General features: G+C 68.6%; 115 protein-coding genes, 3 tRNA genes and 1 other RNA gene (1 of these 119 cut by a window edge). 57 read left to right on the forward strand and 62 right to left on the reverse strand.

Going from position 1 to position 111,934, the window contains the following annotated elements:
* Nucleotides 1–259 precede the first annotated feature (259 nt).
* The 3 genes from ABEA43_RS10935 (at nt 260) to ABEA43_RS10945 (ending at nt 2,532) form a co-directional block, all read left to right on the forward strand.
* Nucleotides 260–589, forward strand: coding sequence for a PadR family transcriptional regulator (locus ABEA43_RS10935; RefSeq protein WP_345560823.1), 330 nt, complete (start codon nt 260–262; stop codon nt 587–589).
* Between the two features lie 187 nt (nt 590–776).
* Nucleotides 777–1,178, forward strand: coding sequence for a hypothetical protein (locus ABEA43_RS10940; protein WP_345560825.1), 402 nt, complete (start codon nt 777–779; stop codon nt 1,176–1,178).
* A gap of 106 nt (nt 1,179–1,284) precedes the next feature.
* Nucleotides 1,285–2,532, forward strand: coding sequence for a serine hydrolase domain-containing protein (locus tag ABEA43_RS10945; protein WP_345560826.1), 1,248 nt, complete (start codon nt 1,285–1,287; stop codon nt 2,530–2,532).
* 31 nt (nt 2,533–2,563) lie between these two features.
* Here ABEA43_RS10945 and ABEA43_RS10950 read toward each other — a convergent pair whose 3' ends face one another.
* The gene (locus tag ABEA43_RS10950; protein ID WP_345560827.1) at nt 2,564–3,457 is read right to left on the reverse strand and encodes a LysR family transcriptional regulator; all 894 of its coding nucleotides are present in this window, start codon (nt 3,455–3,457) and stop codon (nt 2,564–2,566) included.
* A gap of 92 nt (nt 3,458–3,549) precedes the next feature.
* On the opposite strand from ABEA43_RS10950, the gene ABEA43_RS10955 reads away from it, so the two are divergent.
* Together ABEA43_RS10955 and ABEA43_RS10960 are read left to right on the forward strand one after the other, a co-directional pair.
* Nucleotides 3,550–4,404 carry an alpha/beta fold hydrolase gene (locus tag ABEA43_RS10955; RefSeq protein ID WP_345560829.1) on the forward strand — a complete coding sequence of 285 codons (855 nt, stop codon included), beginning with the start codon at nt 3,550–3,552 and terminating at the stop codon, nt 4,402–4,404.
* Nucleotides 4,401–5,213 carry an LLM class flavin-dependent oxidoreductase gene (locus ABEA43_RS10960; RefSeq protein WP_345560830.1) on the forward strand — a complete coding sequence of 271 codons (813 nt, stop codon included), beginning with the start codon at nt 4,401–4,403 and terminating at the stop codon, nt 5,211–5,213. The genes ABEA43_RS10955 and ABEA43_RS10960 overlap by 4 nt, the downstream gene beginning before the upstream one ends.
* Before the next feature lie 62 nt (nt 5,214–5,275).
* On the opposite strand, the gene ABEA43_RS68150 is transcribed toward ABEA43_RS10960, so the two are convergent.
* The 5 genes from ABEA43_RS68150 to ABEA43_RS10985 form a co-directional block, all read right to left on the reverse strand.
* On the reverse strand, nt 5,276–5,455 hold the full coding sequence (locus tag ABEA43_RS68150) for a response regulator (protein ID WP_425570227.1): 180 nt from the start codon (nt 5,453–5,455) through the stop codon (nt 5,276–5,278).
* Nucleotides 5,452–6,591, reverse strand: coding sequence for a sensor histidine kinase (locus tag ABEA43_RS10970; protein ID WP_345560831.1), 1,140 nt, complete (start codon nt 6,589–6,591; stop codon nt 5,452–5,454). Before ABEA43_RS10970 ends, ABEA43_RS68150 begins: the two co-directional genes overlap by 4 nt.
* Nucleotides 6,588–7,751, reverse strand: a complete 1,164-nt coding sequence (locus ABEA43_RS10975; RefSeq protein ID WP_345560832.1) for a sensor histidine kinase — start codon at nt 7,749–7,751, stop codon at nt 6,588–6,590. Before ABEA43_RS10975 ends, ABEA43_RS10970 begins: the two co-directional genes overlap by 4 nt.
* A gap of 234 nt (nt 7,752–7,985) precedes the next feature.
* Nucleotides 7,986–8,468 carry a tetratricopeptide repeat protein gene (locus ABEA43_RS10980; protein ID WP_345560833.1) on the reverse strand — a complete coding sequence of 161 codons (483 nt, stop codon included), beginning with the start codon at nt 8,466–8,468 and terminating at the stop codon, nt 7,986–7,988.
* 150 nt (nt 8,469–8,618) lie between these two features.
* Nucleotides 8,619–9,203: a TetR/AcrR family transcriptional regulator gene (locus tag ABEA43_RS10985; protein WP_345560834.1), complete on the reverse strand. Its 585-nt coding sequence runs from the start codon at nt 9,201–9,203 to the stop codon at nt 8,619–8,621.
* Nucleotides 9,204–9,291: 88 nt separating this feature from the next.
* Here ABEA43_RS10985 and ABEA43_RS10990 point away from each other — a divergent pair, with 88 nt between their 5' ends.
* Nucleotides 9,292–10,113, forward strand: a complete 822-nt coding sequence (locus tag ABEA43_RS10990) for an SGNH/GDSL hydrolase family protein (protein ID WP_345560835.1) — start codon at nt 9,292–9,294, stop codon at nt 10,111–10,113.
* Nucleotides 10,114–10,133: 20 nt separating this feature from the next.
* Here the strand turns inward: ABEA43_RS10990 and ABEA43_RS10995 are convergent, their stop codons facing one another.
* The 14 genes from ABEA43_RS10995 to dnaA form a co-directional block, all read right to left on the reverse strand.
* On the reverse strand, nt 10,134–10,397 hold the full coding sequence (locus ABEA43_RS10995; protein WP_345560837.1) for a gas vesicle protein K: 264 nt from the start codon (nt 10,395–10,397) through the stop codon (nt 10,134–10,136).
* The gene (gene gvpJ / locus ABEA43_RS11000) at nt 10,394–10,492 is read right to left on the reverse strand and encodes a gas vesicle protein GvpJ (RefSeq protein ID WP_345560839.1); all 99 of its coding nucleotides are present in this window, start codon (nt 10,490–10,492) and stop codon (nt 10,394–10,396) included. Before gvpJ ends, ABEA43_RS10995 begins: the two co-directional genes overlap by 4 nt.
* Complete coding sequence (locus ABEA43_RS11005) at nt 10,479–10,979, reverse strand: GvpL/GvpF family gas vesicle protein (protein ID WP_345560840.1); 501 nt, start codon at nt 10,977–10,979, stop codon at nt 10,479–10,481. The genes gvpJ and ABEA43_RS11005 overlap by 14 nt, the downstream gene beginning before the upstream one ends.
* A gap of 111 nt (nt 10,980–11,090) precedes the next feature.
* A complete protein-coding gene (locus ABEA43_RS11010) occupies nt 11,091–11,729 on the reverse strand; it encodes a hypothetical protein (protein ID WP_345560841.1) in 639 nt (212 codons plus the stop codon).
* A 126-nt stretch (nt 11,730–11,855) separates the two neighbouring features.
* Nucleotides 11,856–12,287 (reverse strand): class I SAM-dependent methyltransferase, encoded by a 432-nt coding sequence (locus ABEA43_RS11015; protein ID WP_345560843.1) that lies wholly within the window; start codon nt 12,285–12,287, stop codon nt 11,856–11,858.
* A 32-nt stretch (nt 12,288–12,319) separates the two neighbouring features.
* Nucleotides 12,320–12,393: transfer RNA gene (locus ABEA43_RS11020), tRNA-Ile, on the reverse strand.
* A 126-nt stretch (nt 12,394–12,519) separates the two neighbouring features.
* Nucleotides 12,520–13,215 (reverse strand): DUF3566 domain-containing protein, encoded by a 696-nt coding sequence (locus ABEA43_RS11025; RefSeq protein ID WP_345560845.1) that lies wholly within the window; start codon nt 13,213–13,215, stop codon nt 12,520–12,522.
* A 3-nt stretch (nt 13,216–13,218) separates the two neighbouring features.
* Nucleotides 13,219–15,717, reverse strand: a complete 2,499-nt coding sequence (gene gyrA / locus ABEA43_RS11030) for a DNA gyrase subunit A (RefSeq protein ID WP_345560846.1) — start codon at nt 15,715–15,717, stop codon at nt 13,219–13,221.
* Nucleotides 15,718–15,795: 78 nt separating this feature from the next.
* Nucleotides 15,796–17,739: a DNA topoisomerase (ATP-hydrolyzing) subunit B gene (gene gyrB / locus ABEA43_RS11035; RefSeq protein WP_345560848.1), complete on the reverse strand. Its 1,944-nt coding sequence runs from the start codon at nt 17,737–17,739 to the stop codon at nt 15,796–15,798.
* Between the two features lie 347 nt (nt 17,740–18,086).
* Nucleotides 18,087–18,587 (reverse strand): DciA family protein, encoded by a 501-nt coding sequence (locus ABEA43_RS11040; protein WP_345560850.1) that lies wholly within the window; start codon nt 18,585–18,587, stop codon nt 18,087–18,089.
* Nucleotides 18,577–19,821, reverse strand: coding sequence for a DNA replication/repair protein RecF (gene recF, locus ABEA43_RS11045; RefSeq protein ID WP_345560852.1), 1,245 nt, complete (start codon nt 19,819–19,821; stop codon nt 18,577–18,579). The genes ABEA43_RS11040 and recF overlap by 11 nt, the downstream gene beginning before the upstream one ends.
* A gap of 63 nt (nt 19,822–19,884) precedes the next feature.
* Nucleotides 19,885–20,829 (reverse strand): phosphogluconate dehydrogenase (NAD(+)-dependent, decarboxylating), encoded by a 945-nt coding sequence (gene gnd / locus ABEA43_RS11050; RefSeq protein WP_345560854.1) that lies wholly within the window; start codon nt 20,827–20,829, stop codon nt 19,885–19,887.
* Between the two features lie 46 nt (nt 20,830–20,875).
* Nucleotides 20,876–22,015, reverse strand: coding sequence for a DNA polymerase III subunit beta (gene dnaN / locus ABEA43_RS11055; protein WP_345560856.1), 1,140 nt, complete (start codon nt 22,013–22,015; stop codon nt 20,876–20,878).
* A gap of 523 nt (nt 22,016–22,538) precedes the next feature.
* Nucleotides 22,539–24,119 carry a chromosomal replication initiator protein DnaA gene (gene dnaA, locus ABEA43_RS11060; RefSeq protein ID WP_345560857.1) on the reverse strand — a complete coding sequence of 527 codons (1,581 nt, stop codon included), beginning with the start codon at nt 24,117–24,119 and terminating at the stop codon, nt 22,539–22,541.
* A gap of 445 nt (nt 24,120–24,564) precedes the next feature.
* Between dnaA and rpmH the strand changes: the two genes are divergently transcribed.
* The 8 genes from rpmH (at nt 24,565) to ABEA43_RS11100 (ending at nt 31,400) form a co-directional block, all read left to right on the forward strand.
* Complete coding sequence (gene rpmH / locus ABEA43_RS11065) at nt 24,565–24,702, forward strand: 50S ribosomal protein L34 (RefSeq protein WP_195900401.1); 138 nt, start codon at nt 24,565–24,567, stop codon at nt 24,700–24,702.
* Between the two features lie 83 nt (nt 24,703–24,785).
* Nucleotides 24,786–25,127 carry a ribonuclease P protein component gene (gene rnpA / locus ABEA43_RS11070; protein WP_425570228.1) on the forward strand — a complete coding sequence of 114 codons (342 nt, stop codon included), beginning with the start codon at nt 24,786–24,788 and terminating at the stop codon, nt 25,125–25,127.
* A complete protein-coding gene (gene yidD / locus ABEA43_RS11075; protein WP_345560859.1) occupies nt 25,124–25,405 on the forward strand; it encodes a membrane protein insertion efficiency factor YidD in 282 nt (93 codons plus the stop codon). Before rnpA ends, yidD begins: the two co-directional genes overlap by 4 nt.
* Before the next feature lie 4 nt (nt 25,406–25,409).
* Complete coding sequence (yidC, locus tag ABEA43_RS11080; RefSeq protein ID WP_345560861.1) at nt 25,410–26,360, forward strand: membrane protein insertase YidC; 951 nt, start codon at nt 25,410–25,412, stop codon at nt 26,358–26,360.
* A gap of 20 nt (nt 26,361–26,380) precedes the next feature.
* On the forward strand, nt 26,381–26,869 hold the full coding sequence (locus ABEA43_RS11085) for a Jag family protein (RefSeq protein ID WP_345560862.1): 489 nt from the start codon (nt 26,381–26,383) through the stop codon (nt 26,867–26,869).
* A gap of 333 nt (nt 26,870–27,202) precedes the next feature.
* Entirely contained in the window at nt 27,203–27,874 is a 672-nt protein-coding gene (gene rsmG, locus ABEA43_RS11090) for a 16S rRNA (guanine(527)-N(7))-methyltransferase RsmG (protein ID WP_345560864.1), read from the forward strand.
* A 134-nt stretch (nt 27,875–28,008) separates the two neighbouring features.
* Nucleotides 28,009–28,950, forward strand: coding sequence for a ParA family protein (locus ABEA43_RS11095; RefSeq protein WP_345560867.1), 942 nt, complete (start codon nt 28,009–28,011; stop codon nt 28,948–28,950).
* A gap of 1,487 nt (nt 28,951–30,437) precedes the next feature.
* Entirely contained in the window at nt 30,438–31,400 is a 963-nt protein-coding gene (locus ABEA43_RS11100; protein WP_345560869.1) for a ParB/RepB/Spo0J family partition protein, read from the forward strand.
* A gap of 1,369 nt (nt 31,401–32,769) precedes the next feature.
* Here ABEA43_RS11100 and ABEA43_RS11105 read toward each other — a convergent pair.
* The 3 genes from ABEA43_RS11105 to ABEA43_RS11115 form a co-directional block, all read right to left on the reverse strand.
* Entirely contained in the window at nt 32,770–33,861 is a 1,092-nt protein-coding gene (locus ABEA43_RS11105) for a threonine aldolase family protein (protein ID WP_345560870.1), read from the reverse strand.
* A 547-nt stretch (nt 33,862–34,408) separates the two neighbouring features.
* Entirely contained in the window at nt 34,409–35,365 is a 957-nt protein-coding gene (locus tag ABEA43_RS11110) for a D-alanine--D-alanine ligase family protein (protein WP_345560871.1), read from the reverse strand.
* 241 nt (nt 35,366–35,606) lie between these two features.
* Nucleotides 35,607–36,932: an aminotransferase-like domain-containing protein gene (locus tag ABEA43_RS11115; RefSeq protein ID WP_425570229.1), complete on the reverse strand. Its 1,326-nt coding sequence runs from the start codon at nt 36,930–36,932 to the stop codon at nt 35,607–35,609.
* Nucleotides 36,933–37,108: 176 nt separating this feature from the next.
* Between ABEA43_RS11115 and ABEA43_RS11120 the strand changes: the two genes are divergently transcribed.
* Nucleotides 37,109–37,726: a GNAT family N-acetyltransferase gene (locus ABEA43_RS11120; RefSeq protein ID WP_345560873.1), complete on the forward strand. Its 618-nt coding sequence runs from the start codon at nt 37,109–37,111 to the stop codon at nt 37,724–37,726.
* A gap of 196 nt (nt 37,727–37,922) precedes the next feature.
* Here the strand turns inward: ABEA43_RS11120 and trxA are convergent, their stop codons facing one another.
* The 8 genes from trxA to ABEA43_RS11160 form a co-directional block, all read right to left on the reverse strand.
* Entirely contained in the window at nt 37,923–38,237 is a 315-nt protein-coding gene (trxA, locus tag ABEA43_RS11125) for a thioredoxin (protein ID WP_345560874.1), read from the reverse strand.
* 12 nt (nt 38,238–38,249) lie between these two features.
* Nucleotides 38,250–39,182 (reverse strand): thioredoxin-disulfide reductase, encoded by a 933-nt coding sequence (gene trxB / locus ABEA43_RS11130; protein ID WP_345560876.1) that lies wholly within the window; start codon nt 39,180–39,182, stop codon nt 38,250–38,252.
* A 146-nt stretch (nt 39,183–39,328) separates the two neighbouring features.
* On the reverse strand, nt 39,329–40,288 hold the full coding sequence (locus ABEA43_RS11135; protein WP_345560878.1) for an anti-sigma factor family protein: 960 nt from the start codon (nt 40,286–40,288) through the stop codon (nt 39,329–39,331).
* Entirely contained in the window at nt 40,278–40,913 is a 636-nt protein-coding gene (gene sigM / locus ABEA43_RS11140; RefSeq protein WP_345560879.1) for an RNA polymerase sigma factor SigM, read from the reverse strand. The genes ABEA43_RS11135 and sigM overlap by 11 nt, the downstream gene beginning before the upstream one ends.
* A 15-nt stretch (nt 40,914–40,928) precedes the next feature.
* Complete coding sequence (locus tag ABEA43_RS11145; protein WP_345560881.1) at nt 40,929–42,443, reverse strand: protein kinase family protein; 1,515 nt, start codon at nt 42,441–42,443, stop codon at nt 40,929–40,931.
* A 166-nt stretch (nt 42,444–42,609) separates the two neighbouring features.
* A complete protein-coding gene (gene murJ / locus ABEA43_RS11150) occupies nt 42,610–44,217 on the reverse strand; it encodes a murein biosynthesis integral membrane protein MurJ (protein ID WP_345560883.1) in 1,608 nt (535 codons plus the stop codon).
* The gene (locus tag ABEA43_RS11155) at nt 44,214–46,337 is read right to left on the reverse strand and encodes a DUF6049 family protein (protein ID WP_345560885.1); all 2,124 of its coding nucleotides are present in this window, start codon (nt 46,335–46,337) and stop codon (nt 44,214–44,216) included. The genes murJ and ABEA43_RS11155 overlap by 4 nt, the downstream gene beginning before the upstream one ends.
* Nucleotides 46,338–46,387: 50 nt before the next feature.
* Nucleotides 46,388–46,912, reverse strand: coding sequence for an aminoacyl-tRNA deacylase (locus ABEA43_RS11160; RefSeq protein ID WP_345560886.1), 525 nt, complete (start codon nt 46,910–46,912; stop codon nt 46,388–46,390).
* 155 nt (nt 46,913–47,067) lie between these two features.
* Here ABEA43_RS11160 and ABEA43_RS11165 point away from each other — a divergent pair, with 155 nt between their 5' ends.
* Complete coding sequence (locus ABEA43_RS11165; RefSeq protein ID WP_345560887.1) at nt 47,068–48,468, forward strand: CCA tRNA nucleotidyltransferase; 1,401 nt, start codon at nt 47,068–47,070, stop codon at nt 48,466–48,468.
* Here ABEA43_RS11165 and ABEA43_RS11170 read toward each other — a convergent pair.
* The gene (locus ABEA43_RS11170; protein WP_345560889.1) at nt 48,448–49,734 is read right to left on the reverse strand and encodes an MFS transporter; all 1,287 of its coding nucleotides are present in this window, start codon (nt 49,732–49,734) and stop codon (nt 48,448–48,450) included. The two genes, ABEA43_RS11165 and ABEA43_RS11170, sit on opposite strands and share 21 nt — an antisense overlap.
* Nucleotides 49,735–49,840: 106 nt before the next feature.
* Here ABEA43_RS11170 and idi point away from each other — a divergent pair, with 106 nt between their 5' ends.
* Complete coding sequence (gene idi / locus ABEA43_RS11175) at nt 49,841–50,425, forward strand: isopentenyl-diphosphate Delta-isomerase (RefSeq protein ID WP_345560890.1); 585 nt, start codon at nt 49,841–49,843, stop codon at nt 50,423–50,425.
* A 90-nt stretch (nt 50,426–50,515) separates the two neighbouring features.
* Here idi and ABEA43_RS11180 read toward each other — a convergent pair whose 3' ends face one another.
* Both ABEA43_RS11180 and ABEA43_RS11185 read right to left on the reverse strand, forming a co-directional pair.
* Nucleotides 50,516–51,595, reverse strand: a complete 1,080-nt coding sequence (locus ABEA43_RS11180; RefSeq protein ID WP_345560892.1) for an inositol-3-phosphate synthase — start codon at nt 51,593–51,595, stop codon at nt 50,516–50,518.
* A 13-nt stretch (nt 51,596–51,608) separates the two neighbouring features.
* Nucleotides 51,609–52,193: a PadR family transcriptional regulator gene (locus ABEA43_RS11185; protein WP_345560894.1), complete on the reverse strand. Its 585-nt coding sequence runs from the start codon at nt 52,191–52,193 to the stop codon at nt 51,609–51,611.
* A 133-nt stretch (nt 52,194–52,326) separates the two neighbouring features.
* Between ABEA43_RS11185 and ABEA43_RS11190 the strand changes: the two genes are divergently transcribed.
* From ABEA43_RS11190 to ABEA43_RS11205, 4 genes are all read left to right on the forward strand, one after another.
* The gene (locus tag ABEA43_RS11190) at nt 52,327–52,713 is read left to right on the forward strand and encodes a DUF5318 family protein (RefSeq protein ID WP_345560896.1); all 387 of its coding nucleotides are present in this window, start codon (nt 52,327–52,329) and stop codon (nt 52,711–52,713) included.
* A gap of 464 nt (nt 52,714–53,177) precedes the next feature.
* A complete protein-coding gene (locus ABEA43_RS11195) occupies nt 53,178–55,538 on the forward strand; it encodes a transglycosylase domain-containing protein (RefSeq protein ID WP_345560898.1) in 2,361 nt (786 codons plus the stop codon).
* Nucleotides 55,535–56,857, forward strand: a complete 1,323-nt coding sequence (locus ABEA43_RS11200) for a glycosyltransferase family 87 protein (RefSeq protein ID WP_345560900.1) — start codon at nt 55,535–55,537, stop codon at nt 56,855–56,857. Before ABEA43_RS11195 ends, ABEA43_RS11200 begins: the two co-directional genes overlap by 4 nt.
* Entirely contained in the window at nt 56,854–57,918 is a 1,065-nt protein-coding gene (locus ABEA43_RS11205; RefSeq protein WP_345560902.1) for a mannosyltransferase family protein, read from the forward strand. The genes ABEA43_RS11200 and ABEA43_RS11205 overlap by 4 nt, the downstream gene beginning before the upstream one ends.
* 122 nt (nt 57,919–58,040) lie before the next feature.
* On the opposite strand, the gene ABEA43_RS11210 is transcribed toward ABEA43_RS11205, so the two are convergent.
* Nucleotides 58,041–58,784: a deoxyribonuclease IV gene (locus ABEA43_RS11210; RefSeq protein ID WP_345560903.1), complete on the reverse strand. Its 744-nt coding sequence runs from the start codon at nt 58,782–58,784 to the stop codon at nt 58,041–58,043.
* Nucleotides 58,785–58,856: 72 nt separating this feature from the next.
* Here ABEA43_RS11210 and ABEA43_RS11215 point away from each other — a divergent pair, with 72 nt between their 5' ends.
* Nucleotides 58,857–59,033 (forward strand): hypothetical protein, encoded by a 177-nt coding sequence (locus ABEA43_RS11215; protein ID WP_345560905.1) that lies wholly within the window; start codon nt 58,857–58,859, stop codon nt 59,031–59,033.
* Nucleotides 59,034–59,084: 51 nt separating this feature from the next.
* Here ABEA43_RS11215 and ABEA43_RS11220 read toward each other — a convergent pair whose 3' ends face one another.
* On the reverse strand, nt 59,085–59,402 hold the full coding sequence (locus tag ABEA43_RS11220; protein WP_345560906.1) for a hypothetical protein: 318 nt from the start codon (nt 59,400–59,402) through the stop codon (nt 59,085–59,087).
* Between the two features lie 190 nt (nt 59,403–59,592).
* Between ABEA43_RS11220 and rpsF the strand changes: the two genes are divergently transcribed.
* From rpsF to ABEA43_RS11255, 7 genes are all read left to right on the forward strand, one after another.
* The gene (gene rpsF / locus ABEA43_RS11225; protein WP_103957115.1) at nt 59,593–59,883 is read left to right on the forward strand and encodes a 30S ribosomal protein S6; all 291 of its coding nucleotides are present in this window, start codon (nt 59,593–59,595) and stop codon (nt 59,881–59,883) included.
* An 88-nt stretch (nt 59,884–59,971) separates the two neighbouring features.
* On the forward strand, nt 59,972–60,544 hold the full coding sequence (locus ABEA43_RS11230; protein WP_345560910.1) for a single-stranded DNA-binding protein: 573 nt from the start codon (nt 59,972–59,974) through the stop codon (nt 60,542–60,544).
* Nucleotides 60,545–60,674: 130 nt separating this feature from the next.
* Complete coding sequence (rpsR, locus tag ABEA43_RS11235) at nt 60,675–60,911, forward strand: 30S ribosomal protein S18 (protein ID WP_020543048.1); 237 nt, start codon at nt 60,675–60,677, stop codon at nt 60,909–60,911.
* A gap of 14 nt (nt 60,912–60,925) precedes the next feature.
* Nucleotides 60,926–61,372 (forward strand): 50S ribosomal protein L9, encoded by a 447-nt coding sequence (gene rplI, locus ABEA43_RS11240; RefSeq protein WP_345560912.1) that lies wholly within the window; start codon nt 60,926–60,928, stop codon nt 61,370–61,372.
* A gap of 266 nt (nt 61,373–61,638) precedes the next feature.
* Nucleotides 61,639–62,499: an ABC transporter substrate-binding protein gene (locus ABEA43_RS11245; RefSeq protein ID WP_345560915.1), complete on the forward strand. Its 861-nt coding sequence runs from the start codon at nt 61,639–61,641 to the stop codon at nt 62,497–62,499.
* A complete protein-coding gene (locus ABEA43_RS11250) occupies nt 62,496–63,335 on the forward strand; it encodes an amino acid ABC transporter permease (RefSeq protein ID WP_345560916.1) in 840 nt (279 codons plus the stop codon). The genes ABEA43_RS11245 and ABEA43_RS11250 overlap by 4 nt, the downstream gene beginning before the upstream one ends.
* On the forward strand, nt 63,332–64,075 hold the full coding sequence (locus ABEA43_RS11255; protein WP_345560918.1) for an amino acid ABC transporter ATP-binding protein: 744 nt from the start codon (nt 63,332–63,334) through the stop codon (nt 64,073–64,075). The genes ABEA43_RS11250 and ABEA43_RS11255 overlap by 4 nt, the downstream gene beginning before the upstream one ends.
* 20 nt (nt 64,076–64,095) lie before the next feature.
* On the opposite strand, the gene ABEA43_RS11260 is transcribed toward ABEA43_RS11255, so the two are convergent.
* The gene (locus ABEA43_RS11260; protein ID WP_345560920.1) at nt 64,096–65,568 is read right to left on the reverse strand and encodes an APC family permease; all 1,473 of its coding nucleotides are present in this window, start codon (nt 65,566–65,568) and stop codon (nt 64,096–64,098) included.
* 88 nt (nt 65,569–65,656) lie between these two features.
* Nucleotides 65,657–66,958, reverse strand: a complete 1,302-nt coding sequence (locus ABEA43_RS11265) for an MATE family efflux transporter (RefSeq protein ID WP_345560921.1) — start codon at nt 66,956–66,958, stop codon at nt 65,657–65,659.
* A 284-nt stretch (nt 66,959–67,242) separates the two neighbouring features.
* On the opposite strand from ABEA43_RS11265, the gene dnaB reads away from it, so the two are divergent.
* Together dnaB and ABEA43_RS11275 are read left to right on the forward strand one after the other, a co-directional pair.
* Nucleotides 67,243–70,566 carry a replicative DNA helicase gene (gene dnaB / locus ABEA43_RS11270; RefSeq protein ID WP_345560922.1) on the forward strand — a complete coding sequence of 1,108 codons (3,324 nt, stop codon included), beginning with the start codon at nt 67,243–67,245 and terminating at the stop codon, nt 70,564–70,566.
* A 101-nt stretch (nt 70,567–70,667) separates the two neighbouring features.
* Complete coding sequence (locus ABEA43_RS11275) at nt 70,668–71,126, forward strand: universal stress protein (RefSeq protein ID WP_345560923.1); 459 nt, start codon at nt 70,668–70,670, stop codon at nt 71,124–71,126.
* A gap of 18 nt (nt 71,127–71,144) precedes the next feature.
* Here ABEA43_RS11275 and soxR read toward each other — a convergent pair whose 3' ends face one another.
* Nucleotides 71,145–71,639: a redox-sensitive transcriptional activator SoxR gene (gene soxR / locus ABEA43_RS11280; RefSeq protein WP_345560925.1), complete on the reverse strand. Its 495-nt coding sequence runs from the start codon at nt 71,637–71,639 to the stop codon at nt 71,145–71,147.
* A 2-nt stretch (nt 71,640–71,641) separates the two neighbouring features.
* Entirely contained in the window at nt 71,642–72,142 is a 501-nt protein-coding gene (locus tag ABEA43_RS11285; RefSeq protein WP_345560927.1) for an Lrp/AsnC family transcriptional regulator, read from the reverse strand.
* 56 nt (nt 72,143–72,198) lie between these two features.
* Between ABEA43_RS11285 and ABEA43_RS11290 the strand changes: the two genes are divergently transcribed.
* A complete protein-coding gene (locus ABEA43_RS11290; RefSeq protein ID WP_345560929.1) occupies nt 72,199–73,113 on the forward strand; it encodes an SMP-30/gluconolactonase/LRE family protein in 915 nt (304 codons plus the stop codon).
* Nucleotides 73,114–73,115: 2 nt separating this feature from the next.
* Here the strand turns inward: ABEA43_RS11290 and ABEA43_RS11295 are convergent, their stop codons facing one another.
* Both ABEA43_RS11295 and ABEA43_RS11300 read right to left on the reverse strand, forming a co-directional pair.
* On the reverse strand, nt 73,116–73,847 hold the full coding sequence (locus tag ABEA43_RS11295; protein WP_345560930.1) for an ABC transporter permease: 732 nt from the start codon (nt 73,845–73,847) through the stop codon (nt 73,116–73,118).
* Nucleotides 73,844–74,749, reverse strand: coding sequence for an ABC transporter ATP-binding protein (locus ABEA43_RS11300; protein ID WP_345560931.1), 906 nt, complete (start codon nt 74,747–74,749; stop codon nt 73,844–73,846). The genes ABEA43_RS11295 and ABEA43_RS11300 overlap by 4 nt, the downstream gene beginning before the upstream one ends.
* Nucleotides 74,750–74,857: 108 nt before the next feature.
* Between ABEA43_RS11300 and ABEA43_RS11305 the strand changes: the two genes are divergently transcribed.
* From ABEA43_RS11305 to dnaN (ABEA43_RS11315), 3 genes are read left to right on the forward strand one after another with little or no spacing between them, the layout of a single operon-like run.
* Nucleotides 74,858–76,288 carry a sensor histidine kinase gene (locus ABEA43_RS11305; RefSeq protein ID WP_345560932.1) on the forward strand — a complete coding sequence of 477 codons (1,431 nt, stop codon included), beginning with the start codon at nt 74,858–74,860 and terminating at the stop codon, nt 76,286–76,288.
* On the forward strand, nt 76,285–76,935 hold the full coding sequence (locus ABEA43_RS11310; RefSeq protein ID WP_345560933.1) for a response regulator transcription factor: 651 nt from the start codon (nt 76,285–76,287) through the stop codon (nt 76,933–76,935). The genes ABEA43_RS11305 and ABEA43_RS11310 overlap by 4 nt, the downstream gene beginning before the upstream one ends.
* A 58-nt stretch (nt 76,936–76,993) precedes the next feature.
* Nucleotides 76,994–78,091, forward strand: a complete 1,098-nt coding sequence (dnaN, locus tag ABEA43_RS11315; RefSeq protein WP_345560935.1) for a DNA polymerase III subunit beta — start codon at nt 76,994–76,996, stop codon at nt 78,089–78,091.
* 17 nt (nt 78,092–78,108) lie between these two features.
* Here the strand turns inward: dnaN (ABEA43_RS11315) and ABEA43_RS11320 are convergent, their stop codons facing one another.
* Complete coding sequence (locus ABEA43_RS11320) at nt 78,109–78,573, reverse strand: MarR family winged helix-turn-helix transcriptional regulator (protein WP_345560937.1); 465 nt, start codon at nt 78,571–78,573, stop codon at nt 78,109–78,111.
* A 43-nt stretch (nt 78,574–78,616) separates the two neighbouring features.
* Between ABEA43_RS11320 and ABEA43_RS11325 the strand changes: the two genes are divergently transcribed.
* Nucleotides 78,617–78,904: an antibiotic biosynthesis monooxygenase family protein gene (locus ABEA43_RS11325; protein WP_345560939.1), complete on the forward strand. Its 288-nt coding sequence runs from the start codon at nt 78,617–78,619 to the stop codon at nt 78,902–78,904.
* A 44-nt stretch (nt 78,905–78,948) separates the two neighbouring features.
* On the opposite strand, the gene ABEA43_RS11330 is transcribed toward ABEA43_RS11325, so the two are convergent.
* The 5 genes from ABEA43_RS11330 to upp all read right to left on the reverse strand — a co-directional run bounded on the left by ABEA43_RS11330 (nt 78,949) and on the right by upp (nt 82,958).
* On the reverse strand, nt 78,949–79,623 hold the full coding sequence (locus tag ABEA43_RS11330; protein ID WP_345560941.1) for a FadR/GntR family transcriptional regulator: 675 nt from the start codon (nt 79,621–79,623) through the stop codon (nt 78,949–78,951).
* A gap of 100 nt (nt 79,624–79,723) precedes the next feature.
* Nucleotides 79,724–81,067 carry a helix-turn-helix domain-containing protein gene (locus ABEA43_RS11335; protein WP_345560942.1) on the reverse strand — a complete coding sequence of 448 codons (1,344 nt, stop codon included), beginning with the start codon at nt 81,065–81,067 and terminating at the stop codon, nt 79,724–79,726.
* A 96-nt stretch (nt 81,068–81,163) separates the two neighbouring features.
* On the reverse strand, nt 81,164–81,697 hold the full coding sequence (locus ABEA43_RS11340; protein ID WP_345560943.1) for a PH domain-containing protein: 534 nt from the start codon (nt 81,695–81,697) through the stop codon (nt 81,164–81,166).
* A gap of 252 nt (nt 81,698–81,949) precedes the next feature.
* Nucleotides 81,950–82,174 (reverse strand): hypothetical protein, encoded by a 225-nt coding sequence (locus ABEA43_RS11345; RefSeq protein ID WP_345560944.1) that lies wholly within the window; start codon nt 82,172–82,174, stop codon nt 81,950–81,952.
* A 145-nt stretch (nt 82,175–82,319) separates the two neighbouring features.
* Nucleotides 82,320–82,958, reverse strand: a complete 639-nt coding sequence (gene upp, locus ABEA43_RS11350) for a uracil phosphoribosyltransferase (RefSeq protein WP_345560945.1) — start codon at nt 82,956–82,958, stop codon at nt 82,320–82,322.
* Nucleotides 82,959–83,172: 214 nt separating this feature from the next.
* Between upp and ABEA43_RS11355 the strand changes: the two genes are divergently transcribed.
* The 4 genes from ABEA43_RS11355 to ABEA43_RS11370 all read left to right on the forward strand — a co-directional run bounded on the left by ABEA43_RS11355 (nt 83,173) and on the right by ABEA43_RS11370 (nt 84,800).
* Nucleotides 83,173–83,688 (forward strand): tRNA adenosine deaminase-associated protein, encoded by a 516-nt coding sequence (locus tag ABEA43_RS11355; RefSeq protein ID WP_425570231.1) that lies wholly within the window; start codon nt 83,173–83,175, stop codon nt 83,686–83,688.
* 18 nt (nt 83,689–83,706) lie between these two features.
* On the forward strand, nt 83,707–84,183 hold the full coding sequence (locus ABEA43_RS11360; RefSeq protein WP_345560947.1) for a tRNA adenosine deaminase-associated protein: 477 nt from the start codon (nt 83,707–83,709) through the stop codon (nt 84,181–84,183).
* Between the two features lie 61 nt (nt 84,184–84,244).
* Nucleotides 84,245–84,700 carry a tRNA adenosine(34) deaminase TadA gene (gene tadA, locus ABEA43_RS11365; RefSeq protein ID WP_345560949.1) on the forward strand — a complete coding sequence of 152 codons (456 nt, stop codon included), beginning with the start codon at nt 84,245–84,247 and terminating at the stop codon, nt 84,698–84,700.
* A gap of 10 nt (nt 84,701–84,710) precedes the next feature.
* Nucleotides 84,711–84,800 (forward strand) — tRNA-Ser (locus tag ABEA43_RS11370).
* 116 nt (nt 84,801–84,916) lie between these two features.
* Here the strand turns inward: ABEA43_RS11370 and ABEA43_RS11375 are convergent.
* From ABEA43_RS11375 to ypfJ (ABEA43_RS11390), 4 genes are all read right to left on the reverse strand, one after another.
* Nucleotides 84,917–85,177 (reverse strand): hypothetical protein, encoded by a 261-nt coding sequence (locus tag ABEA43_RS11375; RefSeq protein ID WP_345560951.1) that lies wholly within the window; start codon nt 85,175–85,177, stop codon nt 84,917–84,919.
* Between the two features lie 172 nt (nt 85,178–85,349).
* Nucleotides 85,350–85,646: a type II toxin-antitoxin system VapB family antitoxin gene (locus tag ABEA43_RS11380; RefSeq protein WP_345560954.1), complete on the reverse strand. Its 297-nt coding sequence runs from the start codon at nt 85,644–85,646 to the stop codon at nt 85,350–85,352.
* Nucleotides 85,647–85,694: 48 nt separating this feature from the next.
* A complete protein-coding gene (ypfJ, locus tag ABEA43_RS11385; RefSeq protein WP_345560955.1) occupies nt 85,695–86,528 on the reverse strand; it encodes a KPN_02809 family neutral zinc metallopeptidase in 834 nt (277 codons plus the stop codon).
* 53 nt (nt 86,529–86,581) lie between these two features.
* Complete coding sequence (ypfJ, locus tag ABEA43_RS11390) at nt 86,582–87,553, reverse strand: KPN_02809 family neutral zinc metallopeptidase (RefSeq protein WP_345560957.1); 972 nt, start codon at nt 87,551–87,553, stop codon at nt 86,582–86,584.
* A 105-nt stretch (nt 87,554–87,658) separates the two neighbouring features.
* Here ypfJ (ABEA43_RS11390) and ABEA43_RS11395 point away from each other — a divergent pair, with 105 nt between their 5' ends.
* A complete protein-coding gene (locus tag ABEA43_RS11395; protein ID WP_345560959.1) occupies nt 87,659–88,300 on the forward strand; it encodes a LysE family translocator in 642 nt (213 codons plus the stop codon).
* Nucleotides 88,301–88,335: 35 nt separating this feature from the next.
* Here ABEA43_RS11395 and ABEA43_RS11400 read toward each other — a convergent pair whose 3' ends face one another.
* A complete protein-coding gene (locus ABEA43_RS11400) occupies nt 88,336–88,731 on the reverse strand; it encodes a hypothetical protein (RefSeq protein WP_345560960.1) in 396 nt (131 codons plus the stop codon).
* A gap of 120 nt (nt 88,732–88,851) precedes the next feature.
* Here ABEA43_RS11400 and ABEA43_RS11405 point away from each other — a divergent pair, with 120 nt between their 5' ends.
* Nucleotides 88,852–89,388: a GNAT family N-acetyltransferase gene (locus tag ABEA43_RS11405; protein ID WP_345560962.1), complete on the forward strand. Its 537-nt coding sequence runs from the start codon at nt 88,852–88,854 to the stop codon at nt 89,386–89,388.
* Between the two features lie 90 nt (nt 89,389–89,478).
* A complete protein-coding gene (locus ABEA43_RS11410; RefSeq protein WP_345560964.1) occupies nt 89,479–89,877 on the forward strand; it encodes a hypothetical protein in 399 nt (132 codons plus the stop codon).
* Nucleotides 89,878–89,891: 14 nt separating this feature from the next.
* Here the strand turns inward: ABEA43_RS11410 and ABEA43_RS11415 are convergent, their stop codons facing one another.
* Nucleotides 89,892–90,050, reverse strand: a complete 159-nt coding sequence (locus ABEA43_RS11415; protein WP_345560965.1) for a hypothetical protein — start codon at nt 90,048–90,050, stop codon at nt 89,892–89,894.
* Between the two features lie 307 nt (nt 90,051–90,357).
* Here ABEA43_RS11415 and ABEA43_RS11420 point away from each other — a divergent pair, with 307 nt between their 5' ends.
* The gene (locus tag ABEA43_RS11420; RefSeq protein WP_345560967.1) at nt 90,358–93,189 is read left to right on the forward strand and encodes an AfsR/SARP family transcriptional regulator; all 2,832 of its coding nucleotides are present in this window, start codon (nt 90,358–90,360) and stop codon (nt 93,187–93,189) included.
* A gap of 102 nt (nt 93,190–93,291) precedes the next feature.
* On the opposite strand, the gene ABEA43_RS11425 is transcribed toward ABEA43_RS11420, so the two are convergent.
* On the reverse strand, nt 93,292–93,504 hold the full coding sequence (locus ABEA43_RS11425; RefSeq protein ID WP_345560969.1) for a hypothetical protein: 213 nt from the start codon (nt 93,502–93,504) through the stop codon (nt 93,292–93,294).
* A 541-nt stretch (nt 93,505–94,045) separates the two neighbouring features.
* Between ABEA43_RS11425 and ABEA43_RS11430 the strand changes: the two genes are divergently transcribed.
* On the forward strand, nt 94,046–94,435 hold the full coding sequence (locus ABEA43_RS11430; protein WP_345560971.1) for a hypothetical protein: 390 nt from the start codon (nt 94,046–94,048) through the stop codon (nt 94,433–94,435).
* Between the two features lie 255 nt (nt 94,436–94,690).
* On the opposite strand, the gene ABEA43_RS11435 is transcribed toward ABEA43_RS11430, so the two are convergent.
* Nucleotides 94,691–94,909, reverse strand: coding sequence for a hypothetical protein (locus ABEA43_RS11435; RefSeq protein WP_345560973.1), 219 nt, complete (start codon nt 94,907–94,909; stop codon nt 94,691–94,693).
* A 230-nt stretch (nt 94,910–95,139) separates the two neighbouring features.
* On the opposite strand from ABEA43_RS11435, the gene ABEA43_RS11440 reads away from it, so the two are divergent.
* The gene (locus ABEA43_RS11440; RefSeq protein WP_345560975.1) at nt 95,140–96,246 is read left to right on the forward strand and encodes an NsdA family TPR-like regulatory protein; all 1,107 of its coding nucleotides are present in this window, start codon (nt 95,140–95,142) and stop codon (nt 96,244–96,246) included.
* 126 nt (nt 96,247–96,372) lie between these two features.
* On the opposite strand, the gene ABEA43_RS11445 is transcribed toward ABEA43_RS11440, so the two are convergent.
* The 3 genes from ABEA43_RS11445 to ABEA43_RS11455 form a co-directional block, all read right to left on the reverse strand.
* Nucleotides 96,373–96,837 (reverse strand): hypothetical protein, encoded by a 465-nt coding sequence (locus tag ABEA43_RS11445; protein WP_345560976.1) that lies wholly within the window; start codon nt 96,835–96,837, stop codon nt 96,373–96,375.
* 91 nt (nt 96,838–96,928) lie between these two features.
* Nucleotides 96,929–97,624 carry an HAD family hydrolase gene (locus ABEA43_RS11450; RefSeq protein WP_345560977.1) on the reverse strand — a complete coding sequence of 232 codons (696 nt, stop codon included), beginning with the start codon at nt 97,622–97,624 and terminating at the stop codon, nt 96,929–96,931.
* On the reverse strand, nt 97,624–98,082 hold the full coding sequence (locus ABEA43_RS11455) for a hypothetical protein (protein WP_345560978.1): 459 nt from the start codon (nt 98,080–98,082) through the stop codon (nt 97,624–97,626). Before ABEA43_RS11455 ends, ABEA43_RS11450 begins: the two co-directional genes overlap by 1 nt.
* A 30-nt stretch (nt 98,083–98,112) precedes the next feature.
* Here ABEA43_RS11455 and ABEA43_RS68155 point away from each other — a divergent pair, with 30 nt between their 5' ends.
* The gene (locus tag ABEA43_RS68155) at nt 98,113–98,256 is read left to right on the forward strand and encodes a hypothetical protein (RefSeq protein ID WP_425570248.1); all 144 of its coding nucleotides are present in this window, start codon (nt 98,113–98,115) and stop codon (nt 98,254–98,256) included.
* A gap of 65 nt (nt 98,257–98,321) precedes the next feature.
* Here ABEA43_RS68155 and ABEA43_RS11460 read toward each other — a convergent pair.
* A tRNA-Ser gene (locus ABEA43_RS11460) sits at nt 98,322–98,409 on the reverse strand.
* Between the two features lie 99 nt (nt 98,410–98,508).
* Here ABEA43_RS11460 and ffs point away from each other — a divergent pair.
* Both ffs and ABEA43_RS11470 read left to right on the forward strand, forming a co-directional pair.
* An RNA gene (ffs, locus tag ABEA43_RS11465) (signal recognition particle sRNA small type) lies at nt 98,509–98,604 on the forward strand.
* A gap of 30 nt (nt 98,605–98,634) precedes the next feature.
* Entirely contained in the window at nt 98,635–101,292 is a 2,658-nt protein-coding gene (locus tag ABEA43_RS11470) for a DNA polymerase III subunit gamma and tau (protein ID WP_345560979.1), read from the forward strand.
* A gap of 464 nt (nt 101,293–101,756) precedes the next feature.
* On the opposite strand, the gene ABEA43_RS11475 is transcribed toward ABEA43_RS11470, so the two are convergent.
* Entirely contained in the window at nt 101,757–103,184 is a 1,428-nt protein-coding gene (locus ABEA43_RS11475; RefSeq protein ID WP_345560981.1) for a GAF domain-containing protein, read from the reverse strand.
* Nucleotides 103,185–103,634: 450 nt separating this feature from the next.
* On the opposite strand from ABEA43_RS11475, the gene ABEA43_RS11480 reads away from it, so the two are divergent.
* From ABEA43_RS11480 to ABEA43_RS11500, 5 genes are all read left to right on the forward strand, one after another.
* Complete coding sequence (locus tag ABEA43_RS11480; protein WP_345560983.1) at nt 103,635–103,985, forward strand: YbaB/EbfC family nucleoid-associated protein; 351 nt, start codon at nt 103,635–103,637, stop codon at nt 103,983–103,985.
* Nucleotides 103,986–103,987: 2 nt separating this feature from the next.
* Nucleotides 103,988–104,587 (forward strand): recombination mediator RecR, encoded by a 600-nt coding sequence (recR, locus tag ABEA43_RS11485; RefSeq protein ID WP_345560985.1) that lies wholly within the window; start codon nt 103,988–103,990, stop codon nt 104,585–104,587.
* Nucleotides 104,580–105,110 (forward strand): DUF5063 domain-containing protein, encoded by a 531-nt coding sequence (locus ABEA43_RS11490; RefSeq protein WP_345560987.1) that lies wholly within the window; start codon nt 104,580–104,582, stop codon nt 105,108–105,110. The genes recR and ABEA43_RS11490 overlap by 8 nt, the downstream gene beginning before the upstream one ends.
* 117 nt (nt 105,111–105,227) lie before the next feature.
* A complete protein-coding gene (locus ABEA43_RS11495) occupies nt 105,228–106,502 on the forward strand; it encodes an aspartate kinase (RefSeq protein ID WP_345560989.1) in 1,275 nt (424 codons plus the stop codon).
* Nucleotides 106,499–107,560: an aspartate-semialdehyde dehydrogenase gene (locus ABEA43_RS11500; protein WP_345560990.1), complete on the forward strand. Its 1,062-nt coding sequence runs from the start codon at nt 106,499–106,501 to the stop codon at nt 107,558–107,560. The genes ABEA43_RS11495 and ABEA43_RS11500 overlap by 4 nt, the downstream gene beginning before the upstream one ends.
* Before the next feature lie 132 nt (nt 107,561–107,692).
* Here the strand turns inward: ABEA43_RS11500 and ABEA43_RS11505 are convergent, their stop codons facing one another.
* A complete protein-coding gene (locus ABEA43_RS11505; protein WP_345560992.1) occupies nt 107,693–108,661 on the reverse strand; it encodes a hypothetical protein in 969 nt (322 codons plus the stop codon).
* Between the two features lie 174 nt (nt 108,662–108,835).
* Between ABEA43_RS11505 and ABEA43_RS11510 the strand changes: the two genes are divergently transcribed.
* From ABEA43_RS11510 to ABEA43_RS11520, 3 genes are all read left to right on the forward strand, one after another.
* Nucleotides 108,836–109,504 (forward strand): TetR/AcrR family transcriptional regulator, encoded by a 669-nt coding sequence (locus ABEA43_RS11510; RefSeq protein ID WP_345560993.1) that lies wholly within the window; start codon nt 108,836–108,838, stop codon nt 109,502–109,504.
* A 94-nt stretch (nt 109,505–109,598) separates the two neighbouring features.
* Nucleotides 109,599–110,558 carry an LLM class F420-dependent oxidoreductase gene (locus ABEA43_RS11515; RefSeq protein WP_345560994.1) on the forward strand — a complete coding sequence of 320 codons (960 nt, stop codon included), beginning with the start codon at nt 109,599–109,601 and terminating at the stop codon, nt 110,556–110,558.
* Nucleotides 110,559–110,567: 9 nt separating this feature from the next.
* Nucleotides 110,568–111,934, forward strand: the 5' portion of a protein-coding gene (locus ABEA43_RS11520; RefSeq protein WP_345560995.1) for an amidase. Its footprint extends 52 nt past the window's final position; only the first 1,367 of its 1,419 coding nucleotides appear in the window; its start codon is at nt 110,568–110,570; the stop codon falls past the right edge of the window.

Genomic DNA, 111,934 nt, shown 5'->3' on the forward strand with positions numbered 1-111,934 from the left:
TCGGCAGCCGATCGCCCTCGCGCAGCACGCCGAGCCGTAGCGCGTGGCGTACCTGCTGGACGAGCTGCAGATACGGCGCGACACCGGACTTGCCGTCCAGATGGAACTCGATCACCGGTTCCTCCATTTATCTAGTGTCGTAGGACATTAGATCTCTGGACGTATGGTGACAGTTAAGAACGCGCGCGCTTGCGTCTCCACTATTCAGTGTTACTATGTACCAGTAGTCAGCACTGCTAAGTAGTCGAAGGGGTGTTCCGTGGGCAAGCAGGTGACGGAGATGCTCAAGGGAACGCTGGAGGGCATCGTCCTCGCAATTTTGTCCGAGCGGCCCACGTACGGCTACGAGATCACCGAGTGGCTGCGCGACCAGGGCTTCTCCGACATCGCCGGGGGCACCGTCTACGCGCTGCTGGTCAGAGTCGAGCAGCGCGGCCTCGTCGACGTGGAGAAGGTCCCGTCCGAGAAGGGGCCGCCGCGCAAGGTGTATTCCCTGAACGCACAGGGGCGGGAATACCTCGAAGAGTTCTGGAGGACCTGGAGCTTTCTCACCGAACGGCTCGAAAAGCTCCGCGAAGGAGGCAGTTAGCCGTCTAGGACCCACCCACGCCATCGATGGCGTCTCGGACGGCGAATCGTCACGGTCTCGGCGCGTCAGCGGCCGTGTCAGGACGGCGACGGCTCCGTATCAGGGCGGTCGGCGATGGTTACTCCATGAGCGGTTCACAGCCTGGCCGCTCACTCGAATTCCTGACAGTTCGAAGGAGCACACCATCATGTCCGTCACCCTCGCCCTCACCGACCAGGACAAGCTCACCCTCCGCGTCGCCGCCTGGGGCGCCGTCTCGCTGATGTCCGCCGCCGGTGCCGCCGGCTCGGCCCACAAGGTCGCCACCCAGGGCTCCATCGCTCTGACCTCCGCCACCGGCCTGGTCGGGCACGTGCTCGCCAAGGCCCCCAAGGGCGTGAAGTACGGCAAGACCGTCGCCGAGCTCGCCGACCAGGTGCTGCCCGCCCTGACCGCCGCCATGACCCTGCTCAAGCAGCAGGACCCGGCCGAGGCCGGCAACTTCCGCAGCACCGTCATCGTCGCCATCGACGCCGCCACCCAGAACCGGCCCAGCCCCACCCTGACCGAGATGGCCCGCAAGATCACCGAGGCCCTCGACGCCGCCTGATGGGATGCCGGCCTGCGCTGCTCCCGCTTGTTCCGGGATCCTCTCCTGACCCCGGCTCCTCCCCGCCCGCGAACGCACGTCGCGGCGACACCAGAGACGAGAAACCATGAAGATCCAGTCCCCATCGAAGACGCGCCCGGTCCCGCTTGGCAAGGTCCTGCGACGAGCGGCGGCCCCGGCGCTGGCGGCCGCGCTGCTGGCCGGCGTGGCCACCCCGGGGGTGGCCGCCGCGGACAGCAGGCCGGCGCCGGCGGTCACCGCCGGGCAGGATCGCCCTGAGCTGCAGGCGGCTGTCCAGGCGTTCGTCGATGCCGGTTTCGCCGGGATGCAGTTGCGCGTGAACGATCAGCGCGGCGAGTGGGTCGGCAGCGCCGGGGTGCGCAAGCTGGGCCAGGCCGCGAAGCCGCCGACGAATGGCATGTTCGGCGTGGGCAGCGTCACCAAGACGTTCACCGCGACCGTGGTGCTGCAACTGGTGGCCGAGGGCAAGATCGGGCTGGACGCCTCGGTCGCCGGCTACCTGCCCCAGCTCGGGCTGGACCAGCGGATCACCGTACGGATGCTGTTGCAGCACACCAGCGGATTGTTCAACTACACCGGCGACTTCGACCCCGACGGGACGTTCGTGCCAGGGATCCCCGCCACGGGCAACGAGTGGCTGGAGAACCGGTTCCACTCCTACCGGCCGGAAGAGCTGGTACGGCTGGCGTTGTCCAAGCCGGCCCGGTTCGAGCCGGGAACGGACCAGCTCTACACCAACACCAACTACACGCTGGCCCTGCTGCTGATCGAGAAGGTCACCGGCCGCACCTACGCCGAGGAGGTGCGGCGGCGGATCCTGGGACCGCTCGGGCTGCGGGGCACCATGGTGCCGGGCGACCGGACGCAGATCCCCGGGCCGCACGCCCACGGCTACTACCGGTATGAGGACGCCGGCCGGCAGAAGGTGGTCGACATCTCGCGTCAGAACCTCTCCCTCCTGGCCGGCGCCGGTGACATGATCTCGACCACCCAGGATCTGCACACGTTCATCTCCGCGCTGAACGGCGGCAAGCTCCTGCCGGCCCCGCTGCTGGCCGAGATGCGCAAGCCGTACGGGAAGTACAACTACGGCTTCGGGCTGTTCGTGCAGGACCTGGGCCCGGGCTGCGGCACCGTCTACCAGCACAACGGCAGCCCCCCGCACGGCTACGGGGCGCTGATGTACAGCTCGCCCGACGGCAGCAAGACCCTGACCGCCTCGGTGACCTATGTGGACGACGCCGCAAGGTCCCTTTCGACGAAGTTTCCGGCGGTCCTGGACAAGCTCGTCAAGGAGGTGTTCTGCGACGGGCAGGCAGGGGCGGCCCAGTAGGCGACGGCCAGGACCAGCGGCAGGCTCGCGATCAGGGCGGCGCGACCTCGGCCGCCGCCTCGACGGCGAGCTCGATGGCTCTGGTGGCGAGGGGCGAGTGGGTACGTCCGGCCCGCCAGTGCAGGTAGATCTCCCGTGGCGGCAGGGACGGCCGCAGCTCGTGGACGCGGAGCCGATCATCGGACGGGACGCCGGCACCCCGGATGGCCAGCCAAGGCAGCACCGCCGATCCCAGCCCGGCTCGCACCATCGACAACAGGGTGTCGTTGACCGCGCTGCGGAACACGACCTGCGGACGTGCGCCGCCGCCGGCGAGGGCCTGCTCCATCACAGGCTGGTCGCAGGTCAGCGGCCAGGCCACCATCGGCGCCCCGTCCAGCAGCTCCAGCGGGACCGGGCCGGCCGGGAAGGCGCCGGCGCCGGCCACCAGCAGGTACGGATCGTCGAGCAGCTTCACGTGCTCGACATCGCCGTCGATGCGGCCGTCGTAGAACAGCAGATCAAGGTCACCGATCTGCGGCTGCTCCGGCTCCTCCTCCGACAACCTGATGTCGCAGTCAGGATGCTCGTCGCGCAACCGACGTACGACCGACGGCAGGATCACGTTCGACACGCTCTGAAACGTGCCGATGTCGATCCGGCCGTCTCCCGCCTTGAACCGGTCCACGGCGTGGGCCAGCGCCTCCGCCTTCGCCAGCAGCTCGCGACCGTGGCCGAGGACCACGGAGCCGAGCGGGGTGAGCCGCACCGGCTTGGGGCCGCCCGGCCGGTCGAACACCAGACCGCCGACGGCCCTCTCCAGCGCCGCGATCTGCTGGCTCACCGTCGACTGGGTGTACCCGAGACGGGCGGCCGCCGCACCGAACGAGCGCTCCTCGACGATGGCCGCCATCGCCGCCAGGTGACGCAGCTCGATGTCAGTCACGAACGCCAGCATAAAACCCATCGCTGCAAGCGATCAACTTGATCGAAAATCATCGCTTTTCACGATGAATACCCAAGCCTAAAGTCCCAGACATGAACACTCATCGCTCCAACGGCGAGCACCTCCTGTCGATCAACGGCGTCGAGCTGTGTGCCGAGACCTTCGGAGACCGCGCGAACCCGGCGATCATGCTGGTCGCCGGTGGATCCGCCTCGATGCTGTGGTGGGACGCCCGGCTGTGCGAAAGGCTCGCGGCCCATGATCGGTACGTCGTCCGCTACGACCATCGGGACACCGGCCGATCGACCTGCTACCCGCCCGGACAACCGGCGTACTCCTTCACCGACCTGACCCTGGACGTCCTCGGCATCCAGGACGCCTTGGGCATCGAGCGCGCCCACGTGGTCTGCCAGTCGATGTTCGGCGGGGCCGGACTCCTCCTCGGCGTGGACCATCCCGAGCGGCTCGCGTCGCTGACGTTCGTTTCGAGCACGACCGGCGCCGACACCCTGCCGCCCCCGTCGGGCGACCTGACCATGCCGGCCGAGCCGGACACCTCCGACGCGGCCGCGGTCGCCGCGTACGTGGTCGCCGGCGCGAGAGCGCTCGCCGGTGACTCGCCGTACTTCGACGAGGCCGCGACCCGGGCGCTGGCCGAACGTGATGTGGCGCGCGCCAGGAGCTACGCGTCGACCCTGGTCAACCACTACGCCATCGAGTCCGATAAGCCGGCCCGAGGCGGATTCGGCGACATCGCGGCGCCGACGCTCGTGGTCCACGGCGACCACGACCCGTTCCTGCCGCTGCCGCACGGCGAGGCGCTGCGCGACGCCATCCCGGGCGCGGAGCTGCTGGTCCTGAAGGGGGCCGGACACGACCTGCCGGAGCCGGTGTGGGATGACCTCGTCTCGGCCCTGGTACGACACACGCGAGAGGACCGCTCATGAACCGGCTGCGTTCGGCGCTCTGGCTGCCGCTCTTCGACGACCTCGCCGACCCGCGGACGGTCGCGCGCCTCGCCGCCGACGCCGAGGAAGCCGGATGGGACGGCTGCTTCGTCTGGGATCAGCTGTGCTGGCGGGCGCCGGTCCAGCAGGTCGCCGACCCGTGGATCGCGCTGGCGGCGATCGCGACCACGACCGAGCGGCTACGACTCGGGCCGATGGTGTCGCCGCTCCCCCGCCGGCGGCCGGCCAAGGTCGCGCGGGAGACCGCGACGCTGGATCGGCTCAGCAACGGCCGCCTCACCCTCGGCGTCGGCCTCGGAAGCGACCGGTTCTGCGGCGAGCTGTCCAAGACCGGCGAGCAGCTCGACGACCGGCGGCGCGGGCAGATGCTCGACGAGTCCTTGGCGATCCTGACCGCCGCCTGGTCCGGCGAGCCGGTGCGCCATCGCGGCGAGCACTACACCGTGGACGGCCTCGTGTTCCTGCCGCGCCCGGTGCAGCGGCCCGGCGTGCCGGTGTGGGCCGCCGGGTTCCCCGGCAACGTCAAACCGATCCGCCGGGCCGCCCGGCTCGACGGCTTCTTCCCGGTCAACCTTGAGCATCCGGACCAGCTCGCCGAGGTCGTCGGTGCCCTCACCGAGCTGCGCGATGGCGAGATGTCCCGCTACGACATCGCCGTCAGCCTGCCGCTCGGCGCCGACCCCGCGCCGTACGCGAAGGCCGGCGCGACGTGGTGGCTGCCGGAATTCGACCCGGGGGTACGGCTCGACGTCGTACGCGGCGTACTCCGCGACGGCCCAGCGGCGTAAGGCCAGGACATCCGCCGGCGTAAGGCCAGGGCACCCGCCGGCATGAGACCAGGGCACCCGGCTCAGAGCCAGTCGGCGTCGCGGGAGATGCGGATCGCGTCGGTGAGGGTCTGCGCCGGGGCGTCCTTGACGATGAACCGCTCGACCTCGGCGACGACCTCCATGTCCGCTTCGAGCGACAGCAGCGCGACGAGGGCCGAGCGGATCAGGTGCATGTCCTCGGCGATCAGTACCCGGATCACGCGACTTCTCCGGGAACCTCGACCGACAGCCGGAACCGACCGTCGTGGACGGCGGCGGCCGACGAGCCGGACGCCGCGCGGGCCCGCTCGGCCACCCCGGCGAGCCCCGACCCCGGCGCGGCGACGCTCCGCACGCCGTCGTTGACGATCTCCAGCCGTACCGTCCCGCCGTCGTGGGAGACGGCGATGTCGCAGGTCCTGGCCTCGCTGTGGCGCAGCAGGTTGGTGGTGCCCTCGCGGATGGCCCACGCCAGTGCGTTGTGCGCGGGCCCGGACAGCGGTGGCAGACCGGCCACGTCGAGCCGGGTCTCGACCCCGGCGGCGGCGAGCAGGGCCGCGGCCCCGTCGATCTCGGTGCGCAGCGACACGGCCAGCTCGTCGCGAGTGATCGCGCGTACGTCCCTGAGCGCGTCGCGAGCCACGCCGGTGAGGCTCTCGATCTCGGCGCGGGCCGCGCCGGTGTCCTTGGCGAGCAGCCGCAGCGCCAGGTCGCCCTTGAGCGAGATCGCCGACAGGCTCTGGCCGAGCAGGTCATGCAGGTCGCGCGAGACCCGGATCCGTTCCTCGCCGACCGCGGTGGCGGCCAGCTCGGCCTGGGTGGCATCCAGCTCGTTCAGCAGCAGGACCAGCCGGGCCCCTGCGATCAGGGCGCCGGCGAACACCATCATGCCGAGCAAGGGGTACATGCTCAGGAGCAGGGCTTGCGGGGCCGTCTGGGTCCCGTTGCGCAACATGTCCGACAGCTCCAGCAGCGGAGCGTGCACGACCTGCGCGGCGGCCGCCACCGGCATCGCCGGGCCGCGCAGCAACATGACGATCGATGCCAGGGCGAAGATGCTCAGGGCCTCCCATTGCGAGCCCAGCCACCACAGGGGCACGTTCGCGAGCAGCAGGAGCGCCGCCAGACTCCACGGCCAGCCCGCAGGACGCTCACCCCTGGACGCGGCCAGGCTGTGGCGGAGCTGCAACGCGAGACCCAAGGCGGCCCCGAGGGTGGCGAAGACCGGGTCGCCGGCCGTGCCTTCCATGCCGATGGCGGTGTAGACCGGCACCTGCAGAGCCAGCGGGAGGTGCAGCGCGGTGAACGGCCGGTGCGGATGACGCAGCACCCACGGCGGCGGGATCTGCAAGGTCATGCCGGCACCTCGATCGTCTCGGTCGCGTCGTCGGCACGGACCTCCAGCAGCACCCGGCCGTTCACGACGGTCACGGCGATCGTGCACGCGCCTACCCCGTCGGCCCGCAGCAGGCGCGTGACCGCGGCGCGCAAGGCGTCCCTGGACCGCTGCGGGATCGTCTCGGGAACGCCCAGCCGGGGCAGCTCCAGTCGGGTATCGACGCCCGCCGCGGACAGCAGGGTGGCGGCCGTCTCCAGCTCGGCGCGCAGCGACGGCTGCCGATAGCCGCGCACCCGCCGCCTGGCCTCGGCCAGCGTGCTCCTGGAGTCGTCGGCGAGCCCACTCAGCTCCTCGGCCAGCGTGCGCCCGGAGCCGCCGAGCCCGCTCAGCCCGTCCGCCGGCGTGCGTGCGGAGTTCTTGGCAACCCCGCTCAGCCCGTCCACCAGCGTGCGCCCGGAGTCGCCGAGCCCGCTCAGCCCGCCTGCCGACGTACGCCCGGAGTCGGCCGGCTCCGCGGGGACGTCTCGTGCCAGCCGCGCCGTGACGCGCTCGCCGCGGGCCGCGATCGACTCCAGCGCGCGACCGAGGGTGTGACGCAGGTCGTCGTCGATGCGGCGCCGCTCCTGCGCGACCGCCTGCTGGGCCAGCGCCTCCCTGGCCGCCTGCAGCCGGGTCAGCGCCGCGGCCAGCCAGACGAGCAGCAGCAGCGCCCCGCCCCCGCACATCACCGAGAACCCCAGCCACGGCGCCGACTGCCACGGCAGCTCCAGCATGAGGGCCACCGGAGCGGCCACGGCCGCCAGCGTCACGAACACGAGGTACGACCACGGCGCGGGCAGCACCAGCATGGCCGACACCGCCAGGCCCGCGTAGGCCCGCGGCCACATGTTCCCGGCCAGGGGCGTGACGGCGACGATGATGACGGCCATCGACATGAACGTCCATCGGGCGGCGGGCGGGCGGGCGGCGTGCGCGGCGTACCAGATGTGGCGCAGGTGCAGCGGGAGGTAGGCGGCGGTCGCGGCGATGCTCCACAGCCCGGTGCCGGTGTCGTTGCCCGCATAGCTGAACGCCAGCACCACCTGCAGCACCGGCAGCAGGGCGCTGCAGGCGACCGCGACGACCGGCGCCAGCCGGACGACACGGTCCGACCGCCAGAACTCCGCCACTGTCACCACCGCCTGTCCACGTGCCCCGGCTGACCAGAGTAGGCGGCGTGGCGGGGACACGGCACCGACCGGCAGCCTGGGCCTGACCGGGGCCAGCGGCAGGGTCATGGGCTCTCGCTTCCTGCCGGGGTTCAGGCTTGCCCGAGGGGACGGTGAGAGTGCTCAGCCTGTACTCGGAGCTCGCCGGCGAACAGATGTAAATGTCATCAGGCGGCTCGTGAATTGCGTGCCCGGCTCGTTCGGTCAGGTCCCGCCGAGCTCGGCCAGCACGTCCGCGAGATCGGTCAGGTAGCGACCGGGCGAGGCCGCGGCCAGGCGCCGGTAGACGGCGACCGCTTCCCGCTCGGCGCTCAGGGCGTCGGCCGGCCGGTCCAGCTCCGCCAGGGTCGTCCCAAGGTTGATGAGGGCGTCGGCGAGGTCGGCCAGGTAACGGTCGGCGGAGGTCGCGGCGAGGCGCCGGTAGAGGGAGACCGCTTCCCGCTCGGCGTTCAACGCCTCGCCATGCCGGTCGAGCTCGGAGAGGGTCACGCCGAGACTGGCCAGGCAGGTGGCGACCTCGGGCAGGTAGAGCTCGGGGGAGACCGCGGCGAGCCGCCGGTAGATGGCGATGGCCGCTCGCTCGGCGCTCAGGGCGTCGGCCGCGCGCTCCCACTCCCCGAGATGCACCCGTTCCATGAGTAACCGAGCCCGCCTGCTCGCGTCGTCCTCGTCCGGAACTCTCACCACGGCTCAGCTCTCCATCGGCATCAGGCAGCAACCACCGCATTTCCTGAAAAGGCGCGGCGAGTACGGCTCGGATGCCGACCGTAAGGCGGGCGGGTTGAAGCTCGGTTGAGGATCCGTTGAGCCGCGGGGATCCGGCGGCTCGTCACCCGGTCACGAGGCGAGCGACTGGAGGAGAGCACGGACGAAGGACGCCGCGGCCGCGTCGTCGTCTCGCTCGGCGGGCGGCGACATATGGCCCAGGAACGCGTACTGGAAGCAGGCGCCGAGGAGCAGTCCGGCGGCGGCGGTGACGTCGGCTTCGGGCCGCAGTCGTCCAAGCTTCTGCTCAGCGCGCAGGTACGCGGCGACGGCCTCGTTGGCCTTGTGCGGGCCGGTGCCCTGGTGCAGCAGTTCTTCCTTGTGCACCGCGAGGGTGGCCGGGTCGGCGAACATCGAGGCGAACATCGGAAAGCCCTTGCTGTAGAGGGCGATCGCGGCCCGTGCCACGCCTGCGAGGTTGTCCGCGACCGTTCCGGTGCCCGCCCTGGCGTTCAGCGCCTGCGCCAGCGGCGTGAAGCCGGGGGAGCGTTCCCTCATCACCGCTACGAGCAGGTCGGCCTTATTGCTGAAGTGCTTGTAGAGAGCCGCCTCGGTGAACCCGGCGGCCTGCGCGATCTGGCGTGTCGTCACGTTGGCCAGGCCGCGTTCGGCCATGACCGTCGCCGCCGCGTCGAGAATCACATCCCTGGTGCCCATCGTCGCCCTTCTCCTGGATTTGACGTGGTTAGTAATCACTCACTAACCTCTTACTGAGTTAGCGAGCGTTTACTAACAGGGAGTGTAGATGAAGCTGACCATGGTCGGCGGCCGTGCGAAGAGACGGATCCTCATCGGCCTGTGCCTGCTGCTTACTGCGGCGCTCGGCCTCACCGGCGCTGTCGGTTACCGCACCTTCCTGCGCCCGGCCGACAACCCGCCGGGAGACGCCTGCACCGGCGGACCAGGGCAACGCCCCCGGGTGGTCGCCGCCGGCGCGAGCATGACGCAGGGCGCGCTCGGCGCGAACTGGGTGGCCGCGTTGCGCGCCCGGCCCGAATTGCGCCGCTATGAGGTCGTCAACGCGGGCGTCAACGGCAACACCACCGCCGACCTGCTGCAGCGCGTGGACACCGACATCGTGGCGTGCCGGCCGGCCGCGGTCACGATCCTCATCGGCACGAACGACGTCCGCAACGGCGTTCCGCTGGAGCAGTTCCGCGCCAACCTGAAGGCGATCGCCGACCGCGTCAAAGCCAGGACCAAAGCCCGGATCGTCCTGATGTCCGTGCCGCCGCTCGGCGAGGACCTGAACACCGAGATCAACCACAGGCTCAGCGCGTACAACGCCGCGACCCGGGAAACCGCCGCCCGAGCACAGGTCGACTACCTTCCCCTGTACGAACGCGTGACCGACAGCCTGAGACGGACAGGCCGCGGCACGCCGTACGACTTCAGCTTCCCCCTCGCCCTGGCCGTCGCCGCCCAGCACTACCTCCTCGGCCGCAGTTGGGACGAGATCGCCCAGGCGGGCGGACGCGAGATGCTCGTCGACCACGTTCACCTGAGCGACCGGGGCGGCGCCATCGTCACGGACCTCGTCGGCCAGTGGCTCACCGATCGACCTTGAGGGGACCGGGAAGATCGCGATCAGCGCTCGGGGAGCACGGTGCCCACTGGGTTGAGCTCGGCCTCCGTGATGCCGAAGCGCTCCCGGAGGCCGGTCATGGCCTGGTCGAGCCGCATGAGCGCCGGCCCCACCGCCTCGATTTGCTCCTCGCGCAGGCTCCCGTCGTCGACCCGGCGCAGCGCCTGGCGCTCCATGAGCTGGCGGACCAGCTCGACCACGGTCAGGACGAGGCAGACGAGGTCGTGCTCGACCTCGTCCGGGTCGGTCTCCAGGCGCCGCGTCACCGCATCTCCCTCCCCACGAAGGTGATCAGCGCGCGCAGTGACACGCGCACGAGATCCACCTCGGCGATGGAGATCACCAGATCACCGCTGAGCACGACGCCGCCCGCGAGCAACCGGTCCAGCAGATCGACCAGGGCGATCTGCCGCCGCGCCGCCGCAAATACGCGGTGCCCGGCCGGGCCTCGTCCGGCGCGTCCCGCGGCGAATCATCCGGTACGGCGTCCCGTACATCTTGATCCCCCATTCCGTACGGCCCTCGACCTGCGACAGCGCCCGCCTGATCTCGTCCTGCCGCGCGTTCAGGAGGTCCGAGACCCGCTGGTCGTCGTGGAAGACGGTGGCCAGCCGTCCCGGAGCCGTCGTGCGCAGACGGGCGAGGGCGTCCACCGCGGTGTGGTGGCCCCGGGCGGTCGCCTCCAGCCACCCGAGGTCCTCGAGATTCTCGCGGAGCGCGCGCTCGCCGTACTCCGACAGCGGCACCGTGCTGACCACCGCGGCCAGCCCGTCGTGCTCGACGGTGCGCGTCCCGACACCCCGGTGATCCCATCGAACGCGGGCCGGTCGGCCGGGCCGGTCTTCCATGTCGTTTGACCTATGCGCAGCAGAAAGCCCTCCGGATGAGCGGGCCTTCCTGCGCAGGCAGCGGAAAAGCCGCCCCCGAAGCTCGGGAAGCGTCCTTTCCGCTGGTCGGAGTCATTCCTCGGCCGGCTCCGCGATCGGTGCGATCTGCAGTGGCGCAGCGGCCCCACCGGCGAGCTCACGCCCTTGGTTCAGCGTGTAGTCAAGCTGCCTGGCCAGGAGCGGGACGGTCGCCGGAGGCAGATACGCGTCGGCCCCGGCATCGAGCAGCCGCCGGACCGGGCCGTGGTACTGAACGCCGAGTTCGTGGTCCTCGATCTCGGTGATGACGACGCGAGCCTTCGGGTACATCGATCGGAGCGCTCCGATCAGCTGCGGGCTGCCTGGAGGCACCAGCAGCACATCGGTCGTCGCGGGAGCCGCGTGCATGTCGAGCACCACGTAGTCGTCCCCGAGCTGAGTGGACAGCGCGACCCGAGCCGCGGCCGACAGCTCCATCGCGGTGGCCACGACGGTCACGCCCTCGTAGTCGATCGGCGCTTGATCCTCGGCCTCATCCGGCGCTTCGCGATCGACGACGGCGCCTTGGACCACGTCAACGGTGCTGGAGATCGTCGCGATCGACGCGCCGTCCCGCGTGAGGACCACGTTCTCGCCGGGTTCGAGGGCGTCGATGAGCGCCACGACGTCGTCGGGAAGGCGGGCCACGTCGATTCGCCGCGTGGTGCGCAGGGCGCGTTTGCGGCTCACCATGCCTGGGACACGCTCACGGCTGCGCGCCTTTCGAGCAGAAGATCACATGAGTCCCTTCTTATGCTGTGATCTCGTTGGATGTCACCACACGATCATTGGTTCGAGACCGCACCGAAGTTTCGTCACTCAGCCCTCAGAGCGGCGCAAGCGAACAGGATGTGGGTGCCACCGTCCACCGAGGCCTCGGCCGCGCCGCAGACGTTCCTCGTTGAGCGCCAGCTGCACGGGGGAGAGGTCCGTGACCACGACGCTCGCCCCCAAGCCGGCCAGCTCGGCAGTGAACCGCCCGGGCCCCGCGCCCACCTCCAGAACCCGCTGCCCCGGCCGGACGAATCGGGCGAGAAAGCGACGGTGCACCTCAAGGCTGACGCGCCCCGCGACATCACCGGTGAGCCGGTCCCACTCGGCGTCCCCGAACGCGTCGAAGTATCTGCGCACCTGGTCTCGCGACTCGATCGTCATGGCGAACATGATGACAAGGAGCATGATCGCCGATCGACCGAATTTCCGGGTCAGCGCTTCGCCGTCGGTCTCACTCGCAAAATCAAAAAAGGCCACTTCCGATCTTCGGAAATGGCCTCTGAGCTGGGTGGGGCTACCAGGACTTGAACCTGGGACCTCTTCCTTATCAGGGAAGCGCTCTAACCGTCTGAGCTATAGCCCCGCGCACACCGAACCGTATCGCATCCAGAGGGATGGAGGCGAACCAGTTGTTCGGACGAGAAAAGCTTACCGCCTCCAGCGCGCTGCTCGCGCCGTACAGACCCCGTGTACGGCGCGAGCACCCGGCCTACTCGGCCTCGCTGAAGGTCACCTCGACGCCCCCGACCAGGTCGGACGCGACGTTGTAGATGACCGCCCCCAACGTGGAAAGAGCTGTGATCAGCACGACGTTCACCGCGCCGATCAGCGCGGTGTAGCCGAGGATCCGCACCGGCTCGAACCAGGAGGCGATGTTGATCGGGATCGAGCTCTGCCCCTGCTCGCCCTGGCCGAGCTGGTTGACCAGGTCCACGAGCGAGTCGAACACGCCCAGCGCGGACAGCACCCCGTACAGGACGGCCACCGCGACGAACAGCACCACGAAGCAGACGAGGGAGACCACGAAGCTGAACTTCATGGCCGACCACGGCTCGACGCGGCGCAGGACGAGGTGGGCCTTACGGGGCAGCCTGCTGCCCGCGGCGTTGGACGACTTCTTCCTGGGCAGCTCGATGGCAGGCGGCGGCGCCTCGGTGGCCAGCGACGGACGGATGCGGACCGTGTCGTTGCCCTCCACCGGAGGAGGCGGCGGCTGCTGCGACGACTGCGGGGGAGGAGCCTGCGAGGGCTCCTCCTTGCCCGGGATCACCGGTTTGCCCTGTGCGGGCGTGGTGTCCTGACCTTCGTCGATCGCATTGAAGATCTCGGTTTCAGTGGGCTTCTTCGGCTGCTGTCCGTTACCCGAAGCCGCCTTTGTCCTGGCGGTGCCACCCTGGGCGCTCATGAACTACTCTCCTCCCCCGTCTTCCTCACTCTCCACCGAAGTCTCCATCGACTCCGCGTTCCGGGCGAGGGCCACCACGCTGTCGCCTTCAGCGAGATTCATCAAACGCACTCCCATGGTCTGGCGGCCGGACTGCTTGATCTCCCCGGCACTCGTCCGGATCACCCCGCCGGCTGACGTGATCGCAAAGACCTCGTCCTCTGGGTTGACCATGACGGCTCCGACCAGCTTGCCACGAGAACTCACGATTTTCGCAGTAAGCACGCCCCTACCGCCACGTCCTTGAACTGGATACTGCTCCACTGGCGTCCGTTTTGCGTACCCAGCCTTCGTGGCAATAAGCACATCTTGACCGTCGGCGATCCGATTCATGGCGAGAAGTTCGTCACCTTCGAGGAACCTCATGCCGATGACCCCGCTCGTCGCCCGCCCCATGGGACGCAGTGCGTCGTCGGACGCGGTGAACCTGATCGACTGCGCCCCCTTGGAGACGAGCAGCAGATCGTCTTCCTCGGAGACCAGCCGGGCCCCGATGACCTCGTCATCGTCGCGCAGGTTGATCGCGATCAGACCACCCGACCTGGGGGAGTCGTACTCGGACAGGCGCGTCTTCTTGACCAGCCCGCTGCGGGTGGCGAGGACGAGGTAGGGGGCGACTTCGTAGTCGCGCAGGTCGAGAACTTCCATGACTGTTTCGTCGGGCTGCATGGCCAGAAGGTTCGCGAGGTGCATGCCGCGCGCGTCGCGCCCGGCATCGGGCAGCTCGTACGCCTTCACCCGGTAGACCCGGCCCTTGTTCGTGAAGAACAGCAGCCAGTGGTGCGTCGTGGTGACGAAGAAGTGGTCGACGATGTCGTCCTGGCGCAGCTGAGCGCCCCGCACACCCTTGCCGCCGCGCTTCTGCGCCCGGTAGAGGTCGGTACGGGTCCGCTTGGCGTAGCCGCCCCGGGTGATCGTGACGACGATCTCCTCTTCGGCGATGAGGTCCTCGATCGACATGTCGCCGTCGTAGGCGATGATCTCGGTCTTGCGCTCGTCGCCGTAGCGGCCGACGACCTCGGCCAGCTCGTCGTTGATGATCTCCCGCTGCCGGCTCTCGCTGGCCAGGATCGAGTTGTACTCGGCGATCTGCGTCATCAGCGAGTCGTGCTCGTCCTGGATCGCCTGCCGCTCCAGAGCGGCCAGCTTGCGCAGCTGCATGTCGAGGATGGCCTGAGCCTGGATCTCGTCGATCTCCAGCAGCCCCATGAGGCCCTGCTGGGCGTGCGAGGCGGACTCCGAGGCCCGGATCAAGGCGATGACCTCGTCGAGCCGCTCAAGGGCCTTCAGCAGCCCGCTCAGGATGTGAGCGCGCTCCTCGGCCTTGCGCAGCAGGTAGCGCGTCCGGCGGACGATGACCTCGACCTGGTGCGCCACGTAGTGCCGGATGAACTGGTCGAGCCGCAGCGTGCGCGGCACGCCGTCGACCAGCGCCAGCATGTTGGCGCCGAACGTGTCCTGGAGCTGGGTGTGCTTGTAGAGGTTGTTCAGGACGACCTTGGCGACCGCGTCCCGCTTGAGCACGATCACCAGGCGCTGCCCGACGCGCGAGGAGCTCTCGTCGCGTACGTCTGCGATGCCGGTGAGCTTGCCCTCACGGACCAGCTCGGCGATCTTCAGCGCCAGGTTGTCGGGGTTGACCTGGTACGGCAGCTCGGTGACGACCAGCGCCTGCCGGCCCTTCTCCTCCTCGACCTCGACCACGGCGCGCATGGTGATCGAGCCGCGCCCGGTGCGATAGGCGTCCTCGATGCCCCGGCGGCCGACGATCAGCGCCTTGGTGGGGAAGTCGGGACCCTTGACCAGCCGCATCGAGGCTTCGAGCAGATCCTCGTCGCCGGCCTCCGGGTTCTCCAGGTACCACTTGACCGCCGAGGCGACCTCGCGCAGGTTGTGCGACGGGATGTTGGTCGCCATGCCGACGGCGATGCCGCCGGAGCCGTTGACCAGCAGTTGCGGGAAGCGCGCCGGCAGGACGTCGGGCTCCTGCGACTTGCCGTCGTAGTTGGGGCGGAAGTCGACGGTCTCCTTGTCGATGTCCCGCAGCATCTCCATGGCGATGGGCGCGAGCTTGCACTCGGTGTAGCGCATCGCCGCCGCCGGGTCGTTGCCGGGCGAGCCGAAGTTGCCCTGCCCGTCGACCAGCGGGTATCGCAACGACCACGGCTGCGCCAGGCGGACCAGCGCGTCGTAGATCGAGGTGTCGCCGTGGGGGTGATAGGTGCCCATCACGTCACCGACGACGCGGGCGCACTTGAAGTAGCCGCGGTCGGGCCGGTAGCCGCCGTCGTACATCGCGTAGAGCACCCGCCGGTGCACCGGCTTGAGACCGTCGCGCACGTCGGGCAGCGCCCTGGACACGATGACGGACATCGCGTAGTCCATGTAACTGCGCTGCATCTCGGACTGGATGTCCACGGGCTCGATGCGTTCAGCCGGGGGAGTGGTGTTCACGTCCGTCACAGGTTGAGGTCCTTCTTCGTGTTGCGGTGAGCCAGGTCGGGCGGCTCACCACAGGTGTCTGCACCTACGGCTGGCCGCTTATACGTCGAGGAAGCGCACATCACGCGCATTGCGGATGATGAAGTCGCGCCGAGCCTCCACGTCCTCGCCCATGAGCACGCTGAACAGGTCGTCGGCCTGCGCCGCGTCGTCGAGCGTGACCTGGCGCAGCAGCCGGGTCTCCGGGTTCATCGTGGTCTCCCAGAGCTGGCTGGCGTTCATCTCGCCCAGACCCTTGAAGCGCTGTACGTTGTCGCGCGGGCGCGGGTCGGGCTTGCCGTTGGCCATGCCGTCGGCGATGACCGCGTCGCGCTCGGGGTCGGAGTAGGCGTAGGAGGCGTCCTCGCCCTTGCGGTCCCACTTGATCTTGTACAGCGGCGGGCACGACAGGTAGACGTGACCGGCCTCGATCAGCGGCCGCATGAACCTGAACAGCAGCGTCAGCAGCAGGGTGTTGATGTGCTGGCCGTCGACGTCGGCGTCGGCCATCAGGATCACCTTGTGGTAGCGCAGCCTGGCGATGTCGAACTCGTCGTGCACGCCCGTGCCCAGAGCGGTGATCAGCGCCTGGACCTCGTTGTTCTTGAGGACCTTGTCGATCCGCGCCTTCTCCACGTTGAGGATCTTGCCGCGGATGGGCAGGATCGCCTGGAGGCGTGAGTCGCGGCCGCCCTTCGCCGAGCCGCCGGCCGAGTCGCCCTCGACGATGAACAGCTCGCACTTCTCCGGGTCGTTCCACTGGCAGTCGGCCAGCTTGCCGGGAAGCCCGCTGCCGGACTCCAGCAGCGACTTGCGCCTGGTCAGGTCGCGGGCCTGACGGGCGGCGAGGCGGGCGCGCGAGGCCTGCAACGACTTGTAGATGACGTCCTTGGCCTCGCCTGGGTTGCGCTCGAGCCAGTCGCGCAGGTGGTCGTTGCAGGCCTTCTGCACGAACGACTTGGCCTCGGTGTTGCCCAGCTTGGTCTTGGTCTGGCCCTCGAACTGCGGGTCGGACAGCTTGACCGAGATGATCGCGGTCAGGCCCTCGCGGACGTCCTCGCCCGACAGGTTGTCGTCCTTGCCCTCCTTGAGGAATTTCTGCTCGCGCGCGTAGCGGTTGACGATGGACGTCAGCGCCGCGCGGAAGCCCTCCTCGTGAGTGCCGCCCTCGGCCGTGTTGATCGTGTTGGCGAAGGTGTAGACGGACTCCGAGTAGGAGTTGTTCCACTGCATGGCGATCTCGACCGCGATGCCGTCGCCCTCTTCCTCGAAGGCGATGATCGACGCGTGCGCCGGCTCCTTCTTGACGTTGAGGTGGTGCACGAAGTCGGCCAGGCCGCCCTCGTAGCAGTAGGTGACGGTGTGCGCCTCGCCGTTGACGTGGTCGGGGCGCTCGTCGGTCAGCGTGATCGTCAGGCCCTTGTTGAGGAAGGCCATCTCCTGGAAGCGACGCGAGAGCGTCTCGTAGTTCCAGGTGGTGGTCTCGAAGACCTCGGGGTCCGGCCAGAACGTGATCGTGGTGCCGGACTCGGGGGTCTCCTCGCCCTGGGCCAGCGGGGCCACCGGCTTGGAGTGCTCGTAGCGCTGGTGCCAGTAGTGGCCGTTCTGCTTGACCTCGACGTCCATGGCGGTCGACAGCGCGTTGACGACGGCGGAGCCGACGCCGTGCAGGCCGCCGGAGACCGCGTAGGACTGGCTGTCGAACTTGCCGCCCGCGTGCAGCGTGGTCAGCACGACCTCGACCGCCGAGCGCTTCTCCACCGGGTGGATGCCCGTGGGGATGCCGCGGCCGTCGTCGATCACGCGGACGCCGTTGTCGGCCATGAGCGTGATGTCGATCATGGTGGCGTGACCGGCCAAGGCCTCGTCCACCGCGTTGTCCACAATCTCGTAGACGAGGTGGTGCAGGCCGCGTTCACCGGTCGAACCGATATACATACCCGGGCGCTTGCGAACCGCCTCAAGCCCTTCGAGTACGGTGATTGAGCTAGCGTCGTAGGACAACTGCGAAATCCTCCTGCCGCGGACACGCGGCGGGGGAGGCCGTCGATTGCAAAGCTGCCCCTACCGTGCCCGTCACCGTCGTGAGTGCCCCGATGCGCGATCACCCGGGGGAGTCGGCTTGCAGCCGGGGTGACACGCAAGCGGACGTGTCCGGAATCCTTTTTCATTCTACCGCTTCCGGAGGCCCAAGGTGGCAACGAACGCGCCTGTGATGCCCTCTAGCTCGTTTTGCCCCCCGGCAAGCATCCCCCCTCCGGAAAGGGGGCTTATCGCGTCTGCGGCAATCTGATCGCTCTTTGCGCCCAACAGCGGCGGTGCAAGCGCCTACTGCGGACAGGTACTGACGGCTATCCGTAAGTGTCGCCGGGCCCCCGGCTTCCGGTCACCCGCAAACCCCCCGAAGGCCTCGGCGCGTTCTGCGGCCCTCTGACCTTGACCTTCGTGACGGTGCCGTCGCCGAGCTCCTCGTTGAGCCTGCGTACGAGGGTGCGCGCGAGCAGCCGCACCTGCGTCGCCCAGGCCGTCGAGTCGGCCGCGATCAACACCTCTCCATCCTCGAACGACTCGGGTTTGGTGTGCGCGGCCAGGTCAGGACCCACGATGTCGATCCAGCGCCCGAACACCCCGCCCACGGCCGCAGAACGCTCCCAGCCCCGGTCGGCCAGCAGATCCGCGATCGCCCGTCCGAAAACCTGTGGATCGCCGGGATCCCGGCGCGGCCCCGCGGCCTTGCGCCTGGGCTCGCGCCGGGGGAGCTGACCGCGCTTGGCGGCGTCGGCCTTGGCCTGGGCGAGCTTCTCCCTGGCCATGGCCGCCCCTCTGGCCGTGGGATTGTCGTCAACGGACACGGGTCGCGCTCCCCTCTGCGACGTCGAATCTGGCGCCGGCCAGCTCGCTGGGCACGTCGTCCGGCACCGCCGCGGTGATGAGCACCTGCTCGGCGGGTGCCACGATCTCGGCGAGCCGGCGTCTGCGCTGGGTGTCGAGCTCGGCGAACACGTCGTCGAGGATCAGCACGGGATCGCCGCCGTCGGCACGCAGCAGGTCGTAGGCGGCCAGCCGCAGCGCCAGCGCGAACGACCAGGACTCGCCATGGCTGGCGTAACCTCTGGCGGGCAGATCGCCGAGGCCGAGTATCAGGTCGTCGCGGTGTGGCCCGACGAGCGTGACGCCCCGTTCGAGCTCGGCCTGACGGACCTCCAATAGCCGCTCCCGCAGACGTTCCTCAAGGGTTTTCCCCAAGTCTGTGGATAACGTCTGTGTATCAAAAGATCCCCGCTCACCGGCGGCTTCGTCCTCCGGACCATCCCCACCTGCACCCTCGCCTGTGGACAACGTGCTGCGGTAGGCCAGGGTCGCGGCGGCGCTCGTGGGGGCCAGCGCGGCGTACGCTCCGGCCACCAGCGGACGCAGCGCGTCGATCAGCTCCAGCCGCGCCCGCAACAGCTCCGCGCCGTGCCTGGCGAGGTGGGCGTCCCACACCTCCAGGGTGCTCAGCACGTCGCCCGCGCCCGCCGCGGCGAACGCGGTGTCGCGCTCGGCCCGTTTGCTGCTCCTGGCGCCTCTGCGGGCCTGCGCGGCCGTGCGCAGCAGGGCGCCACGCTGCTTCAGCACGCGGTCGTAGTCGGCGCGGACACCGGCGAACCTGGGCGCCCTGGCCACCAGCAGATCGTCGAGGAAGCGGCGGCGCTCGGCCGGGTCGCCCTTGGCGAGTGACAGGTCCTCAGGGGCGAACAACACCGTGCGCAGCAGGCCGATGACGTCGCGCGGCCTGGAGACGGGGGAGCGGTTGAGCCGCGCGCGATTGGCCCGGCCCGGGTTGATCTCCAGCTCGACCAGCGCCCGCCGGTCGTCCCTGTGGACGGCGCAGCGCACGATCGCCCGGGCGGCGCCCTGCCGCACGAGCGGCGCGTCGCTCGCCACCCGGTGGCTGGAGTGCGTCGCGACGTAGCCGAGGGCCTCGACCAGGTTGGTCTTGCCCTGGCCGTTGGGCCCCACGAACGCCGTGACGCCCGGCTCTAGGCCGAGCTCCACGGACTCGTAGGACCTGAAGTCGGTCAGCGAGAGGTGGGCGACATGCACCCCACGAGGTTAGTGCGCCACAGAGGCCACTGGGGTCACCGGCATGCGGTCTGTGGAAAACCTCTAGCGATCGGTCTCGCGCGGCGGCGTCACGTCCGCGCCCGGCGAGTCGGCGCCCTTGCCGGTGCTGCCCTCCGTCGAGGTGGTCGCGTGGCCGCCGAACTGGTTGCGCAGCGCCGCGACGACCTTCATCGCGGGGGAGTCGTCCTGGCGCGAGGCGAACCTCGCGTAGAGGGCGGCGGTGATGACCGGCAGCGGGACCGCGTGGTCGACCGCCGCCTGGACCGTCCACCGGCCCTCGCCCGAGTCCTGTGCATAACCGCGGAGCTGCTCCAGGTGCTCGTCGTCGTCGAGCGCCCGCACCATCAGGTCGAGCAGCCAGGAGCGGATCACGGTGCCGGTGCGCCAGCTGCTGAAGGAGCCCTTGACGTCCTTGACGACGTCGGAGGCCTCAAGCAGCTCCCAGCCCTCCGCGAACGCCTGCATCATGCCGTATTCGATGCCGTTGTGGACCATCTTCGCGAAGTGCCCGGCGCCGACGTCACCGGCGTGGACGAAGCCGTCCTCGCCCTCGGGCTTGAGCGTCTCGAAGATGGGCATCAGGCGCTCGACGTCGGCCTGCTCGCCGCCGCACATGAGCGCGTAGCCGTTCTGCAGGCCCCAGACGCCGCCGCTGACGCCGCAGTCGACGAAGCCGATGCCCTTCTCGGCGAGCTCGGCGGCGTGCTTCTGGTCATCCACATAGTGGGAGTTTCCGCCGTCCACCACGATGTCGCCGGCGTCGAGCAGCTCGCCGAGGTCGTCGACCGTGGTCTGGGTGGGCTTGCCCGCGGGGACCATGACCCAGATCGCCCGCGGCTGCTGCAGACGCTCGGTCAGCTCTTTCAGGCTGGCCACGTCGCTGACCGCAGGATCACGGTCGTAGCCGACGACGTCATGACCGCCGCGGCGCAGCCGTTCGGCCATGTTGCCGCCCATTTTGCCCAGTCCGACCATGCCGATCTGCATGTTGTCCTACCCCCTTGTCAGGCTTCCATCATCCCCGATGACAGGATCAGCCTGACAGGCGGATGGGCATGATCAGGTAACGGTAGTCGGTGACGGCTCCGTCATCCACAGGCTTGCCACCCGTGAGGATAGCGGGCTTTGTCGACGTGGTCATCTGCAACCGCGCGATGTCCGAGTCGATGGCGCCCAGACCTTCCAGCAGAAACTGGTGGTTGAAGGCGATGTTCATCTCTTCGCCCTCGTAGTCCACAGGCAGGGCCTCGACGGCTTGCGCCTCGTCGCCGCTGCCGGCTTCGAGCACGACCTCGCCGCTCCTGAACGCCAGCCGTACGGGCGTGTTGCGCTCGGCGACCAGGGCCACGCGCTTGACCGCCTCGACGAACGGGCCTGTGGACAAGTCCGCGCGGGCGGAGAACTCCGTGGGCAGCAGCGAGCGGTATTTGGGGAACTCCGGGTCGAGCAGCCGGGTCGTGGTCCGCCTGCCCGCGCTGGAGAAGCCGATCATGCCCTCGCCGGTGCCGCCGGCGGAGCTGAGCGCGATCTCCACCTCCGCGCCGGTCGTGCCGAGCGCCTTGGCCGTGTCGGCGAGCGTCTTGCCGGGGATCATCGCGATGGCGGCGAAGTCGGGCTGGTCCGGCTGCCACTTCAGCTCGCGTACGGCCAGCCGGTAGCGGTCGGTGGCGGCGAGGGTCACCGTGTCGCCCTCGATCTCCATCCGTACGCCGGTCAGCATCGGCAGCGTGTCGTCGCGGCCTGCGGCGACGGCGACCTGGCCGACGGCGGAGGCGAACACGTCGCTGCCCACCCGGCCCGCGGCCGGCGGCATCGCCGGGAGCGAGGGGTAGTCCTCCACCGGCATGGTCAGCAGGGTGAACCGGGCGCTGCCGCACGTGACCACGGCCTTGGCGCCTTCCACCACGAAGTCCACAGGCTGTGCGGGAAGCGCGCGGGTGATCTCGGCGAGCAGCTTGCCCGAGACCAGCACCACGCCGGCCTCACCGGTGTGGAGCTCGAGCGCCACCTCGGCGGAGACCTCGTAGTCGAATCCGGACAGCTTCAGCCGCTGCTCTCCCGTGACCTCCAGCCGCATGCCGGCGAGAACGGGCACCGACGGACGCGCCGGGAGGCTGCGTGCCGTCCATGCCACCGCCTCAGCGAGGACGTCTCGCTCGATTCGGAACATCACGGTGATCAGCCTCCTGGGTTCGTCGTTGATTCAAGTGTTCACTCTCCCGCACCTGAGTTCCGGGAGAACCCCTCTATGGGTCTTGAGTTTCTTAGTTAGAGAGATAAGAGGTCATCGCACTAGGGGCTGTGGGAACTGTGGACAACCGACGTTTCCGCTGGCCAGGCCCCCTGTTTTCATCCACCGAGGGTGTGGGTGACGCCTGGGGAGAACTTCGCCGCCTGGGGATGAAGACTCTTTGCACACAGGCTGTCCCCAGATCTTGGTGCCTTCATCCACGGGTTATCCACGGGGTTTCCACCGGTTGTCCACCGGGTAAAGGGACCAAGTCTGGAGCCCCTGATCGACTGTGCACAGGGCGTCCACAAGTCATCCACCGGATGTCCCCAGGTTCTCCTCAGGATGTCCCCAGCCTTATCCCCAGGCGCTGTGCGGGATTTTTTCGGGCATTGTGTGGCGAAGAGCCGCGGCGTTTCGGCGTTTCCGCAGATCCACAGTGTTTTCCACAGGCTGTGCACGACGGTCAGGCTCCGCGGGATGTCTGCTTGATACGCATTGTTAGCTCGTTGACCTGGTTGTACATCGACCTGCGCTCGGCGATGAGCGAGCGAATCTTCCGTTCTGCGTGCATCACCGTGGTGTGATCGCGGCCGCCGAACTGCTGGCCGATCTTCGGCAGCGACAGCTCGGTGAGCTCGCGTACCAGATACATGGCGATCTGCCGGGCGTTCACCAGCGCCCTGCTGCGGGAGCTGCCGCACAGGTCGTCGATGCTGATCCCGAAGTATTCGGCGGTCTGGGCCATGATCGTGGCGATCGTGATCTCGTGCCCGGAGTCCGAGGTGATCAGATCCTTCAGCACCACCTCGGCGAGCTGCAGGTCGACGCCCTGCCTGTTGAGGCTGGCGAACGCGGTGACCCTGATGAGGGCGCCCTCTAGCTCGCGGATGTTGGTGGAGATGCGGCTGGCGATGTATTCGAGCACCTCGGGCGGCGCGGCCAGGCCCTCCTGGATGGCCTTCTTCCTGAGGATGGCGATCCGGGTCTCCAGCTCGGGCGGCTGGACGTCGGTGATCAGGCCCCACTCGAAGCGGTTGCGCAGCCGGTCCTCCAGCGTGATGAGCTGCTTCGGCGCGCGGTCACTGGAGATGACGATCTGCTTGTTGGCGTTGTGGAGCGTGTTGAAGGTGTGGAAGAACTCCTCCTGCGTCTGCTCCTTGCCCTCCAGGAACTGGATGTCGTCCACGAGCAGGATGTCGATCGCCCGGTAGCGGCCGCGGAACCCGTCGGCCTTGTGGTCGCGGATGCTGTTGATGAAGTCGTTGGTGAACTCCTCGGAGCTCACGTACCTGACCCGCGCCCCGTCGTACAGGCTTTGGGCGTAATGCCCGATCGCGTGCAGCAGGTGTGTCTTCCCCAGCCCGGAGTCACCGTAAATAAAGAGGGGGTTGTACGCCTTCGCCGGGGATTCGGCCACCGCTACGGCCGCCGCATGGGCGAACCGGTTGCTGGCCCCGATGACGAATGTCTCAAATGTGTACTTCTGATTGAGTCGTGCCGGTTCGCTGGGCTTGTTGCTTTTCGCTTCCCAGCGGTTGGGGGCCGGCTCGGGGGCTTTCTCCACAGCCGGTGTGTACGGCTGCGCCTGTTCAAAAGAGTACCCAGGCTGTGGATATTCGGTGGATATCTGAACCGGCTCCGGCTGTGGAGAATAGAACTGCGGTGGCTCAGAAGCCTGGTTGAGCTGCGGCTGGATGGGCTGTGCATAGCGGAGCTGACTCTCCACACCCTGGGGATAACTGTGAGTCACAGGCTGTTGATGGCCGTCCATGACGGGCTGCTCCGGAGCCGTCGTGTCGATCATCACGGCCAGCCGCATGGTCCGGCCGAGCTCCTGTGAGAGCGCGTGCGCCACGAGCGGGCGCAGTTTGCCCTCGATGAGGTCCTTGAGGAAGTCGTTGGGGACGCCGAGCACGATCGTGTCGTTGGCCAGGGCGATCGGCCGCACCATCGACAGCCAGGTGCGCTGCTGGATGGGCACGTTCTCGTTGAGGAAGTTGCCCAGGGCCCTCGCCCATACCGTGCCGAGGTCGACACCGTTCATGGTGTGGCTCCCCTCCTCCCTCTCGCGGCCCCCCGCGATCGTTTATCCACATGGCGCGGCCGCCCAGATAGCTCGGCGGCCCCTTCGTCCACAGCGTGGCGGCCGAGCTTCGTGCCCAGGGCCTCCACAGGAGATCCACAGGTTGTGCACAGCCTGTGGGCCCGTCCAGGAGGGCCGACAGTATTCATGTGCACAGCTGTGTTCAAGCGTTGTCCACAGCCTAGTGGTACCTGAGTGCACATACTGTGGACGACGCCGGGCCGTGGAAAACTCACCTGTGGAAAGGTGGATAACCCGTCCGGTTTGACCTGGGCCGTACTTGGCCCGTAACGTACGACGGTCGGCTTGTCACGCGACGGCTATTTCGCGTGCCCTCGCTTCCTTGGCAGGCCATTCATGTGTGTTAAGCGTCATCCCGACGCTCCTTCAAGCCTGGAGCCCACCCGTGAGCAAGCGTACTTTCCAGCCGAACAACCGTCGCCGCGCGAAGACCCACGGCTTCCGGCTGCGGATGCGCACCCGGGCCGGTCGCGCCATCCTCGCCGCTCGCCGCCACAAGGGCCGCGAGAAGCTGTCGGCCTGATCGTTCCGCGCCAGCTAGTCGGCCCGCCGGTGGTTCTCGCCGGCGGGCGTTAGGCGTATACGGTGCTATCCCATCAATCCCGCATGCGACGCGGGGAGGAATTCGAGGAGGCGATCAAGCGCGGCAAACGCGCGGGTCGCCCGACACTAGTGGTGCATTTCACCGTTTCTGGGGAAGAGCCACCCCTGGTGGGTTTTGTGGTGAGCAAGGCTGTCGGCGGCGCTGTGACCCGTAACAAGGTCAAGCGGCGCCTTCGACACCTGATGCGGGACCGTCTTGACCGGCTGCCGCGAGGTAGCCTGCTGGTGGTACGCGCCAATCCACCGGCCGCGTCCGCGCGTTTCGAGCACCTGGCCGCCGAGCTCGATTCCGCGCTGGATCGTTTGCTCAGGCGGCGCGAGTCCTCGACGGGTGGACATAGATGACGGAGCAGCCGCAAGGGGCGGTGCCGAGCCTCGCAGCTCGGGCACTGATCATCCCGATCCGGTTCTATCGGGCCTTCATCGGCCCGATGCTGGGTCCACGCTGCCGTTTCTACCCGTCGTGCAGTGCGTATGGACTCGAGGCGATTGCCGTACATGGAGCATTGCGCGGCACATGGCTGACTGTCCGGCGCATCGGGCGGTGCCACCCATTCCATCCCGGAGGTATAGACCCGGTGCCCCCACGCCCGGTCCGGTCCCACGAAACGCAAGGGAGATAGCTCGGTGGAGCTGTCCTGGCTGAGCTGGCTGTATGAAGCCGTAGCCCACGTCATCATCTGGATCCACACTGCTTACAGCACTGTCCTCAATCCGGACAGCGGGCTGACCTGGGCGTTGACGATCATCACGCTTACCGTGTGCATGCGGATCCTGATCTTCCCGCTCTTCCTCAAGCAGATGCGCTCGTCGCGGAAGATGCAGGAGCTCGCCCCCAAGGTGCAGGAGCTGCGCAAGCGCTACAAGAACGACAAGCAGCGCATGAACCAGGAGGTCATGGCGCTCTACCAGGGAGCCGGTGCCAACCCCCTCGGAGGCTGCCTGCCTGTCGTCGCTCAGTTCCCCATCTTCATCTCCATGTTCACCGTGCTCCAGAACATGGCCAACGGTCACGCGAAGTACGGCATGACCCAGGAGCTGGTCGACAGCGCCCGGGCCGCGCACATCTTCGGGGCGCCGCTGCCGGCGAGCTTCTTCATGTCGTCGGAGCAGCTCGCGAGCTTCGACGCGTCGGTCGTGCAGACCAAGATCGTGCTGGGCATCTTCGTGGCGATCAGCTCGCTCACGACGTTCCTCACCGTCCGGCAGAGCGTCACCCGCTCCATGGCTCAGATGCCGGACAACCCCATGGCGCAGCAGCAGAAGATCCTGATGTACATCTCGCCGCTGTTCGCCTTCTTCAGCCTGAACTTCCCGCTCGGCCTGATCCTGTACTGGGTCACCACCAACGTGTGGACGCTCGGTCAGCAGCACTGGTTCTACACCCGCAACCCGATGCCCCAGTACGACGCCAAGGGCAACGTGATCCCCGTGCCGCCCAAGACCGGTCTGATCAGTAAGTTCCGCAAGACAACCCCGGAAGAGCAGGCGCCTCCGCCGCCGCCGGAGCCTAAGATCATTAGGCAGCAGCCAAGCCGCCAGTCCCGCAGCAAGCGCACCGGCAGCAAGAAGTCTTGAACACGAAGGAGAGGCCGGCCATGACCGAGGCCGAGCAGGACAAGGCTCCTGATCTCAGCTCGCTGGAGCAGGAAGGCGAGATCGCTGCCGACTACGTCGAGGGCCTTCTCGACATCGCCGACATCGACGGTGACATCGACATGGACGTCGAGGGCGACCGCGCCATGGTCTCCGTCGTGGGGCTCAAGGGCAACGAGCTGGTGGGCCCCGCGGGTGAGGTCCTGGAGGCGCTGCAGGAGCTGACCCGGCTGGCCGTGCACCGGCAGACGGGGGAGCGCTCCAGGCTGATGCTGGACGTGGCCGGCTACCGCGAGCGCCGCAGGGCCGAGCTGACCAAGCTCGGGACCGAGATCGCGAACCAGGTCAAGGACTCCAACGAGCCGAAGTCGCTGCACCCGATGACGCCCTTCGAGCGCAAGATCGTGCACGACGCCGTGGCGGCCGCCGGGCTCCGGAGCGAGTCCGAGGGCGAGGAGCCCCAGCGGTACGTGGTGGTCCTGCCCGTCTGACCGGTTGTGCAGGTAACAGCACCGATCCGGCCGTCTGCCCCGCCGAAGCGCGCGGTAGGCGGCCGTTTCGCATTAATACCCCTATATGCCGGTACGTCGCCTCTCGTCACCCCGACGGCGAATTCGCGCTCGGCGGCCCGGTTGTCCGGACCTCGAAACGGCGTGCTCAAGGGTCGCCTTCAGGCCAGCCCGCTAGTCTTCACTTGTGATCTCACCTCTAACCTTGGGTGGGGACCACGATCTTGTCTCCAGCCCGGCCTGGACATCGCACCAGGCCGCGTCCGCTCCATTCACGCTCTCCTACGACCAGGACCAAGAAAGGGTCACCAACCAGTGAGCGATCAGCTTCCGGTGCCGCCGGACATAGCGCGGGACGTCTTCGCCGGGGAGGCTTGGGATCGCGCGAACGCGTTCGCCGAGCTGCTGGCGGGCCCCGGCGTCGTCCGTGGGCTGCTGGGTCCGCGGGAGGTGCCGCGGATCTGGGATCGTCACCTGCTCAACTGCGCGGTCGTCGCCGAGGCGGTGCCGGCCGACGCGCGGCTGGTGGACATCGGCTCCGGCGCGGGGCTGCCCGGCCTGGTCCTGGCGATCGTCCGGCAGGACATCGAGGTCACGCTGCTGGAGCCGCTGCTTCGCCGTACCGTGTTCCTGGAGGAGTGCGTCGAGGCGCTCAAGCTGGACAACGTCGAGGTGCTGCGCGGCCGGGCGGAGGAGCTGGCGGGGGAGCGGGAGTTCGACGTCGCCAGCGCCCGTGCGGTGGCGCCGCTCGACCGGCTCCTGACGTGGGCCATGCCGCTGCTCCGCGAGGGCGGAGAGCTGATCGCCATGAAGGGGGAGCGCGCCGCGGGCGAGCTCGCCGAGGCGAAGGCCCAATTGCAAGCCAGCGGAGCCCGAACGGCCGAGCTTGTGACCGTCGGGCGCGGTAAGGTCGAGCCGCCTGCAACATTGGTTCGGGTGGTAGCAGGTCGCGCGCCGGAGCGAGCTAGGCGGCGACGAAGGAGGTGACGGTTGTGCCAGTCGCGGCATGCGGTCTTGGCTGGCCGGGCAGCCGTCGGTCCGACAGTCCAACCGGAGTTGGCTGGCCCGAAATGGGCGTGTCGCAGCCAATTCCTGGCACCGGCACACCAGTGGTTGAAAGGATGGCCAACGTGACCCAGACCCCCCTGAACCCCGGTGATTCACCGTTGGTACGAGAGGCGCTCAGCTCAGTGGTTTCACGTGAAACATCTGCCACCCAGACGGCCGCCCAGGTTGGCGAAACCCCCAGTGACGGCGACGGCGACGGCACGTGGCCGCGTCCGGCCAAGACCAGGATTGTCGCGGTGGCGAACCAGAAGGGTGGCGTAGGCAAGACCACCACCTCGGTGAACATCGCCGCCGCGCTGTCGATGCACGGCCAGCGTGTTCTCGTGGTGGACCTGGATCCCCAGGGCAACGCCTCTACCGCTTTGGCCACTGAGCACCGCGGCGACGTGCCCGACGTCTACCAGGTCCTTGTCGACGATCTGCCCATGGCCGACATCGTCAAGCAGGTCCCGGAGATGCCCAACCTCTATTGCGCCCCGGCCACCATCGACTTGGCGGGTGCGGAGATCGAGCTGGTCTCGCTGGTGGCGAGGGAGGCCCGACTGCGCCGTGCGCTGGCGGCGTACGACGGGCTCGAGCTCGACTACATCGTGATCGACTGCCCGCCGTCCCTCGGCCTGCTGACGGTGAACGCTCTGGTGGCCGCGGACGAGGTCATGATCCCGATCCAGTGCGAGTACTACGCGCTGGAAGGGCTCGGGCAGCTGCTCAGGAACGTGGACCTGATCAGGGCGCACCTCAACCCGACGCTGAAGCTCTCGACCATCGTGCTGACGATGTACGACGGCCGCACCCGGCTGGCCTCTCAGGTGGCGGACGAGGTCCGGGCGCACTTCGGGGACACGGTGCTCAACACGGTCATCCCGCGCAGCGTCCGCCTGTCGGAGGCGCCCAGCTATGGGCAGTCGGTGATGACGTACGATCCGGGGTCGAGCGGTGCCATGGCGTACATGGACGCGGCCCGCGAGATCGCCCACCGCGCCGTCGTAGCCTAGCCACCCCACACCTCTCGGTCGCCGAGCGGCAAGAAGCACTACCTGCTTCGACCCGACCCATACCAACCCTTCCCACCGTCGCCCCTCCACCTCCGGCAGCCCGTTGCCACGAGCGTCGAGCCCGACGGCGCTTCGTCATGCGCCCAAGCACTCCACCTCACAGCCCCTCAACCGACCCCGTACGCCACGGTTCGTCCCGACTTGAACCCACACCACCACCCAACCTGCGCACGGGCCCCCCACCCCACACCCCGCCGCCCGTGTCACCCGGGCCACCAACGAACCCCACGCCGGGACCGGATCCCACGCCAGGGCTCAGATCCGCACCAGAGCCGGACCTCAAGCCACCAACGGACTTCGCCCCAGAATCGGACCGCGTGTCAGCCCGGCACCGAGACCCGGCACCGCGTCAGGGCGACACCGAGACTGGGCTTCGCGTCAGGCCAGCGTCGAGACCGGGCCTCGTGCTGGGATGAGGTGAGGACCGGGATTCGCGCGCACAAGATGGGCATGGAGACCGAGCCTCCGGCCAGGACCAGTACCGGGACCGCATGTCGGGATTAGGACCTCGCCTCACCCAAAGCGCCCGTGCCCGGGAACGCGCCTCAAGCCTCCGAGCGGCGTCCGCCCTCACTCGCCGTCGGCGACGATGTCGGTGCCAAGCGCACGCCTCACCACTTCCACCACGCACGCGAAGCCAATCACGTCAGGCACGCTCGCCTCGCCTGCCATGTGGACCACGCTTACTACGCGAACCGCGTTCGCCACTTTTACCCACGTGTGCCACGCATGCCGTGTGCGCCGTGAGCGCCACGAGCGCCTGTGCGCCACGAGCGCCTGTGCGCCACGAGCGCCTGTGCGCCACGTAGGCCACGGCCACACGCGCCCCACCACGCTAGCGATTGCCCCGCACCCACACACGAGCTCAGCCCTCGCAAGCGGCCTTTGTGGTCGAGCGCAGGCGTCTAGATCAGTAGCCATGCGCCTGCCCCCGCTTCCGACGGGAGCGGCTTGCGCTCCCAGACCCTTGCGCGTACCTATCTCCGCTACGCACGCTTCCGCATCCGGGCGCATCTGGCCGGCCCGGGAGAGAGACGCACCAGTGGGGAATCCCAACGCCTGCGCTCAATGCCGCGCTCCTGCACCTGGACGCATGACCGCGCCCGCGCCCATCTGCGCCGCCCGCACCCATCCGCGCCGCCCGCGTCCGCGTGCTGTCGACCGCACACCGAGTCGGCCGAGGCAAGACCGCTCCCGACCACCTCCACTCCCATCACCTCCACCTTCACTCCCATTCCCACAACCTCCACCCCGGCTGCTCCATCAGAACGGTCGAAAGTCGGGGCTCAGTCACAGGTTGGGCAGATTTGTAACCGTGTCGGTGTAAATCCAACGGGACCGTGTGTGGCGAGGGGGCACCGCGTTGGGCTCACGACGGTAACCTCTCCTGGAGTGACCGGAATCGACCGGGTGGATGAGGAGACGCAGTGAGTCAGCAGCGGCGGGGATTGGGCAAGGGACTCGGGGCGCTCATTCCGACCGGTCCTATCGTTGACGGCACGGGAGCAGTGGCTTCCTCTGCCAATGGTGCAACGACGGAGACGGGCCCAAGGCCGATCGCTGGGGCGTACTTCAAGGAGGTCGCTCTAGCCGCGATCGTCCCGAATCCACGTCAGCCCCGTGAGGTCTTCGACGAGGAACGCCTTGAGGAGCTGGCGGCGTCCATCCGCGAAGTGGGTCTGCTGCAGCCGATCGTGGTGCGCTCAGTGGGCGGTGGTCAGTACGAGCTGATCATGGGGGAGCGGCGCTGGCGCGCATGCCAGCAGGTTGGTCTGGACCCGGTGCCGGCCATCGTGCGCAACACCCAGGACACCGATCTCCTGCGTGACGCTTTGATCGAAAACCTTCAGCGAGAGCAGCTGAACGCACTCGAAGAGGCGGCGGCGTACCAGCAGCTACTGGACGACTTTCAAGCGACTCACGATCAGCTGGCCCGAAAGGTCGGTCGCTCGCGCTCCCACATCACCAACACCCTCCGTCTCCTGAATCTCCCACCCGAAGTCCAGCGTACGGTCGCAGCCGGTGTCATCAGTGCCGGCCATGCGAGGGCTCTCCTCGGCCTCAATAGCCCCGAAGAGCAGATGCAGCTCGCCAAGCGAATCGTGGCGGAGCTCCTCTCGGTCCGGGCTGTGGAAGAGATCGTCGCGATGGGTAGCGCCAAGGCAGCCCAAAAGCCTCCCCGCGAACGGCAGACGGCCAAGCCGACAGCACCCGGGCTGACCCACCTCGCGGACCGCCTCTCGGACCACTTCGAGACCAAGGTGAAGGTGGACCTAGGTCGGCGGAAGGGCCGGATCGTGGTGGAGTTCGCCACCATCGACGACCTTGAGCGCATCATCGGCACCATGGCCCCGGAGGCCGTCCGCGCAATGCGTGAGGCGGAGGACTGACAAAACCGACGCTGTTTCACGTGAAACACCATGGGGGTGCCGGTTTCACGTGAAACAGTCGCCAGCTCTGCAGTCGCCCCTCGCCGTCAATATCTCGCCCCCGGCGCTCCCTTGTGGCCAAGTGAACGTCATTTCGCCGCCTCCGATGGCAGCCCTCTTAGTAGAAGGACGCGGCCCCAGTCAGCACAAGGACGCGGCCCCAGCCGACTGAGCATCGCACCGGGACATGTGCCGTACCTTGTGTGTGGCTTGCGTCGCGCGCTCTTCGTGTTGCATCCGGTATCGGGCCGCGTCGCGACCCACAAGCCTTGCGTCGCCATACGGCTTGCGATGGGTCCGTCGCGCGCCTCGTCTACAGCACGCTGCGTCGTCTCCGTCTCGCAGCCTCTTCGCGTCCCGTCCACACGCGCAGGTGCTAGCTACGGTCGTGGCCGTCTCACCCCCAGGCCCCGTCTCCCATCGTGGTGGTCTCACGTCCGGGCCCGTCCCATTTCGGGGGCGTCCCACTGCGTGCCGGTCTCATGCCCGTGCCTGTCCCACGCTGGGCCTCCACACGGTGCCTGCTTCTCGACGCGCGAGTTCCCAGGGCACGCCTGGTTCACACGATGCTGGCCTCGCGACGGGCAGGCTCGGCGGGTCCCGCGTTTCGCCGCTTCCGCATAGCGCTGCCTCGGGCTCTGCGCCGTGGAGGTTCTCGTGGCGTGCGAATCTTGTGTCGCGCCAGCCTGGCATCGGACCGCCCCATCTCGATCCGTCCCGCTTGTCGGGTGCCGTGTCGTCCCACCCCTTGCCGTCTTCGACCGCGCCGTATCGCGTGCTCTACCCCGGGGGTCGTCCCTCGCGTTCTGCGTGCGGCTTCCCTGGCGTCCGGCCTTACGTCGTCCCGGCCTGACGTCGTCCAGGCTTGCGTCGCACCGATCCGCGCTGTCCTGGTTCGCAACGACACTTCGGTCTGCAGCGCCTTGGATTGCGCTGTCGCGGTTCCCGTCTTCCGCTCAGCGGTCTCTCGTGTCATCTGGTCCGGTGCTGGCTTGCGTCGCGATTGATGTTGGCGACCTCGTGCTGTGCCGGTCTCGCGTCAGGTCCTGTGCGGCGTTTTGTTTCGGTGCCGTGTTGGTCGTGGCTTGCGCGGCTGTGGAAGTGGTGGCGGGTTGCCTCGTGATGCATTGGCGTTGTGTTCGTGTCGGGGTGGTGTGCGTTGGGCTCGTGTTGGGTGGGTGGTTGGGGTGCGGTTGTTGTGGGGGATGGTGGCTGCTGTCGTTGCCCACCGCGGTGGGAGTGCGGTGTTTCACGTGAAACGTTGGGAATCGAGGCAGGTGCCGCGGGGCGGTGTTTCACGTGAAACAAGGGGTTTCACGCATCCGGAGACCTACGACGCGGCGGCCTTGCGGATGTCGTCAAGGAAGTCGTCTACGTGTTCCGGCGTCGTGTCGAAGGCGGTCATCCAGCGGACGACTCCGGTTGCTTCGTCCCAGTAGTGGAACAAGTACCGCTGCCTGAGGGTCTCCACCACAGCGGCCGGGAGGGTGGCGAAGACGGCGTTGGACTGCACCGGCTGAGCCAGAGAAACGCTGGGCACTTCCGTCAGCCCGTCGGCCAGCCGGGCGGCCATCTCGTTTGCGTGACTTCCGTTCTGCCGCCACAAGTCATCCGTGAGGAGAGCCGAGAGCTGGGCGGAGATGAAGCGCATCTTCGAGGCGAGTTGGAGGGACTGGCGGCGCAGGAACGGGACGGCGTCCGACAGCGAGGGATCGAGGACCACGACCGCCTCGGCGGCCAGCGCGCCGTTCTTGGTGCCGCCGAAGCTGAACACGTCCACGCCGACGTCGGTCGTGATCGCCCTCAGATCGCAGCCGAAATGGGCGGCGGCGTTGGCGAGCCGGGCGCCGTCCATATGGAGGCGTAGCCCAGCGGCGTGCGCGGTCTCCGCGAGGGCGGCGATCTCGGCGGGGGAGTAGCAGGTGCCGAGTTCTGTGGCCTGTGAGATGGAGACGACCGTCGGCTGGGATACGTGGTGGTTGCCGATCCCGTCCAGGCGCGAGGTGATGTCGTCGGGGCGAAGCTTGCCGTCTCCGTTCTGGGTGGGCGCCGTCAGCAGCTTCACACCGAGCAGGCGCTCCGCCGCACCCGCTTCATGGGTGGCGATGTGGGCGCTGTCCGCACAGATGACGGCGTCGAAGCGGCCGAGCATGAGCGCCAGGCCCACCATGTTCGCGCCGGCCCCGTTCAGTACGGCGAAGCCCTCGGCGCCGGGACCGAACACTTCCTTCACCTTGTCCTCAAAGGCTGCCGTCCATGTGTCGCCTCCGTAGGCGGGGGCGTCGCCCTCGTTAGCCCCGGCGATGGCGGCGAGGATGGTCGGATGGACGCCGGCATGGTTGTCGCTGGCGAAGCTCTTCGGGTACGTCGAATCGATCAGCACATCCGTAAGGCTACTTATGCCGCATCCGGGAGTCGGCATCTGGGCACCGGGGGGAGAAAGGGCGAAGGGCTGGCTAGCCAGGTGTTGGAAGCGGGCCCAGCGCCTCAGCGCCTCAGCGCCTGGGAGGGGGAGAGGGGGAGAGGGGGTGGATCAGGGAGGTGGGCCCAGGAGCCGCTCGCTGAGGAGGGGAGAAGGACCGGTCGGGCTGGAAGTGGCCAACGCAGTCGGGTCCGGTGGTTGGGGTCCGGTGGTTGGACCCGGTGGTTGGACCCGGTGGTCGGGCGCTGTGGTTGGACCCGGTGGTTGGACCCGGTGGTTGGGCGCTGTGGTTGGGCGCTGTGGTTGGGCGCTGCGGGCGGGCGTTGCGGGCGACAAGCTGAAGGGTCTCGATCCCGCAGTGCTGCATCGTGTCGCAGAGCGGGCCGCGGCGGAAGGAGGGCAGGGCAAAAAGCGGGCCCTGCAGTCAGTCGCTGGGGCCGAGGAAAAAGGGGTCAGGAACTGGAGGTGGGCCCAGGTGTCTCGGCGGTGGGAGAGGAGGAGGGAGATGGGATGTGGGCGCCCAGAAACCGGGCGCCGAGGGGAGGGGTCAGGAGTGGAAGCGGGTGGCGGCGTTCTGGAGGAGGGCGCGGCAGAGGTCGCCCAGATCCTGCCCCGCAGCCTCCGCCGCCATCGGCAGCAGCGACGTCTCCGTCATCCCAGGCGCCACGTTGACCTCAAGGAAATGCGGGACGCCCGCAGCGTCGACGATCAGGTCCGTACGGGAGATGTCCCGCAACCCGAGAGCCGTGTGCGCCGTCACCGCCGTCTCCGCGCACGCCGTCGCCGCCTGCGCGGACAGGCGGGCGGGAGCGAAGAACTCCGTGTGCCCGGCCGTGTAGCGAGCCGCGTAGTCGTAGACGCCCTCGTCCGGAACGATCTCCACGGCAGGCAGCGCCACCGGACCGTGGCCCAGGTCGACGACGGAGACGGCCACCTCCACGCCGTCCACGTACCGCTCGATCAGCGCCGTGTCCCCGTAGGCGAAGCAGCCGACCATGGCGGCGGGCAGCTCTTCCGCCGTGCGCACGATGGAGGCGCCCAGGGCGGAGCCGCCCCGGGCCGGCTTGACGAACAGGGGGAGACCGAGGTGCGCGACGATGCGTCCCAGCACCACGGTGGCGCCGAGGTCGTGGAACGTCTCCTTCGGCAGGGTGACCGACTCCGGTGTCCGCAGGCCGACGGAGCGGACGACGGCCTTGGCGGTGGGTTTGTCGAAAGCAACCCGGCAGGCGTCCGGGTCGGCGCCCACGTAGGGGACGTTGAGCAGCTCCAGGACCGAACGGATCGCGCCGTCCTCGCCCGCGCCTCCATGCAGGGTCACGAACACCGCGTCCGGCGGATCGGCGAGGATCGACGGCACGAGAGAGGCGTCGGTGTCACGGGCCTCCACGTCGATGCCCGACGCACGCAGCACCTCGCTGACTCGGCGGCCGGAGCGCAGAGACACCTCTCGTTCGTAGGAGAGGCCCCCGGCCAGCACGAGCACGTGGCCCAGATCGCTCATCACATCTCCTCCGCTGATCGCACGCTGTCCAACCGTACCGGCGTCGGGGGTGAATGGTGTACGGGAGGTGCTTTCTCCGGCGATCCCAGCCCATCCAGGGCCAAGTCCACGTCCCCACGCAGGTCAGGTACGTCAAATAAGCCAAACAGGCCACCGCAAAGAGCAGGCAACCCGGGAAAGAGGCAGGGCCGGCGCCAGATGACGCCGGCCCCTCATACGAGTACGAGCTACGAGCTGCGAGCTACGCCAGGTCCGGCCCCGGCGTGTCCACGCCCTGGTGGTCGCGCACGGAGCTCGTCCCGAACGTGTCGCGCAGCTGCATCTCCTGCTCGATCACGCCCGCGAGCCTGCGCACGCCCTCACGAATGCGGTCAGGCTCCGGGTAGCAGTAGGACAGGCGCATGTGCCGAGCCCCGCTGCCGTCGGAGAAGAACCCGGTGCCGGGCACGAACGCCACCCGCTCCGCCACGGCCCGCGGCAGGATCGCCTTCGAGTCGAGCCCCTCCGGCAGGGTCGCCCACACGAAGAACCCACCGGCGGGACGGGTCCACGTGACCTCGGGCGGCATGAGAGCTTCGAGAGCGTCAAGGAGCGCGTCGCGTCGCTCACGGTAGAGCTCTCTGAACGTCTTGATCTGCTCCCGCCACGGCTGCGTGGCCAGGTATTGGCCCACGGCGAGCTGCGTGAACGAGGAGTGGGACAGGACGGCCGACTCCATGGCCAGCACGAGCTTGTCGCGGATGGCATGCGGAGCCAGGGCCCACCCGACGCGGAAGCCGGGGGCGAGCGTCTTGGAGAACGACCCCAGATAGACCACGCCGTCCGGGTTGTCGGCTCGCAGCGCGCGCATGGGCTCCCCGTCGAACCCGAGCAGCCCGTACGGATTGTCCTCGATGATCAGCACCCCGGCCCGCTGGCAGATGTCGAGCACCTGCTGACGACGGGCCAGGTTGAGGGTGACCCCGCCGGGGTTGTGGAAGGTCGGGATCGTGTAGAGGAACTTGATGGGCGCCCCCGCCGTCTCCAGCGCGTAAATGGTCTGCGCCAGCGATTCGGGCAGAATGCCCTGATCGTCCATGGCGATATGGACCACTTTGGCCTGGTAAGCGGCGAACGTTCCCAGTGCCCCCACATAGGAAGGGCCCTCGGCCAGGACCACGTCACCCGGGTCGATGAAGATCCGGGTGATCAGGTCGAGAGCCTGTTGCGAACCGACGGTGACGACCACGTCGTCCCCCCCGGCCTGAATCCCCTCCAGCCGCATGACGTCGCAGATCTGCTCACGCAGATGCGGATCGCCCTGGCCGGAACCGTACTGCAGCGCGACAGGACCGCGCCTGGTGACGAGGTCGGAGACGAGCTCGCCGACCATGTCGAGGGGAAGCGCCGTGACGTACGGCATGCCGCCGGCCAACGAGACCACCTCGGGCCTCGACGCGACGGCGAAAAGAGCTCGAATCTCGGAAGCGACCATCCCGGTAGCTCGCGCGGCGTACCGATCGACGTAGGCATCGATGCGCGACCCTTGAGTCGCGGGCGTCTGACCGTGATCCAGCTCTTCCGTCACGGCCCACCTCCTAGGTGTCATATGGGACCGAAATACCAGATTACGCCAGTCGGACATGTCGTTCGCGACCGGGCTCAACCGTCGTGGTGTCCGCTGGGTGCATCTTCACTGAGCTACGATGCCACCTGTGGACGCGGTTTTCGCGCGCTTTTCCGGGTCAACGATAGGGGCCGTAGTTGTCGCGCCGGCTGGTCAACATAACCCTGGACAATCTTGAAGATCTGCCGCGCCGCTGCCGGCGGTGCGTGTTCTGGGAGCTCGATCCCGTCAGCGGGGAGCGCGCGGTCAATTCCGGCGACCCGGGGCTGGAGAAGGAAGCCTGGATCTCCGGCACGCTCCTAGAATGGGGTAGTTGCGGGAAAATCCTCTACGTCGACGGAGTGCCCGCGGGGTTCGTGGTCTACAGCCCGCCCCTCTACAGCCCGCGTTCCGTGGCCTTCCCGACCTCACCGGTCAGCGCCGACGCCGTGCTGCTGATGACGGCCCACGTCATTCCGGAGTTCTCGGGTGGCGGGCTGGGGCGGATGCTGATCCAAGGGGTGGCGAAAGACCTCACGCGACGCGGGGTCAAGGCCATCGAGGCATTCGGAGACCTCAAGTGGGAAGAGCCTAGTTGCGTAGTTCCAGCGGAATACTTGCTTTCTGTTGGCTTTAAGACGGTTCGTCCGCATTTGCGATTCCCGCGGCTCAGACTGGAGCTCAAGTCCGCCGTCTCCTGGCGTGAGGACGTCGAGGTGGCTCTCGAACGGCTCCTGGGATCCATGAGTCCGGAACGCGCCCTACGTCCCGTGTAGCGGTACCTGAGAGCCCGGTAGTGCCACAGCAGAAAGCCCCCCGCGATGCGAGGGGCTTTCCCCGGGCAAAAAAGCGCGCCCTGACCTGACGAGCACGCCGCAACCGGCACGCGCCGTGACCAACCTGCGGGCCGAACGCGTCGGACCAACCTGCGAGCGCAACGATCTAACGCGCCATGAACGGCGCGCAGCGCACTTAAATGATGCCCTCGAGCTCGCGAAGCAGCATGGCCTTCGGCTTGGCGCCGATGATCTGCTTCACGACCTCGCCACCCTTGTAGACGTTCATCGTCGGGATCTGGAGTACGCCGTACTGGCGCGGCACCTCAGGGTTCTCGTCGATGTTGAGCTTGACGATCTCCAGCCGGTCGCCGTGCTCGTTGGCGATCTCCTGCAGGATGGGCGAGACCTGACGGCACGGCCCGCACCACTCGGCCCAGAAATCGACCAGCACGGGCTTGTCGCTCTTGAGGACCTCGGCCTCGAAAGTGGCGTCGGTGACAGCCTTCACGGTTGCGCTCCCTTACTTCTCGGTGTTGGCCAGCCAGCGCTCGGAGTCGAGCGAGGCCGAGCAGCCGGTGCCGGCCGCGGTGATGGCCTGGCGGTAGATGTGGTCGACGACGTCACCCGCGGCGAACACGCCGTCGATGTTGGTCGCCGTGGTCGGGGCGGCCACCTTGACGTAGCCGTTCTCGTCGAGGTCGATCTGTCCCTTGACCAGCTCGGTGCGCGGGTCGTGGCCGATGGCCAGGAACAGCGCGTCGGTGGCCAGCTCGCACTCCTCGCCGGTCTTGACGTTGCGCAGCTTCACCGCCTCGACCTTGGTGTCGCCGAGCACGTCGACGACCTCGGAGTCCCAGATGAAGCGGATCTTGTCGTTCGCGTACGCCCGCTCCTGCATGATCTTGCTGGCCCGCAGCGAGTCGCGGCGGTGCACCACCGTCACCATGCGGCCGAACCGGGTCAGGAACGTGGCCTCCTCCATCGCGGTGTCGCCACCGCCGACGACCACGATGTCCTTGTTGCGGAAGAAGAAGCCGTCACAGGTCGCACACCAGGACACACCGTGTCCGGACAGGCGCTTCTCGTTCTCCAGGCCGAGCTCGCGGTAGCCGGAGCCCATGGACAGGATGACCGACTTGGCGTAGTAGGTCTCGCTGTGGGTCTTGACGACCTTGGGGTTGGCCTCCAGGTCGACCTCGACCACGTCGTCGGCCACCAGCTCGGCGCCGAACCGCTCGGCCTGCTTACGCAGGTTGTCCATCAGGTCGGGGCCCATGATTCCGTCGGGGAATCCGGGGAAGTTCTCCACGTCGGTGGTGTTCATGAGCGCGCCACCCGCGGTGACGGAGCCCTCGAAGACCAGGGGCTTCAGCTCGGCGCGCGCGGAGTAGACGGCCGCGGTATAGCCAGCTGGGCCGGATCCAATGATGATCACGTTACGAACGTCGCTCAACGCTCCACGCCTTCCTCGTCTGCTGTTGCCATCGGCGTCAACAGATCCTAGGCCGCCGTGATTCCCCGGCCTACCCAACGACGCTCTGACCACGCCCAGACAAAACGAAAGAGCCCGCCGAAGCGGGCTCTGACGTCGGATTTTCCTTACCAGCGGCCCAGTGCGGGCTTGCGCAGGTTCTTGCAGTTGAACGGGTCGACGATGTCGATGCGGAGCTTCTTGCCGGCCTTGTCCTTCCAGGAGGCGATCACGAGCGCCTCCTGTCCGTTGTACTGGCCCTGGTCGACCGCGTACGCCGACAGCTTGGAGCGGCCGGTCACCCGGCTCACGCACTTTTCGACCTTGGCGTCGTCCGCGGAGCCGTCGAGCACCATACGCGCGAAGCCGAACAGGCCTTCGAGCGGCTGGCGCAGGTCCTGGTCGCTGTAGTTGTGGCCGCTGTCGGTCAGCGCGTAGGCCCTGGCCCGCTGGTCGACCTTGGATGGAGTCTCCGGCCTGGCGACCACCGGGTCGGCGCCGGTGGTGCTGCTGCTGCCACCCCCGCCGCCTGCGAGCAGGCTCGTCGAGGCCACGGCGGTGCCCACCACGACGGCTGCCGCGGCGGCAGCCACCGCCGGCATCGCCCACCGGCGCCGCCGTGAGGCGCCACGCCTCGCGGGCACGATGGTGCCGTCGTCGGAGACCACCCCGAGGCGTACGGGCTCGGGAACGTCCTCAGCGGGCTCGCCGAAGCGGTCCGGCTCGGGAACGTCGGCAAAGGACCGGCCGAAGCGTGCGGGCTCCGGCACCTCGACTGGACGCTCCCACGGGGAGTCCCGCATGAGCTCGTCCCAGTCGGGTGTTTCCACGAGGCCGACACCTCCGCCGCGCCGAGACTCCGCCTCGGCGGCAAGCGCCTTGTCGATGCGCAGTGCGACTCCCATCGGCATGGCCGGTGTCGGAGTCGCCGCGAGCACCTCGCGAACCGCCGCCAGGTCTGCCAGTAGCTCCCCACAGGGGTCGCAGACCGCGAGATGCTCGCGGACCTGGCGCGCCGTGCCGACGTCTAGGAGACCCTCGGCCAGCTCGGCCAGGATTTCCAGATCGTAGTGCGTATCACCCGTCACGAAGTTCTGCTCCCTTCGCGGATGAGACGCGATTGAGGTCTGTTCGGTTCCGCAGATGCGAAAGAATTGGGGCAAGTTTCGCGCGTCCCCGCGCGCACCTGCTCTTCACCGTTCCGCTCGGCACCTGGAGCACCTGAGCTGCGTCTTCGACCGAATAGCCCATCATGTCGACGAGGACCAGCGCCGCACGCTGGTCGTTGGGTAGCAGTTTCAGAGCGGCCGAAACCTCCATGGAGACCTCTCGCTCGACCGTCTGGTCGGGCCCTGGGGTCTCTCGCTCGGCGGCCTCGATGAGCTCGTCATCGGCGACCGGTCTGACGGATTTACGGCGCATCCTGTCGAGACACGCGTTGACCACGATGCGGTGGAGCCAGGTGGTGACGGCCGCCTCGCCACGAAAGGAGGCGGCCTTGCGATATGCGGAGACGAAGGCGTCCTGCACGGCGTCGGCGGCCTCGTCGGGGTCACCGAGCGTACGCAGGGCGACCGCCCACATGCGGTCGCGGTGCCTTTTGACGATCTCGCTGAAGGCGTGAGGATCCCCGTTGATGTGCGCGGTCAGCAGCTCGGCGTCTGTGACCGCCGGCCGCTCCGCTGCTGAGGGTGTCTCGGGTGGGGAGTTCACAAGAGAGTTTCCTGATTATGCCGATCCGGGAGAGTGCACCACTACTTCATAGATGGTGCCATGAAACTTGCCCGCATCCGTCGGAACGCGCGTAAACCAGATCAAAACGTACTGCCCGGTGGCTGCCTGATCAGGGGTGAGCGTGGTCTTACCTGCGGCGTTCTTCTCGGTCGCCACGGTCTTCAGGGAGCCGAGATCGGGGGAGTCGCCCACCTTGAGCTCGACGGTCGCGCCCGGCGCATCGGCCAGCGTCGCGACCACGTCGCTGATCTGCATGGACTTCCCCATGTCGAGCAGCAGCCCGACACCGTCCTTGAGCCGGCCGAGGTCGGCGCTGGTGTAAGCCTCGGTCTTCCACAGCGTGCTGGGCTTGCCGTCGATGGCCAGCTCCGCCATTTCGGACTTTTCATCGCCGTCGCCGAGCGGGTCGAAACCCTTGGCCTTGCTCGGTTTGACGGTCTGGGCCTCCGCGGAGGCCGACGTGGAGCTGCTGGGGCTGGTTTCCGCGGTCTGGGGCGTGGTGGGGCTGCCCAGGCTGCGGCCGATCGTCCAGGCGCCGACGCCGACGGCGGCGATGACGAGCAGCACGACCAGCGTCATCAGGACCCGGTTGACCACGCTCCCGCCACCGCCGTTGGCGGGGCGGCGCGGCGCGGGCTGCGGCCGGGAGACGGTGAGCTGCTGGCGGTGGGCGATGTCGAGGCCCTCGGTGTGGGAGGCCGAGGCCACCGCGGGGGTCGAGGGGTAGGCCATCGGGATCGGCATCGGCCTGGCCACGTCGGCCAGCGCCTCGGCGATCTCGGACGGGCTGTTCAGGGTGCCCTGCCCCTTGCGCGACTCGGGCAGGCAGGCCCGCACGGTGACCGCGTCGAGGTAGCCGGGGACGCCGGCGGTGACCTGGCGGGGCGTGCAGAAATGGCCGTCGATCATGGGGGCGGCGGGCAGGCCGCCCTCTTCCTCGTCGCCCGGCCAGTGACCGGTCAGCCCGGCATAGAGGAGCCGGCCGAGGCCTTCCGCGTCGTCGAGCGCGGGCTGGTCGGTGGTGAGCCCGTACATGGTGGCGTCCACGGCGACGCCGAGCACCTTGACCGTGTTGCCGGTGGTCCACACCAGGTGCGCGGGGCGCAGGCACAGGTGGTAGAGCTGCGCCTCGTGGGCGTGCGCGAGGGCCTCCGCCGCCTCGGCGACCAGACCGGCCGCGCGCTCGGGCTCCAGCGGGCCGGAGGCGAGCAGGTCGGTCAGCGACTCGCCGGTGACCCACTCGCTGACGACGTAGGCGTGCTTGTCGTCCTCCGCGGCGTCGAACACCTGGGTCAGGCGCGGGTCGGTCAGCCTGCTCGCGGCGCGGGCAGCCGTGACGACCTCGTGGACGCGTGGGAAATCGGGCGCGAACGTGTGCACGGCCACGGGCCGCGCGAGAATCTCGTCGATGGCCTTCCACAAGGTGGCGCCGTCGGACTCACTGACGCGGTCCTCGAGCCGGAAGCGCTCGGCGAGACGGGTGCCGGGTTCGACGGCCGACGTGCTCACTGGCTCTCTCCGCTTGGCCGATAGGGCGTGCTCATGACTCGACTCACCTGCGTGGTGGTGTCCCACGAAGGCACGCTATGCCGGGTGGATCCGCCCACGCCCCTCCTGCTTCCATTCGCGCGTGTCGGGCTCCATGCTAGTGCCGAGCTGATTCCGACCGCGTTCTTTACCGACCTACCCGTCCGGCGACCATCCCAACGATGGAGTTGACCTCAGGGATGCGCATTCTGTGGGCCACGCCGAGGTAGAGCAGCAATCCTAGGCCCCCGCCGGTGGCCAAGACGATCAACGAGTTGATGAACCCGAGGCCGTTGACCACGTCCGTGACGATCCAGACCGCCGCGAGGGCGAGCACGGCGGTGGGCAGTGCGGCCAGATACATCCTGGTCAGCGCCATTCCGATGGTCCATCCGCCGAGCCCGTGGACCAGGCGGCTGGCCAGCCACCAAGCCAGCATTGCGCCGAGCGCGTACGCGACGGCGTACGCCAGAGCCAGCCCCATCACCGCGTAACGGGCCGGCAGCATGGCGTAGAACACGAGCATGAGCACCGCGTTGACCGCAGTGGTGCCCGCGCCGATGAAGACCGGCGTCCGGGTGTCGCCGAAGCTGTAGAAGACCCGCAGCAGGAGCTGGAAGAGCGCGAACGGCACCAGCGCCAGCCCGTAGACCTGCAACACGTTGCCGATGTAGACGGCGTCCGCGACGCTGTTGGCCCCGTGGCCGTAGATCGGCACGGTGATGGCCGGGCCGAGCACCATGAGCAGCAGCGACACCGGCACCATGAGCGAGCAGATGAGCCGCACGCTCGACCCGAACTCGGTGCGCACGTCGTTCAGCCGCCCCTCGCCGACGGCCCGGCTCATCCGCGGCAGCATGGCCGTGATCACCGAGACGCCGATGATGCCGTACGGGAGCTGGAAAAGCTGGAACGCCAGGGTGTACGGGCTGATGCCGTGCCCCTCGACCGCGTTGCCGGCCGCGCTGGCCAGGTTGGTCGTCAGCATGAAGCCGAGCTGGGTGACGATCACGTAGCCGATCGTCCAGACACCGGCCCTGGCCATCTCGCCCAGCCGGGCGTTGCGCAGGTCGAAGCGCGGCACGAAGGAGAACCCGACCCGCCTGAGCGCGACGATCAGGATCGCGGCCTGGGCCACGATGCCCGCCGTGGTGCCGAGGCCGAGCAGGGCCAGATCGCCGGTGCTGACCGCCCCGATGTCGTTGCCGGAGCCGCTGAACACGGCGTAGGCCAGGAACACGCAGATGACGACCAGGTTGTTGACGACCGGCGCCCACATGGGCGCGCCGTAGCGGTCGCGGGTGTTGAGGATCGCCCCCGCCACCGCGCCCACGCCGAAGAACGCCAGCTGCGGCAGGATGAAGCGGGCCAGCAGGACCGCGACCTCGTACTGGCGGTCGCCGGGAGTCCAGTCGGTGTAGAGGTCGATGAGCAGCGGCGCGGCGAACACGGCCAGCACCGCCACCCCGATCAGCGCGACCGCGGAGAGCGTCAGCAGGCGCTGCTCGTAGGCCCGGCCGCGGTCGGGATCATGCTGCTGGGCCCGGACGATCATCGGCACCACGACGCTGCTCAGCACGCCGAGCAGCAGCAGGTCGAGGATGCTGTAGGGGATCGCGTAGGCCGCGTTGTAGGAGTCGCCCAGCGCTCGCGTGCCGATGGCGTAGGCGAGCACCATGGTGCGTGCGAACCCTGTGACCCTGGACACCATCGTGCCCGCCGCCATGATGGCACTGGCCCGCAACATGCGGCTCATACGGTCTCATTCTCCCGGTTCTTGGCGGCGCGTGCGCTCTTCCGCTCGGACCTGCGCCGCAGGATCCGCGTCACCACGGCGGCGAGCATCACGGTCAGCGCCGCCCCCACGATCACCAGGGCGATCCCGGTGTAACCGGTGGTGCGGATCGTCAGCCGCTGCGGCTTGCCGTAGGCCTGGCCGTCGGCCGTCTTGAGTTGCACGGTCACCGTCGCGTCGCCGCTGTTCGCGGTGGCGTTCATCGGCACCTGCACGGTGCCGCTCTGCTTGGCCTCGATCGGCAGCGGCTTCTCCTGCTCGAAGGTGACCTTGAGCAGCTCGGGGTTGTTCGACGTGACCTCGATGTAGAGGGCGATGCGGGTGCTCAGCGAGTTTTTCACGCTGATGGGCACCACTCCGTTGCTGCCCGCCAGGGTGCGCGGCCGGTCGGGGCCCGCGCCGGTGATCTGGATCTCGTCGGTCTTGCCGTCCACGGCGGAGTCGACCGCCTTGGTCACGGCGCGGCCGACGCGCGTGTTGTTGCGCCAGGCCGACGAGGTCAGCCTGAGCACCGCCGCGTCGAAGCTGGACTGCGACTTCTCGGCCGTGATCAGCGCGGTGAGCTGCGCCTTGGACGCGACGCTCTTGACCGGCTCCAGGTATTTGCCGGTCAGCTCCGCCTTGCGGTCCTGCTCGGTGTAGGTCAGACCGGCGCGGGGGACCGACGCCTTGCTCGGCTTGATCGACTCCAGCGTGGTCAGCGACAGCCAGGGCAGCCGGTTCGCGGTCTTCATCAGCGCGGTGACGAGCGTGGGGTTGGGGTCCCAGCGCCGGGAGGGGGCCACGACCAGGGACCTGGGCAGGGTCTGTCCGGTCTCGGCGGCGATCATCGCGGTCTCGGCGATGAACCGCTGCTGGCTGAGCAGGACCGACGTGGTGACTTCCGGCTCGAACAGCCGGCTCAGCTCGGCGTCGGCGACCAGCGCGGTGACGGGCCCGTTGACCGAGTCGAGCGTCGAGGCCGCGTCGGGCGTGAACGTGACGGGCGGCTGCGGCGGCAGGTTGGTCGAGTTGAGCAGGACCGTGCCGACCTTCTCCTTGCTGACCGAGAGCAGGTCGAGCGCGTCGGGGTCGAGCACGCCCGCGGCCGGCCAGTTGACGGTGGTCTTCGCGTCGCGGTTGAGCAGCGACCTGGTGAGCTGGCCGCCCAGCTCGATCGCCCGCTCGGTCTGCGAGTCCAGGCCCTGGTGCGCGAGCGCCGCCACGTCGGGGTCGGCGTACGGGACCGCGATCACGGGTGAGGCGGCCAGCGAGGTGCGCATTGACGTCAGCCACTCGGCGGCGGCCGGGTCGGGCTGCTTGTCCTGCGTGCCGTCCTTCGTCTTGACCTGGTGCTTCTTGCCCATCGTGATGAGGTCGTCGAGCAGCGCGGAATCGAAGAACCAGGTGACGGCCTTGGGCGCGCTCTGCGCGATGCGGGCGAGGTCGGCCAGCCGGCCCTTGCCGGTGATCGACTGGCTCAGCTTGTCGTCCACGAACAGGGGCAGGCGGGTCTTCGGGTCGACGTCGGTCGCCCGGTGCGGCTGGTCGATGACGGGCAGCGCGATGGCCAGCTTGTTGGTCGGCAGCTTCGGCACGGTCGGCGGCGCGTACGTGAGATAGGTGCGCTGCGCGACGGTGATCGGCACGTTGTTCTGGGCCACGTCCACGGCCACCGGGTAGACGCCGAACGAGCGGTAGCCGAGCTGGACGGGCGTCGCGGTGAACTCCCAGCGCGCCTCGCCGCCGGCGGCCAGCTCGGGGATCTCCATGGCCGAAGAGGAGGAGGCGTTCGGCGGGAGCGTCGCCGGGCTCTGGTCGGTCTGGTAGGCGGCCATGAGGGCCCGGTCGGTGAACTTCTGCCCGGTGTAGCGCAGGCGTACGCGCAGCGCGGACAGCGGGGCGCCGGTGTCGTTGCGGATCGTGCCGGTGAACTTGATCACATCGGTCTGGGCGTCGGGCACGTCCGGCGTGATCGAGCCGATCGTCACCGAGAGGGTCTGCCTGGTCGTGTTCGTGGCAGCCGTGCCCGGCGTCGTCGCCATCAAAGGGGCGAGCAACGTTGCGGACAGCACGGCGAGCAGCGCGGTCTTACGGATCACGCGGTTGCCTGAACTGGAGTACGACGACGCACGCCCGCAATGGTACGGGTTCAGTGCCGCAGCGCGACCGCCTCACGTGTTCCTCTCGACCGTGCGGCGCGTAGGTCGACCATCTTGCCCGGCAGGAGTGTCAGCAGGTCGAGTGCGCCAACGGTGAGCGCCGTGTGCCGTTCGCCGGTGGTCATGAAGATCGGTTCGGCGTCCGTGATCAGCCGGTCGTCGATGAACATCGGCAGCGACTCCGGCAGCAGCAGCGGGCACACGAGCCCGTCGGCGTAGTCGGTGACGGAGTTGACCAGGTGGGCGGGCGCGGGGCGGACCCGGCGCAGCCCGAGGCGTTCGCCGACGAGGCCGGGACGGGGTGGTGCCGCCACAGTAGAGGTGACCGCGATGACGACCTCGCGGCCGATCCTGGTGGTGACTTCGAGCACTGTGACCATCAGGCACCGCTCGGGCGCCGCGGAGAGCGTATCCGGCAGCTCTTCCGCGCATGTCATGGGACGCGGAAGGCGTACGATCTCATGATGGACCTGGTGTGCGAGGAGCCAGCGATGGATCGCGAGGGCGTCCTTCATATAGTCCTCCTTGCCGTGCGTGATGTGCCATGGCCCCCGACGGTCCCTTGACCGACGGTAACCCGGACCTGGTGTGGCTCGGGGGATATGTTCCGGAATCGAAGGACCGACTCAGTTTGTCCGACTCATCTTTGACCGAAAGCCAGCAGCGGGCCATGACCGACCTGTTCCGCAAGATCGCACCGGTGGCCGACGAGCTCGGCCGCCTGTTCGCCGCCAAGGGACACGAGTTGTCCCTGGTCGGCGGTCCGGTGCGTGACCTCCTGCTCGGCCGCGTCGGCAACGACCTCGACCTGACCACCGAGGCCCACCCCGAGCGGGTGCTGGAGATCGTCAGGGACTGGGCCGACTCCGTGTGGACGATCGGCATCGACTTCGGCACGGTGGGCCTGCGCAAGGGGAGCTGGCTCATCGAGATCACGACGTACCGGAGCGAGTCGTACGACCCGAAGTCGCGCAAGCCCGAGGTCATGTACGGCGAGACGCTGGAGGCCGACCTGGAGCGGCGCGACTTCGCGGTCAACGCGATGGCGGTGCGGCTGCCCGGCCACGAGTTCGTCGACCCGTACGGCGGACTGAACGACCTGCGCGCCAAGCTGCTGCGCACGCCCGGCACGCCCGAGCAGTCCTTCGACGACGACCCGCTGCGGATGCTGCGCGCCGCGAGGTTCGCCTCGCAGCTCGGGTTCAGCGTGGACGCGCAGGCGCTGGCGGCGATGACCGCGATGGCCGAGCGCATCGAGATCGTCTCGGCCGAGCGCATCCGCGACGAGCTCGACAAGCTCATCTGCGGCGCCAACCCGCGCGAGGGGCTGCGGCTGCTGGTGGAGACCGGCCTGGCCGGGCACGTGCTGCCCGAGCTGCCCAAGCTGCGCCTGGAGATCGACGAGCACCACCGGCACAAGGACGTCTACGAGCACACACTGACCGTCCTCGACCAGGCCATCTCCCAGGAGGAGGACGGCAAGCCGGACCGGACGCTGCGCTGGGCGGCGCTCCTGCACGACATCGGCAAGCCCAAGACGCGCCGCCACGAGGTGGGCGGGCGGGTGTCGTTCCACCACCACGAGGTGGTCGGCGCGCAGATGACGAAGAAGCGCATGACCGAGCTGAAGTTCCCCAAGGACGTGGTGGCGGACGTCTCCCGGCTGGTCGAGCTGCACCTGCGCTTCCACGGCTACGGCACGGGGGAGTGGACCGACAGCGCCGTGCGCCGCTACGTGCGCGACGCCGGTCACCTGCTCGAACGCCTGCACAAGCTGACCAGGGCCGACTGCACCACGCGCAACAAGCGCAAGGCCTCGGCGCTGTCGCGGACCTACGACCAGCTGGAGGAGCGCATCTCGCGGCTGGCCGAGGAGGAGGAGCTGGCCAAGATCCGGCCGGAGCTCGACGGCAACGAGATCCAGCGCGTGCTGGGCATCGGGCCGGGGCCGGTGGTGGGGCAGGCGTACAAGTTCCTGCTCGAACTCAGGCTGGACAAGGGCATGCTCGGCAAGGAGGCGGTCACCGAGGCGCTGCTGGAGTGGGCCCGCTCAGGAGGCGCGAGCGCGTGACGCCGTCGTGATCATCCGGTACGCGAGCGCCGCCACGGGGTAGCCGACCGTGACGATCACGACCGCCAGGTAGGACTTGCCGTTCGCCGGCAGGATGAGCGCCGACAGGGCCGCGGCCAGCACGTACATGCCGTTGAAGAGCATGTCGTAGATCGAGAAGGCGCGGCCCAGGTAGATGTCCTCGACGTCGCGCTGGACGGTGGTGTCGGCGCAGATCTTGACGCTCTGCCCGGCCACGCCCAGCAGGAACCCGGCGATCGGCAGCCCCCACACCTGGAACGGCAGCACCAGCACGCCCGTCAGCACTCCGGACGCGGACAGCGCGATCGGCACCCAGCGCTCGATCGTGAACCGCTCGGTCGCGTAGGGGGTGATGATCACCGCGATGAAGTAGCCGAAGCCGGAGGTGGCCAGCACCAGGCTGATCCCGCGCAGCGCGGCCTCGGGGTCGCCGTCGGTGAAGTAGTAGCGGTAGAGGATGATGCCGAGCGCGGTGGCGATGCCCAGGAAGAAGCGGTGGGCGGCCATCGCGCCCATGGTGGCGGCGGCCGTACGGTGGCGCACCAGATGCTTGGCGCCGTCGGCGAGACCGCCGACGATGCTGCGCACGGCCTGGCGGGCCTGCGGCTTGTCAGGGTCGGACCAGGGGCCGAGCAGCCCGCGGTCCATCGTGCGCGCGACCAGCGCGCTCAGCCCGAACACCAGGCCCGAGGTGACCAGCAACAGCGCGACGCCGGCGTCGTTGCCGCCGAACACCTCGCGCAGCAGGAAGCCCACCCCCGCGCCGATGAACGTCACCACGGTCCCCGAGGTGGGCGTGACCGCGTTGGCGGCCATCAGCCGCTCGGCGGGCACCACGTGCGGCAGCGAGGCGCCGAGCGCGGCCAGGAAGAACCGGTTGACCCCCAGCACGCCGAGCGCCGCCGCGTAGAACGCGGGATCGGGCACGTCGGCGGCGACCAGCCCGGCGGCGACCAGCAGCAGCAGGCCGCGTACGACGGGAGCCACCACCAGGATCTGCCGCCGCGACCACCGGTCGATGAACACGCCGACGAAGGGCCCGAGCACGCTGTACGGCAGCAGCAGCACGGCCAGCCCGGTGGCCACTTCGAGCGCGGTCGTCTGGTTCTCGGGACTGAAGAAGGCGAATCCGGCGACGCCGAACTGGAAGATGCCGTCGGAGAACTGGGAGATCAGCCGGGTGCCGAACAGCCTTTTGAAATCCCTGCCCTGTAGGACGACGCGTAGATCGGCGACGAAAGACACGCCGTCAGCCTAGCCCCGTGCCTGTCCTCTACGATGCTCGGGAGGTTGGTGCAGCAGGTGGGCAACGGGTTCCTAACGGTCCACATGATCTCGTACGCTTCATAGCGTGACGACAGACGAACACGTTGTGCTGGTCGACGCCGCCGGCCGCGCGCTGGGCACCGCTCCCAAGACATCGGTGCACGGCCATGAGACCCCGCTCCACCTGGCGTTCTCCAGCTACGTCTTCGATCACGAAGGCCGCGTGCTGCTCACCAGGCGCGCCGACCACAAGATCACCTGGCCGGGGGTGTGGACCAACAGCTGCTGCGGTCACCCGCTGCCCGGCGAGCGGCTCGATCTGGCGGTCGTCCGCAGGCTCTCCTACGAGCTCGGGGTCACGGCCGAGCGGGCCGACCTGATGCTGCCGGCCTTCTCCTACCGCGCCGTGATGGCCAACGGCATCGTGGAGCATGAGCTCTGCCCGGTCTACCGCGTCACCGTCGGCACGCCCATCGTGCCCAACGCCGACGAGGTCGGGGAGGTGCGGTGGATGCCGTGGAAGGAGTTCGCCGAGGGCGTCCAGAACGGGCTGCTGGCGATCTCGCCGTGGTGCAGGGAGCAGGTGCCGCTGCTGATGGAGCTCGGCTCCGACCCGATGACCTGGCAGCCGGCCGCCGAGGCCGAGCTGCCCCCGGCCGCACAGATCTGACGGAAAGGCGCTGGGTCCGAAAAAGGCCCTGCGTCCGAAAAGGCGCCGCACCCCGGTGTGGATGCGGCGCCGATCGAAGGGCTCAGGCGCTCAGCGCTCGACCTCACCCCTGATGAACTTCTCGACGTAGTCGCGGGCCTCGTCGTCGGAGTACTGCTCGGGCGGCGACTTCATGAAGTACGAGGACGCTGACAGGATCGGCCCGGCGATGCCCCGGTCGAGGGCGATCTTGGCGGCGCGGACCGCGTCGATGATGATGCCGGCCGAGTTCGGCGAGTCCCAGACCTCGAGCTTGTACTCCAGGTTGAGCGGAGTGTCACCGAACGAACGGCCTTCCAGCCGCACGTAGGCCCACTTGCGGTCGTCGAGCCACGGCACGTGGTCCGACGGCCCGATGTGGACGTCGGCCTTGCCCATCTCGTGTGGGATCTGCGAGGTCACCGACTGCGTCTTCGAGATCTTCTTCGACTGGAGGCGCTTGCGCTCCAGCATGTTCATGAAGTCCATGTTGCCGCCGAAGTTGAGCTGGTACGTGCGCAGCAGCTCCACCCCGCGGTCCTCGAACAGCTTGGCCAGCACGCGGTGCGTGATGGTGGCGCCGACCTGCGACTTGATGTCGTCGCCGACGATCGGCACCCCGGCCTCGGTGAACTTCTCCGCCCACACCGGGTCGGAGGCGATGAAGACCGGCAGGGCGTTGACGAAGGCGACCTTGGCGTCGATGGCGCACTGCGCGTAGAACCGGTCGGCATCCTCGGAGCCCACCGGCAGGTAGGACACCAGGACGTCGACCCGGTGGTCACGAAGCACCTGGACCACGTCGACGGGGTCCTCGTCGGACTCCTCGATGATCTCCGAGTAGAACTCGCCCAGGCCGTCGAAGGTGTGGCCGCGCTGGACCGTCACCCCCGTGGGCGGCACATCCGTGATCTTGATCGTGTTGTTCTCGCTGGCGACGATCGCCTCGGACAGGTCGCGGCCGACCTTCTTGGCATCCACGTCGAACGCCGCGACAACCTCGACGTCGCCGACGTGGTAGTCGCCGAACTTCACGTGCATCAGGCCCGGGACCCGTACGTCCGGGTCGGCGTCCTTGTAATAGTGAACGCCCTGGACCAGCGACGACGCGCAGTTGCCGACACCGACAATGGCCACGCGAACCGAACCCATCGCACTCGCTCCCTTACTCATCAGTTGACGTGGTATCTCTTTCGGGCCCTTCAGAGGCCCGACGCTCAGTTGCGATCAGCTCGTTCAGCCAGCGCACCTCGCGCTCGACCGACTCGAGCCCATGGCGCTGCAGCTCGAGCGTGTAGCTGTCGAGCCGCTCCCTGGTGCGCGCCAGCGCCGTGCGTACGGCGTCGAGCCGCTCCTCCAACCGGCTGCGGCGGCCCTCGAGGATGCGCAGGCGCACCTCGGCCTCGGTATGCCTGAAGAACGCGAAGTGCACACCGAAGCTCTCGTCCTCCCAGGCGGAAGGGCCGGCCTGCGTCAGCATGTCCTGCAGCCGCTCCTTGCCCTCGGCCGTCAGCTTGTAGACGATCTTCGATCGGCCGCCGACGATCGTGGCGGGAGCGGGCTGCTCCTCCGCGATGAGGCCCTGAGCCAGGAGTGCTCTCAGACAGGGGTACAGCGACCCGTAGGAGAACGCACGGAACATCCCCAGCAGGGCGTTGAGCCGTTTGCGCAGCTCATAGCCGTGCAGCGGAGTCTCGTGCAGCGACCCGAGCACGGCGAGTTCCAAGACCCTGCCTTGTCCGCTGGCCATGGGAACCGCCCCCTCTCGCGTCGATGTATCGAGCCGATACATCCTGAGGATACGTCGAGCCGCTATATGGCTGCAATCTATGAATCCGCCAAGCCGTTGGGATGAGTCAGCAAAACGCCGTAGTCTGGCGCTCATGTGGTCACAGCGAAGGGTGGTGGATTACGGCCTCGCGAAAAAGGCGGTGGTCCGCTCCTTGCACTCCGGGCGAGCCTCGCGCGGTGACGTCTGTGACGCACAGCCCTACCTCCTTCGGGCGGCACGCCATTTGGGCGAGCCGACCGAACGTCTCTGCCCTGTCTGTGAGAGGGAGAACGTCACCCATGTGACCTACGTCTACGGGGATTCCCTGGGACGGCATGCCGGACAGGCAAAGGTCATGTCGGAACTCGTCTCCATGGCTCATGATTACGATGAGTTCCGGGTGTACGTGGTCGAGGTCTGCCAAGGTTGTTCCTGGAACCACCTGACGGTTTCGTACGTCCTCGGTAACGGACCGCCTGACCGCGTCGGCCAAGTGTGATCAACCGAGGGCGATGAACCTCACGCCCAACCGCCGTTTTGAATCCGACGACGTTGCGAGGACGTGTGAGTAACAGCATGAATGAGGGGACGGCCCGCCCTGGAAGGCGCCGTCGTTCCAGCTCATCCCGTTCTGTGCCCCAAGGTTCTCCGCCCCAAACCGGCGAAGCGGGCGCGGCATCGCCGTCGCGTCGTCCTGAAGCGGCCTATGAGCAGACGGGGGCCATGGCGGCGCAGCCGTACGACGAGTCTGCTCCCCAGCGTGCCGAGCAGCAGCCCCCGCGCAGGCGCGCGGACCAGCCTCCGCCGCGGCGTGCGGACCAGCCTCCCCGGGAGGTTCCCGGCCGCGGTGACCAGCGTTACCCCGAGCCCCCTAGGCGTGGTGACCAGCCCTATCCGGAAAACCCTGGACGCGGCGAACCGCCGGCGCGCCGTTCGCGTGCCCGCCAGGACACGCGATCGGCGGTGAGCAACGAGGAGACCATCGTCAGCGATGGGCCGCGGCGCTCGCGCAGGAAGAACGGCCAGGGCGGGCCGCCCGAGCCGCCAGGACCGCCGACCAAGAAGGGCGGTGACGGCGGCCGCAGCGGCTGGCGCAGGTTCGTGCCGAGCTGGAAGATCGTCGTGGCCACGTTCGTGGTGTTCACGGCCGGCATCTTCGGCATGATCATGGTCGCGTACGCCAACACCGAGGTGCCCACGGTCACCCAGGCCGAGGCCATCGCCCAGCAGAGCACCATCTATTACCGCGACGGCAAGACCCCGATCGCGAAGCTCGGCATGAAGCGGGACACCGTCGAGTTCGCTCAGATGGCGCAGACCATGAAGGACGCCACGATCGCCATCGAGAACAAGACGTTCTACGAGGACTCCGGCATCTCGATCCCGGGCATGGTCCGGTCGCTGTGGATGACCGCGACCGGGCAGCAGTTGCAGGGCGCCTCGACGATCACCCAGCAGATGGCCCGTAACTACTACGACGGCCTCAGCCAGGAAGTGTCGATCAAGCGTAAGGTCAGCGAGATCTTCGTCGCGGTCAAGCTCGACGAGACGCTGTCCAAGGACGACATCCTGCGGAACTACCTCAACACGGTCAACTTCGGCCGTGCCTACGGTGTCGAGGCCGCCGCGAAGGCCTATTTCGGCGAGAAGAAGTCCAGCGCCGCCAAGCTGACGCCCGAGCAGGCCGCCTACCTGGCCGCCCGGATCCAGCAGCCGAACTGGCAGCCCGACGCCCCCGCGCTCAAGGTGCGCTTCGGGACCGTCATCAAGAACATGGCCGAGCTCTGGCCGGAGAAGTACGGGCAGCTCCCGCAGACCGCGAAGTTCCCCACGCCCAAAAAGGCCGGCACCAGCAACGAGATGGGCGGGCTCAGGGGCTACATGGTGAAGCAGGTCCTCGACGAGCTGGCCGGGCGCGGTCTCACCCAGGACGAGATCGAGAGTGGCGGCTACGACATCACCTCCACCTTCGACAGGAAGCTCATGGTGGCCGCGCGGGACGCGGTGAAGAGCCAGCTCGCGGGCAGGTCCAACGAGTACCACGCCGGTCTGGCCGCGGTGGATCCCAAGCACGGCCGCGTCCTGGCCTTCTACGGCGGCGACGACTACCTCAACGACCCGTGGAACGAGCCCTTCCAGTCCACGAAGCAGGCCGCGTCCGCGTTCAAGCCGTACGTGCTGGCGGCCTGGCTGCAGGCGGGCTACTCGCTCAAGAGCTTCGTGCCGGGCAACCAGACGGTCCCGAAGATCCTCCCCGGCCAGCAGCCGGGCGGCATCAAGAACAGCCACAACGTCGGCCAGGCCGTGGACGTGGTCAAGGCCACCGCCCAGTCGGTCAACACCGCGTTCGTCTCCATGGCCTTCAAGCTGCCCGGCCAGCTCGACGACGTGAAGAACCTCGTCGAGGCGGCCGGATTCAACCAGAAGCGCATGGAAGCGGACATCGACGAGCACCACTACCAGTTCGCCATCGGCAGCGCCCTGGTGACGCCGGTCGAGCAGGCGGCGGGCTATTCGATCTTCGCCAACGGCGGCAAGTACATCCGCTACCACGTCGTCCAGGTCGTCAGGCTGAACAAGCAGGTCGTCTACCCCGAGCTCAAGACGCCCAAGTCGGTCATCGACGCCGGTGTCGCCGCCGACGCCACGGTCGCCATGCAAGAGGTGCTGAAGAGCGGCACCGCGGCGGGCAAGGGCCTGGGCAACCGGCCGTCGGCCGGCAAGACCGGGACGAACAACGACGAGAAGGAAGCCTGGTTCGTCGGCTACACGCCGCAGCTCTCCACCGCGGTCGGGTTCTACCGCGAGCAGTGCCTGACGAAGACGGGCAAGATCGTCCAGCCCATCCACTCCAACTGCCCGATCACGCCCAAGGGCAAGCCGAGCACCAAGTACAACAGCAACAACCCGTACACCACGCCCAAGGAGTCGACGCTCGGCTTCGAAGGCGCGGGCCCGCCCACGCTGGCCTGGCAGAAGTTCATGCTGGCCGCGCACGCGGCCCTGCCCGTCGAGCAGTTCCCCGTCAAGGCCGAGGTCGGCCTGCCGGAGAACATCGTGCCGAGCCCGACGCCTACGCCGACGCCGAGCGCTGAAAACCCGTTCGACGAGGAGAATCCGTTCGACGACGGGAACGACGAGCAGGACTGCCTGATCGGCTGCGACACCGACACCGGCGGCGGCGACGACGTGACGAGCGACGACGGTGGCGGTGACCCCGGCTTCCCGCAGACCTCCGGCGACGGGGTCAGCGGCGGCGGCAGCGCGCCTGAGCCCAGATCCTCGGGCGGCTGGCCGCTGAGCACGCGGCCCGAGGACCAGTGACGGCCACGGAGGTGCGCGCTCCGCTGGTGGCGCGCACCGTGCCGTACCTTCCCCTGGGGCTGATCGCGGCCCTGGGGGCCACCCTCGCGTACGTCGTGCGGCTGCCGTGCCGCACCGGCGGCTGGAACGACCAGGTCACGACCTACACGAACTTCTGCTACACCGACATCTACCCCCTGTACTTCGACAGGGAGCTGGCCACCCAAAACCCGTACTTCGCCGACGTGCCGTTCGACAAGCAGGTCGAATACCCGGTCGTGCTGGGCGAGGTCATGCAGGTGATCAGCTGGATCTCCCGGTGGCTGGAGCTCGACAAGGTCGCGCAGGCGGTCAGGTTCTACGACCTGACGGTCATCCTGCTCGGCATCAGCCTGGTGATCGGCGTGCTGCTGATGGCCGCGGTGGCCGGGCCGACGCGGCGGTGGGACGCGCTCTGGTACGCCATCTCGCCCGCCGTGGTGCTGGCCGCGTACATCAACTGGGACCTGGTCGCGGGCGCGCTGTCGATGGGCATGCTGCTGGCCTGGGGGCGGCGCCGCCAGGTGCTGGCCGGGGTGCTGCTCGGGCTGGCGATCGCGACCAAGTTCTATCCGCTGATGTTCGTGGGCGCGCTGTTCCTGCTCACGTTGCGGACCGCGCGATGGCGGCCGTTCCTGGTCACGATGGGCTCGGCGGCGGGCGCGTGGGTCCTGGTCAACGCGCCGTTCATGATCTTCGCCTGGGACGGCTGGCGCAGGTTCTACGTCTTCTCCGAGGAGCGCGGGGTCGACTGGGGCTCGCCGTGGCTGTTCTTCCAGAACAAGGGCTGGCCGGTCCTGGGAGACGGCGACGTGAGCACGCTCGGCATGGCGGCGCTGGCCCTGCTGTGCCTGGGCATCGCCGTGCTGACGCTGGCCGCGCCGCGCAGGCCCAGGCTGGCGCAGATCTGCTTCCTGGCGCTGGCCGCGTTCATGATGACGAACAAGGTGTGGTCGCCGCAGTTCGTGCTCTGGCTGGTGCCGTTCGCCGTGCTGGCCAGGCCCAACTGGAAGCCGCTCGCGCTGTGGCAGCTCGCCGAGATGTGGTATTTCGCCGCCATCTGGCTCTACCTCCTCAACCAGCCTCCGCTCAGCAGGAACGACCTGGGCATCGGTGACGACACCTACTTCACCGCCGTCTGGGGGCGCGTCATCACCATCGGGATCATGATGGCGTTCGTCGTCCGGGACATCCTGCGGCCCGGCAAGGACCTGGTGCGGCAGGGCGGCGTCGACGATCAGGCCGGAGGCGTCTTCGACGACGCCCGTGACCGCTTCACGCTGGCGTCCGTCCTTCGATGATCACCCGCTCGGCCCGGCGGGACGCGCTGCTGCTGTGGTTCGGCTCGCGGGCCGGGCTGCTCGTGGCGACGCTGCTCGGGGTCACGCTCGGCGAGTACACCGACAAGTGGCGCAAGTGGGATGCCACCCTGTTCATCACCATCGCCGAGCACGGGTACGACGGCGAGCCCGGCCGGCCCCCTGACCAGGGGCTGCCCGCGTTCTTCCCCGGGCTGCCGATGCTGATGCGTCTCGTGCACCACGTCATCCCCGACTGGTCGGCGGCCGGGCTGCTGATCTCGCTGGGCGCAGGGGCGGTCGCCATGGTGGCGCTGGCCCGGCTGGCCGAGATCGAGGGGGCCGACGGCTGGATGGCCGTGCTGGGGCTGCTGCTCTTCCCGATGTCGGTGTTCCTGTCGGCCGGCTACAGCGAGTCGCTCTTCCTGGCCTTCGCGATCCCGGCGTGGCTGGCGGCCAGGCAGGGGCGCTGGCCGCAGGCCGTGGCGCTGGCGGCGGGGGCCTCGTGCGTGCGGATCACCGGGTTGTTCCTCGCGATCGCGCTGGTGGTGGAGTTCGTCACCTCGCGAGAGCGGGTGCGGCTGGCCGGGTGGCTGGTGGTGCCGTTCGTCCCGCTGGCGGCGTACTCGTTCTACCACTACCGCAGAACCGGCGACTGGCTGGCGTGGAAGCACGCGCAGGAGGCCGGGTGGGGGCGCGACTTCGAGTGGCCGTGGGAGGCGTGGAAGACGACCTGGCGCTCGGCCATGGGCTCCGACGACTTCGCGGTGGCCTTCCGGATGGAGATCGTCGGGGTCGTGGTGGCGGTCGCCGTCCTGGTGTGGCTGCTCGTGCTGCGCCGGTGGAGCGAGCTGGTCTACACGGGGACGCAGGCGGGGGCCCTGATGACGTCGGCGTACTACCTGTCGATCCCGCGCTCGCTGCTGCTGTGGTTCCCGCTGTGGATCCTGGTGGCCAAGGTCGCGACCAGGAACGCGTGGGTGATCGCCCTCTATGCGCTGATCTCGGGGCCGCTCATGCTCGTGAACGCCGCCCGGTATCTGAGTGGCGCATGGGCGGGCTGATCTCTATACCCGTTTCTTTTCCTCGGTAATCCAGGGAAGTTATCCACAGGCTGTGTGTATTCCGTCGAGGTTTTCCCCAGCCCTGGCCTGGCGCTGGGGAAACACTCACCCGGGCCCTGTGGTCAGAGGTGCTTCCTGAGGAACGCGATGTCGTCCGCCTGGCCGTCGGCGGGCGTCTCCACCACGACCGGGGCGCCGGCCGCCCGGCAGACCGCGAGGATCAGCTCCGGGTCGATCTTCCCCTGGCCCAGGTTGGCGTGGCGGTCGGCGCCGGAGTCGAAGTCGTCGCGTGAGTCGTTGCAGTGGACGAGGTCGATGCGGCCGGTGATCGCCTTGACCCGGTCGACCAGGTCCACCAGCTCCTCGCCGCCCGCGTGGGCGTGGCAGGTGTCGAGGCAGAACCCCACGTCGAACCCGTCGAGCGCGTCCCAGAGCTGGGCGATGCGCTCCAGCTTGCGGGCCATCGCGTTGCCGCCGCCCGCGGTGTTCTCGATCAGCACGGGGATCGGGCACTCCATGCGCTCGAACACCTTGCGCCAGTTGTCGAACCCGGTCTGCGGATCGTCGTTCTTGTTGACGTGGCCGCCGTGCACGATCAGGCCCTTGGCGCCGAGCCCGGCGGCCGCCTTCAGATGCTGCTCCAGCAGCTTGCGGCTGGGGATCCTGATCCGGTTGTTGGTGGTCGCCACGTTGATCAGGTAGGGGGCGTGGATGTAGACGTCGACGCCCTCGACCGGCTTGGCGGGCAGCACGGGCTTGTCGTAGCCCTGCGGATCGCCCAGGAAGAACTGCACCACGTCGGCCCCGACCCGCTCGGCGTGAGCGGCGGGGTCGTCCTGATCGACATGAGCTCCGATGCGCACCATGTCACCGAGCTTATCCGTTTGGTGCGGCCGGCCAGGGGCAGTCGCCAGGCATCCAAAGCGAGGAGAAACACTATGAGCCGCTGGCGCTTACGAGCGCTGATCCTCTTGGTCTATGTCATCGTCGGCATCTACGTCGCCTGGCTGTACGACTACATAACACCGGGACTGCTGAAGGACCTCGCCGAGGCCCTGCTCGCGGTCTTCCTTTGGTTCCTGGTCCTGCTCGGCATCGACCTGAACATCGGGTGACTTCACATATCGGACGGCCCCGGCGGACCGGGGCCGTTTGTCATGCGCCGATCACGGGTGGGGGAGGAAGCCGCCGTGGGCGATGCCCAGCGCGGCTCCCACGAACGAGCCCACCAGCCCGATGACGTTGAGCGAACGCTGCGGCGTGGTCGCCGAGACGTACTGCGAATAGAGACCGACACCGAAGCCGAGCGTGCCGATCCAGGACGAGATCATGTGCGCGGACGTCCAGAACGTCGCCACGAAGGCCACGATGCCGCACACCAGCGTGGCGACGGACAGGATGTTCTCGACCGGGTGCGAACGCCCGTCGGTGTTGAGCGTGAGCTTGAACCGCTCCCTCTCGGAGGGTTGAAGCACATGTGGCACAGCCACCACCCCCTTAGGTTTCCTACATGCCTTCCCACCTACTGGCGGCTGGTAACCTGGGCAAGCTGCGTTGTGATGGGTGATCCATCGACCCGCGATGCCGAAGAGTGGTGTCCGGGCAAGCGTCAGCGTCCTCCTGTCACGGCAGAGTGTCGTGACCGCAAGAGTCCAGAGGAGGTTGGAGTCCCGCATGCGTCGTTACGAAGTAATGGTCATTCTGGACCCTTCGCTCGATGAGCGCACTGTTGCGCCGTCCCTCGACCAGTTCCTCACCGTGGTCCGCACCGACGGCGGCACCGTGGAGAAGGTCGACGTCTGGGGCCGTCGCCGTCTCGCCTACGACATCGACAAGAAGTCGGAAGGCATCTACGCCGTCATCGACCTGTCCGCGGAGCCCGCGACGGTCAAGGAGCTCGACCGGCAGATGAACCTCAACGAGGGCATTCTGCGTACCAAGGTGCTCCGCCCCGACGTGCACTAGCAGGTCGTTGCCCGGCTTTTTGTCGGGCCCCGGCCGTACTCTGAGCCGTAACCCAAAGCGAAGGCGTGCAGGAAGGCGAGCGCTAGCCATGGCAGCAGGCGACACCGTAATCACCATCGTCGGCAACCTTGTCGAAGACCCGGAGCTGCGCTTCACCCCGACGGGGCAAGCCGTGGCTCGATTCCGCATCGCGTCCACTCCGCGGTTCATGGATCGACAGACCAACGAGTGGAAAGATGGCGAAAGCCTCTTCCTGACCTGCAACGTGTGGCGGCAGGCGGCGGAGAACGCCGCTGAGAGCCTCCAGCGCGGCATGCGGGTCATCGTGCAGGGGCGGCTCAAGCAGCGGTCTTACGAGACCAAAGAAGGCGAGAAGCGCACGGTCTACGAGGTCGAGGTCGACGAGGTCGGCCCGTCTCTGCGTAACGCCACGGCCAAGGTCAACCGCACCTCCCGTCAGGGTGGTGGCGGTGGTGGCGGCGGCTTCGGCGGCGGTCCTGCCGACGACCCGTGGGCCTCCGCGTCGCCCGCCCCGCCTCAGGGCGGCGGCTTCCAGGGCGGCGGCGGTGGCTTCGGCGGGGGCGGCGGCGGTCAGCAGAGTGGCGGCGGCGGCGGCTTCGGCGGCGGCGGCAACGACTTCAGCGACGAACCGCCCTTCTAACGTGCCGGGAGTGCGGCACGCATTCCCGGCACACAAGGTCTGACCGCAAGGCCCTCGCGGCCTTTTCCATCTGTCCACAAGCCCGAGACCATTCCCGCCCAGAAGGCGGGGCTCTGAAAGGAGCACCACGATGGCCAAGCCGGCACTGCGCAAGCCCAAGAAGAAGGTTTGCCTGTTCTGCCACGACAAGATCTCCTACGTCGACTACAAGGACACGGCGCTGCTGCGGAAGTTCATCTCCGACCGCGGCAAGATCCGTGCGCGCCGGGTGACGGGCAACTGCACCCAGCACCAGCGCGACGTGGCGACCGCGATCAAGAACGCCCGTGAGGTGGCTCTGCTGCCCTACACGAGCACCGCGCGCTAAGGAGGACTGTCGATATGAAGCTCATCCTCACCAACGAGGTTTCCGGCCTCGGCACCCCTGGCGACGTCGTCGAGGTCAAGGACGGCTACGGCCGTAACTACCTCATCCCGCGCGGCTACGCCATGCGCTGGACCCGCGGGGCCGAGAAGCAGATCGAGACGATCAAGAAGGCTCGCGACGCTCGGGAGATCCGCGACCTGGGCACCGCCAAGGAGGTCGCCGGCCAGATCGGCGCCCTGCGTGTCCGGCTGACGACCCGCGCGGGCGACTCCGGCCGCCTGTTCGGCTCGATCACCACGGGCGACATCGCCGACGCCGTCAAGGCGGCCGGTGGCCCGATCCTCGACCGCCGCCGCATCGAGATCGTCAACCCGATCAAGAGCGTCGGCTCCCACAAGGTCACCGTCAAGCTGCACCCGGAAGTCTCCGCTTCCGTGGATGTCGAGGTTGTCGGCGGCTGATCCATGATTCAGGCCCCTCTCCGTCCGGAGCGGGGCCTTTTTCATGTCAGGGCTTTTTTGCCGGTACGCGCTGCCGGGGTCAGGCCACCCGCCGCACGGGGCTGAGGGCCTTCCAGGAAACGGCCGCTGACCCGTCACCGGCTGAGCGCCGCGACGCGAGCCTGCGTATGAACGGCGTGGTGAGCGGCACCCCGGGGACGTTATTTCCTATTCGGTCAGCGTAGAATGCGGTCGTTCTTTCGCACGTTCCCCCTGGAGGCTTGGCCATGGCCCGTCCCTTGATGCTGCTCGCGTTCGGCGCGCTGGCTGTGGCGGTCGTCGCCTGCGCACCGGTCGACGACACCGCCACCTCGGCGGCCCCGACGACGTCCACCGCGTGCGCCAAGGAGCAGCTCAAGCTGGTCAACGCCGGCAAGCTGACCATCGGCACCGACAAGCCGGCCTACGAGCCGTGGTTCAAGGACGACGACCCGGGCAACGGGCAGGGGTTCGAGAGCGCGGTGGCCTTCGCGGTGGCGGGGGAGCTCGGCTTCGACCGCAGCGAGGTGCAGTGGAGCACGGTCAAGTTCGACTCCGCGTTCGCGCCGGGGGTCAAGCAGTTCGACTTCGACGTCAACCAGGTCTCGATCACGCCCGCGAGGGCCGAGGTGGTCGACTTCAGCAAGGGCTATTACACGGTCAAGCAGGCCGTCGTCGCCGTCGAGGGCAGCAAGTTCGCCGGCGTGAAGAGCCTGGCGGAGCTGAAGGACGCGAAGATCGGCGTACAGGTGGGGACGACCTCGCTCGACGCCGTCAAGAACGTCATCAAGCCCGCCGACGACCCCAACGTCTACAACGAGCAGATCGACGCCGTGAACGCGCTGAAGAACGAGCAGGTGGACGCGCTGGTCGTGGACCTGCCGACGGCCTTCTATGTGACGGCCGCGCAGGTGGAGAAGTCGAAGATCGTCGGCCAGTTCAGCTCGACGGGCGGCACGCCTGAGGAGTTCGGGCTGGTGATGGAGAAGGGCAGCGCACTCAAGAGCTGCGTGGACAAGGCCGTGGACGCGCTGAAGTCCAAGGGCGAGCTGGCCAAGATCGAGCAGCAGTGGCTCGGCTCGGCGGCGGGCGCGCCCGAGCTGCGATGACCGAGTGGGTCAAGTCCGGGCGGCAGCTCGAGCGGGAGCAGGTACGCAGGTCGCGCGCCCGTCGCTCGGCCTCGATCGCGACGGCCTCGACGATCGTCTTCATCGTCCTGGCCGCTTGGGTGGTCGCGAGCTCGCCCGGCTGGCCGCGGGTGCGGGCGACGTTCTTCGACGGGGGACATTTCGCCGCGTCGCTGCCTGACGTGCTGAGCGGGTTCCTGCTCAACATCAAGATCTTCCTGATCGCGGAGCCGTTGATCCTCGTCGTCGGGCTGCTGGTGGCGCTGGCCAGAGGGATCAAGCGGCCCGCGTTCTTCCCGATCAGGGCGCTGGCCACGCTCTACACCGACGTCTTCCGCGGCGTGCCGACGATTCTGGTGATCTATCTCGTCGGGTTCGGGCTGCCCGCGCTCAGGCTGCAGGGCATCCCGAACGACCTGGTGACGCTGGGCGTCATCGCGCTGACCCTCTCCTACGGCGCGTACGTGGCCGAGGTGTTCAGGTCCGGCATCGAGTCCATCCACCCCAGCCAGGTGGCGGCGGCCCGCTCGCTGGGCCTCAGCCACGGCAAGACCATGCGGTTCGTGGTGCTGCCGCAGGCCACCCGCAGGGTCGTGCCGCCGCTGCTCAACGACTTCATCTCGCTGCAGAAGGACACGGCGCTGGTCGCCACGATCGGGCCGCTGGAGGCGCTCAGGCAGGCGCAGATCTACGCGGCCAGTACCTTCAACTTCACCTCCTACCTCGTCGCGGCGCTGCTGTTCATCCTGCTCACGATCCCGCTGGCCAGGTTCACCGACCATCTGGCGGCGCGTACGCGGAGGAGGCGGGGCGCATGAGCGTGCTGACGATCGACGGGGTGTGGAAGAACTTCCACGGGCACAGCGTGCTGCGCGGCATCGACCTGGAGGTGCGCCCGCACGAGGTGGTGAGCCTGATCGGGGCCTCCGGCTCCGGCAAGTCCACGCTCCTGCGCTGCGTGAACCTGCTGGAGACGGTCGACGACGGCACGATCCGCCTCGACGGCGAGGACATCACCGACCCCCGCGTGAACGTGGACGCCGTGCGCAAGCGGCTGGGCATCGTGTTCCAGGCGTTCAACCTGTTCCCGCACATGAACGTGCTGGACAACATCACGCTGGCGCCCCGCCAGGTGCACAGGGTGGCGAAGGGGCAGGCGGAGGAGCAGGCTCACGACCTGTTGGCCAGGTTCGGGCTGGCGGACAAGGCGCGGGCCTACCCTGACCAGCTCTCCGGAGGGCAGCAGCAGCGGGTGGCCATCGTCAGGGCGCTGGCCACCCAGCCCAGGCTGATGCTGCTCGACGAGGTCACCTCGGCGCTCGATCCCGAGCTGGTGATCGAGGTGCTGGGGATCATCAGGGAGCTCAAGGCGTCGGGGATGACGATGATCCTCACGACGCACGAGATGAGCTTTTGCCGCGATATTTCGGATACGGTGTGCTTTCTCGACGGCGGCGTGCTCCTCGAAAAGGGCCCGCCCGAGAAGATCTTCACCGAGCCGGAGCACGCCAGGACACGCGAGTTCCTGCGCAGCGTCCTCGACTCGGGCCGCTTCTGACGCCGGGGGTCGGCGGGGGCTCAGCGGCGGTGCCGTCCGCGTGTCGGGTCGACCGGGTGGCGGGGCTGGGCCAGCAGGCTGTGGCGGCGGCCGTACACGAGGTAGACCACCAGGCCGAAGCCCATCCACAGGACGAACCACGCCCAGGTCAGCACCCGCAGGTTGACCATGAGCCAGAGCGTGGCCACCACCGAGAGCGCCGGCAGCACCGGCGAGAGCGGCACCCGGAACCCGCGCTCCAGATGCGGCATGCGCCGCCGCATCACGATCACCCCGGCCGCCACGAACAGGAACGCGAACAGCGTCCCGATCACCACGAGCTCCTGCATCGTGAGCACCGGCACGAACTCCGCCAGCACGACCGCGATGAGCCCGATCACGAGCGTCACCCGCGAGGGCGTGTGGTAGCGGCGGCTGACCGACGCCAGGCCGCGGGGGATCAGCCCGTCGCGGGCCATGGAGAACAGCACGCGCGTCTGCCCGACGATCAGCACCAGGATCACGGTCGTCAGCCCGAGCACCGCGCCCGCGTCGATGACGTGCACCATCCAGTCCACGCCGATCGTCCGGAACGCGCTGGACAGCGGGGCGTCCACCGAGATCTTCGTGTAGGGGATCATGCCCACCATGACCACGGCCACCGCGAGGTAGATGATCGTGGCGATGACCAGGCTGCGGATCATGCCCTTGGGCACGGCCCTGGGCGCGTTCACGGTCTCCTCGGCGGAGGTGGCGACGATGTCGAACCCGATGTACGCGAACGCGATGGCCGAGGCCGCGGTGAAGATCCCGAACCAGCCGAACGCCTGGCTCTGCCCGACGAAGACCTCCAGCACCGTCGCGGACGGGGTCGGCAGGATCTTGGGCGGGACGTAGAACTCGCCGAAGTTCGCCACGTTCACATGGGGCAGCCCGACGACGATGACCGCGCCGATGGCCAGCAGCTTGGCCGCCACCATGATCCACAACGCGCGCAGCCCGATCCGCGCGCCGAGCGCCACGATGCCGGTGAGCAGCACCAGGATCACGACCACGAGGACGTCCGCGACCAGCTTCTCGCGCGGCAGGCTGACGCCGAAGTTCGAGATCGCCCTGACCGTGATCGCGCCCCACGCCCTGGCCACCACCGCGGCGGCGAACTGCAGCTCCAGGATCAGGGCCCAGCCGATGATCCAGGCCCAGACCTCGCCGAAGATGACGTACGTGAAGGTGTAGGCGCTGCCGGACGTCGGCATGGTGGACGACAGCTCGGCGTAGCACAGGCAGGCGAGCAGGCAGGCGATGCCCGCGATCATGAAGGACAGGATCACGCCGGGACCCGCCGTGCCGGCCGCCTGCTGACCGGCGATGCCGAAGATGCCCGCGCCGATCATCACGCCGAGCCCGAGCACCACCAGGTCGGCCGGACGGTAGAGCTCGGCCAGGCTGTGCCGGGCGCCGGTGCGTAATCCGGTCGCCTCCGAAGGCGGTAGTCGCCGCAGGATCGTGGACAAGGAACACCCCGCTCAGGGAACTCGCCCACCATGTCTCACCCCTTGGACAACAGCAAGCACGAGACGGTCACAGTGGACGGGTGCCCGGCTAGGCCCCGGTCACGAGCCAGGCGGTGCCGGCGGACCGTCGTACGAGGGTGATCAGCCGCGCGAGCATCCACACCCCCAGCGCGCACCAGAGGGCGACCACGCCGAAGCCGGCGGCGAGCAGCGCGGCGGGCAGGTACGCCAGCGTCGTCCACACCCCCGCCCACGCCAGGTACCGCTGATCGCCCGCGCCGATCAGCACGCCGTCGAGCACGAACACGACCCCGCACACCGGCTGGAACAGCGCCACCGGCCACAACAGCGCCAGCAGCAGCTCGGTGACCTGCGGATCCGCGTCGAACAGCCCGGGCAGGACCGGCCTGGCCGCGACCACGAGGAGGCCGAGCACGACGCCCGACCAGACGCCCCACTGCACCATGCGCCTGGTGGCGGCCTTGGTCGCCGCGACGTCCCCGGCACCGAGCGACCGCCCCGTGATGGCCTGCCCGGCGATCGCGATGGCGTCCAGCGCGAAGGCGAGCAGCGTCCAGACCTGTGTCGCGATCGCGTACGCGGCCAGCTCGGCCTCGCCCATCCTGGTGGCGATCACGGTGGCCGCGAGCAGCACCACCCGCATGCACAAGGTACGGATGAGCAGCGCGAACCCGGCCGTACCCGCCTGCCTGACCCCGGCCAGGCTGGGCGTGAGCGGCGCGCCCAGCCGCAGCGCGCCCCTGGCCACCACGACGAGGTAGACGGCCGCTCCCAGCGTCTGAGCCAGCACGGTGCCCCACGCGGAGCCCGCGATGCCCCAGCCGAGCCCGAGCACGAACCAGGCGTTCAGCGCCGCGTTCAGCGCGAACGAGCCCACCGCGACCGCCAGCGGCGTGAGCGTGTCCCGCAGCCCGCGCAGAACCCCGGTGCCCGCCAGCACGACCAGCATCCCGGGCGCGCCGAGCAGGCTGATCCGCAGGTACGTCACCGCCTGCGCGCTCTGCTCCGGCCCCGCCCCGAACAACTCCACGACGGCCGGCGCGAACGGCCAGCACACGACGATCAGCGTCACCCCGATGGCCAGCGCCAGCCAGATCCCGTCCACGCCGCTGCGCATGGCCCGCATGTGGTTGCCCGCCCCGGACTGGCGCGCCACGGACGCCGTCGTGCCGTAGGCGAGGAACACGCACAGGCTCACCAACGTGGTCAGAACGGTGCCCGCCACGCCCAGAGAGCCCACCGCCGTGGTGCCCAGCCCGTGGCCGACGATGGCGTAGTCGGCGAGCAGGAAGAGCGGCTCGGCCACCAACGCGCCGAACGCCGGAACGGCCAGGCGCAGAATCTCCCGGTCTCGGGGGGTAATGAGCATTCGTCCATTATGACCCTTACACGGCGTGTCGGACCAACTTTCTTCCCTCCACAGCCGGTGGACAATGTTTTCCCAGGTCAGCGAGTTGTCGGTGGATGACCTTGAGAGTTATCCCCAGGCTCGTCCACAGACCTTTCACACCCTGGGCGCGATAGTGCACAGCTTGACCACAGCGTTGTCCACAGGCTGCGTTGCCGACTGCCCCCGACTCCGCGAAACTGTCAGACCGGTCGACTACAAGTGGGGGTGGTGCGACCGCCTGCAAGGTTGTTCGAGGGGGCGCAGTGAGCAATGACGAAGAGGCCGGCGGAGGCCCAGGTTTCGAGCGCACCCCGCCGAGCAACATCGATGCGGAGCAGTCGGTCCTCGGCGGCATGCTGCTGTCCAAGGACGCCATCGCCGACGTCGTGGAGATCCTGCGCTCCGACGACTTCTACCGCCCGGCCCACCAGATGGTCTACGACGTCGTCACCGACCTCTACGGCCGCGGCGAGCCGGCCGACGCGGTCACCGTCTTCGACGAGCTGCAGAAGCGCGGGGAGATGGCCAGGGTGGGCGGCGCCGCCTACCTCCACACGCTCACCGCCGTCGTCCCCACGGCGGCCAACGCCGGCTACTACGCGAAGATCGTCCGCGAGCAGGCGATCCTGCGCCGCCTCATCGAGGCCGGCACCCGCATCGTCTCCTTCGGCTACGGCGGCCAGAACGAAGAGGTCGACGACCTCGTCGACCGCGCCCAGGCGGAGATCTACAAGGTCACCGAGCGGCGCACCTCGGAGGACTACGCGCCGCTGGCCGACATCATGCCCGGCGCGCTCGACGAGCTGGAGGCGATCGGCAGCCGCGGCGGCCAGATGGTCGGCGTCCCGACCGGCTTCCAGGACCTCGACTCGCTCACCAACGGCCTGCACCCCGGCCAGATGATCGTCGTCGCTGCCCGCCCCGCCATCGGCAAGGCGCTCGCGCTCGACACCCCCCTGCCCACCCCCACCGGGTGGACCACGATGGGGCGGGTGCGGGCGGGCGACCTCCTGATCGGGGCCGACGGCAGACCGGCGCGGGTCGTTGCGGCCACCGACGTCATGCACGGGCGTCCCTGCTACGAGGTGGAGTTCAGCGACGGCACGGTGATCGTGGCCGACGCCCAGCACCAGTGGCTCACCGAGACCGGCGCCTCCCGCCGCTCGGCGGCGACCGGCCACCAGGGGTCCGCGAGCCGGCGGGCATCCGCCGAGGTGCGCACCACCGAAGAGATCGCCGCCACGCTGCACGACGGCTCCCGCCACACCATCGCCAACGCCGAGCCGCTCGACCTGCCCGACCGCGTGCTCGCGATCCCGCCGTACACGCTGGGCGTCCGGCTGGGGGACAGTGGCGTCGACGGCGGCGACCAGCACATTCCGGCCGAATACCTCCGCGCGTCCGAAGCCCAGCGCAGAGCCCTCCTGGCGGGCCTCCTGGACACCGCCGGCGACATCGACGGCCACGGGACGGTCCGGCTCACGGTCAAGCACCAGCGGCTGGCAGCGGACGCCTGGGAGCTGATCCTGAGCCTGGGCTACACCGCTGCAAGGACGCCCGAGGCCGGCCACGCGATCACCTTCACACCCCCCGACAAGGTCTTCGGCCTGACGCACAAGAACGCCCGGGTGGTGACCGCGGCCGACCCGGAGGCGACCTGCCGGTACATCACCGACGTGCGGCCGGTGCCGTCGGTGCCGGTGCGGTGCGTGGAGGTGGACAACGCCGATCACCTGTACGTGGCGGGCCGGACCTGGATCCCCACCCACAACTCCACGCTGGGTCTCGACTTCGCCCGCTCCGCCGCCATCAAGCACGGGATGACCACGGTCATCTTCTCGCTGGAAATGTCCCGCAACGAGATCACCATGCGCCTGCTGTCCGCCGAGGCCCGCGTGGCGCTGCACACCATGCGCTCCGGCATGATGGGCGACGACGACTGGACCCGCCTGGCCCGCCGGATGAGCGAGGTGGCCGAGGCGCCGCTGTTCATCGACGACTCGCCCAACATGTCGATGATGGAGATCAGGGCCAAGTGCCGGCGGCTCAAGCAGCGTAACGACCTGAAGTTCGTGGTCATCGACTACCTCCAGCTCATGAGCTCGCCGAAGAAGACCGAGAGCCGCCAGAACGAGGTCTCGGAGATCTCGCGTGCGATCAAGCTCCTGGCCAAGGAGCTGGAGGTCCCGGTCATCGCGATCTCCCAGCTCAACCGAGGTCCTGAGCAGCGCACCGACAAGCGTCCCGCGGTGAGCGACCTGCGTGAGTCGGGCTGCCTGACCGCCGCCACCCGCGTCATGCGGGCCGACACGGGGGCCGAGGTCTCCCTGGGGGAGCTGCTGGAGTCGGGGGCGCGCGACATCCCCGTGTGGTCGCTGGACGACCGGCTGAAGCTGGTGCCGCGCACGATGACCCATGTCTTCCCGAGCGGTGTCAAGCAGGTCTACCGCGTGCGGCTGCGTTCAGGGCGAGAGGTCGAGGCCACGGCCAACCACCCCTTCCTCACCTACGACGGCTGGCGGGCGCTCGAAGACCTGCCGCCGGGCGCCAGGGTCGCGGTGGCGAGGCATGTGCCCGCGCCGCTGGGCCTCGCCGAGCAGGACGAGGCCGACCTGGTCGCGCTCGCGCACCGCCCGGCGGAGTCCCTGCCTGAGAGCCTGTTCTCCCTGCCCAAACGGCAGCTCGCCGGGTTCCTGAGCCACCTGTGGACGACCGGGGGGAGTGTCCGGTGGGATCGGTCGCTCGGCCAGGCCCGCCTCTCCTACTTCGCCGCCGGCCGCCGCCTGGCGGACGACGTGGCCAGGCTGCTGCTCCGGTTCAACGTCATGACCAGGGTGGAGGGCGGCGACCGTACGGGCTACCGCCTGCACGTTCACGGGGCGGCGGACCAGCTGCGCTTCCTCGACGAGATCGGCGTGCGCGGCGAGCAGGCGCGGCCGGCCGGGGAGTGCGCGGCGCAGCTGCGTCGCGTCACCGGCGAGACCGTCGTCGACACCGTTCCGGATGACGTGTGGTCGCGGATCAGGGCGGCGCTGACGGAGCGGAAGACGGCCCCGCCGGAGCTCGCCACCGCGACGCGGACCCGAGCGAGCGGGCCGAGCCCGAGCGGGCCGAGCGGGCCGAGCGGGCCGAGCCCGAGCGATGCGAGCGGCCCGAGCGCGAGTGGGCCGAGTGGCTGGGTGGCGAGGGGCCGGGCGCTCGATGAGTCGACCCCGGGGGAGCGCCGCGAGCGGCTGGGCAGGATCGCGGCGGTGCTCGACGACTCCGACCTTGAGCTGCTGGCGACGAACGACGTCTTCTGGGACGAGATCGTCACCATCGAGCCCATGGGGGAGCAGCCCGTCTACGACGCCACGGTGCTCGGCACGCACAACTTCCTCGCGAACGGGATCAGCCTCCACAACTCGATCGAGCAGGACGCGGACATGGTCATCCTGCTGCACCGCGAGGACGCCTACGAGCGCGAGTCCCCGAGAGCGGGCGAAGCCGACCTGATCGTGGCCAAGCACCGTAACGGCCCCACGGCCACGGTCACGGTGGCCTTCCAGGGCCACTACAGCCGTTTCGTGGACATGGCCCAGCACTGATTCCCCGGCAGGCGTGTGACAAAGGAGACAATCGGCCCAGGAATGGCGGCTGATCGCTTCAGTGCTCTAACGAAGGAGAGTGAAGCGAAGGGAAGAACGCCATGACCATCCTCGTCGCGTATGACGGCTCGGCTGACTCGCGTACCGCGATCGAGTTCGCGGCCAAGCACCTCACGGCCGAGCCCACGCTCGTCGTCACGGTGTGGGAGCCGCTGCTCGTACAGCTCAAGAAAAACCCGCTGGCCGCGGCCGCGATCGACCCCGACACCGAGGACCAGGCGCAGGCCCAGGCCGAGCTGTACGCCAAGGAGGGGGCCGAGCTGGCGGTCGCCGCCGGGCTGTCCGACGTCACCTTCCGTGCGGTGGCCGACAACGAGTCGATCTGGAAGACGATCGTGGACGTGGCGGACGAGATCGACGCCTCGCTGATCGTCACCGGCTCGCGCGGCCTGGCCGGAGTGCGGTCGGTGCTGCTCGGCAGCGTGTCCAACCACGTGCTGCACCACGCGCACCGGCCGACCCTCATCGTGCCCCCGCCGAAGCCTGCCGCGCGGGCCTGACCTAGAGGGAACCAGGCACTACGAGGAGGCGGGCGCGCAGCAGGTCTGCGGCGGGCAGAGCCGGGTGTCGATGCGTCGCGCGCCCGGCCCCTCGTCGCCCAGCCGGTCGTGCGGGTTGGCCACAGGGCACAGGTCCAGCGACAGGCAGCCGCACCCGATACAGTCCGTCAGGTCGTCGCGCAGCCGCTGCAACTGCTCGATGCGATCGTCGAGCTCACCCCGCCAGGCGGCCGACAGCCGGGCCCAGTCGGCCCGGTTGGGCGTGCGCTCGTCCGGCAGCTCGGCCAGGGCGTCCCTGATGGTCTTCAGCGGGATCCCGATCCGCTGCGACAGCCTGATGAACGCGACCCTGCGCAGGCTGTCACGGCCGTAGCGCCGCTGGTTGCCGGCCGTGCGCCGGCTCTGGATGAGGCCCTTGGCCTCGTAGAAGTGCAGAGCCGAGACGGCGACGCCACTGCGCTCGGCGAGCTGGCCGACGGTGAGCTCCTTGGTGTTCCAGGCGACCTTCGTCATACCTAGAGATTACTTGAGGATCCGCGCGCTATCGGAGGGGTCCCCGCGCTATCCGGGGATCCGCTCGAAGAAGATCCGAGCGTCCGCTCGAAGAACGTCTCCAGCACCACGACCGTCTGCGTCCCCGTCACGCCGTCCACCCCGAACACCCGCCGCAGCACGTCCTGCAGCTCCTTGGTGCCGGTGGTCCGCACTTTGAGCAGCACCGACGCGGGACCGGCGATGACGTGCGCCTCCTCGATCTCCGGGATCGCCGTCAGCGCCTCCGCGCTCCCGCCCATCCACGCGCCACCGTTCACCAGCACGTACGCCGTCACCGCCCGGCCCAGCGCCGCCTGGTCGACCTCGATGGTCGTACGCCTGATCACGCCGCGCTCGCGCAGCTTGCGCACCCGCTCGTGCGCCGCCCCTCCGGACAGCCCCACCGCCTTGCCCAGCTCCACGTACGACCGCGTCGCGTCCTCCTGGAGCAGGCCGATCAGCATCCTGTCGATATCGTCCACGGCTGAATGCTATCTCGCGATATTGCCCAGAATCCGAACAGCGTATGGTGGTGGGCATGACGGACATGATCCCCACTGAGTTCGAGGTGCTCGACGAGCGGTTCGCCGCGGTCGGCGGAGACGACCAGATCGAGCGGCTCCACACCGGCACGCGCTGGGCCGAGGGCCCGGTCTATTTCCCGGCCGGCCGCTTCCTGGTCTGGAGCGACATCCCCAATGAGCGGATGCTGCGCTGGGACGAGATGACCGGCGCGGTGGGGCCGTTCCGCCAGCCGTCCGGTTATGTCAACGGCAACACCCTCGACCGCGAGGGCCGGTTGATCTCCTGCGAGCAGGGCGCCCGCCGCGTCACCCGTACCGAGCACGACGGGTCGATCACGGTGATCGCCGACCGCTGGGAGGGCAAGCGGTTCAACAGCCCCAACGACGCGGTCGTCCGCTCCGACGGCTCCATCTGGTTCACCGACCCGCCCTACGGCATCATCAGCAACTACGAGGGCGTCGCCGCCGAGCAGGAGATCGACGGCTGTCACGTCTATCGCGCCGATCCGGCGACGGGCGAGGTCCGGATGGTGGCCGGCGACTTCGTCAGGCCCAACGGCCTGGCCTTCTCGCTCGACGAGAGCCGCCTCTACATCGCCGACACCAGGGCCAGGCATCTGCGGGTGTTCGACGTGCGCGACGACGGCACGCTGGAAGGTGGGAAGGTCTTCGCCGAGGGCGCCGAGCAGGACAACTTCGACGGCCTGCGCCTCGACGACACCGGGCGCGTCTGGGCCGCGGCAGGCAAGGCGGTGCTCTGCTACGACTCCGACGGCACGCTGATCGGGCGGCTCAAGCTGCCCGAGTTCGTGGCCAACCTGGTGTTCGGAGGGCTCAAGCGGAACCGGATGTTCATCACGGCCTCGTCCTCGCTCTACTCCCTGATGACGAACGTCACCGGCGCGCGCCCGGTCTGGGCCGGGCGCTAGCCTCACTCCCACCTGAAGAACCGCACGGCCAGCCCGCCGAAGAGCATCAGCCCGCCGGCCACCACCGCCAGGTGCATGAGCTCCGGGGGCTGGCCGGCCCAGGTGTCCTTGAGCGCCTGCGCGAACGGACCGGCCACGGAGAAGTCGCTGACCACGCCCAGCGCGTCGGGCATGAGCTCGCGCGGCAGCCACATTCCCCCCAGGAACATCAGCGGGAACATCACCACCGACCCGATCCCGGGCGCGGCCTTGGCGCTGGGCGCCAGGGCGGCGATCACGAGCCCCATGGCCAGCAGCGCGGCGGTGCCGAGCAGGAAGACGAGGATGAAGCCGGCCCAGTTCCGGGGGGCCGCGGCGCCGAAGACCAGGGAGCCGACCACGATCAGCACCGTGGTGGACAGCGCCCCCACGGCCAGGTTGATCAGGAGTTGCACGGCCAGCAGCCGCGAAGGGTGCACGGGCGTGGTGGACATCCGCCTGAGCACTCCCTGCTCGCGGTAGGCGGCCAGCACCGCCGGCACGACGCTGCAGGCCAGCGTCAGCAGCGCGAGCAGGGTCATCAGGCTCGGCATCTGCGTGTCCACGGCCCGCTCGCCGGTCCCCTCACGCACGGTCATCGCCGGGATGCTGAGGCCGAGCACGACCAGGAGCCCCACCGGCAGCCCGATGGTGAACAGCAGGAACGGCCATTCACGCAGGTGCAGCTTGGTCTCCACGATGAGCATCTTCTTCATGAGAGCTTCCTTCCGGTGAGCGCGAGGAACGCGTCGTCGAGCGTGGCCTGCTCGATGCGCAGGTCTCCGGGCACGATCTGGTGCTGGGCGAGGGCGAGGGTGACCGCGGGGGCGAGGTTGCCCGAGCCGTGGACCACGACCTGGCCGCCGCTCCTGCTGACCTTGCGCACCTCGGGCAGCGCCAGCAGCACGCCGTCATCGACCGGCCCGGACGGTCTGAACCGCACCTGCTGCTCATCGCCCACCAGCGAGATGAGCCCCTGGGGTGTGTCGGTGGCGGCCACCTTGCCCGCGTCGATGAGCGCGAGCCGGTCGCAGAGCCGCTCGGCCTCCTCCATGAAGTGGGTGACCAGCACGATCGTCACGCCCGAGTCGCGTACCTGCTCGACCAGCTCCCACGTGTCCCTGCGGGCCTGCGGGTCGAGCCCGGTCGTCAGCTCGTCGAGCACCGCCACGCGCGGCCGGCCCACGAGCGCGAGCGCCACCGACAGCCGCTGGCGCTGGCCGCCGGACAGCTGCCTGAACTTCGCGTCGCGCTTGTCGGCGAGCCCGACCTGGTCGAGCAGCCCGGACCAGTCGGCGGGGTCGGGGTAGAAGGAGGCGTAGAGATCCATCGCCTCCCACACCTTGATCTTCTCCGGCAGCGCCGAGCTCTGCAGCTGCATGCCCAGCACCCGGCGCAGCTCGGTCCTGTCCCGCTGCGGGTCCAGCCCGGCCACCCGTACGGTGCCGCCGTCCGGCGCCCGGAGCCCGGCCACGCATTCCACCGTGGTGGTCTTGCCCGCGCCGTTCGGGCCGAGGATGCCGAAGATCTCACCCTCGGCCACCTCGAACGACACGTCCTCGACCGCGAGGTGGTTCGGATACTGCTTGCGCAGGTTCCTGACCTCGATGATTTTCATGTCTAGAACGCTAGGAACGCGGTTCTTCGCCGGGAATCCCGCTAGTTGCCGGGCAAGGGTGTACTTAGGTGCAGTGACCAGATCGGCGCGTTGCCGCAGACTGGAGGCATGCTTCGAAGGTTCGGTCAGGTCACGGTGCTGCTGACGCTCACGTTCGTCGAAGTGCCGGTGATCCTGCTGACCGCATTCATGCTGCTGCTGTCGTTCGCGCTCGGCATGGTCTTCCTCTTCCCGGCCCAGGCGATGCTGATCAGGCGGCTGGCCGAGCAGAACAGGCGGCTCCTGCGGAAGTGGACCGGCATCGACATCGAGTCGCCCTACATGCCCAAGCCACTGCCGCCCGTCCGGCAGCCGGACGGGATGTACCGCTCCGACCGGACCCTCTACAAGACCCCGCGGGTGCCGGCCTGGAACGACCGCTGGAAGTGGCTGCTCACCGACCCGGCGACCTGGCGGGACGCGCTCTGGCTGCTGCTGGACCCGGCGGTGAAGCTGGCGCTGGTGCCGCTGCTCATCGTGCTGCCAGAACGCGGCCTGCGCGTCTACGCGACCTGGAGCGACCTGCTGCTCGGCGCCACCGCCAACAGCCGCCTGGCCGGTCAGGTGAGCCACCTCAGGCGCACCCGGAACCTGGCCGCCGACTCCCAGGCGGCCGAGATGCGCAGGATCGAACGCGACCTGCACGACGGCACGCAGGCCAGGCTGGTGGCGATCGGCATGACGATCGGCGCGGTCGAGCAGCTCCTCGACACCGACCCGTCCGCGGCGAAGGCGCTGCTGGCCAAGGCTAGAGACGCCTCCTCCGAGACGCTGACCGAGCTGCGCAGGGTCATCAGGGGCATCCACCCGCCCGTGCTGGCCGAGCGCGGCCTGGGCGACGCCGTACGCGCGCTGGCCATGGACAGCCCCCTGCAGGTCGCCGTGGACGTGGAGCTGCCGCACCGGCCGGACAGCCCCGTGGAGGCGGCGGCGTACTTCGCGGTCAGCGAGCTGCTGTCCAACGCCGCCCGGCACGGTGGCGCGCGGACGGCCGCGGTGGATCTCAGCTCCAACGGCGCCGACCTGCGCATCACGGTCACGGACGACGGCATGGGCGGCGCCGACCCGGCGAAGGGCAGCGGCCTGGCCGGCATCGAACGGCGGCTGGCCGCGTTCGACGGGGTGCTGGCGCTGCACAGCCCGCCCGGCGGCCCCACCACCGTGACGATGGAGCTGCCCCGGGTGCTGCCCGAGCACTGGACGGGCGACCTGCCCAGGCTGCCGCGCTGGAAGGCGGCCGCGGTCATCCTCCTGTGGGCCACGGCCTGGTGCCCGACGTTCCCGCAGGGACTGGTGGCGGGCATCTTCAAGGTGTTCGGCATAGAGGAGAAGACCTGGTTCCTCGCCCTGTACATGCCCGAGATGTGGCAGTGGCCGGTGATCTGCGGAATGATCGCACTCGGTGTCATCATGCATGTACTCGCCATCAGAATCCCCGCGACCCACAACCGGGAGCGCTGGATGATCCAGGCCACTCCGACCAAACCGTGGTGCCCATGAACCGGGTGCTCATCGCAGAGGACCTCTACCTGCTCAGAGACGGGCTGGTCCACCTGCTCCAGGCCCACGGCTTCGCGGTCGTCGGCGCGGTGGAGTCCGGTCCCGAGCTGCTGAAGGGCCTGGTGGAGCTGCGGCCCGACGTCTCGATCGTCGACGTGCGGCTGCCGCCCACGTTCACCGACGAGGGCCTGCAGGCCGCCCTGGAGGCCAGGAAGCAGGTGCCGGGGCTGCCCGTTCTCGTGCTGTCCCAGCACGTCGAACAGCTCTACGCCCGCGAGCTGCTGGCCGACGGCTCGGGCGCGATCGGCTATCTGCTCAAGGACCGGGTCTTCAACGCCGAGCAGTTCATCGACGCCGTACGCCGGGTCGCCGCCGGCGGCACCGCCATGGACCCGGAGGTCATCGCCAAACTCCTGGCCAGCAACGCCAGGAACGAGCCGCTGGCCGCGCTCACGCCCCGCGAGCGTGAGGTGCTGGAGGCCATGGCGGAAGGACGATCCAATGCCGCCATCTCCCAGCGCCTCTATCTCAGCGAGAGCGCCGTGGCCAAGCACACGGCCTCCATCTTCGCCAAGCTCGGCCTCGCCCCTTCCGACGACGACAACCGCCGCGTCCTGGCCGTGCTCGCCTACCTCAACAGCCGTTAGTTGTCGGTAACACCGGCTATTTTCATAGAGGCATGGCACGACGAAGGGGTGGTAACAGGTGAAAATCCGGGTTAACCGCGATGTTCTGGCAGATGCGGTGGCGTGGGCCGCCCGAGTCCTGCCCAGTCGGCCTGTGGTGCCCGTCCTGTCCGGGTTGCTGCTGGAGGCGGGGGAGGACCTTCGCCTGTCGGCGTTCGACTACGACGTCTCCGCGCGGGCCGTGATCGACGCCGAGGTCGCCGAGGAGGGCAGTGTGCTGATCCCCGGCAAGCTGCTGGCCGAGATCAGCAGGAGCCTGCCCGCCGATGACGTGGAGATCGTCACCGAAGGCGCCGAGGCGGTGCTGACCTGTGGCAGCGCGGAGTTCGGGCTGATCACGATGCCGGTCGAAGACTTCCCCACCATGCCCGCGATGCCGCCGGGCATCGGCGCCGTCGGCGGCGGCGTGTTCGCCTCCGCGGTGGGCCAGGTCGCGCCCGCGGCAAGCCGCGACGACACGCTGCCCATGCTGACCGGCATCAGGGTCGACATCGAGGGCGAGACCGTGGCGATGGCGGCGACCGACCGCTACCGCATCGCCGCCCGCGACTTCGCCTGGCGGCCGACCGGCCCCGGCGCCGCGGTCTCCGCCATGGTCCCGGCCCGGGTGCTGGTCGAGATCGCCAAGTCGCTGCGCGGCGGCGAGGTGTCGATCGCGATGGGCGACGGGGTGGCCGGGTTCGAGAGCGTGGGGCGCAGCACGACCGTGCGGCTGCTGGACGAGCAGTTCATCGACTACCGCGCCCGCCTGACCGCCGACTGGTCGATCAGGGCCGACGTGCCGGTGGCGCAGTTCATCAGCGCGATCAAGCGGGTGGCCCTGGTGGCCGAGCGCAACACCGCGATCCGGCTGTCGTTCAGCCAGGGGCAGGTGCTCATCCAGGCGGGCGGCGGCGACATCGGGCGCGGCACCGAGGTGGTCGAGTGCGAGCTGCGCGGCGACGACATCCAGATCGCCTTCCAGTCACACTTCCTGCTCGACGGGCTGGCGGGGGTCGAGAGCGAGCTCGCCGCCATCAACATGGAGTCGCCGACCAGGCCCGCGCTGATCCAGGAGGTGACGGGTGACGCCGAGCCCGCCTTCCGCTACCTGGTCATGTCCCTGCGGCAGGGCTGAGCGCCCGTAGGCCGCCATCAGGCGTCTGTGCCGGGCCGGGTGGTCTGGCGCTCGGCGACCAGCTTGAAGACCCGCTTGAAGTCCGCGTACGCCTGCTCGCCGACGGCCCGCGCGTGCGCGGCCTCCATCGAGGCGAGGATGGCGTCCGACTTGACCAGGTGGTCCCGGCCCTTCTCCGTGGGCACGATCAGCTTGGCCCGGCGATCGGCCGGGTCCGGCCGCCGCTCGACGTAGCCGAGCTCGACCAGCTCGTCCACCAGCGTGCCGATCACCTGCTTGTGCTGCCCCGACTGCGCGGCCAGGTCCGTGGCCCTGCTGCCCTCCTCGTCGAGGTAGGCCAGCACCGCCCCGTGCCGCGGCCGCAGCCCGGGATGCCCCTGCTCGGCCAGCGTGGCGAACAGCTCCCGCTGCAGGCTGAAGAGCGTGCGGCTGGAGAGGACGCCAAGGTCGGGCTCCTCCTGCTTACGCCGGCTCCTGCGCACCGCGCCTCCATATAGTCACTGATTCTTACTATATCGTGGTGGCATGACGACAACGATGGAGTTGACCCGCTTCCGGGTTTCCCCGGAGCATGCCGGCCAGTTGCTGGCGGCCAGGCCGAAGATGATCGCGGACTTCGAGGCGGATCGGGCCGGATTCCTGAGCGGCAGGCTGGTCCGCCTGGCCGGTGACGAGTGGCTTGACATCGTGGAGTGGCGATCGCCTGAAGACTTCGCGGCCTCCCGCGCCAAGGGCGCCAACCTGCCCGGCATCAAGGCCTTCTTCGACCTGATCGACGAGCTCGTGTCCATGGAGGAGGGGACCGTGAGCTGACCGGGCGTGGAGTGCCGCGCGGCCCGATGGCGGGCCGCGCGGTCTCAGGACTCGGTCAGAGCGATGAGGATGTGCTCCATGCAGGCGTGCCCCGCCCGCTCGGCCGCCGTGGCGTCGCCGGCGGCGATGGCCCTGGCGATCGCGTCGTGCGGGATGTAGCTCTTGTTGAGCGACGTCCCCGCGGCCGTGATGCTGGCTCGCAGGGCCGCCGAGAAATCTTCGTACAGGTCGATCAGCACCAGGTTGTGCGTGGCGTGCGCGACGGCCATGTGGAAGGCCAGGTCGGCCTCGACGAAGAAGTCGGGGTCGTCCAGCTCCCATGCCCGGTCGCGCTCGGCCAGCGCCGCCTCGATGCGGACGATGTCCTCATCGGTGCGCCGGGTGGCGGCCAGGCGCGCCGACTCGACCTCCAGCGCACGGCGTACTTCGAGAATTTCGAGCTGCTCCGCCTGGCGCAGACGCCGCAGCATCGCGCCGGACAGCTCGCTGGTCGCGCGGACATAAGTGCCGTCCCCCTGACGGCACTCAAGCAGCCCTGCGTGCGTGAGCGCGCGTACGGCCTCACGAACGGTGTTGCGCCCCACTCCGAGCTGCTCGGCGAGCACCGTCTCGGTGGGGATCTTGCCGTTCATCTGCCACGACCCTGAGGTGATCTGCTCCTTGAGCTGATCGATCACCTGATCGACAAGCGAAGCCCGCTGCGCCGTACGCAGACTCACAGTCCGCCTCCTCCGGGGAAACCAATCATCCTATGAGTCAATGACTGGTAGACCCTAATTATTCCAGACTCAAAAGTCCAAATCTGGAGCTCCCGGAGGTTTAGCGGGACACTGTGGCGTCAACCGTCACCCCTGCCATTGCGGAGCGAACTCCGGCAGCTTCGAGGGCCTTACGATATGCGGCAGCCTGCTGTGCTCTGGACCCGGCCCTGCCATAGAGGTCGCCCAGCTCGCGCCAGCAGCGGGCAGCCTGCCTGTCAGAGCCGAACACCGGCCGGTCGAGCGTGTCGAGCAGCTCGTGAGCGGTGCGCAGATGCGCGGCGGCGTCCTCGCCCTGATCGAGCGCGACCGTGGTCAGCACGAGGTGAGCCTCGGCCGGGGTCGTGCCCGAGCGGTCGTTGGACAGCTCCAGAGCCGTGCGAGCCAGCTCGCCTGCGCGTGCCGGGTCACCGGCCCGCAGGCGCACCCGCGCGTGCACGACGATGCTCTCGCCGTGCTCGCGGCCGGTCGCGGGGAAGGCGGCGAACGCCTCGACCGCACCGGCGATGAGCCGCTCGGCCTCGTCGATCGGCGCCGTGGCCAGCCTGGACCAGTGCATGGCCGCCCTGGCGAGCTGCAACGCGAGCCGGGCCTGGCGGCCCGCCATGATCGCGTCGTCGGCCAGGCGCACGGCCAGCGCGGAGTCCTCGCCGGCGGCCGCCGCGGCACTCGCGTGCCACAGCGCCTGGATCTCTCCGGAACGGTCCACAACGTGCGGAACGCCGGTCGTGTCCAGCACACGCTTGACGTAGCCGAGCTCACGGGAGTCGCTCTCCCGCTCGCTGCGGGCCTCGACGAGCGCGGCGGCCAGGTCGATGGCGACCTCGCCCTGCGTGATGGACAGGCGCTCGGCCTGCTCCAGCGCGTAGGAGGCGAGATCACGGGCGCGCAACCGGTCGCCGGCCCGCTGGTAGCAGCGGCTCAGCGCGATGGTGAGAGGCAGATCGGCCAGCCGCTCAGGGTGGGCGGAAGCCTCCCTGCGCAGGCGCTCGAACGCCTCCACCGCCTGACCGAGGCGACCCTGGGCCTCAAGCGCACGCGCCCTGCCGAACCGCGCGTGCGCGGTCAGCATGGCGTTTTCCTCATCGGCCGCCTTCACGATCTCCGTGAAGCGGTCGGCGGCGACGGACGGGTCACCGTGCTGCAGCTCAAGCTCAGCGTGGCGCAGCCCCAGCTCGGTGTCGATGCGCTGCCGAGGCTCGATCCCGTGAAGGAGGAACTCGGTCGTGCATCCCAATCGCTCGGCAAGAAGGCGGGCCACCACAGGAGTCGGCGTGCGCTTGCCCGACTCTATGAGCGAGACATAACTGTCAGACAGGTCGGGTCCGGCCAGCTGGGCCTGAGACATCCGCCTGTTCAGCCGCAGTCCTCGGACGCGGTCACCGATGGTTCCCTGACTCGGCATCTCATCTCTCAAGGCGGGGAAGGGTCAACAACACGCAATGATTGCATGAAGTGGCCGAATCGGGTATCCCCGCGTGAAGAATTCCCCACGTAGAGATTAATCGTCGCTCTCGTCCTTGCTGGGGAAAAGCATCTGGCAGACCTCGAGGTACAAGGTCTCCGGATACGGAATGTACTCCACCGTGGAGAGTGCCTGGTCCTGTCCGGCTGACTCGAGGATGAACTCACCGTAACCGAGCATGCGCCCAAGGAGAGATCTTTGGAAGCTCATGTCGGTGACCTTGCCCAAGGGCATCATTGCGACTTTACGGGTGATCAGGCCCGTGGTCAGCAGCATTCGCTTGGAAGTCACCACAAAGTAATCGACTGACCACTCCGCGACTTTCCATACGAAACGGATCAGAAGTAGGAGCCACAACCACCAGACGACGACGAGCGCCGTGCCGCCCGCCTCGCCCCCGCCGAAGAACTTGCTGAGCAAGCCGGCGATGACGAGGCCGCCGAAGACCTCCGCCACCGGGCGCAGCAAGATGGCGGGGTGCCGGCGCACCATGATGACCTGTTGTTCGTGGGGGAGGAGGTAGCGGTTGACCGACGACGGAGCAGAGTCCCCGTGGGTCACAAGTCTCATGCGAGCTGGTTCACAAACTGGGCCAACGAGTCGGCCGCGTTGAACACCGTGTCGAACGCCCCTCTGACCGCGTCCGCGGCGTCAGCCGGTCGCGCGAACAGGTAGTACGCCACAAATGCGATACCACCGTATGTGAGGACTTTTTTGACCTGCACTGTCGCCTCCGTGCCACTAACCCACTCCACCCGCCGTATACATTACCCACCCGGATGCCGGGGTAAAGGTAACTTGGCGGGTTAGTTTTGATCTTGCTTAGCCACGTTCGCTGGCCACCAGAGCCAGGACGTGAAGGTGCTTGCGTGCGATGCGCTCGACAAGGCTGGGGTGGGCATAGCCGGTGACCTCCAGCGCGCCGTAGTGCGCAGCCTCGACGCAGCGCGTTACCGTGGTCGTGGAGTGGACGCCGGCGAACTCTTCGCGCAGCACGGCTTCCACCTCCGCGTACGGAGTCGGATCGGCCTCGATGTGATCTTTCACGAGAACACCTCGGCACTGGGCATGTCGCTCATCGTGTCCCCCACGCGCATGCGGAAGTTGCCTTCCTGTCTCTTCGTACCCACCCAACCACAGTATGTAACGAAGTGATGACTGCGCGTAACGAGATGAGGACTTGAGGCGTGGCTCAGACGACGCCGTAGAGGCGGTCGCCCGCGTCGCCGAGCCCTGGAACGATGTAGCCGCTCTCATTGAGGCGCTCGTCCAGCGCGGCGGTCACGACGCGGATCGGCTTGCCGGAGTTCGCGAACACCTTGTCCATGTGGGCCAGGCCCTCGGGGGCGGCGAGCAGGCAGATGGCCGTGACGTCCACCGCGCCCCGGTCGAACAGGAACTGCACGGCCGCCGCCAGCGTGCCGCCGGTGGCCAGCATCGGGTCGACCACGAAGCACTGCCGGCCCGACAGGTCGTCGGGCAGCCGCGTGGCGTACGTCTCGGCCTGCAGCGTGGACTCGTTGCGGATCATGCCGAGGAACCCGACCTCGGCGGTGGGCAGCAGCCGCGTCATGCCGTCGAGCATGCCGAGCCCGGCGCGCAGGATGGGCACGACCAGGGGATACGGCTTGGACAGCCGGACGCCGTGGGCGGGCGAGACGGGCGTCTCGACCGTGACCTCGCTGACGCGCACGTCGCGGGTGGCCTCGTACGCCAGCAGCGTCACCAGCTCGTCCGCGAGCCTGCGGAAGGTCGGCGAGTCGGTGCGGACATCGCGCAGCGTGGTGAGCTTGTGAGCCACGAGCGGATGATCGACGACGAGGGTTTCCATAAGGGACAACGCTATCTTGTGAGGAACGTGGGCGCAGTCTCCGCGACCTGTGGCTTCGCCACTTGCGCGCGGGGGCGCTGGACGCCGTCCACCCTATCCGCAGCACGAGTCTTTGGGTTTTGATCACAATTTGGTCGGAGAGGCACACGCCCGGTGGCTGGTTCTGGAACGATTGGGTCTTGGTGATATCTGTCGTGTCAGGAGTCGGGTGGGGATGGCGATGACAGACGAGGACGCTCTTGACTTCGCCATCGTGGTTTATCGCGAGGACGGTTGCTGGGACGCGGAGCTGCTGCCTGTCGCGCTCACGTCCGACCTCGAAGGGCTGATCCATGCCCTGAAGCAGCAGCCCAGCGAGAGCGGGACGATCGGGCTGGTCGCCGTGGGAGACGAGTTCTTCGTGGCGCTGCGCGTCCTGCGTGAGCGGGTGGAGGTGTTCCTCTCCGACATCGCCGCCTCCTGGGACTTCCCGCTGGCACGTCAGGTCCTCGAATACCTCGACGTCCCCGTGCCGGACGAGGAGGAGCTCGACGAGATCCTCCAGGACGAGGAGACGGTGCTGCCGGCGGGAGATCTCTCGATCTTCGCCGACCTCGGGTTGGACGAGATGGAGCTGGGCATCCTTTCCGGCGACATTGATCTGCTGCCCGAAGATGTGCTGTCCAGCATCGCCGCGCGGCTCGGGTTCTCCGAGCCGTTCGAGCGTGCCATCGAATCGGTCTTCGGCTGACCCCCTGGAGCGACGGACATGGCGTCCAACACCTTCTCTGCGGCTTTTGTCAGGACTTCCGGCGGTTGGAGCGGGGCTGAAGTCGATCTGGGCGACGCCGAGATCGTCGACGACCTCGGTGACGCGGTGACGGAGGCGCTCAACCTGGCGGGCGACGAGCTGGCCCTGCTCTGCGTCGAGGTCGAGGACGAATGGTTCGCCATCGCCCGCTACCGGGGCGAGGAGGAGCCGCGCGTGTTCCTGTCGGACGCGCACGCGATATTTTCCGACCGTCTGGGCGAGCTGTTCGCCGAGTTCGCCGGGGTGGTGCCCGACAAGGAGAGCAACGGGCTCGGGGTGCGGCCCACCGGGGACTTCGAGCTGCTCAGCGATCTCGGGGTGAGCTCTGAGGAGCTGCTTGAGCTGAGCGTGGAAGAGGGCATGCTGCCCGCCGACATCCTGTCGGTGCTCGCCGAGCGGCTGTCGTTCGCCGACGAGCTCGACCGGTTGCGTTGACCGTTCCCGTGGTTCCCGCTTCGACCGTTCCCGCTTCGATCGTTCCAGGCGGGAGGTCGCGGTGAACCACGAGGAGGCCATGCGCCTGGCCCTGGCGGAGGCCGGCACGGCCGCCGCCAGGGGCGAGATCCCCGTGGGGGCGGTGGTGCTCGACCCGCTCGGCGAGGTCCTGTCCATGGCGGGCAACGATCGCGAGTCCGCCGCGGACCCGACGGCCCACGCCGAGGTGCTGGCGCTCAGGCGGGCCGCGGAGCTGCGCGGGCAGTGGCGGCTGAGCGGGTGCACGCTCGTGGTGACCCTGGAGCCCTGCACGATGTGCGCGGGGGCCGCGGTGCTGTCCAGGGTGGCCAGGCTCGTGTACGGCGCCGTCGACGAGAAGGGCGGGGCCGTGGGGTCGCTGTGGGACGTCGTACGCGATCGCCGGCTCAACCATCGGCCCGAGGTCGTCATGGGGGTTCTGGACGAGGAGTGCTCGGACGTACTAAAGCGGTTCTTCGCTACCCGGAGGATCCGGTAAGCTCGTGCGCGGTGGTGTCGCCTAGTGGCCGAGGGCGCACGCCTCGAAAGCGTGTGATGGGGCAACTCATCCGTGGGTTCAAATCCCACCACCACCGCCACATTGGGGCCTCTGACCCGTAGCAACGGGTCGGGGGCCCTTCGCATGCGCTTCGTGCGGGCGTCCGGGTCCGGCTGCCGCGGCCCCCGTCGACCGCGGCAGTGGGCCGATCACGCGTCAGTTCGTGGAGATCTCAAGGTGATAGTCCGCCCCGTTGCGGGACCAGGGCTTGCCGCTCCAGGCGGTGCACCGCGAGGCCCCCTCCCACTGCTTCCCGACGGCCATGCAGGCCTTGTAGCCCGCGGTGGTCTTCGGATAAGCCGCGACGAACTCCCAGTGCGGCGCCGTGCTCGTGGCGCCGGCCGGCGCAGACGCGGACGCGCTGAAGGTGACCGCTGACGCCACGGCAACCGCCACGCTCATGATCTTGTTACGCATAGAGAGACGTCGCTTTCCTCGACTACGCGGAAAGTGCCGCCGTCAAGGCTTCCGAGACGCTTCTCCTTCGCTTCCGGTCGAAAATGATGTTGGAAAACGCTGCTGGGACGCCCTACTGGCTGACATATAAAAGGGAGCCGCGAATCGCGGCTCCCTTTTTTCGCGGGCTTTCTCAGTTGGGCAGCTCCAGGACCCTGGCGTGCAGGATCGATCGTTGATGCAGGGCCGCCCGCAACGCGCGGTGCAGGCCGTCCTCCAGATAGAGCTCGTTCTGCCACTGCACCACGTGCGGGAAAAGATCCCCGTAGAAGGTGGAGTCGGCGGCGAGCAGCGAGTGCAGGTCCAGCATGGCCTTCGTGGTGATCAACGAGTCGAGCCGGACCTGCCGTGGAGGGATCTGCGCCCACTCTCGGTGCGTCAGACCGTGGTCGGGATAAGGGCGTCCGTCGCCGACAAGCTTGAAGATCACCCCCCCGATTTTAGGAGAGAATTCGAATCCTCGCGCTCTCCGGCCCGCTCAGCGCAGCTCGGACTGCGCGCAGTCGGCTGGACCGCCGTTTTTGTAGCCGCGCTGGAAGGCGTTGACGCGTTGCTCGGAGCTGCCGTGGGTGAACGATTCAGGATCGATTCTGCCGGTGCTGCGTTGCTGGATTCTGTCGTCGCCGACCGCGGCCGCCGCGTCGAGGGCTTCGGCGATATCCGCGTTCGTGAAGGGTTTTTCGTAGAACCCGGTCTTGACCGCGTTCCGCGCCCAGACGCCCGCGTAGCAGTCCGCCTGGAGCTCGACGGAGACCGAGCTGCCCGATTCGAGGGCGCCGAGCAGGTTCTGGACGTGGTGGCCGTATTCGTGGGCGATCACGTATGCCTGGGCGAAGGGGCCGCCCTTGGCGCCGAACTGGGTGTGGAGCTGGTCGAAGAAGCTCAGGTCGAGGTAGACGCGCTGGTCGCCGGGGCAGTAGAAGGGGCCGACGGAGGAGTCGGCCGAGCCGCAGCCCGTGTTTAAGCGGCCGGAGTACAGGACGGTCTTGGCCGGTCGATATTCGGAAATTTCGCGTTTCCAGTAGTCCTGGATGCTGTTGACCACGCCCACCACGCGGCACCGTTCGGACTGGTCGGCGTCCTTGCCCGTCTGGCACTGCTCGGAGAGGTTGGACGGCGGCCGGCGCTGGGCGGGCTCGGCGTCGCCGCCCACGTTGTTCAGCACGAACACCAGCACGAGCGCGATCAGGCTGACGATGCCACCGCCACCGATGATCATGCCGCCGGGAAAGCCGCCGCCACCGCCTCCGCCGCTTCCTCCGGCGTCCTCCACCTGGGAGGCGTCGAGGTTGACGTCGTCTCTGAAGTCCATGCTGAGGTCCCTTCTGGGGTGCTGCCCGAAAGACAACTTCCCCGAAGAACCGCTCAGATGCCACCCGAGAACGTGTCGCACCGCATGGGGTCGCCGCTGTCGTAGCCGGTGCTGAACCACTTCTCGCGCTGCTGCGAGGTGCCGTGCGTGAAGGCGTCGGGGGTCACGCGGCCCTGCGAGCGCCGCTGGATGCTGTCGTCGCCGACCGCCGCCGCCGCGCTCAGCGCCTGGTCGATGTCGCTCTGGGTGAACGGCTCGCGGTAGAAGCCGGTCTTGACCGCGTTGTGCGCCCAGACGCCGGCGTAGCAGTCGGCCTGGAGCTCAAGGCGTACGGACGGGCTCTTGGCGCCGGGGCGGCTGTTGTCGCTGACCCTGTTCATGGTGCCGAGCAGGTTCTGGACGTGGTGGCCGTACTCGTGGGCGACCACGTACGCCTGCGCGAACGGCCCGCCCTCCGCCCCGAAGTCCCGCTGGAGCGTGTTGAAGAACGACAGGTCCAGGTAGACCTTGCGATCGGCGGGACAGTAGAAGGGGCCCACGGCGGAGTCGGCCGCGCCGCAGCCGGTGTTGACCGCCCGCGAGAAGAGCACCGTCTTGGCCGGTGTGTACGCCTTGCGGCCCCGCTCCTGGAACGCCTGCCGCCAGTAGGACTGGATGCTGTTCACCGTGCCGACGATCCGGCAGTCCTCCGACTGGTCGGCGTCCGCGCCGGTCTTGCAGCGCTCGGCCAGGTTGCCGGAGGGGGGCAGCGACTGCGGAGGGCTCGGCTGCTGGCCACCCTGCTGGCCACCCTGTTGCCCGCCCTCGTCGCCGCTGAACGGCGAAGGGACGAGCTTGAACAGGAACAGCCCGGCCACCGCCAGCACCAGCAGCAGGCAGCCGCCGCCACGGCCGCCGATGGGCAGCATGCACCCGCCCGGCATCCCGCCGCCACCGCCACCGCGCCCGCCTCCGCCCTGCGGGCCCGAAGCTCGTACGTCCTCGACCTGTGACGGGTCGAGTGGCGCATCGTCGTCGAACTGCATGTGTCCCCCCGATGCACTTCTCCCCCGTAGCGCGGTGAATACGCACCGTAATGAACAGTGGACAATAGGTATGATTTTTACGGATATGTCGGTTAACCTGCGGCTATGACGGCAGGGTTGATGGGGATCGCGCTGGTTTCGCTGGGCATGGTGCTGACGCCCGGCCCGAACATGATCTATCTGGTCTCGCGATCGATCACGCAGGGCCGCCGGGCCGGCCTGATCTCGCTGACCGGCGTCTTCCTCGGGTTCACCGCTTATCTGGCCGCGACGTGCCTCGGGCTGACGGCCATCTTCGCGTTTGTCCCCGCCGCGTACACGGGGCTCAAGCTGGCGGGGGCGGCGTACCTGCTCTGGCTGGCCTGGAACGCCGTCAGGCCGGGCGGCGCGTCGGCCTTCCAGCCGCGCGAGCTCGCGGTCGAGCCGCCGCGCAGGCTGTTCGGGATGGGCCTGATCACCTGCCTGCTGAACCCCAAGATCGCCATCCTGTACCTGTCGCTGCTCCCGCAGTTCATCGACCCGTCGATGGGGCATGTGCTGCTGCAGAGCCTGGCGCTCGGATCCGTGCAGATCGTGGTCGGCACCCTGGTCAACGCTCTGATCGCGATCTCGGCGGGCAGCCTGGCCGCGTTCCTCGCGCGCCGCCCGGTCTGGCTGCGCATCCAGCGCTACGCCACCGGCACGGTGCTCGGGATCTTCGCCGTCCACATGGCGACCGACCGCTCCAAGGCCCTCGTGGCCGCCTGAGCGAGCGGGCCCTCAGTACGGGGGCCCGCCCGGTTTCACCGGTCGAACCACATCGCGGACGATGACCTGCACAACTGCGCGAACACCACGCCTGCCAGCAGCACGCCGAGCAGGTTGCCGAAGCTGACGCCGTCCACGAGGTTCCAGATGCCCAGAAGCACGAGCAGGACCTCGACGACCAGCCCGAAGGCGCGTACCCAGCCACGGCGAGAGGGAATTCTCATCGCCAGGAACCCGATCAGCAGGACCGTGGCCAGCGGGATGGAGAGCGCGAGGATCACAGCGCCGCCTACGGCGCTGACCGGGGCACTCCCCAGCAGGATGAACAGCAGGAACAAACCGACCAGACCCAGCACCGCCTGGATCCACATGCAGATCCTCGCGACGGACACGGACTGCGGCATCGCCTCGATGCTGTAAGGCTCGGACATGCGAGCCTCCCATTCAGGGGCAGCGATTGACGCGCCGAGCATAGGACCGTCATTCATGGTCATGTACGCGAATGCGAACCCGCGCATAACGGCGCCCCGAAGGCGGAAGGAGATCGATCGATGCCGGAACTGGCGACCGAGCGGCTGGTGCTACGGGGCTGGCGCGAGGAGGACCTGGAACCGCTGATGGTGATCTACGCCGATCCTGAGGTCATGCGCTTCATCGGCGACGGCTCGGTGCGTACGAGGGAGCAGACCGCGGCCGGTTTCGCGCTCATGCGGCGGGAATGGGAGGAGCGGGGCTACGGGATGTTCGCCGTGGAGGTGCGCGAGATCGGGGAGCTGGCCGGCTGGGCCGGGCTGACCATTCCCCACTTCCTGCCCGAGGTGCTGCCCGCCGTGGAGATCGGCTGGCGGCTGGGCCGGCCGTTCTGGGGCCGGGGCATCGCCACCGAGGCGGCCCGGGCGGCGCTGCGCTTCGGGTTCGAGGAGGCGGGCCTGGACCGGATCGTCAGCATCTGCCACGTCGACCAGCACGCGTCGGCGCGCGTCATGACGAAACTGGGCATGCGGCAGGAACGGGAGACGGTCGTCCCGGCCCACGGGCAGCCGGTACGGGTCCTGGCGATCACCCGCGACGAGTTCGAGGCGGCCTGACCCGCGACTCCGCAAAGCGGTCGGCACATGAGATCATGTAGGCCGGTCTCACGCGGCGTGTCAACTGCCGCCCCCCGAACGGAGACGCGCATGTCCGAGACGTACCGCATCGAGGCGATGCCGCGGACGGTGCTCGCCACCCGGATCTGCATGTGGATCCAGGCCGTGCTGGGGTTTCAGCAGGCCGGCACCTTCCTAGTCCTCATGGCGCTGGGTGTGCGGCTGGACGACGGCGAAGGCGTCGCGCTCTATTCCACCGCGCTTCCACTCGCCACGGTGTTGCTGGTCGGGTTTCTCTCCACCCGGGTCCCCTCGCGCCGTGGCTGGGTGCGGGCCGCCGTACTCGTCGTGGAGCTCCTGCTGATCCCGCTGGAGATCTGGGAGGTCCTGTACGGCGCCAGCCTCGGCAACGTGGTCGGCCTGCTGCTGGCTGCGGTGGTGTTCGTGCAGTTGTGCAGGCCCTCGTCGGGGAAGTGGTTCGACCGGTAGCTACACCGGGTGAATCACCCCTGAAGTTCGTCGGTGATGTCGGCGAAGGGGGTGGGCTTGTCGATCTTCACGGCGGCGGAGGCGGATGAGGCGGCCGCGGCGCCGAGGCCGAGCGCGAGAAAACCGGCAATGGCCATGACGGCGAGCTTCTTGAGCAGTCTGACGTGTGTCACGAGACCTCCCGTGCGATAGAAGATGCAGGGGTGATGGTATTGGACACAGAGATCGCGACACCATCCTCCGTTTAGGGCTGAAGGTACGAGCCTACGGACGGCAAGGATGTGACGGTGTCAGGTGAACACCCGACAAGCCTCGTCTCCGGGCCCGCTCCCCAGCCGGTCCTGCTATGGCCGCAAGGGCCCGGCGAGTCACTTGTAAGGCACCTGTAAGCCTGCACATCTAGACATACGTGTGTGAACCAAGACGCCGGAAGTTGCACGGCGTATCCGCGATCGCCGTACAAGGAGGGCAGCGCACCTGGTGACGCTGGAGATCAGATTTCTCGGCCCGTGGCAGGTCCTGGCCGATGGCGAACCGGTCCGGCTCGCCGGGCAACGACGCATCGGCGTCCTGGCCAGACTCGCCCTGGACGCCGGGCAGGCCGTCCACGCCGACCGGCTCCTCACCGACATCTGGGCAGACAGCTCCGCGGCCACCGCGGCCAAACAACTCCACATCGTGGTCTCCAAACTCCGCGAAACCCTCGCACCCCACACCACCGAGGAGATCATCCAAACCGTGCCCGGCAGCTACCGGCTCGCCCTCGACCCCGACCACATCGACGCCCACCGGTTCACCCGCCTGGCCAAACGCGCCCGCACCGCCCAAACCCAAGGAGCCACAGACGCCGCCGACACCCTCTACCGCAGAGCCCTGCACCTGTGGCGCGGCGACCCCCTGGCCGAACTCGCCGCCCCCTGGGCCCGCATCGAAGCCACCCGTCTGGACGAAGAACACCTCACCGTCCTGGAAGAGCACGCCGACCTCCGCCTGGCCGCAGGCGACCACCAGGCGGTGGCCGCCGACCTGGCCGCCCACGTACGCGCCCACCCCTTGCGCGAACGCCCCGCCGCCCAGCTCATGCTCGCCCTGCACCGCTCCGGCCGCCCCTCCGACGCCCTCGCCGTCTACCAGGACACCCGCCGGACCATGATCTCCGAACTCGGCCTCGAACCCGGCCGCGAACTACGCCGCCTGCACCAAGCCGTCCTGGCCAAAGACCCCATCCTCGACCTGAGCACCCCCGCCCAGCAGATCACCGCCGGCGCCCCCTACATCCCGGCCGAACTCCCCGCCGACACCCACGCCTTCACCGCCCGCGCCGAAGAGATCCACCACCTGCACACCGCACTCGGCCCCGCCCATGGGCCCGCCGTCACCGTCATCGACGGACCCGGCGGCATCGGCAAATCCGCCCTCGCCGTCCACGTCGCCCACGCCATGGCCACCCGCTTCACCGACGGCGTCATCTACCTCAACCTGCACGGCTCCACCCCCGGACTCGACCCGCTCACCCCGGCCCAAGCCCTCAGCCACCTGCTGCGCTCCCTCGGCCTGGACGCCGCCGCCACCCCCGCCACCCCCGCCGACCCTGCCGGCCCCGGCGAGGCCGCCGCCCGCTACCGCTCCCTGACCGCCACCTGCAACCTGCTGGTCATCCTGGACAACGCCCGCGACGCCGCCCAGATCCGCCCGCTCATCCCCGCCGGCCCCGGCTGCCGCGTCCTGATCACCTGCCGCGACCCGCTCACCACCCTGGACAACGCCCGCCACCTCCACCTGGCCACCCTGGACACCACCGACGCCACCGCCCTGCTGTCCCGCCTGGCCGGACCCGACCGAGCCCGCGCCGAACCCCAGGCCGTCGAACGGATCGCCGACCTGTGCGGCGGCTTCCCCCTGGCCCTGCGCATCGTCGGCGCCCGCCTGGCCGCCCGCCCCGACTGGACCCTGTCCGACCTGGAAAGACGGCTCGCCGACGCCACCCGCCGCCTGGACATGCTCCAATACGGCGACCTCGCCGTCCGCGCCGGCATCGCGGTCAGCCACCAGCACCTGCACGACGAACCCACCGGTGGCGACGCCGCCCGCCTGCTCACCCTGCTCGGCCTGCTCGACCTGCCCACCCACACCCCCGCCGCCACCGCCGCCCTGACCGGCTGGCCGCACCACCGCGCAGAAGCCGCCCTGGAACGCCTCCAGGACGCCCGCCTCCTCGAACCCGCCGGCCTCGACCGCTACCAGTTCCACGACCTGGTCGGCCTCTACGCCCGCGAACGCGCCCACCAGGACCTGCCGGAGCGGGAACGCACTTCCGCCGTACGGCGCGCGCTGCACCACTACGTGACCACCATCTGGATGGCGAGCACCATGCTCAACAGCGATCCCGTACTCCGATGTCCCGTCGAGTTGCCCGACAGCACCTTCAAGGACCTGGCGGAGGCGGGACGCTGGGTCCAGGACGAACGGGACAACCTGCTCGCCGCCGCACACCAGGCGCTGGCCGGCCCCGACCCGGCGACCGCCGTCGGCCTGGTCATCGGACTCCACTGGCCCTCCTGCTACCAGGGCTGGCACACCCAGCTGGCCGACGTCTACGCGCACGCCATCGAGGTGGCCGACCGCATCGCAGCATGGGAGGACAAGGCCCAGCTCCGCAGCTTCCTCGGCTGGGTCTACCGGGACCAGGACCGCCACGACGCCGCGATCGCGCAGCTGAAGACCGCCCTCACCGACTGGGACCGCGCCGGCCTGCCCCGGCGCAAGGCTGGGGCGTTCAACAACCTCGGCGTCATCCACACGCTCGTGGGCCGTTTCGACGAGGCACTCGGTTACTTCGAGTCCGCGTTGGACCTCAACGACGCCACCGAACGCCCTGGGGCCATGATCGCGATCCGCAACAACCGGGTGCACGTCTACTACCGCCAGGGCCGCTTCGACGAGGCGATCGCGGAAGCACGCCGGCTGGTGGAGCTCTGGCCGAAGGTGGGCACGGCCGCAGAAGCAGGCATCGCGCACGGTTCGCTGGGCGACGCCTACCGCAATGCCGGCCGGCTGACCGAGGCGGCGGACAGCTACGCGACGTCCGTCCGGCTGCTCCGCGAGTCGGGATACAGCCTGCAGGAAGCCGTGTGCCGCTGGTGGTTCGGCACCACGCTGCACGCCCTCGGACGGCACGGCGAAGCACGCGAGCAGTGGGAGGACTCCGTCGGCCTCCTGTGCGACGCCCGCCTGCTCACGCCCCGGGAAGCGACCGAGATCCTCGCCCAGCCCGTGCCGGAAACACCCCGGCCGATCAAGAACATGCTCTGACCCTGCCGGCGGCACCACGTCACGACGCTATCCGGGCACGCGCCGGCCAAGCAGGTCGGCCGCCTGCTCAGGAAGGCGGGCCCGTACGCGCGTGGCCGTAAGTCAGCCCGGCCAGGTTTCCTCGGAACAGACGACCCGGGCGGCCCCATGGGGTTCGGCGTCGCGGACGTGATACCGCCCGTCGTCCATGCCGAGCATCGTCACGATGCCGGAGGTGAGGACTCGGCGGCCGTGGATGTCACGAGCGTGCACGATCCTGCCCGCCAGAAGGCTGCCGTCCTCCGGCCCGCCGCTCTCCCTCTCCCAGCGCCACATCCGGTAGCTGCAGCCAGGGTCCTTGTCCCTGAGGTCAAGGTCCTCGTGGAGCGCGCGTGACGGGATCAGGAAGGTGAGCGCGTGATCGGGGTTCGACGGCTTCGGGAGCCTAGGTAGACGGCCCGCCTTGGGGCTTGCCGAAGAGGAGGCTTGCCCTCTGCCTAGGGACAGCAGGGACACTCACGTTCTGGGATGTCCCTCGCCCCTGCCTGTGTTTACGCTGGTCAAGCCGTGCATTGTGACGTCAGGGACAGCCGGGACACTTTCTCTGCCCGCAGCCTCTCGGCCTTCGAAAGCCCCATGAGTAGCTTCCCACCTGGTGAGTACGTGAGAGCTTGTGGAATCCGCATCGCTCAGGCGGGGCGTAATGCCGACAGGCGGGCGCCACGGCGCCAGGTCGGGATGCTCTTTCAGCATGTCGTCGGTCGTCGCATGGGGCGTTGTCGCGAGGGTGTCCACGTCGTTCGCCATAAGGCGATCTTGGAGACCCTCGTTCGCGTCTCCGCAGGCACCCCTTGGACCACACCACCAGGAGGAACCGGTGTCATACCCGCAACCGCTCAGCCCCGAGGAGAAACTCGCCGACGCGAAGAAGCAGCTGAGCCTCCCGCGTATCGTCGTGATCTGCGGCTCCACCCGTTTCATGACCGAGATGACCGAGGCCGATCTGTGGGAGACCAAAGCCGGAAAGATTGTCGTCAAGCCGGGTTGCGACATGAAGTCGCCGCACGAACTTTGGTCCGATCCTGTCGAGGCCGAGGCACTGAAGGTTCGACTCGACGATCTGCACCGAGCGAAGATCCGGCTCGCTGATGAGGTGCTCGTAGTCGGCGACTACATCGGAGACAGCACCCGAGCCGAAATCGCCTACGCCCGGTCGCTGGGCAAGCCCGTGCGGTTCACGCACCCCGAAGTCAACCCCGACGCCTGACCGCCCACCCCCATACCCTCCGCAGGCACCTCTTGGAATTGATCAACTAGTGTCTCCTCGCGGAGATCATGGAGTGCTAGCCACGGCTGCTTGCCCAGTGCGTATCGAAGCAACTGGTTGCCCTTGTCCAGCAAGACGCTGGTCTCGTGGCGGACCTTAACCGCTGGCACGGGCAGTGTGTCACCGGGACCGGGCATGTACAGGTCCACCGTGGCTGCGTAGGGGCTGGTTCCGGCCACGCTGACGATGTGCGGTTCACACCAGCCGCACCTCACCACGCGGCACCGTCCGGGAGATGAGTGCGGCGGCACGACACGGAGTTGCGGCAGGGTCGTGGTCGTGCAGCCGCAGCCGCGCTGTCCCGGAGCGCGGCAACGACGCGACGGTGAACACGTGGGAAGAGATGTCACCGCCGCGCCAGTCCATGCGGCTCTTGTCGTTCCAGGCCGACAAGGCGAAGGAGTTGTTCTGCACGGGTTCCATCACAGTCGGGCGTGGTGCGCCTCCGGGAGAGGACACCGGAGGCGCACCCGGATACTCGCCCGTGTCCGCCCATCCCCCGGAGGTGCACCCCGATGAGCAGCTCTCGCGCCTGGGCCAGACGACTACGCACCGAGCGGTCCAGACGAGGATGGTCTCAGCGTGACCTCGCCCTGCAACTATCCGCCGTCGCTGACAGGAAGCTCCCTGAGCCGGAGAGCATCGTGCGCCGGATCCGGGATCACGAATGCGGCAAGCACCGACCGGACGACGAGTACGCGGAGCTGTACTGCCGTGTGTATGGCTTGAGTGAGTCCGCGCTCTTCAACGATGGGCACGAAGAGGTCGACCTTGGCGACGAGATCGACGCGATCGAGCTTGCTCGCCGGGTGGCGGCCAGCAACGTCAGCACGGAGACGCTGGAACGGCTTGAGCTTGCCATAGACGACCTGGCATCCGATTACCCACGCACACCACCGGCGCAGCTCCTTGGCCGCGTACGGCGGCATCTGGAATACGTGACGCGGCTCTTCGACGGCAAGAAGACTCTCGCTGAGCACCGCCGCCTGCTCCTGGCGGGCGGTTGGCTGTCGCTGCTTGCGGCAACCTGTCACATCGACCTGCGCCAGTATCCGGCCGCTGCCGCGCGCCTACGGACGGCTGGGCAGTTGGCCGGCCATGCCGGGCACGACGAGATCAGGGCATGGTGCCTGGAAACCGAGGCGTGGCAAGCCCTCACGGAGGGCGAGTACCAGCACGCCATGATCTTGGCTCAAGGAGCGCAGGACGTCGCACCACGCACCAGCTCCGCATTCATTCAGGCCACTGGGCAGGAGGGACGGGCTTGGGCACGAATGGGGAAGAGCACCGAAACCCGGGCCGCACTGCATCGGATACACCGGATGGTGTCGCCGATGCCCATGCCGGATCGGCCCGAACATCACTTCCGGTATGACCCGGCCAAGAGCGACGCTTACACCGCGACCACGCTTTCTTGGCTGGGCGACCCGGCCGCCGTGAACTACGCGCGTCAGGTGCTCGCACGACTGGAATCTGCCGTTGATGGGGGACCACGCCCGCGTCGAGCGGCGTCGGCGCGCCTCGATCTTGCTCTGGCCCTGCTCGCCACCGACGAGCCAGGAGAAGCCGGATACGTCGCGCGCCAGGCCCTCATGAGTGGTCTCCTGGTGCCCTCGAACTACTGGCGCGCCAAAGAGGTCATCGCCGGAGTCGAAGAGCACGGTCTGGCGGAAGCCGTCGAGCTTCGTGAGGTCTACCGCGAGCTGTACGGTTCATCGTCGGAACCGCAGCGTCCCCAGATCAACTCTTGACGGTCTGGCCTACCTGAGCGTGAGCGCTGAATACGTAATGCTCGACGGGCTGTGCAAGCGGGAGATTCATCAATTCCCACCTCGTGCCCTGCCGAAAGCAGGAGTTTCATCGGTTGCAGTACACATCTACTCGTTCACGCTGGAGAGTGACACCACGATGTAGGTTTCCCACTTCTTCGGATCAGCTTGCAGTGCTTTTTCTGCCGCCGGCTCCAGTTGCGCGCCAAGCGAATCCAGATCCTCCACAGAGCCAAGCCTCGTGGTCGTCCCCTTCCAGCGACTCGACTCCATTTGGACCGGCACGTCAGTAGGGCCGACCTCGTTCCACCCGAGCTGCTCCAGGCGATCGCGCGCGAGGTCGAGCGCTTCGGGAAAGTCGGCGGCCCGCATGTCGACCACCAGAATCTCAATGACTTGTACAGTCCGCTCGTATATCGGGTCCGCGAAGGTCTGCGTAACGACGCGGCCCACGCTCCGCACGTTCGCGAGAGCATCAGGATCGACCTTGATCACCGTCTCGGGCAACCATGCCGCATCGCACCCTGAAACGGCAACCAACAGGCACAGCGCCGCCAATAAGCGCTTAACCATGAAAGTATCCTTTCTCTGCTTCTTTGCGTCACGGGTGCTGTCTCAAAGATGAATCGGCCCGTATGCGCAGCGTTTCGGTCCGTACACGGCGTCAGGCATGCGCGAGTGCGTCCGCCAGTTCTTTCATCCTTGTCACGATGAGATCGGCCCCTGTCTCGTCAAGCCGCCTGGCTTTTCCTGGCTTGTTGGCGTAGCCGACAGCGAGCACCCCAGCGAGCTTGGCCGCCTCAACGTCTGTTACCGAATCTCCGACTAGCAGGGCGGACGAGGGTTCCGCACCGATGTGAGTAAGCGCCTGAACGAGCAGGTGAGGATTCGGCTTCATGAGTGAGGGGTCGGCTTCCGCCCGCGCGGAGATGTGCTCCACCAGACTGCTGAGCCCTTGCCGGCCTAAGAAGGCCGACACTGAGGCTACGGAGTTGTTGCTCACTATGGCGACAGGCACTCTTTTGCCGCGTGCTCGTTCCATCAGGTCAGTCGCACCAGGGGTAGGCCTCGCTGTCCCGGCCGCCTTCACTTCCAGCTCGGTGAGCGTCCGGAGAGCGAGCTGGTTCAGATCGCCGCTCAGAGAGGCACTGAGCCGGAACACCTCCAGGGGATCGTCCGTGGTGCGCGCCTCCGGCGGGAGTTGCGCACCTGCCTCTTCCAGGACGGCGCGGAGACTGTCCGCCACAGTTGTTGCCGGCAGTCCAGCGAAGATATCGCAGATCGGCCCGTCGAAGTCCAGCAGGAGGCACCGTGCCTCGCTCAGGACGGTCCGGACGGCTGCCGCCCCCGACCGCGCCATCAGGACACCTCGCGAACGACCGAATTCCACACCGCGTCGAACCACGCGGACGACTGCTGAACGTACTGACACGACGTCGAATCGGGACCATCGCTCAGTGCGAAGTGGAACAGCTCGGTGTCCTCACCCATCACGTCGAACATCGTGACAGGCTCGCCGCTGATCCGGACTTCGGCGGACGCGTGCGCCACGAGGCCGAGATCCCTCAGCTCACGCACCGAGACCACGATGGCCTGAGCATGCCGAGAGATGATCTTCTCGGCGCGTTGCCTGAACAGCGGCTCATCCTCCCTGTTGTCCACCCGGCAGGGGAGAGACCAGGGGCGGTTGGTGTCCGGTAGCAGGAGCCGGATGGAGATGCGCTCCGGGGTCAGGCGGCCCGCCCGGATGTTGTCGAGCGCTTCCATGACCGCGCCGTGCAGCGTCTCGCCGGAGAACCCGGCGAAGTCGCCCGCCACACAGCCGCCACGGTGTTGCTCATCATCGGAGTGCCCGAGCGCACGGTCATGGCCATCATGGGGTGGTCCGGCTCGGGCATGGCGGCGCGGTATCAGCACGTGACAGACGGCATCCGGCAGACCGTGGCCAAGGGAGGTCGGGGCTCTCATTCGGGAAGCGGAGAGGAGCCCTGAAGAGGCCAACTGAGACCCAAAGCGAGAGGGGTCATGCCGTTGATCACGGCATGACCCCTCTGAGCTGGCGGAGGATGGGGGATTTGAACCCCCGAAAGGTTGCCCTTTACACGCTTTCCAAGCGTGCGCCCTCGGCCACTAGGCGAATCCTCCGTCGCTGAGCTTACCGGACTTCCAGGGATGTGCAGACCACCTTTTTCGATGGGTGTTGCGGGTGTGGAGCGAGCACTGCCACGTCCGGCTAGACTGTCCAGGGACCCCTCGCGCGGCGTCATCCTGTGAACCTCCCCAGGGCCGGAAGGCAGCAAGGATAAGCGGGCTCTGGCGGGTGTGCGGGGGGTCTCTTCGTTGGAGCCCCCTCGCAGGCGGGATGGTCGTATGAGCCTTGCGCTTTACCGCAAGTACCGACCCGGGACCTTCGCCGAGGTCAAGGGTCAGGAGCATGTCACAGACCCGCTGCGGCAGGCGTTGCGGACGAGGCGGATCAACCACGCCTACCTGTTCAGCGGCCCCCGAGGGTGTGGCAAGACCTCCAGCGCGCGGATTCTGGCGCGCTCTCTCAACTGCGAGCAGGGCCCCACGCCCGATCCCTGCGGCGTCTGCGAGTCGTGTGTCGCGCTCGCCCCGACAGGGCCTGGACACCTCGATGTGATCGAGATCGACGCCGCCTCGCACGGTGGCGTGGACGACGCTCGCGACCTGCGCGAGCGCGCCTTCTTCGCGCCGGTCTCCGCGCGCTACAAGATCTACATCATCGACGAGGCGCACATGGTGACCCGCGAGGGTTTCAACGCGCTGCTCAAGCTCGTCGAGGAGCCTCCGCCGCACCTGAAGTTCATCTTCGCGACGACCGAGCCGGAAAAGGTCATCGGCACCATCAAGTCGCGTACGCACCACTATCCGTTCAGGCTGATGCCGCCCGCGACGCTCAAGGCCCTGATGGAGGAGATCCTCACCTCCGAGAGCGTGCCTTTCGAGCCGACCGCGCTGCCCCTCGTCGTACGCGCCGGCGCCGGCTCCGCCCGTGACTCGCTGTCGATCCTCGACCAGCTGCTGGCCGGCGCCGAGGAAGACGGCATCACCTACGCCAAGGCCGTCTCCCTGCTCGGCTACACCGACGGAGACCTGCTCGACGAGGTCGTCAACGCGTTCGCGGCCCGCGACGGCGGATTGGTGTTCCACGCGGTCAACCGGGTGATCGAGGGCGGGCACGACCCCCGCCGCTTCGCCTCCGACCTGCTCGAACGCTTCCGTGACCTGGTGATTCTGGCCAACGTTCCCGAGGCGGCGTCGAGCGGTCTGCTCGACCGTCCTGCCGACGAGCTGGACCGGCTCGTCCAGCAGGCCGCCTCGATGGGGCCCGCCGAGCTCACCCGCGCGGCCGAGATCTTCAACGCCGGCCTCACCGAGATGCGCGGCGCCACCTCGCCGCGGCTGCTCCTTGAGCTGATGTGCGCGCGCGTCCTGCTCCCTGGCGCGGCGCAGGGCGAGAGCGCCTTGCTCGCCCGACTCGAACGTCTCGAACGTGGCGGCGCCGTTGCTCAGATGGCCGCCCGGTCCGCCGCCGGTGCATCCGCTGCTTCTGGTACGGGCGCGGCCTCTGGACATGCGTCTGGCGGCGGATCCGGGGCGGTGAGCATTCCCCGGCCCGGTGCTGCGAGTGCGCAGGGCAATCGGGTTGGTGGGGGTGCATATCCCGGCGATGGGGGCGAAGCGGCAGGCGCAGCCCATGCTGGTGGGCGCGGCCAGGTCCCGTCGAGTGCTGGTCAGGCCGCCTCGACCGCTGGGCCCGTGTCCGGACCTTCCGACGCTGCTCCGGAGAACGTCGCCGGTCCCTCTGCGGCTCATGCGGGTTCACCGGCTGACGACTGGCCGGAGACCGCTCGTCCTGGCTTCCCGTCGGCATCGAACGCGGGTGCACCAGGGGGATCGGGTGGGGCCCGGCCAGCAGCGGCTCATTCCGCTCATTCGGGTGGGGGTGAGACGCAGGAGGCCGCGCCGGTCGCGGGTGGTTCGGGCGCCATGCAGGCGCAGTGGCCTGCCGTGCTGACCGCACTCAAGCAGCGCAGCATCGTCGTCTGGGCGAACGTGAGCACCAACGCCCAGGTGGTGGGCGTGGAAGGCAACCTGGTCACGCTCGGCTTCGCCCAGGTCGGCGCGATGAAGAACTTCACGGGTGGCGGCAAGGACGCCGTGGTGGCCGGCGCGCTCGGCGACGTGCTCGGGGGCACCTGGCGCGTCGATGCGGTCGTCGGTGGCTCCCCGGCTCCGCAGCCCAACCGGGGACCTGCGCGTTCCCAGCCGTCCTCGCACGGCCCTTCCGCTTCCGGCCCTGCGGGTGGCCCGGGTTCTTCGGGTGGCTCAGGTCCTTCGGGTGGCCCGGGAGCGCCTGGTCAGGGAGGTCACGCGCCGGGCGGCTCCGGTGGGCCGGGTGGTTCGCACGGAGCTGCGGCAGGTGCCCAGGCGACCTCGCAGGGCACACCGGGCTCGCAGGGGCGTACGGCCTCGCACGGCAACTCGCCCGATGACCAGGGTTCGCAGGATCCCGGTCAACCTCCGGCTGCGGGTCCCGCGGCTGCAGATGCTTCGGATGCTGCGGGGTCAGCAGGGCGCCAGACGACGGATGAGTCGTGGCCTGACGCTCCTGACGACCCCAGCCCTGACTCTCCGCCGGCTCCGGATCCCACCCGGACCGTGGCCGCCGCCCACCAGGCCAATGGCTCACCTGCGGGTGGTGCTCCTGCGGGCGGGCCACCCGGTGTGGGGCTGGCCGCCGCCAGATCGGCCGCGAAGGCCGCCGCCCAGGCGGGGCCCCGTGTCCCGAGTGCACGCGGCGGTACTACGGCTACGGCTACGGCCACGCGCGGCGGTACGACGGCCTGGCCGGACGCGATCCCCGGGCGTAACAAGGGCCCTGAGTCGGACGAGGTCGATCCGCTGAACGACGCGGACGCCGACATGGAGGCGGTCTCGGGCATGGCGCTGCTGGAGCGGGAACTGGGCGCCAAGGTGATCGGCGAAATAGACCACACCTGATGACCTCAGGCCTCCAGCTTCACGACTTCATGGCGGGCGGTTAAGCGGTCCGTCCCCTGTGGTCTTGGGGCGCGGGTCATCCGGGGCTGAAGTCCTCTTGGGCGTCTGATCTTGCGGGGCTGAAGTCCGCTGGGCGTCTGATCTTGCGGGGCCACGCCTTCCGGCGGCTGGGGCCTTCCGGTGCACGGACCTGTGGGTGGGTTTCGGCGTGCACGTCTGCTGGTGGCTCGCCCTTCGGGGGCCGGAAGCTGGTGGCGTGCCTGGTCCTCGGCGGAGGCACGCCTTTTGCCCGGAGTGCCGGTGCCCGCGGGCTGGACGGCGATCGGCCTGCTCGGTCCAATCCGTTGCGCAACGTGGCGACGTCACGGCCCTGGCCCGGGCGGCCGAGGGGCGTTGAAGTGAGGGCCGGTAGGGACGGCGGCGGGAGGCGTCCTCCCGTGCCCGCCGTAAAGGAGCAAAAGAATCTAAAAGCAGAGACGAGCGCGCGCGGCGGCGGCGCGCGGGTCGGTGGCGGGCAGGGCCGCGAGGCGCTCCAGGACCTCGTAGTCCTCGCGCCCGTTGGCCGTCTGCGCGTACGCCCACAGATCGCCCGCGCACCCGTGCCGCAGCAGGCACGCGCGTACCTGGGCCTCGAGCTCGTCCCGCTCCCGGCGGAGCTCCGGGGACTCCGAGCGCAGCAGGAGCGGCCCGGTGTACGCCCGCGCCAGCGCGTCCGAGTCGCCGGCCGACAGGTGCCGCCGCAGCTCCAGGAAGTCGGCCTCGATCGGGCAGGTCAGCCGGTACGGCTTCGCCGCGATCGCGTCCCCGAGCTGGGCCCGCAGCCGGTGGATCTCCGCCCTGATCGTCACCGGGTTGCCGTCGTCCCCGTAGAGGTGGAACGAGAGCTGTTCGGCCGTCAGCCCGTGCGGGTGCAGCGCGAGCAGGGCGAGGATCTCCGCGTGCCTGAGCGACAGGGGCCGCTCCCGGTCGCCGAAGCTGGCCTTGGGCATCCCCTCGCCGAGGAAGCGCAGGGTCAGGGTGGAGGCGGTCGCGGACGGTGACGGCCGCAGGAGGAAGCCCTCGGAGAACGGCTCCAGCAGGGCCACCGTCCCGTCCCGCAGGATCATGCGCTGGCCGGGGAAGTGCACACCGAGGTGGACCCGCTCGCCCAGGCTGCCCGACGGGTCGCCCGAGATGACGCGGCCGGTGGGCGAGAGCAGGATGCCAGGACGGCGTACGGACTCGAAGTGGCGGCGCAGGTGCTGGTCGCGCTCGTGCATGCGCAGCGCGAGCTGGCTCTCGGCGAGCTTGGCCGCGGCGGCGACCAGGGCGACCGTGGCCGGGTGCAGGCTCCTGGCGGTGCCGCTGACGTCGACGCAGCCGATGACCCGGCCCGAGTCAGGGTCGGTGATCGGGGCGGCGCTGCACGACCAGACGTGCAGCACCCGCATGAGGTGCTCCTCCGAGTAGACGTGCGTGGGCCGGCCGGTCGCGAGGGCGGTGCCGATGCCGTTGGTGCCCACGCTCCGCTCGGCCCACTGGTGGCCGTCGGCCAGGCCGACCCGGTCGGCGTGGCGGAGGATGGTGCGGCCGCCCTCCCGCCACAGCACGCGGCCATCACCGTCTGTGACGATCATGATGTGCCCGGTCCCGTCGGCCAGGCCGGAGAGCGTCTGGGCGAGCAGCGGCAGCAGGGGCTGCAGGGGATGAGCGCGGCGAATGTCCTCGATATGGGAAAGGTCCCAGACCAAGGGCGCGCTGGTGGCCTCCGGGTCGATTCCGGCGTCCAGGGAACGCCGCCAGGAGGCGGTGATCAACTGGCGGGGAGCTTTCGGCCATACCCGACCTGTCGCGGCGGCTTCGTGGGCTCCGCGTAGCAGGCGGGAGTACGCATCGAGGTGGGCGTAACTCATCGGTCACTCCAAGTAGTCAATCAGAGCATCCGTCGTGCAGGCGTTCTGCGCAACCCGTTCAGGGGGATTGCGGAGGGTGATTGAATGAACGCAACGTGTGTGCAACGTTCGGCGGACTAGCGTCCCGGTCAATGCGTCGGCGTGGTGCGGCCGCTCCGTCCGACGTGATGGCCGGGTCTCGGACACTGGAGGGGGGCCGAGACCCGGCCAAAACCATTGGTCGCGGCGCCGCCTGGACGGTCCGGCGACAGTCAGCGTAGAGGCAAGGCCGGGGCTTGACGGGGTCAAGTGCGGCGCTGGCATTACGGATCGGCGAGACGGCGACCCGGGGATGACAGCGCAGGACAGGGACCCGAGGGGAAACATGGGGACGCCGCCAGTACATGACGCCGCCCAAACACCGTAGGCTCGTGGCAGTCAAGAACGCGGAGCCACGAGGAGCGCACGACGGTGAACCCAGGGGATGTCAACCTGCAGCAGCTGCTGGAGCAGGCACAGCTCATGCAGCAGCAGCTTGTGAGCGCCCAGCAGGAGCTCAACGACGCGCAGATCGAGGGCTCGTCAGGCGGCGGCCTGGTCACGGCCGTCGTCAACGGCTCGGGCGAGCTGCTCGAGCTCAAGATCAACCCGAGTGTGATCGACGCCGCCGACGCGCAGGACACCGCGGAGACGATCGCGGACCTGGTGATCGCGGCTGTCCGCGACGCCGTGCGCGCGGCCGCCGATCTGCAGCAGGAAAAGCTCGGCCCGCTGGCCCAGGGTCTGGGTGGCGGCGGCCTCGGACAGTTGCCAGGATTCTAGGCATGTACGAAGGGGTCGTCCAGAATCTGATCGACGAGCTGGGCCTGTTGCCCGGCGTCGGTCCCAAGAGCGCGCAACGGATCGCGTTCCACCTGCTGGCGGCCGATCCAGCCGACGTCAAGCGGCTGGCGCACGCGCTGCTCGAGGTCAAGGAGAAGGTCCGCTTCTGCCAGGTCTGCGGGAACGTCGCCTCCGAGGAGAAGTGCCGCATCTGCCGCGACCCCCGGCGCGACCTGCACGTCATCTGCGTGGTCGAGGAGTCCAAGGACGTCGTCGCGATCGAGAAGACGCGCGAGTTCCGCGGCACCTACCACGTGCTCGGCGGCGCGATCAGCCCGATCGACGGCGTCGGCCCCGAAGACCTGCGCATTCGCGAGCTCATGACGCGGCTGGCCGACGGCAGCGTCACCGAGCTCATCCTCGCCACGGACCCCAACCTCGAGGGGGAGGCGACGGCTACCTACCTTGCCCGTCTGGTCAAGCCGATGGGTGTGAAAGTGACACGACTGGCCAGCGGTCTGCCTGTGGGCGGTGACCTCGAATACGCCGACGAGGTGACCTTGGGCCGCGCGTTCGAAGGACGGAGGCTGCTGGATGTCTGACCAGTGGAGCTCGCTGGCGGAAGAGATCGCCGGGCACGCACAAAACTACGTGGACGGCCTGACCAGGGTCGCCAGCGGCGAGGGCGGCGACGCCATCTGGTCGCTGCTGCTGGTGGAGGTCGCGCAGATGAGCCTGGCGGGGGCCAAGCTCGGCGCGAACAGGGACGTCATCCTCGCGGGCAACTACGAGCCGCCGATGAGCGAGGACCCCGACATCGACAGCGTGCGCACGGCGCTGTCCGAGCTGCTGGAGGCGGTGGACGACTACGCGGAGGTGTTCGATCCGTACAAGGACACCGGCGTCACCCCCTACCGGCTGTCCGACGACCTGACCGCGGTCGCCGCGGACCTCATCCACGGGCTGCGCCACTACCACGCCGGCCGCCCGCACGAGGCGCTGTGGTGGTGGCAATACTCCTACTTCAACACCTGGGGCAACCACGCGGGCGCGGCGATGCGCGCGCTGCAGGCCCTGGCCGCGCACTCGCGTCTCGACGTGGCGGAGGAAGCCACCACGGTCTGACGAACGCCGGCAGCGGCACCGCGGTTCTGGTGGGCGTCCACATAGTGGTCCGACCCAGCAGCCGCATGAGAGGCCCCCAGTAGACTGGCAGCTCACAGTCCAGACCGGGAGACTCTCGTGGCGCTCGTTGTGCAAAAGTACGGTGGTTCGTCCGTCGCCGACGCGTCCTGCATCAAGCGGGTCGCGCAGCGGATCGTCGCGACGAAAAAAGCCGGCAACGACGTGGTCGTGATCGTCTCAGCGATGGGTGACACGACGGACGAGCTGCTCGATCTGGCCGAGCAGGTGTCGCCGCTGCCTCCGGGCCGCGAGCTCGACATGCTGCTGACCTCGGGTGAGCGCATCTCGATGGCCCTGCTGGCGATGGCGATCGCCAACCTCGGCCACGAGGCCCGCTCATTCACCGGCTCGCAGGCGGGTGTGATCACCGACTCCACCCACGGCAAGGCGCGCATCATCGACGTGACGCCCGGCCGCATCCGTGAGGCGGTCGACCAGGGCGACATCGCGATCGTGGCCGGGTTCCAGGGCGTCTCGCAGGACACCAAGGACATCACCACGCTGGGCCGCGGCGGCTCCGACACCACGGCGGTGGCGCTGGCGGCGGCTCTCGACGCCGACGTGTGCGAGATCTACACCGACGTCGACGGCATCTTCACCGCGGATCCGCGCATCGTGCCGCCCGCCCGTCAGATCCCCAGGATCTCCTATGACGAGATGATGGAGATGGCGGCCTGCGGTGCCAAGATCCTGCATCTCCGCTGCGTCGAATACGCTCGGCGGTTCAACCTGCCGATCCACGTACGCAGCTCGTTCAGCACCAGGGAAGGCACGTGGGTCGTCTCCGACCCTTACACCGAAGGAACCGAGATGGAGCAGCCGATCATCTCCGGCGTCGCACACGACCGGAGCGAGGCCAAGATCACTGTTGTCGGGGTCCCCGACAAGGTCGGCGAGGCTGCCTCGATCTTCAAAACGCTGGCCGACGCCGAGATCAACATAGACATGATCGTCCAGAACGTCTCGGCCGCGGCCACGGGCCGCACGGACATCTCCTTCACGCTGCCCACGACTGACAGCCAGACGGCGCTGGCGGCGCTGAAGAAGATCCAGGGAGAGATCGCCTACGAGTCGCTGCTCTTCGACGACCAGATCGGGAAGGTGTCGCTGATCGGCGCGGGCATGCGCTCGCACCCCGGCGTCACGGCGACGTTCTTCGCGGCCCTCGCCGACGCGGGGGTCAACATCGAGATGATCTCCACCTCGGAGATCCGCATCTCAGTGATCGTCGGGCAGGACGGTGTGGACGCGGCCGTGGCGGCCGCCCACCGTGCCTTCGATCTCGACGCCGACCAGGTCGAAGCAGTGGTGTACGGAGGTTCAGGACGATGAGCAGCAGGCCGAATCTTGCCCTGATCGGGGCGACCGGCGCCGTGGGCACCGTCATGCGGGACATCGTCTCGACGCGTGCGGACATCTGGGGCGAGATCCGTCTCGTCGCCTCGCCGCGCTCGGCGGGCAAGCTCCTTTCCGTACGCGGTGAGGACGTCGTCGTCCAGGCCCTCGCGCCCGAGGTCTTCGACGGCATCGACATCGCGATCTTCGACGTGCCCGACGAGGTGTCGGCCGTCTGGGTGCCGATCGCGGCCGAGCGTGGCGCCATCGCGGTCGACAAGTCCGGCACGTTCCGGATGGAGCCCGACGTCCCGCTGGTCGTGCCCGAGGTCAACCCGCTCGACGCGCGCAACAGGCCGCGCAACATCATCTCGACCCCCAACTGCACGACGCTGTCGATGATGACGGCCATGGGCGCGCTGCACGCCGAATACACGCTCACGGAGCTGGTCGTCGCCTCCTACCAGGCGGTGTCCGGCGCGGGCGTGGCGGGCACGGCGCGGCTCTACGACGAGGTCGAGGCACTGTCCGGCGACCGTTCGATCGGTCAGGCGGTCGGCGACGTGCGCAAGGTGCTCGCCAACAAGCTGCCGGAGGAGTCGCCGTTCCCGGCGCCGGTGGCGTTCAACGTGGTGCCGTGGGCCGGCTCCTACAAGGACGGCGGCTGGGCCTCCGAGGAGCTCAAGCTCCGCAACGAGTCCCGCAAGATCCTGGGCATCCCGGAGCTCAAGGTCTCCGCGACCTGCGTACGCGTGCCGGTGATCACGACGCACTCGCTGGCCGTGCACGCGCGCTTCGAGCGCGAGATCACGGTCGCGGACGCGCACCGCGTCCTGGAGGCGGCGCCTACGGTGGTCCTCATGGACGACCCGGCCAACGGGGTGTTCCCGACGCCTCTCGACGTGGTGGGCACCGACCCGACCTACGTGGGCCGTATCCGTCAGGCGATCGACTTCCCCAACACGCTCGACCTGTTCGTGTGCGGTGACAACCTGCGCAAGGGTGCGGCGCTCAACGCGGCGGAGATCGCCGAATTGGTCGCTTCCGAGCTCTGATCTCATCGCCTCTTGCCAGGCGATGGTGAAGGTGGTGTGGACGTCGTACGTCTCGTGCGGCGTCCTCGTCATTTCCCGGCGTCATTACCGGCGGCGTACTGGGTCGTTCCCGACGCGGTCGCCGTGGCCCTGTCACCGGAACAGGATGTCCCAGTGGTCGCTCTCGTCGGCGAAGGTGGTACCCGAGCCCGATCGGTAGAGCGCGGCCCCGTCGCCGCGGACACCCGCCTTGTCATGGTGCTTCGTGATGTAGTGATCGATGCACGAGTTGTGGGTGATGTCGAGCTTGTAGCCGTTCCCGTGGCTGAAGTGCCCGGGCGCGTGCCCCTCCTCGGTGCCTCCCGTGACCATGATCGGGCAGCGGCTGTCGCGCTTCAGCTCGATCATGCGGGCGATCGTGCCGGTGCGGACCGAGTCGAGCGAGGTGCAGTGGTGCATGTGCTTGCTCGTGCAGTTGCCGGTCGACTTCGTCCGCAGGCCGGCGCTCTTCAGCCAGCCGCTGGCGGTCGCGTGGGACATCTGGACGGCGGCCTGCCTGGGCATGACCCGCGTCAGATCGACCTGTGCGCGCTTGTGCGCCACGCGGGCAGTCACTTGGGGCATCACCGCCACCCCGGTGCGTACAGGGCTTCTCTGGGCTTTTGACGCCTCCGGCCGGGTCGCGGACTCCTTGCGGACGCGCTTCTGAACGGTGGCCTTGGACGGCGCGGCCACATAGGGCCGCTCGTGGACGGCGTGCGGGCGGTCCGAGGAGGCCCAGCGGTCGAGCGCGTCCTCTGCCTGCTCTTGGGCGGCGACGTCCCACCGCGAGTGGATGAGCGGCCACTCACGCATGGCCTCCAGGCGTTCCCTGGCCATCATCAGCCGCTCGAACGCCCAGGAACCGGACACCGGCGGGCCCACCGCGTACGCGTCGGAGATGGCCTCCGCCAGGGCCGCCTGCCCGTAGAGCGCCGGCCCGTCCTCCCATCCGGGAAGGCCGGTCTCGTACTGACCGCTCGATGCCGGCTGCCCTTCGGGGTGGGTAGCGGCTGAGGCGGCCGAGGCCAGCGCGAGTATGGTGATCTCAATGCCGAGGAGCGCGACTACGATGAGGCGCACTGTTCCACGTATCCACATGTCGATGCCTTTTCGCGGAAATAGCCCTTCCGCCTGAAACGACAATCCCACCTTTCACAGGAGATAACTCATGCCGCAGGGTCAACTTTGCCTTGTGCCGGTGATCACCGTGCGGCTTCATGACCTAACACGGTTTCACGACGTAAAGTGACGAACGTGTCCGAAGCCCGAAACCGTGGATCGGAGAGCACCCGAGAGGTCATCGTCGAGACGGCCTTGCGACTGTTCAGGGAGCGTGGCTTCGACGCGACCACGATGCGTGCCATCGCGGCCGAGGCCGGGGTGTCCGTGGGCAACGCCTACTACTACTTCAGCGGCAAAGAAGCGTTGATCCAGGCGTACTACGACCGTGCGCAGGCCGAGCACGAGCAGGCCTGCCGGGCCTTGCTGGCCGAGGAGTCGTCGTTCGCCGCCCGGCTGAGCGGGGTGCTGCGCGAATGGGTACGCGTTTCGGAGCCGTACCACGAGTTCGCCGTGAAGTTCTACAAGCACGCGGCCGAGCCGACGAACCCCCTGAGCCCGTTCAGCGACCAGTCCTCGCCCGCCCGCGAGGCCTCCATCGCCATCTACCGCCAGGTCGTCGAGGGCTCGCGCGACCGGATGAACGCCGAGTTGCGCGAAGAGCTGCCGGACCTGCTCTGGCTGCTGTCCATGGGCATGGTCCTGTTCTGGGTGCACGACACCTCGCCGGGCTGCACGCGCACGTACCGGCTGATCGAGGCCACGGTGCCGCTGGTGGACCGGCTGGTCGGGCTGTCGCACCTGCCGGGGCTGCGCGGGATCACGAAGGACTTCATCGCGGTCGTGCACGAGCTGCGGGCGTAGGGCGCAGCGGCGGGGGCCGCCGGTCTGGCGGGAACATACCGCCCGGTTGGTATGGTCGCCCTATCGACTCGACGAACAAGCCGGAGGGCCGCGTATGACTCAGAACTGGGGCATGACGATCCCCTTCTCCGACCGCTCGCTGGCCAGGTCGCAGGAGCTGATCGCGGAGCTGCCGGGGCTCGGATACACCGACGCCTGGTCGGCCGAGGTCAACGGCGCCGACGGCTTCACGCCGCTGGCGCTGGCGGCGCAGTGGGCGCCGGGGATCAGGCTGGGCAGCGCCATCGTGCCCGTCTCGACCCGCGGCCCGGGGCTGCTGGCCATGTCGGCCGCCACGCTGGCCGACCTCGCCCCTGAGCGGTTCGTGCTGGGCATCGGCGCGTCCTCGCCGGCGATCGTCGAGCGGTGGAACGCGGGCACGTTCGACAAGCCGTACGCGCGCACCCGCGACACGCTGCGCTTCCTGAAGAAGGCGCTGGCGGGGGAGAAGGTCTCGGAGGCGTACGAGACGTTCGAGATCAAGGGGTTCAAGCTGGAGCGGGCGCCGAAGGTGCCGCCGAAGATCGTGCTGGCCGCGCTGCGCCCCCGGATGCTGCGCCTGGCCGCCGCGGAGGCCGACGGCGCGATCACGAACTGGCTCTCGCCCGACGACGTACGGCAGGTGCGGGCCGAGATCGGCCCGGACACCGAGCTGATCGCCCGCCTGTTCGTGTGCGTGAGCGAGGACACCGACCGGGTGCGCGAGATGGCCAGGTGGATGCTGGCCAGCTACCTGACCGTCCCGGTGTACGCCGCCTTCCACGACTGGCTCGGGCGCGGCGAGGTGCTGCGGCCCATGCACGAGGCGTGGGCCGCCCGCGACCGGCCGGCGGCGCTCAAGGCGATCCCCGACGAGGTGGTGGACGCCCTGATCGTGCACGGCGACGCGGCGACCTGCCGGGCCAGGATCCAGCAGTACGTGGACAACGGGCTCGACACGCCCGTACTCGCCCCCATCCCGGGCGGAGAGATCTCCATCGAGCAGGCCGTGCGGGAGCTGGCTCCCCGAGCGTAAGGAGGCTGCATGGACGACTTACTGAGGTTGGACGCGGTCGGGCAGGCGCAGGCGGTCAAGGACGGCCTGGTGTCGGCACGCGAGCTGGCCGAGGCCGCGATCGCCGCCATCGAGGCCCGCGACGGGGAGCTGAACGCGGTCATCTTCCGCCGGTTCGAGCGGGCGCTGGCCGAGATCGACGACCTCCCGGCGGACGCGCCCTTCCGTGGCGTGCCGATCCTGCTCAAGGATCTCGGCTGGCGGCAGGCGGGCGAGCCCTACAGCGCGGGCTCGAACGTACGCGACGGCCTGGTGGACGCCGCCGACGGCTATGGCGTGGTGCGGTTGCGCGAGGCCGGGTTCGTCCTGCTGGGACGGACGAACACGCCCGAGTTCGGCAGCACGATCACCACGGAGCCGGTGGCGTTCGGGCCGACGCGCAACCCGTACGACCTGGCGTACTCGGCGGGCGGGTCCAGCGGCGGCTCCGCGGCGGCGGTGGCGGCGGGCCTGGTCGCGCTGGCCACCGCCAGCGACGGCGGCGGGTCGATCCGCATCCCCGCGTCCATGTGCGGCCTGGTGGGTCTCAAGCCGTCGCGCGGCCGGGTGAGCATGGGTCCCGCCATGGGCGAGGGCTGGAACGGGTTCTCGTGCCCGGGATTCGTCAGCAGGAGCGTGCGCGACACGGCGGCGGCGCTCGACCTCGTCTCCGGCTACCGGCCAGGCGACCCCTATGACGCGCCCGCGCTGCCCGGGAGGCTGGCGCTGGAGGCAGGGGCGGATCCGGGACGGCTGCGGGTCGGGTTCGTGACCGCGCATCCCAGGGGCGACGTGCCCGAGGTGCCCGCGCTGACCGAGGCCGTCACCAGGGCCGCGGCGCTGCTGGCGGAGCTCGGCCACGACGTCGCGCCCGGCGGGCCGCAGGCGCTCGGTGAGCCGGACTTCACCCGGCATTTCGGCGCGATCGTGGCGAACAACCTCGCCGCGCAGGTCATCGCCCTGGGCGAGCTGCGCGGCAAGCCCGTGCAGCCGGAGGAGCTGGAGACGCGCAACGCCGCCATGGTCGCCGCGGGGCGCGGGAACGGCGCGGCCGACCACATCCTGGCCACGCAGTGGGTGGACGGGTTCCGCCGCCGCATGGCCGCGTGGTGGACCTCCGGCCACGACCTGCTGCTGATGCCCTCGCTGGGGGTGGAGCCGTTCCCGCTCGGCTGGATCCCGCCGGGGGACCTCAGCCTCGCGTTCGGCAGGACCGCGCACGCCGTGGCCTTCACCTCGCCGATCAACGCGACCGGGCAGCCGGCGATCTCGCTGCCGCTGCACAGGACCGAGGCGGGGCTGCCGGTGGGCGTTCAGCTCGTGGCCGCGCCCGGCAGGGAGGACGTGTTGATCAGGGT

Origin of the sequence: Nonomuraea rosea, assembly GCF_039539705.1 — a bacterium.
Taxonomy (GTDB): Bacteria; Actinomycetota; Actinomycetes; order Streptosporangiales; family Streptosporangiaceae; genus Nonomuraea; species Nonomuraea rosea.

Coding starts and splice junctions, on each gene's coding strand:
- ABEA43_RS11410 (WP_345560964.1), top strand. CDS start 89,479: ATGTCCGAGACGTACCGCATCGAGGCGATGCCGCGGACGGTGCTCGCC.
- dnaA (WP_345560857.1), bottom strand. CDS start 24,119: ATGAACGGTGTCGACCTCGGCACGGTATGGGCGAGGGCCCTGGGCAAC.
- ABEA43_RS11190 (WP_345560896.1), top strand. CDS start 52,327: ATGTGGTCACAGCGAAGGGTGGTGGATTACGGCCTCGCGAAAAAGGCG.
- ABEA43_RS11450 (WP_345560977.1), bottom strand. CDS start 97,624: ATGGCGCGGTCGGGGGCGGCAGCCGTCCGGACCGTCCTGAGCGAGGCA.
- ABEA43_RS11335 (WP_345560942.1), bottom strand. CDS start 81,067: ATGCCGAGTCAGGGAACCATCGGTGACCGCGTCCGAGGACTGCGGCTG.
- ABEA43_RS11490 (WP_345560987.1), top strand. CDS start 104,580: ATGTCTGACCAGTGGAGCTCGCTGGCGGAAGAGATCGCCGGGCACGCA.
- ABEA43_RS10985 (WP_345560834.1), bottom strand. CDS start 9,203: ATGGGCACCAGGGATGTGATTCTCGACGCGGCGGCGACGGTCATGGCC.
- ABEA43_RS11295 (WP_345560930.1), bottom strand. CDS start 73,847: ATGAAGAAGATGCTCATCGTGGAGACCAAGCTGCACCTGCGTGAATGG.
- rplI (WP_345560912.1), top strand. CDS start 60,926: ATGAAGCTCATCCTCACCAACGAGGTTTCCGGCCTCGGCACCCCTGGC.
- ABEA43_RS11105 (WP_345560870.1), bottom strand. CDS start 33,861: ATGCCGACTCCCGGATGCGGCATAAGTAGCCTTACGGATGTGCTGATC.
- ABEA43_RS11215 (WP_345560905.1), top strand. CDS start 58,857: ATGAGCCGCTGGCGCTTACGAGCGCTGATCCTCTTGGTCTATGTCATC.
- ABEA43_RS11290 (WP_345560929.1), top strand. CDS start 72,199: ATGACGGACATGATCCCCACTGAGTTCGAGGTGCTCGACGAGCGGTTC.
- ABEA43_RS11340 (WP_345560943.1), bottom strand. CDS start 81,697: ATGAGACTTGTGACCCACGGGGACTCTGCTCCGTCGTCGGTCAACCGC.
- rpsF (WP_103957115.1), top strand. CDS start 59,593: ATGCGTCGTTACGAAGTAATGGTCATTCTGGACCCTTCGCTCGATGAG.
- ABEA43_RS11165 (WP_345560887.1), top strand. CDS start 47,068: ATGACCGACCTGTTCCGCAAGATCGCACCGGTGGCCGACGAGCTCGGC.
- ABEA43_RS11310 (WP_345560933.1), top strand. CDS start 76,285: ATGAACCGGGTGCTCATCGCAGAGGACCTCTACCTGCTCAGAGACGGG.
- ABEA43_RS11325 (WP_345560939.1), top strand. CDS start 78,617: ATGACGACAACGATGGAGTTGACCCGCTTCCGGGTTTCCCCGGAGCAT.
- ABEA43_RS11210 (WP_345560903.1), bottom strand. CDS start 58,784: ATGGTGCGCATCGGAGCTCATGTCGATCAGGACGACCCCGCCGCTCAC.
- upp (WP_345560945.1), bottom strand. CDS start 82,958: ATGGAAACCCTCGTCGTCGATCATCCGCTCGTGGCTCACAAGCTCACC.
- ABEA43_RS11470 (WP_345560979.1), top strand. CDS start 98,635: ATGAGCCTTGCGCTTTACCGCAAGTACCGACCCGGGACCTTCGCCGAG.
- ABEA43_RS10955 (WP_345560829.1), top strand. CDS start 3,550: ATGAACACTCATCGCTCCAACGGCGAGCACCTCCTGTCGATCAACGGC.
- ABEA43_RS11275 (WP_345560923.1), top strand. CDS start 70,668: ATGACCATCCTCGTCGCGTATGACGGCTCGGCTGACTCGCGTACCGCG.
- ABEA43_RS10970 (WP_345560831.1), bottom strand. CDS start 6,591: ATGACCTTGCAGATCCCGCCGCCGTGGGTGCTGCGTCATCCGCACCGG.
- ABEA43_RS10960 (WP_345560830.1), top strand. CDS start 4,401: ATGAACCGGCTGCGTTCGGCGCTCTGGCTGCCGCTCTTCGACGACCTC.
- ABEA43_RS11425 (WP_345560969.1), bottom strand. CDS start 93,504: ATGTGGCGCTGGGAGAGGGAGAGCGGCGGGCCGGAGGACGGCAGCCTT.
- ABEA43_RS11375 (WP_345560951.1), bottom strand. CDS start 85,177: ATGCGTAACAAGATCATGAGCGTGGCGGTTGCCGTGGCGTCAGCGGTC.
- ABEA43_RS11445 (WP_345560976.1), bottom strand. CDS start 96,837: ATGGTTAAGCGCTTATTGGCGGCGCTGTGCCTGTTGGTTGCCGTTTCA.
- ABEA43_RS11110 (WP_345560871.1), bottom strand. CDS start 35,365: ATGAGCGATCTGGGCCACGTGCTCGTGCTGGCCGGGGGCCTCTCCTAC.
- ABEA43_RS11360 (WP_345560947.1), top strand. CDS start 83,707: ATGGCGTCCAACACCTTCTCTGCGGCTTTTGTCAGGACTTCCGGCGGT.
- ABEA43_RS11300 (WP_345560931.1), bottom strand. CDS start 74,749: ATGAAAATCATCGAGGTCAGGAACCTGCGCAAGCAGTATCCGAACCAC.
- rnpA (WP_425570228.1), top strand. CDS start 24,786: ATGCGACGCGGGGAGGAATTCGAGGAGGCGATCAAGCGCGGCAAACGC.
- recR (WP_345560985.1), top strand. CDS start 103,988: ATGTACGAAGGGGTCGTCCAGAATCTGATCGACGAGCTGGGCCTGTTG.
- ABEA43_RS11265 (WP_345560921.1), bottom strand. CDS start 66,958: ATGCTCATTACCCCCCGAGACCGGGAGATTCTGCGCCTGGCCGTTCCG.
- ABEA43_RS10940 (WP_345560825.1), top strand. CDS start 777: ATGTCCGTCACCCTCGCCCTCACCGACCAGGACAAGCTCACCCTCCGC.
- ABEA43_RS11500 (WP_345560990.1), top strand. CDS start 106,499: ATGAGCAGCAGGCCGAATCTTGCCCTGATCGGGGCGACCGGCGCCGTG.
- ABEA43_RS11180 (WP_345560892.1), bottom strand. CDS start 51,595: ATGGGTTCGGTTCGCGTGGCCATTGTCGGTGTCGGCAACTGCGCGTCG.
- ABEA43_RS10945 (WP_345560826.1), top strand. CDS start 1,285: ATGAAGATCCAGTCCCCATCGAAGACGCGCCCGGTCCCGCTTGGCAAG.
- ABEA43_RS11395 (WP_345560959.1), top strand. CDS start 87,659: ATGACGGCAGGGTTGATGGGGATCGCGCTGGTTTCGCTGGGCATGGTG.
- ypfJ (WP_345560957.1), bottom strand. CDS start 87,553: ATGCAGTTCGACGACGATGCGCCACTCGACCCGTCACAGGTCGAGGAC.
- rpsR (WP_020543048.1), top strand. CDS start 60,675: ATGGCCAAGCCGGCACTGCGCAAGCCCAAGAAGAAGGTTTGCCTGTTC.
- yidD (WP_345560859.1), top strand. CDS start 25,124: ATGACGGAGCAGCCGCAAGGGGCGGTGCCGAGCCTCGCAGCTCGGGCA.
- ABEA43_RS11205 (WP_345560902.1), top strand. CDS start 56,854: ATGATCACCCGCTCGGCCCGGCGGGACGCGCTGCTGCTGTGGTTCGGC.
- ABEA43_RS11475 (WP_345560981.1), bottom strand. CDS start 103,184: ATGAGTTACGCCCACCTCGATGCGTACTCCCGCCTGCTACGCGGAGCC.
- soxR (WP_345560925.1), bottom strand. CDS start 71,639: ATGACGAAGGTCGCCTGGAACACCAAGGAGCTCACCGTCGGCCAGCTC.
- ABEA43_RS11230 (WP_345560910.1), top strand. CDS start 59,972: ATGGCAGCAGGCGACACCGTAATCACCATCGTCGGCAACCTTGTCGAA.
- ABEA43_RS11010 (WP_345560841.1), bottom strand. CDS start 11,729: ATGGTGAGCCGCAAACGCGCCCTGCGCACCACGCGGCGAATCGACGTG.
- ABEA43_RS11085 (WP_345560862.1), top strand. CDS start 26,381: ATGACCGAGGCCGAGCAGGACAAGGCTCCTGATCTCAGCTCGCTGGAG.
- ABEA43_RS10990 (WP_345560835.1), top strand. CDS start 9,292: ATGAAGCTGACCATGGTCGGCGGCCGTGCGAAGAGACGGATCCTCATC.
- ABEA43_RS11305 (WP_345560932.1), top strand. CDS start 74,858: ATGCTTCGAAGGTTCGGTCAGGTCACGGTGCTGCTGACGCTCACGTTC.
- ABEA43_RS11160 (WP_345560886.1), bottom strand. CDS start 46,912: ATGAAGGACGCCCTCGCGATCCATCGCTGGCTCCTCGCACACCAGGTC.
- ABEA43_RS11405 (WP_345560962.1), top strand. CDS start 88,852: ATGCCGGAACTGGCGACCGAGCGGCTGGTGCTACGGGGCTGGCGCGAG.
- ABEA43_RS11185 (WP_345560894.1), bottom strand. CDS start 52,193: ATGGCCAGCGGACAAGGCAGGGTCTTGGAACTCGCCGTGCTCGGGTCG.
- murJ (WP_345560883.1), bottom strand. CDS start 44,217: ATGAGCCGCATGTTGCGGGCCAGTGCCATCATGGCGGCGGGCACGATG.
- ABEA43_RS11005 (WP_345560840.1), bottom strand. CDS start 10,979: ATGGAAGACCGGCCCGGCCGACCGGCCCGCGTTCGATGGGATCACCGG.
- ABEA43_RS11355 (WP_425570231.1), top strand. CDS start 83,173: ATGGCGATGACAGACGAGGACGCTCTTGACTTCGCCATCGTGGTTTAT.
- ABEA43_RS11245 (WP_345560915.1), top strand. CDS start 61,639: ATGGCCCGTCCCTTGATGCTGCTCGCGTTCGGCGCGCTGGCTGTGGCG.
- ABEA43_RS11400 (WP_345560960.1), bottom strand. CDS start 88,731: ATGTCCGAGCCTTACAGCATCGAGGCGATGCCGCAGTCCGTGTCCGTC.
- ABEA43_RS11515 (WP_345560994.1), top strand. CDS start 109,599: ATGACTCAGAACTGGGGCATGACGATCCCCTTCTCCGACCGCTCGCTG.
- gnd (WP_345560854.1), bottom strand. CDS start 20,829: ATGCAGATCGGCATGGTCGGACTGGGCAAAATGGGCGGCAACATGGCC.
- ypfJ (WP_345560955.1), bottom strand. CDS start 86,528: ATGGACTTCAGAGACGACGTCAACCTCGACGCCTCCCAGGTGGAGGAC.
- ABEA43_RS11095 (WP_345560867.1), top strand. CDS start 28,009: ATGGCCAACGTGACCCAGACCCCCCTGAACCCCGGTGATTCACCGTTG.
- ABEA43_RS11250 (WP_345560916.1), top strand. CDS start 62,496: ATGACCGAGTGGGTCAAGTCCGGGCGGCAGCTCGAGCGGGAGCAGGTA.
- ABEA43_RS11255 (WP_345560918.1), top strand. CDS start 63,332: ATGAGCGTGCTGACGATCGACGGGGTGTGGAAGAACTTCCACGGGCAC.
- ABEA43_RS11025 (WP_345560845.1), bottom strand. CDS start 13,215: ATGAGCGCCCAGGGTGGCACCGCCAGGACAAAGGCGGCTTCGGGTAAC.